This is a genomic window from Cutibacterium porci (assembly GCF_009696315.1).
GTDB lineage: Bacteria > Actinomycetota > Actinomycetes > Propionibacteriales > Propionibacteriaceae > Cutibacterium > Cutibacterium porci.
In genome coordinates, this window is the sequence record NZ_VUMG01000004.1 from 1 (window position 1) to 115,343 (window position 115,343).

The 115,343-nt window shown below is 58.9% G+C and carries 109 protein-coding genes and 1 tRNA gene (1 of these 110 running past the window's edge); 32 read left to right on the top strand and 78 right to left on the bottom strand.

Annotated elements, in window-relative coordinates:
* Positions 1–393: 393 nt before the first annotated feature.
* From tyrS to FYJ43_RS10125, 3 genes are all read right to left on the bottom strand, one after another.
* Positions 394–1,650 carry a tyrosine--tRNA ligase gene (gene tyrS, locus FYJ43_RS10115; RefSeq protein ID WP_326833561.1) on the bottom strand — a complete coding sequence of 419 codons (1,257 nt, stop codon included), beginning with the start codon at positions 1,648–1,650 and terminating at the stop codon, positions 394–396.
* Positions 1,651–1,725: 75 nt separating this feature from the next.
* Positions 1,726–2,274, bottom strand: a complete 549-nt coding sequence (locus FYJ43_RS10120; protein ID WP_154564558.1) for an arginine repressor — start codon at positions 2,272–2,274, stop codon at positions 1,726–1,728.
* Positions 2,275–2,375: 101 nt separating this feature from the next.
* Positions 2,376–2,996, bottom strand: a complete 621-nt coding sequence (locus FYJ43_RS10125; protein ID WP_229771737.1) for a TetR family transcriptional regulator — start codon at positions 2,994–2,996, stop codon at positions 2,376–2,378.
* Here FYJ43_RS10125 and bioB point away from each other — a divergent pair.
* On the top strand, positions 2,995–4,161 hold the full coding sequence (gene bioB, locus FYJ43_RS10130) for a biotin synthase BioB (protein WP_154564560.1): 1,167 nt from the start codon (positions 2,995–2,997) through the stop codon (positions 4,159–4,161). The genes FYJ43_RS10125 and bioB overlap by 2 nt on opposite strands.
* Before the next feature lie 113 nt (positions 4,162–4,274).
* On the opposite strand, the gene pheT is transcribed toward bioB, so the two are convergent.
* The 7 genes from pheT to FYJ43_RS10165 all read right to left on the bottom strand — a co-directional run bounded on the left by pheT (position 4,275) and on the right by FYJ43_RS10165 (position 11,016).
* The gene (gene pheT / locus FYJ43_RS10135; protein WP_154564562.1) at positions 4,275–6,794 is read right to left on the bottom strand and encodes a phenylalanine--tRNA ligase subunit beta; all 2,520 of its coding nucleotides are present in this window, start codon (positions 6,792–6,794) and stop codon (positions 4,275–4,277) included.
* A complete protein-coding gene (gene pheS / locus FYJ43_RS10140) occupies positions 6,791–7,900 on the bottom strand; it encodes a phenylalanine--tRNA ligase subunit alpha (protein WP_154564564.1) in 1,110 nt (369 codons plus the stop codon). Before pheS ends, pheT begins: the two co-directional genes overlap by 4 nt.
* Before the next feature lie 102 nt (positions 7,901–8,002).
* On the bottom strand, positions 8,003–8,824 hold the full coding sequence (locus tag FYJ43_RS10145) for a TrmH family RNA methyltransferase (RefSeq protein WP_326833562.1): 822 nt from the start codon (positions 8,822–8,824) through the stop codon (positions 8,003–8,005).
* A 1-nt stretch (position 8,825) separates the two neighbouring features.
* Positions 8,826–9,197, bottom strand: a complete 372-nt coding sequence (rplT, locus tag FYJ43_RS10150) for a 50S ribosomal protein L20 (protein ID WP_122788118.1) — start codon at positions 9,195–9,197, stop codon at positions 8,826–8,828.
* Between the two features lie 101 nt (positions 9,198–9,298).
* Positions 9,299–9,505 carry a 50S ribosomal protein L35 gene (rpmI, locus tag FYJ43_RS10155; RefSeq protein ID WP_195839976.1) on the bottom strand — a complete coding sequence of 69 codons (207 nt, stop codon included), beginning with the start codon at positions 9,503–9,505 and terminating at the stop codon, positions 9,299–9,301.
* A gap of 100 nt (positions 9,506–9,605) precedes the next feature.
* Positions 9,606–10,394, bottom strand: a complete 789-nt coding sequence (gene infC, locus FYJ43_RS10160; protein ID WP_154564570.1) for a translation initiation factor IF-3 — start codon at positions 10,392–10,394, stop codon at positions 9,606–9,608.
* A gap of 187 nt (positions 10,395–10,581) precedes the next feature.
* On the bottom strand, positions 10,582–11,016 hold the full coding sequence (locus FYJ43_RS10165; RefSeq protein ID WP_154564839.1) for an SseB family protein: 435 nt from the start codon (positions 11,014–11,016) through the stop codon (positions 10,582–10,584).
* 102 nt (positions 11,017–11,118) lie between these two features.
* On the opposite strand from FYJ43_RS10165, the gene FYJ43_RS10170 reads away from it, so the two are divergent.
* Positions 11,119–11,676 carry a hypothetical protein gene (locus tag FYJ43_RS10170; RefSeq protein ID WP_154564572.1) on the top strand — a complete coding sequence of 186 codons (558 nt, stop codon included), beginning with the start codon at positions 11,119–11,121 and terminating at the stop codon, positions 11,674–11,676.
* 44 nt (positions 11,677–11,720) lie between these two features.
* Here FYJ43_RS10170 and hisG read toward each other — a convergent pair whose 3' ends face one another.
* The 5 genes from hisG to FYJ43_RS10195 all read right to left on the bottom strand — a co-directional run bounded on the left by hisG (position 11,721) and on the right by FYJ43_RS10195 (position 15,063).
* Positions 11,721–12,575: an ATP phosphoribosyltransferase gene (gene hisG / locus FYJ43_RS10175; protein WP_154564574.1), complete on the bottom strand. Its 855-nt coding sequence runs from the start codon at positions 12,573–12,575 to the stop codon at positions 11,721–11,723.
* Positions 12,576–12,629: 54 nt separating this feature from the next.
* Positions 12,630–12,896, bottom strand: a complete 267-nt coding sequence (locus FYJ43_RS10180; protein WP_326833563.1) for a phosphoribosyl-ATP diphosphatase — start codon at positions 12,894–12,896, stop codon at positions 12,630–12,632.
* A 65-nt stretch (positions 12,897–12,961) separates the two neighbouring features.
* On the bottom strand, positions 12,962–13,624 hold the full coding sequence (gene pnuC / locus FYJ43_RS10185; RefSeq protein ID WP_326833564.1) for a nicotinamide riboside transporter PnuC: 663 nt from the start codon (positions 13,622–13,624) through the stop codon (positions 12,962–12,964).
* 60 nt (positions 13,625–13,684) lie between these two features.
* On the bottom strand, positions 13,685–14,485 hold the full coding sequence (locus FYJ43_RS10190) for an SCO1664 family protein (protein ID WP_326833607.1): 801 nt from the start codon (positions 14,483–14,485) through the stop codon (positions 13,685–13,687).
* Complete coding sequence (locus FYJ43_RS10195; RefSeq protein ID WP_154564576.1) at positions 14,482–15,063, bottom strand: DUF3090 domain-containing protein; 582 nt, start codon at positions 15,061–15,063, stop codon at positions 14,482–14,484. The genes FYJ43_RS10190 and FYJ43_RS10195 overlap by 4 nt, the downstream gene beginning before the upstream one ends.
* A gap of 157 nt (positions 15,064–15,220) precedes the next feature.
* On the opposite strand from FYJ43_RS10195, the gene FYJ43_RS10200 reads away from it, so the two are divergent.
* Positions 15,221–16,195 (top strand): aldo/keto reductase, encoded by a 975-nt coding sequence (locus FYJ43_RS10200; RefSeq protein WP_154564578.1) that lies wholly within the window; start codon positions 15,221–15,223, stop codon positions 16,193–16,195.
* A gap of 10 nt (positions 16,196–16,205) precedes the next feature.
* On the opposite strand, the gene FYJ43_RS10205 is transcribed toward FYJ43_RS10200, so the two are convergent.
* Both FYJ43_RS10205 and FYJ43_RS10210 read right to left on the bottom strand, forming a co-directional pair.
* Complete coding sequence (locus FYJ43_RS10205; protein ID WP_154564846.1) at positions 16,206–17,501, bottom strand: citrate synthase; 1,296 nt, start codon at positions 17,499–17,501, stop codon at positions 16,206–16,208.
* Positions 17,502–17,503: 2 nt separating this feature from the next.
* A complete protein-coding gene (locus tag FYJ43_RS10210; protein ID WP_154564580.1) occupies positions 17,504–18,865 on the bottom strand; it encodes a M20/M25/M40 family metallo-hydrolase in 1,362 nt (453 codons plus the stop codon).
* 139 nt (positions 18,866–19,004) lie between these two features.
* On the opposite strand from FYJ43_RS10210, the gene FYJ43_RS10215 reads away from it, so the two are divergent.
* The 8 genes from FYJ43_RS10215 to FYJ43_RS10250 all read left to right on the top strand — a co-directional run bounded on the left by FYJ43_RS10215 (position 19,005) and on the right by FYJ43_RS10250 (position 23,746).
* A tRNA-Leu gene (locus tag FYJ43_RS10215) sits at positions 19,005–19,090 on the top strand.
* A 368-nt stretch (positions 19,091–19,458) separates the two neighbouring features.
* Complete coding sequence (locus tag FYJ43_RS10220; RefSeq protein WP_407643737.1) at positions 19,459–20,043, top strand: cadmium resistance transporter; 585 nt, start codon at positions 19,459–19,461, stop codon at positions 20,041–20,043.
* A 210-nt stretch (positions 20,044–20,253) separates the two neighbouring features.
* Complete coding sequence (locus tag FYJ43_RS10225; RefSeq protein ID WP_326833565.1) at positions 20,254–20,544, top strand: hypothetical protein; 291 nt, start codon at positions 20,254–20,256, stop codon at positions 20,542–20,544.
* A 29-nt stretch (positions 20,545–20,573) separates the two neighbouring features.
* Positions 20,574–21,164 carry a hypothetical protein gene (locus tag FYJ43_RS10230; protein ID WP_154564850.1) on the top strand — a complete coding sequence of 197 codons (591 nt, stop codon included), beginning with the start codon at positions 20,574–20,576 and terminating at the stop codon, positions 21,162–21,164.
* Positions 21,149–21,460, top strand: coding sequence for a hypothetical protein (locus FYJ43_RS10235; RefSeq protein ID WP_229771738.1), 312 nt, complete (start codon positions 21,149–21,151; stop codon positions 21,458–21,460). The genes FYJ43_RS10230 and FYJ43_RS10235 overlap by 16 nt, the downstream gene beginning before the upstream one ends.
* A 188-nt stretch (positions 21,461–21,648) precedes the next feature.
* Positions 21,649–22,782 (top strand): alpha/beta fold hydrolase, encoded by a 1,134-nt coding sequence (locus FYJ43_RS10240; protein ID WP_154564584.1) that lies wholly within the window; start codon positions 21,649–21,651, stop codon positions 22,780–22,782.
* A gap of 189 nt (positions 22,783–22,971) precedes the next feature.
* Positions 22,972–23,187 carry a CsbD family protein gene (locus tag FYJ43_RS10245; protein ID WP_326833566.1) on the top strand — a complete coding sequence of 72 codons (216 nt, stop codon included), beginning with the start codon at positions 22,972–22,974 and terminating at the stop codon, positions 23,185–23,187.
* 43 nt (positions 23,188–23,230) lie between these two features.
* Positions 23,231–23,746 carry a methylated-DNA--[protein]-cysteine S-methyltransferase gene (locus FYJ43_RS10250; RefSeq protein ID WP_154564586.1) on the top strand — a complete coding sequence of 172 codons (516 nt, stop codon included), beginning with the start codon at positions 23,231–23,233 and terminating at the stop codon, positions 23,744–23,746.
* Here FYJ43_RS10250 and dprA read toward each other — a convergent pair.
* The 24 genes from dprA to FYJ43_RS10365 form a co-directional block, all read right to left on the bottom strand.
* Positions 23,717–24,856 (bottom strand): DNA-processing protein DprA, encoded by a 1,140-nt coding sequence (dprA, locus tag FYJ43_RS10255; RefSeq protein WP_154564588.1) that lies wholly within the window; start codon positions 24,854–24,856, stop codon positions 23,717–23,719. The genes FYJ43_RS10250 and dprA overlap by 30 nt on opposite strands.
* Complete coding sequence (locus FYJ43_RS10260; protein WP_456064356.1) at positions 24,853–26,376, bottom strand: YifB family Mg chelatase-like AAA ATPase; 1,524 nt, start codon at positions 26,374–26,376, stop codon at positions 24,853–24,855. The genes dprA and FYJ43_RS10260 overlap by 4 nt, the downstream gene beginning before the upstream one ends.
* The gene (locus FYJ43_RS10265) at positions 26,373–26,792 is read right to left on the bottom strand and encodes a YraN family protein (protein WP_154564590.1); all 420 of its coding nucleotides are present in this window, start codon (positions 26,790–26,792) and stop codon (positions 26,373–26,375) included. The genes FYJ43_RS10260 and FYJ43_RS10265 overlap by 4 nt, the downstream gene beginning before the upstream one ends.
* Positions 26,793–26,925: 133 nt before the next feature.
* Positions 26,926–27,237, bottom strand: a complete 312-nt coding sequence (locus FYJ43_RS10270) for a DUF2469 domain-containing protein (protein ID WP_002514239.1) — start codon at positions 27,235–27,237, stop codon at positions 26,926–26,928.
* A complete protein-coding gene (locus tag FYJ43_RS10275) occupies positions 27,234–27,872 on the bottom strand; it encodes a ribonuclease HII (protein ID WP_154564592.1) in 639 nt (212 codons plus the stop codon). The genes FYJ43_RS10270 and FYJ43_RS10275 overlap by 4 nt, the downstream gene beginning before the upstream one ends.
* Before the next feature lie 11 nt (positions 27,873–27,883).
* Positions 27,884–28,708, bottom strand: coding sequence for a signal peptidase I (gene lepB, locus FYJ43_RS10280; RefSeq protein WP_326833567.1), 825 nt, complete (start codon positions 28,706–28,708; stop codon positions 27,884–27,886).
* A 183-nt stretch (positions 28,709–28,891) separates the two neighbouring features.
* The gene (gene rplS / locus FYJ43_RS10285; protein WP_154564594.1) at positions 28,892–29,245 is read right to left on the bottom strand and encodes a 50S ribosomal protein L19; all 354 of its coding nucleotides are present in this window, start codon (positions 29,243–29,245) and stop codon (positions 28,892–28,894) included.
* A 238-nt stretch (positions 29,246–29,483) separates the two neighbouring features.
* Positions 29,484–30,257 (bottom strand): succinate dehydrogenase/fumarate reductase iron-sulfur subunit, encoded by a 774-nt coding sequence (locus tag FYJ43_RS10290; RefSeq protein WP_326833568.1) that lies wholly within the window; start codon positions 30,255–30,257, stop codon positions 29,484–29,486.
* The gene (locus tag FYJ43_RS10295; RefSeq protein ID WP_154564596.1) at positions 30,254–32,281 is read right to left on the bottom strand and encodes a fumarate reductase/succinate dehydrogenase flavoprotein subunit; all 2,028 of its coding nucleotides are present in this window, start codon (positions 32,279–32,281) and stop codon (positions 30,254–30,256) included. The genes FYJ43_RS10290 and FYJ43_RS10295 overlap by 4 nt, the downstream gene beginning before the upstream one ends.
* Entirely contained in the window at positions 32,281–32,961 is a 681-nt protein-coding gene (locus FYJ43_RS10300) for a succinate dehydrogenase cytochrome b subunit (protein ID WP_326833608.1), read from the bottom strand. Before FYJ43_RS10300 ends, FYJ43_RS10295 begins: the two co-directional genes overlap by 1 nt.
* Before the next feature lie 180 nt (positions 32,962–33,141).
* A complete protein-coding gene (gene trmD, locus FYJ43_RS10305) occupies positions 33,142–33,861 on the bottom strand; it encodes a tRNA (guanosine(37)-N1)-methyltransferase TrmD (RefSeq protein WP_154564598.1) in 720 nt (239 codons plus the stop codon).
* Between the two features lie 2 nt (positions 33,862–33,863).
* On the bottom strand, positions 33,864–34,403 hold the full coding sequence (gene rimM / locus FYJ43_RS10310) for a ribosome maturation factor RimM (RefSeq protein ID WP_326833569.1): 540 nt from the start codon (positions 34,401–34,403) through the stop codon (positions 33,864–33,866).
* 110 nt (positions 34,404–34,513) lie between these two features.
* A complete protein-coding gene (locus FYJ43_RS10315; protein ID WP_326833570.1) occupies positions 34,514–34,792 on the bottom strand; it encodes an RNA-binding protein in 279 nt (92 codons plus the stop codon).
* A gap of 2 nt (positions 34,793–34,794) precedes the next feature.
* Positions 34,795–35,226: a 30S ribosomal protein S16 gene (gene rpsP, locus FYJ43_RS10320; RefSeq protein ID WP_326833571.1), complete on the bottom strand. Its 432-nt coding sequence runs from the start codon at positions 35,224–35,226 to the stop codon at positions 34,795–34,797.
* Between the two features lie 170 nt (positions 35,227–35,396).
* Positions 35,397–36,581, bottom strand: a complete 1,185-nt coding sequence (locus FYJ43_RS10325) for an amidohydrolase family protein (protein ID WP_154564604.1) — start codon at positions 36,579–36,581, stop codon at positions 35,397–35,399.
* Between the two features lie 64 nt (positions 36,582–36,645).
* Positions 36,646–38,232, bottom strand: coding sequence for a signal recognition particle protein (gene ffh / locus FYJ43_RS10330; RefSeq protein WP_326833572.1), 1,587 nt, complete (start codon positions 38,230–38,232; stop codon positions 36,646–36,648).
* Positions 38,233–38,307: 75 nt separating this feature from the next.
* The gene (locus FYJ43_RS10335; protein WP_154564868.1) at positions 38,308–39,450 is read right to left on the bottom strand and encodes an alpha/beta hydrolase; all 1,143 of its coding nucleotides are present in this window, start codon (positions 39,448–39,450) and stop codon (positions 38,308–38,310) included.
* 49 nt (positions 39,451–39,499) lie between these two features.
* Positions 39,500–40,681: a signal recognition particle-docking protein FtsY gene (ftsY, locus tag FYJ43_RS10340; protein ID WP_326833573.1), complete on the bottom strand. Its 1,182-nt coding sequence runs from the start codon at positions 40,679–40,681 to the stop codon at positions 39,500–39,502.
* Positions 40,682–40,731: 50 nt separating this feature from the next.
* Complete coding sequence (locus FYJ43_RS12090) at positions 40,732–40,899, bottom strand: hypothetical protein (protein ID WP_195839977.1); 168 nt, start codon at positions 40,897–40,899, stop codon at positions 40,732–40,734.
* Positions 40,900–40,958: 59 nt separating this feature from the next.
* On the bottom strand, positions 40,959–41,579 hold the full coding sequence (locus FYJ43_RS10345) for a GtrA family protein (protein ID WP_154564606.1): 621 nt from the start codon (positions 41,577–41,579) through the stop codon (positions 40,959–40,961).
* Between the two features lie 167 nt (positions 41,580–41,746).
* Positions 41,747–42,589, bottom strand: coding sequence for a bifunctional DNA-formamidopyrimidine glycosylase/DNA-(apurinic or apyrimidinic site) lyase (mutM, locus tag FYJ43_RS10350; RefSeq protein ID WP_326833574.1), 843 nt, complete (start codon positions 42,587–42,589; stop codon positions 41,747–41,749).
* Complete coding sequence (gene rnc, locus FYJ43_RS10355) at positions 42,582–43,379, bottom strand: ribonuclease III (protein WP_326833575.1); 798 nt, start codon at positions 43,377–43,379, stop codon at positions 42,582–42,584. Before rnc ends, mutM begins: the two co-directional genes overlap by 8 nt.
* Positions 43,333–43,524, bottom strand: coding sequence for a 50S ribosomal protein L32 (rpmF, locus tag FYJ43_RS10360; RefSeq protein ID WP_326833576.1), 192 nt, complete (start codon positions 43,522–43,524; stop codon positions 43,333–43,335). The genes rnc and rpmF overlap by 47 nt, the downstream gene beginning before the upstream one ends.
* Before the next feature lie 64 nt (positions 43,525–43,588).
* Complete coding sequence (locus FYJ43_RS10365; protein ID WP_154564608.1) at positions 43,589–44,149, bottom strand: YceD family protein; 561 nt, start codon at positions 44,147–44,149, stop codon at positions 43,589–43,591.
* Between the two features lie 210 nt (positions 44,150–44,359).
* On the opposite strand from FYJ43_RS10365, the gene FYJ43_RS10370 reads away from it, so the two are divergent.
* The 3 genes from FYJ43_RS10370 to FYJ43_RS10380 all read left to right on the top strand — a co-directional run bounded on the left by FYJ43_RS10370 (position 44,360) and on the right by FYJ43_RS10380 (position 47,588).
* Complete coding sequence (locus tag FYJ43_RS10370; protein WP_154564610.1) at positions 44,360–45,670, top strand: ABC transporter substrate-binding protein; 1,311 nt, start codon at positions 44,360–44,362, stop codon at positions 45,668–45,670.
* A gap of 71 nt (positions 45,671–45,741) precedes the next feature.
* Entirely contained in the window at positions 45,742–46,695 is a 954-nt protein-coding gene (locus FYJ43_RS10375) for a carbohydrate ABC transporter permease (RefSeq protein ID WP_154564612.1), read from the top strand.
* Positions 46,692–47,588, top strand: coding sequence for a carbohydrate ABC transporter permease (locus FYJ43_RS10380; protein WP_154564613.1), 897 nt, complete (start codon positions 46,692–46,694; stop codon positions 47,586–47,588). Before FYJ43_RS10375 ends, FYJ43_RS10380 begins: the two co-directional genes overlap by 4 nt.
* Positions 47,589–47,608: 20 nt before the next feature.
* On the opposite strand, the gene FYJ43_RS10385 is transcribed toward FYJ43_RS10380, so the two are convergent.
* Positions 47,609–48,619 (bottom strand): LacI family DNA-binding transcriptional regulator, encoded by a 1,011-nt coding sequence (locus FYJ43_RS10385; protein ID WP_154564615.1) that lies wholly within the window; start codon positions 48,617–48,619, stop codon positions 47,609–47,611.
* A 311-nt stretch (positions 48,620–48,930) separates the two neighbouring features.
* Between FYJ43_RS10385 and FYJ43_RS10390 the strand changes: the two genes are divergently transcribed.
* The gene (locus tag FYJ43_RS10390) at positions 48,931–52,014 is read left to right on the top strand and encodes an alpha-mannosidase (RefSeq protein ID WP_154564617.1); all 3,084 of its coding nucleotides are present in this window, start codon (positions 48,931–48,933) and stop codon (positions 52,012–52,014) included.
* On the top strand, positions 52,011–53,183 hold the full coding sequence (locus tag FYJ43_RS10395; protein ID WP_154564619.1) for a glycoside hydrolase 5 family protein: 1,173 nt from the start codon (positions 52,011–52,013) through the stop codon (positions 53,181–53,183). The genes FYJ43_RS10390 and FYJ43_RS10395 overlap by 4 nt, the downstream gene beginning before the upstream one ends.
* A gap of 63 nt (positions 53,184–53,246) precedes the next feature.
* Here FYJ43_RS10395 and coaD read toward each other — a convergent pair whose 3' ends face one another.
* Positions 53,247–53,723, bottom strand: coding sequence for a pantetheine-phosphate adenylyltransferase (gene coaD / locus FYJ43_RS10400; protein WP_326833577.1), 477 nt, complete (start codon positions 53,721–53,723; stop codon positions 53,247–53,249).
* 2 nt (positions 53,724–53,725) lie between these two features.
* On the bottom strand, positions 53,726–54,313 hold the full coding sequence (locus tag FYJ43_RS10405) for an RsmD family RNA methyltransferase (RefSeq protein ID WP_326833578.1): 588 nt from the start codon (positions 54,311–54,313) through the stop codon (positions 53,726–53,728).
* Between the two features lie 161 nt (positions 54,314–54,474).
* Between FYJ43_RS10405 and FYJ43_RS10410 the strand changes: the two genes are divergently transcribed.
* Entirely contained in the window at positions 54,475–54,897 is a 423-nt protein-coding gene (locus FYJ43_RS10410; protein ID WP_154564621.1) for a pyridoxamine 5'-phosphate oxidase family protein, read from the top strand.
* 88 nt (positions 54,898–54,985) lie between these two features.
* Here FYJ43_RS10410 and FYJ43_RS10415 read toward each other — a convergent pair whose 3' ends face one another.
* The 15 genes from FYJ43_RS10415 to truB form a co-directional block, all read right to left on the bottom strand.
* Positions 54,986–57,214: an ATP-dependent DNA helicase RecG gene (locus tag FYJ43_RS10415; protein ID WP_326833579.1), complete on the bottom strand. Its 2,229-nt coding sequence runs from the start codon at positions 57,212–57,214 to the stop codon at positions 54,986–54,988.
* Between the two features lie 70 nt (positions 57,215–57,284).
* The gene (gene rpmB / locus FYJ43_RS10420) at positions 57,285–57,470 is read right to left on the bottom strand and encodes a 50S ribosomal protein L28 (protein ID WP_002514277.1); all 186 of its coding nucleotides are present in this window, start codon (positions 57,468–57,470) and stop codon (positions 57,285–57,287) included.
* 139 nt (positions 57,471–57,609) lie between these two features.
* Positions 57,610–59,301 carry a ribonuclease J gene (locus FYJ43_RS10425; protein WP_326833580.1) on the bottom strand — a complete coding sequence of 564 codons (1,692 nt, stop codon included), beginning with the start codon at positions 59,299–59,301 and terminating at the stop codon, positions 57,610–57,612.
* 10 nt (positions 59,302–59,311) lie between these two features.
* Positions 59,312–59,956: a lysophospholipid acyltransferase family protein gene (locus tag FYJ43_RS10430; RefSeq protein ID WP_154564625.1), complete on the bottom strand. Its 645-nt coding sequence runs from the start codon at positions 59,954–59,956 to the stop codon at positions 59,312–59,314.
* A complete protein-coding gene (locus tag FYJ43_RS10435; protein WP_154564627.1) occupies positions 59,953–61,107 on the bottom strand; it encodes a glycosyltransferase in 1,155 nt (384 codons plus the stop codon). The genes FYJ43_RS10430 and FYJ43_RS10435 overlap by 4 nt, the downstream gene beginning before the upstream one ends.
* 130 nt (positions 61,108–61,237) lie before the next feature.
* Positions 61,238–62,977 carry a pyruvate dehydrogenase gene (locus tag FYJ43_RS10440; protein ID WP_154564629.1) on the bottom strand — a complete coding sequence of 580 codons (1,740 nt, stop codon included), beginning with the start codon at positions 62,975–62,977 and terminating at the stop codon, positions 61,238–61,240.
* Positions 62,978–63,084: 107 nt separating this feature from the next.
* A complete protein-coding gene (locus FYJ43_RS10445) occupies positions 63,085–63,924 on the bottom strand; it encodes an LmeA family phospholipid-binding protein (protein ID WP_154564631.1) in 840 nt (279 codons plus the stop codon).
* Positions 63,917–64,657 (bottom strand): 4-hydroxy-tetrahydrodipicolinate reductase, encoded by a 741-nt coding sequence (gene dapB / locus FYJ43_RS10450; protein WP_154564633.1) that lies wholly within the window; start codon positions 64,655–64,657, stop codon positions 63,917–63,919. Before dapB ends, FYJ43_RS10445 begins: the two co-directional genes overlap by 8 nt.
* Positions 64,658–64,801: 144 nt before the next feature.
* Complete coding sequence (locus tag FYJ43_RS10455; RefSeq protein WP_326833581.1) at positions 64,802–67,009, bottom strand: polyribonucleotide nucleotidyltransferase; 2,208 nt, start codon at positions 67,007–67,009, stop codon at positions 64,802–64,804.
* A 311-nt stretch (positions 67,010–67,320) separates the two neighbouring features.
* Positions 67,321–67,584 carry a 30S ribosomal protein S15 gene (rpsO, locus tag FYJ43_RS10460; protein ID WP_154564637.1) on the bottom strand — a complete coding sequence of 88 codons (264 nt, stop codon included), beginning with the start codon at positions 67,582–67,584 and terminating at the stop codon, positions 67,321–67,323.
* A 189-nt stretch (positions 67,585–67,773) separates the two neighbouring features.
* Positions 67,774–68,715 carry a bifunctional riboflavin kinase/FAD synthetase gene (locus FYJ43_RS10465; RefSeq protein WP_326833609.1) on the bottom strand — a complete coding sequence of 314 codons (942 nt, stop codon included), beginning with the start codon at positions 68,713–68,715 and terminating at the stop codon, positions 67,774–67,776.
* A 144-nt stretch (positions 68,716–68,859) separates the two neighbouring features.
* Positions 68,860–69,867 (bottom strand): glycine betaine ABC transporter substrate-binding protein, encoded by a 1,008-nt coding sequence (locus FYJ43_RS10470; RefSeq protein ID WP_154564878.1) that lies wholly within the window; start codon positions 69,865–69,867, stop codon positions 68,860–68,862.
* A gap of 43 nt (positions 69,868–69,910) precedes the next feature.
* On the bottom strand, positions 69,911–70,777 hold the full coding sequence (locus FYJ43_RS10475) for an ABC transporter permease (protein ID WP_154564640.1): 867 nt from the start codon (positions 70,775–70,777) through the stop codon (positions 69,911–69,913).
* Positions 70,778–70,782: 5 nt separating this feature from the next.
* Positions 70,783–72,117 (bottom strand): quaternary amine ABC transporter ATP-binding protein, encoded by a 1,335-nt coding sequence (locus FYJ43_RS10480; RefSeq protein WP_326833582.1) that lies wholly within the window; start codon positions 72,115–72,117, stop codon positions 70,783–70,785.
* Between the two features lie 322 nt (positions 72,118–72,439).
* Positions 72,440–73,327 carry a tRNA pseudouridine(55) synthase TruB gene (truB, locus tag FYJ43_RS10485; protein WP_154564642.1) on the bottom strand — a complete coding sequence of 296 codons (888 nt, stop codon included), beginning with the start codon at positions 73,325–73,327 and terminating at the stop codon, positions 72,440–72,442.
* 1,008 nt (positions 73,328–74,335) lie between these two features.
* On the opposite strand from truB, the gene FYJ43_RS10490 reads away from it, so the two are divergent.
* From FYJ43_RS10490 to FYJ43_RS10520, 7 genes are all read left to right on the top strand, one after another.
* Complete coding sequence (locus FYJ43_RS10490) at positions 74,336–76,243, top strand: BglG family transcription antiterminator (protein ID WP_154564644.1); 1,908 nt, start codon at positions 74,336–74,338, stop codon at positions 76,241–76,243.
* A gap of 15 nt (positions 76,244–76,258) precedes the next feature.
* Positions 76,259–76,765, top strand: coding sequence for a transcriptional regulator GutM (locus tag FYJ43_RS10495; protein WP_154564646.1), 507 nt, complete (start codon positions 76,259–76,261; stop codon positions 76,763–76,765).
* Between the two features lie 84 nt (positions 76,766–76,849).
* A complete protein-coding gene (gene srlA / locus FYJ43_RS10500) occupies positions 76,850–77,428 on the top strand; it encodes a PTS glucitol/sorbitol transporter subunit IIC (protein ID WP_154564648.1) in 579 nt (192 codons plus the stop codon).
* 1 nt (position 77,429) lies between these two features.
* Entirely contained in the window at positions 77,430–78,473 is a 1,044-nt protein-coding gene (gene srlE, locus FYJ43_RS10505; protein ID WP_154564650.1) for a PTS glucitol/sorbitol transporter subunit IIB, read from the top strand.
* A gap of 27 nt (positions 78,474–78,500) precedes the next feature.
* Positions 78,501–78,869, top strand: a complete 369-nt coding sequence (locus tag FYJ43_RS10510) for a PTS glucitol/sorbitol transporter subunit IIA (protein ID WP_154564652.1) — start codon at positions 78,501–78,503, stop codon at positions 78,867–78,869.
* Positions 78,866–79,165, top strand: a complete 300-nt coding sequence (locus FYJ43_RS10515) for an HPr family phosphocarrier protein (RefSeq protein WP_154564654.1) — start codon at positions 78,866–78,868, stop codon at positions 79,163–79,165. The genes FYJ43_RS10510 and FYJ43_RS10515 overlap by 4 nt, the downstream gene beginning before the upstream one ends.
* 2 nt (positions 79,166–79,167) lie before the next feature.
* Positions 79,168–80,541 carry a sn-glycerol-1-phosphate dehydrogenase gene (locus tag FYJ43_RS10520; RefSeq protein ID WP_154564656.1) on the top strand — a complete coding sequence of 458 codons (1,374 nt, stop codon included), beginning with the start codon at positions 79,168–79,170 and terminating at the stop codon, positions 80,539–80,541.
* A 63-nt stretch (positions 80,542–80,604) separates the two neighbouring features.
* On the opposite strand, the gene rbfA is transcribed toward FYJ43_RS10520, so the two are convergent.
* The 8 genes from rbfA to rimP form a co-directional block, all read right to left on the bottom strand.
* Positions 80,605–81,036, bottom strand: a complete 432-nt coding sequence (rbfA, locus tag FYJ43_RS10525) for a 30S ribosome-binding factor RbfA (RefSeq protein WP_154564658.1) — start codon at positions 81,034–81,036, stop codon at positions 80,605–80,607.
* Positions 81,037–81,116: 80 nt separating this feature from the next.
* Complete coding sequence (locus tag FYJ43_RS10530) at positions 81,117–81,728, bottom strand: hypothetical protein (protein WP_154564660.1); 612 nt, start codon at positions 81,726–81,728, stop codon at positions 81,117–81,119.
* Positions 81,725–82,897: a conjugal transfer protein TraL gene (locus tag FYJ43_RS10535; RefSeq protein WP_154564662.1), complete on the bottom strand. Its 1,173-nt coding sequence runs from the start codon at positions 82,895–82,897 to the stop codon at positions 81,725–81,727. The genes FYJ43_RS10530 and FYJ43_RS10535 overlap by 4 nt, the downstream gene beginning before the upstream one ends.
* A complete protein-coding gene (locus FYJ43_RS10540; protein WP_326833583.1) occupies positions 82,894–83,697 on the bottom strand; it encodes an ABC transporter ATP-binding protein in 804 nt (267 codons plus the stop codon). Before FYJ43_RS10540 ends, FYJ43_RS10535 begins: the two co-directional genes overlap by 4 nt.
* A 677-nt stretch (positions 83,698–84,374) precedes the next feature.
* The gene (infB, locus tag FYJ43_RS10545) at positions 84,375–87,275 is read right to left on the bottom strand and encodes a translation initiation factor IF-2 (protein ID WP_326833584.1); all 2,901 of its coding nucleotides are present in this window, start codon (positions 87,273–87,275) and stop codon (positions 84,375–84,377) included.
* A gap of 221 nt (positions 87,276–87,496) precedes the next feature.
* Positions 87,497–87,745, bottom strand: coding sequence for a YlxR family protein (locus tag FYJ43_RS10550; protein WP_154564664.1), 249 nt, complete (start codon positions 87,743–87,745; stop codon positions 87,497–87,499).
* Between the two features lie 115 nt (positions 87,746–87,860).
* A complete protein-coding gene (nusA, locus tag FYJ43_RS10555) occupies positions 87,861–88,832 on the bottom strand; it encodes a transcription termination factor NusA (RefSeq protein WP_154564666.1) in 972 nt (323 codons plus the stop codon).
* 1 nt (position 88,833) lies between these two features.
* Entirely contained in the window at positions 88,834–89,370 is a 537-nt protein-coding gene (rimP, locus tag FYJ43_RS10560) for a ribosome maturation factor RimP (protein WP_154564668.1), read from the bottom strand.
* Positions 89,371–89,495: 125 nt separating this feature from the next.
* On the opposite strand from rimP, the gene FYJ43_RS10565 reads away from it, so the two are divergent.
* Positions 89,496–90,443 carry a DUF4439 domain-containing protein gene (locus FYJ43_RS10565; RefSeq protein WP_154564670.1) on the top strand — a complete coding sequence of 316 codons (948 nt, stop codon included), beginning with the start codon at positions 89,496–89,498 and terminating at the stop codon, positions 90,441–90,443.
* Positions 90,444–90,473: 30 nt separating this feature from the next.
* Here FYJ43_RS10565 and FYJ43_RS10570 read toward each other — a convergent pair whose 3' ends face one another.
* The 3 genes from FYJ43_RS10570 to FYJ43_RS10580 form a co-directional block, all read right to left on the bottom strand.
* Positions 90,474–91,241 carry a sulfite exporter TauE/SafE family protein gene (locus tag FYJ43_RS10570; RefSeq protein ID WP_326833585.1) on the bottom strand — a complete coding sequence of 256 codons (768 nt, stop codon included), beginning with the start codon at positions 91,239–91,241 and terminating at the stop codon, positions 90,474–90,476.
* Positions 91,242–91,321: 80 nt separating this feature from the next.
* Entirely contained in the window at positions 91,322–93,073 is a 1,752-nt protein-coding gene (locus FYJ43_RS10575; RefSeq protein ID WP_195839978.1) for a TIGR03767 family metallophosphoesterase, read from the bottom strand.
* A 162-nt stretch (positions 93,074–93,235) separates the two neighbouring features.
* A complete protein-coding gene (locus tag FYJ43_RS10580; RefSeq protein WP_154564884.1) occupies positions 93,236–94,981 on the bottom strand; it encodes a proline--tRNA ligase in 1,746 nt (581 codons plus the stop codon).
* Between the two features lie 175 nt (positions 94,982–95,156).
* Here FYJ43_RS10580 and FYJ43_RS10585 point away from each other — a divergent pair, with 175 nt between their 5' ends.
* Genes FYJ43_RS10585 through FYJ43_RS10605 form a run of 5 tightly spaced genes read left to right on the top strand, consistent with a single transcriptional unit; the run spans position 95,157 to position 102,011 of the window.
* The gene (locus FYJ43_RS10585; protein ID WP_154564676.1) at positions 95,157–97,814 is read left to right on the top strand and encodes a TIGR03773 family transporter-associated surface protein; all 2,658 of its coding nucleotides are present in this window, start codon (positions 95,157–95,159) and stop codon (positions 97,812–97,814) included.
* On the top strand, positions 97,811–99,334 hold the full coding sequence (locus tag FYJ43_RS10590) for an anchored repeat ABC transporter, substrate-binding protein (protein ID WP_326833586.1): 1,524 nt from the start codon (positions 97,811–97,813) through the stop codon (positions 99,332–99,334). The genes FYJ43_RS10585 and FYJ43_RS10590 overlap by 4 nt, the downstream gene beginning before the upstream one ends.
* 19 nt (positions 99,335–99,353) lie before the next feature.
* Positions 99,354–100,376 carry a choice-of-anchor M domain-containing protein gene (locus tag FYJ43_RS10595; RefSeq protein WP_154564678.1) on the top strand — a complete coding sequence of 341 codons (1,023 nt, stop codon included), beginning with the start codon at positions 99,354–99,356 and terminating at the stop codon, positions 100,374–100,376.
* Complete coding sequence (locus FYJ43_RS10600) at positions 100,373–101,140, top strand: anchored repeat-type ABC transporter ATP-binding subunit (RefSeq protein WP_154564680.1); 768 nt, start codon at positions 100,373–100,375, stop codon at positions 101,138–101,140. The genes FYJ43_RS10595 and FYJ43_RS10600 overlap by 4 nt, the downstream gene beginning before the upstream one ends.
* 13 nt (positions 101,141–101,153) lie before the next feature.
* Complete coding sequence (locus FYJ43_RS10605; RefSeq protein WP_154564682.1) at positions 101,154–102,011, top strand: anchored repeat-type ABC transporter permease subunit; 858 nt, start codon at positions 101,154–101,156, stop codon at positions 102,009–102,011.
* 370 nt (positions 102,012–102,381) lie between these two features.
* Here the strand turns inward: FYJ43_RS10605 and FYJ43_RS10610 are convergent, their stop codons facing one another.
* The 6 genes from FYJ43_RS10610 to dxr all read right to left on the bottom strand — a co-directional run bounded on the left by FYJ43_RS10610 (position 102,382) and on the right by dxr (position 110,548).
* Positions 102,382–103,221: a GNAT family N-acetyltransferase gene (locus FYJ43_RS10610; RefSeq protein WP_326833587.1), complete on the bottom strand. Its 840-nt coding sequence runs from the start codon at positions 103,219–103,221 to the stop codon at positions 102,382–102,384.
* Position 103,222: 1 nt separating this feature from the next.
* A complete protein-coding gene (ispG, locus tag FYJ43_RS10615; RefSeq protein ID WP_326833610.1) occupies positions 103,223–104,404 on the bottom strand; it encodes a flavodoxin-dependent (E)-4-hydroxy-3-methylbut-2-enyl-diphosphate synthase in 1,182 nt (393 codons plus the stop codon).
* A gap of 103 nt (positions 104,405–104,507) precedes the next feature.
* Positions 104,508–105,212: a TenA family protein gene (locus FYJ43_RS10620; RefSeq protein ID WP_154564686.1), complete on the bottom strand. Its 705-nt coding sequence runs from the start codon at positions 105,210–105,212 to the stop codon at positions 104,508–104,510.
* Positions 105,213–105,319: 107 nt separating this feature from the next.
* Entirely contained in the window at positions 105,320–107,917 is a 2,598-nt protein-coding gene (locus FYJ43_RS10625) for an ExeM/NucH family extracellular endonuclease (protein ID WP_154564688.1), read from the bottom strand.
* A gap of 142 nt (positions 107,918–108,059) precedes the next feature.
* Positions 108,060–109,328, bottom strand: coding sequence for a M50 family metallopeptidase (locus FYJ43_RS10630; protein WP_326833588.1), 1,269 nt, complete (start codon positions 109,326–109,328; stop codon positions 108,060–108,062).
* A complete protein-coding gene (gene dxr / locus FYJ43_RS10635) occupies positions 109,325–110,548 on the bottom strand; it encodes a 1-deoxy-D-xylulose-5-phosphate reductoisomerase (RefSeq protein WP_326833589.1) in 1,224 nt (407 codons plus the stop codon). Before dxr ends, FYJ43_RS10630 begins: the two co-directional genes overlap by 4 nt.
* Before the next feature lie 115 nt (positions 110,549–110,663).
* Between dxr and FYJ43_RS10640 the strand changes: the two genes are divergently transcribed.
* Positions 110,664–112,046 carry a serine hydrolase domain-containing protein gene (locus FYJ43_RS10640; protein ID WP_154564692.1) on the top strand — a complete coding sequence of 461 codons (1,383 nt, stop codon included), beginning with the start codon at positions 110,664–110,666 and terminating at the stop codon, positions 112,044–112,046.
* A complete protein-coding gene (locus tag FYJ43_RS10645; protein ID WP_154564694.1) occupies positions 112,043–113,134 on the top strand; it encodes an LOG family protein in 1,092 nt (363 codons plus the stop codon). Before FYJ43_RS10640 ends, FYJ43_RS10645 begins: the two co-directional genes overlap by 4 nt.
* Here FYJ43_RS10645 and gdhA read toward each other — a convergent pair.
* Both gdhA and rlmN read right to left on the bottom strand, forming a co-directional pair.
* Entirely contained in the window at positions 113,112–114,449 is a 1,338-nt protein-coding gene (gdhA, locus tag FYJ43_RS10650; protein WP_154564696.1) for an NADP-specific glutamate dehydrogenase, read from the bottom strand. The genes FYJ43_RS10645 and gdhA overlap by 23 nt on opposite strands.
* 82 nt (positions 114,450–114,531) lie before the next feature.
* Positions 114,532–115,343, bottom strand: partial view of a 23S rRNA (adenine(2503)-C(2))-methyltransferase RlmN gene (rlmN, locus tag FYJ43_RS10655; protein ID WP_326833590.1) — the 3' portion only. The gene runs 409 nt beyond the window's last position; 812 of the gene's 1,221 nt are visible here — the last part of the coding sequence; its start codon lies off the right edge, out of view; the stop codon is at positions 114,532–114,534.

Genomic DNA, 115,343 nt, shown 5'->3' on the forward strand with positions numbered 1-115,343 from the left:
CAGCCACAACCACACCACCACACAACGCAGCAGCCCAGCCAACACTACCAGATCAAACCAGATCAACACAATCCAGATTCTCACCAGCGGAAACCACCACAATCCCCAGAAACCACAAACAATCCCCGGAAACCACAATCATTCCCAGCCCCCAAAAAGGGAACCCGCAGAAGCTTAAACACTCATCACACAAACGTCAAATCATGCCCCCAGCAATCCCACACAAGGACCACCAGAACCCCCACAAGCGCGAAGCCGAAAAGAAACACTGCCACAAACACACCACCAACGCAAATCCAGCTCCTCGTCAACACCCCGTTAATGTCTCCGGAGACAAAAATCCGGGGGCCACTGGCTCTAGTAGACCCCCGGATAGATGACGTCAGCGACAGTTCATCGCGTGAGCGCACCCACCGTTTTCTTGCCGCGCCGAATCAGGGCAAGACGGCCACAGAGGAAGTCATCGTCAGTCAGGCGCTGATCAGGATCAGTAACCTTGACATTATTGAGATAGGCACCGCCTTCGGTGACGGCACGCCTGCCGGCGGACTTCGTGTCGACCACACCAGCAGCGACCATTGCCTCAACTACCGTCGGGTATTCGCCCCCCTCATGATGGGCAGCGCCGAGCTCGTCAGCCAAAGACAACACCGTCTGCTCGTCAAGATCGCCCAATTCACCGCGTCCGAAGATCGCCTGGGCTGCAGCTTCAGCTGCCTTGCGCTGGTCGACGCCATGTACCAGATCAGTCAGGTCGTCAGCTAGGCAGTGCTGAGCCGCTCTACGCCACGGCTCCTGCTCAGTCTTACGCGCGAGTTCTTCAATTTCTTCTCGCGAGCGAGGGCTGAAAATCTTGAGGTATTCAATGACTTTCGAATCTTCCGCATTGAGGAAGAACTGATGGAAGGCGTAGGCACTCGTCAGCTCAGGGTCTACCCACACTGTCCCAGATTCTGTCTTGCCATACTTAGTGCCGTCAGCCTTGGTGAGCAATGGAGTCACGAGGCCATGGACGACGTCACCAGTAGTCCTGCGGATAAACTCCGCACCAGCGGTGATATTGCCCCACTGATCCTGAGCACCCGTCTGCAATGTACAGCCGTAGCGTTTATGGAGCTCGTAGAAGTCCAGCGACTGCAGTAGGACGTAGCTGAACTCGGTGTAGGAGATGCCGCTTTCCAACCGGCGAGCCACAACATCGCGGGCCAACATTCGGTTGACCGAGAAGTGTTTTCCAACATCGCGCAAGAAATCAAGAGCTGTGTACTCAACGGTCCAATCGTAGTTATTGACGATACGTGCAGCATTCGGGCCGTCAGTGTCGACGTATTTGCTCACCTGTTCCTTGATGGATTCGACCCACTCGGCAACGACCTTCCGATCATTCATCTGACGCTCACCGGTCATTTTGGGATCGCCAATAAGACCGGTAGCCCCACCAACAAGGAGCAACGGCTTATGACCACGCTCCTGCAAGGCACGCACCAGCATGAGTTGAACAAGATGGCCAATATGAAGGCTCTTGGCAGTTGGATCGAAGCCCACATAGAAGGTAACGGGTCCTTGGGCGAAATGGGCCTTCAATGCCTCACGGTCGGTGGAGTCAGCGACGAGGCCCCTCCACTCCAGGTCGTCCAACAGATCCGACACGTCTATTTCCTCTCGCTAACGACCCTGTATAGGCCGACTGGCCGCCAGTTTAGCGATCCGAATGACCAGGTACGTTCAGGCCGACTCTCCATGCAGCTGACGCGAGAGAATTTCAGCCGGCACCCCTGTTGCGGCCATCTGCGAAAAAGCATCTGCCAGCTCTCCCGCGTCTACGCCGGTCGCACACATCAACGCGATGGTGTCGTCTCCAGCGATCGTCCCTAACACGATATCCAGACCGGCTTTATCAATAGCTGCTCCGAAATACTGGGCTGCACCCGGTGGCGTCTTAAGGACGACGAGATATTTGTTGTTGCGTACCCCGGTACACAACTCCTTCGTCATCCTCGCCAGCGTGATCCACGCCGGGGAACCCGTCGTTACATCAGAAGGATGCTCACCTTCTGGAATCGAATAGCAAGGGTTTCCCGCATAGTCGCGTCCACGCACGGCACCAATCTCAACAAGATCACGCGACAAGGTGCCTTGGGAGGCAACGAAGCCCTCGGAGGCAAGGATGTCCCCCAACTCAGCTTGAGAAGAGATTCGCCCTTCCTTGATGAGAGCGCGAATCCGGGCATGACGCGCCGCACGTGAGGCCGGCGCAGAGTGCCCCTCGCCCATAGAACCCCCTCGGTACGCCCCCTTCACCAGGAGCGACTATTAAACATTCCTCGTACCACATAAGTATGCACCACGAGCGGCCGAAACGTCCACTTTCTAGCTCAGAGCAAGGAGGGGAGACCGGCGACAAATATCGTCATAGCGAGGTCAAAGTCGTCATTTTGTCCAGCTGGATCAACCTCGCTCAGTACTCCAAGGTCATGCAGCTGTACCCGAGTCTGCTCCTCCATGGTGTGACCAACCACCAAATGCACCAAGGCCCGACAGACCGAGTCTGCCCGATCACTGCTCAACCCCTGACGGCGCAGAAAGTGACGCAAGTTGACCGTTGGGTCAACCTGACCGAGCCCTACCGATATCGTCGACGCAACGAGTTCAGCACCGTCTCGGTGAGCAAGCAGGGTCGATCGGAAACACCGTGCCCATTCATTCACCCCGTCAGCGAACTGAGCATCCTCACTCGGAACCATCGTCGGACCCGCGTCACCAGCAAGGATTTCGTCACTCACTGCGGCCAAAAGGCTCTGTTTATTGGCAACGTGCCAATAAAGCGCACCAGCCTTGACGCCAAGACGCTCGGCCACACGTCGCATCGACAGGTCACCGAGTCCATAGGCGTCAAGAATCTCTACTCCCGCCCGGACAATGTCCGGTTTCGTCAGGCTCACTGTGACTCCCCTAGCCGAGAACACCATTACCGGGGTGGCCCACGTTGGCGACATGGACTACATTGAACCCCGTTCAATCCTGAACAGTGTTCAGGACGTCTCCAGTCTCGGAAGGACCAGAGCATTGCTGAATCTAGCCGACATGACCGAGCGCGGCCTGAAAGGCGAGTCCATCACCCGTGAAGAGGCCCTCGAAATTCTTCGCAGCAGTGATGACGAACTCATGTCGATCATCGCCGCTGCCGGAAAGGTTCGTCGCCACTTCTTCAATAACCGGGTTCGCCTCAACTACCTTGTCAATCTGAAATCGGGGTTATGTCCCGAGGACTGCTCCTATTGCTCGCAGCGCCTGGGATCGCGCGCCGACATTATGAAATACTCCTGGGCTGACCCGCAGACAGTGCACGACGCCGTCGAAGCTGGCATTGCCGGTGGCGCACGACGCGTCTGCATGGTGGCATCCGGCCATGGCCCGTCCAAGCGAGACGTCGAGCGCGTCAATGACATGGTGCGTTCCCTCAAATCCGATCACCCTGGCGTCGAGGTGTGCGTCTGTCTGGGATTCGTTGACGATGAAAAGGCAGCCTCCATCAAAGAGGCTGGCGCCGACGCATACAATCACAATGCCAACACCGCCCGCTCCCACTACGGCGATATCTGCACCACCCATTCTTACGAGGACAGGATGAACACCGTCGAGGTCCTCAAGCGCAACGGTCTGTCACCCTGCTCCGGGGTGATTGCCGGAATGGGTGAAACCGACGAAGAATTCGTCGATGTCATCTTCGACCTGCGCAAGCACGGTGTCGACTCCGTGCCGGTGAATTTCTTGCTCCCCTTTGAGGGCACTCCGCTGGCTGGCGGAGCCCAGCACATTACCCCGCAGTGGTGCCTCAAGCGCCTCGCAATGGTGCGCTTCGTTCACCCCGATTCGGAGGTGCGCGCCGCTGCCGGACGTGAACAGCACATCCGCACTATGCAGCCGCTAGCCCTTGAGGTCGTGAACTCGATCTTCCTAGGCGATTACCTGACCAGCGAGGGGGCTGCTGGCGCCGCTGACCTGCAGATGATTGAGGACGGCGGATTCGTTCCCGAGGGGGCAGACGGCCAGCCCATGGTACACACTGACGTCGCCGCAAACCGCGCAGCAGACCTACCAATCAACGCCGTTCCGATCCGTCATCGGGGCATCGGAACCGAGGTCCCGGCGAACGCCTGAACTGTAGTCAAGCCCTGAGCTTCACCCACTAAGCCCTCATCAAGTGCTTTGCCCTCATCAAACACTGTGGGGTCGTCCTGGCGCCGACCCCACAGTGGGCATGTGTCTTGAGCTCACGACCTCAACTGAGCGCCGCAGCATTCTTCAGCTCGTGCCACCGCAGCATCACGGGCCTCAGCAGCCTCGGCATCGGTCAACGTGCGATCGGCTGCCCGAAGTCGCAGGTTGAATGCCAGTGACTTACGCTTGTCGCCCACCTGCTCACCCTCGTAGACGTCGAAAAGCTCAACCGATTCAAGCAACGGCCCGGCTCCCTCAATGAGAGCCTGGCGAACGTCCTCAGCCGCGACAGACTCGTCGACAACCACAGCAACGTCCTCCTTGGCAACAGGGAAGCTCGAGATCGCCGTGACCTCGCCGCCTTGGGGAGCTGCAGCAACCAGGGCATCGAGGTCGAGTTCTACCGCGCAGGTGCGCTGCGGCAAACCAGCCTTTGATACCACCGTGGGATGCAGCTCACCGGCATATCCGATGGTCGTCCCATCTACGATGAGAGCCGCACAACGACCCGGATGCCATGGTGCGTGATGGTCAGCCTTACGCACCAGCGTTACGCCAAGGGCTTCAGCGGCCTTTTCGGCGACCAGCACAGCGTGACGCCAATCAGCTTTCACCGACTGTCCATCCCAGCGATCCGGTAACCACTTGCCACAAATCACAGCAGCAAGCATGCGTGGCTGGGCTGGCAAAGCGGCGTCGATCTCGGCAAGCACATCATCGGAGGGCCGCTTTTCGACGCTCGGCCGTGGCGCCGGGCCCGTAGAAACGGCGCGGAAAACAGCCCCGCTCTCGAACACTGCGAGATCTTCCTGAGATCGCGACATATTCGTCGCCACGGCGTGAAATAGCCCAGGCAACAGGGTCGTGCGCAAGTAGGGATGGGTATCGTCAAGCGGGTTCGCCAGCTTCACAGTCGAGTGACGTACGTCATCAGCGCCGATACCGAGAACATCGAGATCCTTATCAGCCATGAACGGCAAGGTAATGAGCTCGACGAACCCCGCGTCGACGACCGAGCGCAGCACCCGACGCCGACCCTGCTGGGCCTTCGTCAAACCGCGAGCGCCCAGGCTCGGCGCCAAAGCAGGCTCAATACGGTCAAACCCAATTTTGCGACCGATCTCCTCGACGTAGTCGTAGGCATCTACGAGGTCGGGACGCCAGGTCGGGGCGACAAGGGTGAGGGAGTCCCCCAAAGCGGTTACCTTAACGCCTGAACGCGTCAAAATCTCGATGACCTCTTCGGGTGCCACCTTCGTGCCGAGAATCCGGCTAGGTAAGTCGGCGCTCATCGTCTGGTGTGGCATCTCGGGAACCTCGCCAACGACAGTGGGTTCACCCACAGTGGCACCGCCATATTCGACCAGCAATTCCGCTGCTCGGACCGCTGCGCTATGGGCACACACCGGATCGACACCCCGCTCAAACCGACGCGACGCTTCCGAACCGAGCTTGTGTCGCCGGTACGCGCGGGCCACTGTCATCGGATCGAAGTGAGCGCCCTCCAGGATGATTGACGTCGACTCGCCGGTCATCTCAGTGGCTGCACCGCCCATGACGCCGGCCAAACCAATGGCACCAGAGTCGTCGGCAATGACCAGGTCGTCGGGATCGAGAAGGCGATCGGTGTCGTCGAGGGTCACCAGATGCTCACCCTCGTGTGCCTTACGGACGACGATCGTGCCGCTGACCTTATTAGCGTCATACGCATGCAGCGGCTGACCAGACTCCAGCATGACGTAATTGGTGATATCAACAGCGAGGTTGATCGGTCGCATCCCGGCACGAGTAATGCGATCAGACATAAACCTTGGGGTGGGAGCATCAGGGTTCACGTTGCTCACCGGCAGAGCGATGAACTGGCTGCAGGCATCGGATTGGACGTCTACCGCAACAGGACCCTGCGTTGGCCCAATCGGCTCCTCGTCGTAAGGATCACGGAAGTGGACCGACATGGCGTGCGCCACCTCGCGGGCGATGCCTCGCATTGACAGACAGTAGCCAATGTCCGGGGTAACGTCGACGTCCAATACCTCCTCGGGAACCCCGAGGATCGGCAAGGCGTTTTCGCCAGGAATGAGCTGATGGCCCTCCACCGACGGTGGCAAAGTGATGATGCCGGTGTGGTCGAAACCGATACCTAACTCGTCGGAGGCGCATAGCATGCCATCGGACATATGGCCGTACGTTTTGCGGGCGCTGATCGCGAATCCCCCAGGCAGCACAGCGCCTGGCAAGGACACAACCACCCAAGCACCCTCGACGGCGTTGGGGGCACCGCAGATGATGCCGCGGCCCTCAACTCCCTCCTCGGCATTTTTGGGGTGTCCTTCGGCGTTGTAGCGAGGCCCAACGTCGACCCGGCACCAATTGATAATCTTCCCGTTCTTTTGCGGCTCGGGAACCGAAGACAGGATGTGCCCAATAATGATCGGCCCGGTCAGCTCTCCGCCAATGACGTCGACCTTCTCGACGGTGGCTGTGTGGCTAGTCAGCGCCTGGGCAACGTCGTTGGTAGTCGTACCATCCGGCAAATTGACCATGGCACGTAGCCATGACATAGGAACCTTCATCGTGCTCCCCCCTTCAATGAGCGGCTGAATCGGATGTCACCCTCGACGAAATCACGCAGATCGGGCGCATTGTTGCGGAACATCACCGTGCGATCGATACCCATACCAAAGGCGAATCCGGAATACACGTCGGTATCGATGCCGCAGGCGATCAGCACTCGTGGGTTGACAATCCCGCAGCCACCCCATTCAATCCAGCCCTCGGACCGACACGTGCGACACGGTCGGTCTGGGTTACCAACTGAGGCTCCGTGGCATACGAAACACTCCACATCGACCTCAGCGCTGGGCTCGGTGAAGGGGAAATAGTGCGGGCGAAAGCGCGTGCGCACGTCGCCGAACATGGCTTGAGCAAAGGCATCGACGGTTCCTTTGAGGTGGCCCATGGTGATGCCCTTGTCGACGCACAGCCCCTCAACTTGGTGGAACACCGGAAGATGAGTGGCATCGTACTCATCGGCTCGGAACACCTTACCCGGACTGATAACGCGCACCGGAGGCTGCTGCTTAAGCAGGGTGTGGATCTGCACTGGGCTGGTGGCTGTGCGCATGCACTTCCCGTCAGAGACTGGGTCAAGCCACAGCGTGTCTTGCAGAGCTCGAGCAGGGTGATCATCGCCAAGGTTGAGAGCGTCGAAGTTAAACCATTCGGATTCAGCCTCGGGACCCTCAGCTACTTCCCAGCCCATGGCGGTAAACACGTCGCAGACGTCATCAATGAGAGCCGTGATCGGGTGCGGAGCACCTTGCGGAGTCGCGACGACGGGCAAAGTGACGTCAGTGGTTTCGGCTGCGAGACGGGCTTCAAGCTCCGCCTCAGCAAGCTCCTCTTGACGAGCCTTGAGCGCCTGATTGACTCTGCCTCGAGCTTGCCCAATGCGCTTACCAGCATCCTTCCGGGCAGCGGGAGGTAAAGCACCGATCTCGCGGTTAGCCAGAGCCAGCGGCGACCTGTCGCCGGTATGAGCGATACGCACCTGTTTGAGCTCGGCAGTAGTTGAAACCCCGGCAGTAGCCTCCAAGGCCTCGGCCACCCGAGCCTCGACCTGATCGGCGTCCAGGGCACTTACCTGGACCGGGTCATAATTCGTATTGGGGCCACTCATGGGCCTTCCCCCTGATGGGTCTGGAAACACCCGTGTTTCGGGCGCGTGTGTGATTGATGTCGATAAGTCTAGTGGCGTCGACGCCGTATGGACGGTCGCCGCTTAGGCTCGTTGCTCACTCGCCGTGGCGTAGAGCACGACCGCAGCCGCAGTCGAAAGGTTGAGAGACTCGGCGGCCCCCCACATTGGGACTCCCACAACTTGATCGGCGAGAGCGCGATCAGCTTCGGGAAGACCCCATGCTTCGTTACCCATCAACCATGCAATGGGCCGTTTGAGACATCCCGACCGAGCGACGGCGTCAAGGCTATGGCCTCCTCCGTCGGCCGCCAATACCGACATGTGGTGCTGGTGGGCCCAGCTCACCGCGTCAGCCAGTTCCACACCGACGACAACGGGTAGGTGAAAGATTGACCCCACCGATGAGCGAACCGTCTTGGGGTTATGCGGATCGACCGATCCCCGCGTCAAGATGACACAGTCAGCGCCAAAAGCGTCAGCGCAGCGGATGACAGTCCCGGCATTTCCAGGATCGCGCACTTGAGCGCAGATGACAGCGAGACGAACATTCCCCTCGGGCAGTTCACGGCTGGTAATCTGGCGGCACACCGCGAAGATTCCCTGACTAGTAACAGTGTCGGAGAGCGCATTGACATCTTCGTCGGTAAGTACCGCAACTCGGATGCCACGACGTTCAGCTGCCTTAACGTACTCAGCGTCGCGGACTGGGTCCGACGTCGCCAACAGATTGACCTTGCCTGGCCACGCCAACGCCTCTCGAACCGCCTGGGCGCCCTCGACCAAGAACAGCCCAGACTCGTCGCGTCCGCGCCGCGATGAGAGACGACGGGCCGAACGCAACGATCCTTTCGAGATGCGATCCCACCCCGCATGGTCGTCGTTCGGTCCGTCGGCCATGACCACCTCAGGCAGCAGCGTTCTGCGGCTGGTTGGCCTTAGCGACCTCGACGAGGCTGTTAAAAGCGTCAATGTCGGAAACCGCAAGCTCAGCGAGCATCTTGCGGTCGACCTCGACGCCAGCATTCTTTAGACCGTTAATGAAACGGTTGTAGGTCATGCCCTGGGCGCGGGAAGCAGCGTTGATGCGCTGGATCCACAGCGAACGGAAGTCGCCCTTCTTCGCACGACGATCGCGGAATGAGTACGTGGCCGAATGGAGGGTCTGCTCCTTGGCCTTGCGGTACAGGCGCGAGCGCTGTCCGCGGTAACCGGAGGCCTGCTCAAGGACCTCGCGACGCTTCTTCTTGGCATTCACAGAACGCTTCACGCGTGCCATAGTGATTCTCCTTGGATCTGCCGGGTCAGTCCCGGATGTGGGTTCGGGGCGGATGCCGCCCAATGGACCTGGGACGTCGTCAGTCGCGACGTCGGCTCTCGTCAGCGGCCAGGATGACCAGCGAGCAGCTTCTTGACCTTGGCAGCCTCGCCCTTAGCCAGGACGGTCTCACCAGTCAGACGGCGAGTAACGCGCGAGGACTTGTGCTCGTTGAGGTGGCGCTTGCCCGCCTTGCGAGCGGTGATCTTGCCCGACCCGGTCACCTTGAAACGCTTTTTCGTCCCGGAGTGGCTCTTCATCTTGGGCATGGATAGCTCCATTCGTTCATGTATGTCGTCCCGCGAACCGGAGGGAAGGTCCCGGGCTGGCTCACCGATGACAACCGGATCGCCTGGTTCTGAGCATCGCTCAGAGGTCGATGTCAGGATCCATATTGTCGGCCGGACCCTTCTTCTTCTTTTTCTTTGCAGTGCCGGCAGCAGCCCGCTGGGCAGCCTCGTAGGCCTTATCAGCCTCGGCCGCTTCGGCGCGCTCAGCGGCGCGGCGGTCGCGTTCAGCCTTCTGATCTGCCTTGGCCTGGTTCTTCTTGCGAGTCGGGGCCAGAATCATGAGCATGTTTCGACCCTCCTGCTTAGGAGGAGATTCGACGGTCGCGTACTCGGTCAAATCATCAGCGAGACGGCGCAGCAAGTTGACGCCAAGCTCCGGTCGGGACTGCTCGCGACCACGGAACATAATCGTGATCTTGACCTTGTCGCCAGCCTTGAGGAACCGCAGAACATGGCCCTTCTTAGTCTCGTAATCGTGATCGTCAATCTTTGGACGAAGCTTCATCTCCTTGATGATGGAGTTCGCCTGGTTGCGTCGCGATTCCCGAGCCTTCTGGGCCGCCTCGTACTTGAACTTGCCGTAGTCCATGAGCTTGACGACAGGGGGGCGGGCTTGCGGAGCCACCTCGACGAGGTCAAGGTCCTGCTCACGGGCAAGCTGCAAAGCCTGCTCAACCCTGACGATGCCTACCTGCTCGCCATTAGGGCCGACCAGGCGCACCTCGGGAACGCGAATCCGCTCGTTGATGCGGGGTTCAGTACTGATGGGGTCCTCCCGGATGTCTGTTCTGTTAAATATGGCGCATCTGCGCCGCCACGATCCGGATACGAAAAAAGGCCTTCGCGCACGAAGACCTGAAGGATGCATCACACATCCCGACGAACCAATAAAGCCCATCATGACCCGACGAACAAGATCCGCCTAGGTGGGAGGTCAGGCCCCCGCTTGCTTAGCACCAGTTTTGCACTGATCGCTTCGCACATTATACGGCAGCAGATAACGTCACCACAAATCGAGGGCGATGGCCGCGATACGGCGGCAGTTAAGGGACAGGTTAGGAGGAGCCTGCGCTGCGCATCCATCCCCAACCATCATCCAGCTTCACCAAGCGGGCACCTTTCTCGATCGGTGTGAGGACGTCAGCACCAATGACGAAGGGTGCCGGGCCAGCGACGTCAATGAGGAGCGCGTCGGCACCTACCTCAGTGACGGTTGCGGCAAGGTCTGAGAGGGAACCAGGAACTGGACGAGCCCGCGAGTCCCACGCCATAAGCGAATCAATTCCAGTGAATGCCAATAATGCGGTGCTTCCGTGCTCATTGGTGAGCTTGACCGCACCCATATCGCCGTCTTCATCTGCGAGCACCGGCATAAAGAGGCGCGCGCCCGCACACAGGGTAGATACCGCTTCAAGATACGAGGTGCGGTAGGCGTCGTCGGTAAGGCACGCGGCCAGAGCGCCACGCACCTGGGGATCGGCGTCTCCCATGTCACCGCCGGTTGGAGAAAGTGGAGCAGGCACCTGCGCAACACTAGCCGAAACCTATGACTGCAGGATCCACGTGTGCCATGAATATGGAACAGTAGTGATATGAGCGAAACGACCGTCGTTGCCGTCGTCACCATTGTGCTAGTCGTCTTGCCGCTGTTGTGGGCCCTATCGGGATGGTTGTCCCGCCGATCCTCACGCGCCATGCTGCGCGGATTGGGTCTAGCCGTCCTACCTATCGGCCTAGTCCTGACCGGCCTGATGCGCCTTCTCGTCCGGGCGATCCACCTCGTCGTTGACTGGTTCACCGGGACAGCTATGACGAGGACTATCTGGATTGGCGTTATCGTCATAGTCATTGGTCTTGTCACGTGGTTTGTGGCTGGATTTATGACGCCGGTCGATCGTGAGACTGGACGCCAGCGCCGTCAAGACCATGCCACCCGCAAGAAGGCGCGCGACGCCTCGCAAGCTATCCCCGCGTCAACCTCCACGAACGCTCCAGGTCCACATACCACCCGGGATGCCTCTGAAACTACCCCGGCAAGCGCGCCGGTGCGCACATCGAGGCCCGTCCCCGAGAAGCCTTCAGCCCCGGCATCCGACAACGATGAAGACGCCGAACTAGAAGAAATCCTGCGCAAGCGCGGGATTGAGTGATTCCCCGCCCTCTGCCTGGACTGCAGCTACGAGTTGACGTCCGGTCACAGTCGACATGCTGACAGCTCTGTCGACAGGATCGCACGAGCGCCGGCGTCCCATAGTTGGTCCATAAGGCCTTGTACTACGGTGCGCGGCACCATGGCTCGCACCGCATACCAGCCGTCCTTGGACAATGGCGACACAGTGGGAGCCTCGAGTCCTGGTGTTAGAGCGGTGGCGGCTGCGAGTGCTTCAGCGGGAACGTCATAATCGACCATGACGTAGCTGCGAGCGACCTGCACGCCGTCAATGCGTCGCATAAAGTGATCGAACGTTGTACCGCCAGCGAAGCCCCGACGCTCTATCAGCACGGCCTCGGACTCCAAGATGACGTCACCGAAAATCTCAAGGCCGGCCCTGCGCAGAGTTGTCCCAGTTTCGACGACGTCAGCAATGGCGTCAGCAACGCCGAGTCGGATTGACGACTCAACTGCGCCATCCAGGTGGATGAGGTGAGCGTCGATCCCTTGATCTTCCAAGAAAGCGCTCAACAGGCCAGGGTAAGAGGTAGCAATTCGCTTTCCCGCTAGCCCTTTGATGGTGTTTGTCGAGCCTTTAGGAGCGGCGAAACGGAACCGAGAATGACCAAAACCCAGACCCTTGATCTCGATGGCATCGGCCTTGGAATCAAGCAAAAGGTCCCGGCCGGTGATGCCAATGTCGAGAGTCCCCTCCCCCACGTACACCGCAATATCGCGTGGTCTCAGATAAAAGAACTCCACCCCATTAGCCTCGTCAACCAGAGTGAGATCTTTACGGTCTATACGTTGACGGTAGCCAGCCTCAGTAAGTAGGGAGGATGCCGCCTCGGACAGAGCGCCTTTATTCGGCACAGCAATGCGCAGCAGATCGGGCATGAAGTCTCCTCAGAAAATAGCAATGACGATAACTAGTCACGGACGACTGGGAATTCACAAATGCTTGTATACGTCGTCGAGGGTCAGACCCTGCTTAATCATCATGACCTGCAAGTGATACAGCTCCTGGCTGATCTCTTCAGCCAACCGTTCATTGCCCTCGTATTCAGCCGCCATCCACACCTCGGAGGCCTCTTCCACGATTTTCTTGCCGATAGCATGTATGCCACGGTCAAGCTCGTCAACGGTTCCTGAACCTGAGGGACGGGTCTGCGCCTTGGCAGACAGCTCGGCAAAGAGGTCCTCGAATGTCTTGCTCACAGGTGCCAGGCTACCGACTGGCCGAGCACTGCCACTGACGCGCCCACGAAACGAACTCACCCACCTCAGGAGTCATCGGCGGTGGCCTGCGCACGCCACCAGGTCGCGAACCCGTAGATGCAGAACGCCCCATAAAAGACATACAAGAGGGCACTCGGGTAGTACTGGGCGGTAGCTAGCAGCGGGACACCGACAATATCGACTGCAATCCACACGAACCAGAACTCATTCCAGCCGCGCGCCATACCCCAGGTCGCAAGGATCGATCCAGTAAGAATCCACGCATCTGACAATGGCCCCCAGGACCCCAAAGCTTTGAGCGCGAAATAGAAGACAATCAGCATGATGATGGCAGCCGTCAGCCCCGCAATGCGCTCGCGACGAGTGGCCCACCGAGGGTGTACGGCCACTTGGGATGCGCCGTTATTGCGTCGAGTCGCCGCCCAAACTACCCATCCATAAGCGCTTGTCGCAAGGAAAAAGACCTGTCGTCCTGCCTGCCCCCATAAATTGAGATCCTGTGGAGTGTGGAACACACCGCCGAGAAAAACAGTAAAAAGGATGACGTTACCGATGATGCCGACTGGCCAAGCCCATATTCGACGCCGGGCACCGCCCAGGGCAGAGGCAAGCCCAAAGATATTTCCGATAACCTCACGCCACAGGATTGGCTTTCCCAGCCCCACATCAAGCTGAGCGTTGAGTAGGGACGTGAGAATATCGGACACAGCACACACCTTTCCGACCGTCCATAACGGACCGCCATATTCTCGTAGATCGACAAGTCATCACATTGGAGGCCATGGCAAGGCAGGCCGTAACCCACTCGGGCCAGGAAAAGCGCCGAACTCCAACAAATCTTGAGCCCGGTGCCTCATCGCGTCAATCTCGTCATGGGTAATGAGACCCTCGAAATCCGCGTCACCAACGTTAAGGACCTCGTTGAGCATCATTTCCTCAACAGGTTCCAACGGCTGTCCAGCCCATCCCCACAGCACCGTTCGAAGTTTGGGATCTGTGTGAAAGGTCAGACCATTATCAACCGCCCACACCTGAGCGACGCCACCGAGATCAGGATTCGGGCCGACTAACACGTGCCTACCCTTACGGTCAGCGTTATTCGCGACGGCATCGAAGAGAGCCAGGGCACGCAGCGCTGGATGAGGAGAATGAGCGATTCCAATCTCCCGATCATCCTCGTCGACCCCCAGTAAAAAACCGTGCCAATGCGGTGGAAGACGCTCGGTCACATCAGCACGCACCGGAGGGTTCTCAATGTCATCGTCGATCCAGCGCTGCATCGACCCAGACCCCTGTGGTCCATCGCTCACCAAAATCGTCAATGGCACCAGACCGATACCCATCACCCGTGACAACAAACATGCCGCAACATCCCGCTTGGCGCGAGTGCCCGTCGGGAAATCGCGCAGATGACGTTCATGCGCATCCGGCCTGTACACCCACAGCCGAAAGTCGGCATCGCGCACCACCAAGGCCCCACTACCGGAATCAGGCAAAACCTCCTCGACGCGCCATGGAGCTCTCGGCCTGGGAATACATGGCAGATTCCACGGATTTGTTGCGTTCACCACACCAGTGGCCTGCGGTAGCCATTCGAGCGTGGGCACAAGTGGCCCTCGGCCGACAATATCTGCTGAGAACAGTAGGGGCAGTATTGACGCCCTGATGCCACAACAACTCGGCACCTCGCCACAAACTGGCGCGCCTGGGACGTCGTCATGACGACTTCGAGAGAATCTGGAGCCGCTTCCGGCAGGGTCGTCAGCAGCATCGCTGGATCGCTCATCATGAGTTCATCATCACTGACGGCGTACATCTCCATCTCAATGCGCTTGGACTCATCATCAAAGGCCATCGCCATTGTTCCGACAGTGAATTCTTCCTCTATCGGTGCATCCAAAGGGTCGAGATCGTCTGGTTTTTCGACCGACGGTGGGACGAATACGTCCGCGACATGGGCAGCCAAACCGTCGAGGATCCGATCCATTTGGAGAGCAATGTGGCTGATCTGGACCTTTTCACAACGGACCGTCACAAGCTGGGATCCCTCGCGGACTTGCAAATGGAACACACGTGATCCCGGCTGGCCCACGGTTCCGACCACCACACGATCGGGACGTTCGAGTCGAAAAGTTCGACGAGTCATAGTCCCACCCTAGCCACACACGCGAGATCCGCAGACAGACGACTGACAGAAATCTCCGTCCAGGCGCCGTCCGGCGTTTGCCCCCGTCCGCTAAAGGATTCGTCGTGCCTCAAGGCCGGCTTGAGGGTGCTCCGTTAGGGTGATCCAGACGAGGAGGATGCACATGCGCATGAGAACCGTCGGGGCTAGTGGCCTCAAGGTGTCTGCTATTGGGCTGGGATCCCTGACATGGGGCGGGCAGACTGACTCTCGCGAGGCTCGCTCCATGGTTCGGCATTTCGTTGACGCCGGCGGCAATCTCGTCGATACTGCGCCAGCATATGGCGGCGGCTTCGCCGAGCAACTCATCGGAAAGCTCATCCATACCGACATTCGTCGAGACGACCTTGTCATTGCCACGAAGGCGGGATTCGTCGTCGAGGGCAACAAAAGGGTCGTAGACACCTCACGCAGTGCGCTGCTGCGCGACCTGGAGGGATCTTTGCGTCGTCTCCACACCGATCACGTCGACCTCTGGCAGGTTCATGCCTGGGGAGACGCCCCTATTGAGGAAACCTGCGCAGCACTTGACTACGCCGTACAAGCGGGGATGGCCCGCTACGTTGGCGTCTCCAACTTCGTCGGGTGGCAATCTGCCACGGCAGCGACATGGCAGCGGGCAGATGGAGCTCGTATCCCCCTGGTGAGTAATCAGGTGGAGTATTCCTTACTGGCCCGTCGTGCCGAAATCGAGGTCGCTCCTTCAGCTCAGCACCACGGAATGGGGCTATTGGCGTGGTCGGCGCTAGGGCGCGGCGTCTTGGGAGGCCGGTATCGCCACGGCACCCCCAAAGATTCCCGAGGCGGATCTGATCGGCTTTCGTGGTTCGTGGATCCCTATCTGACGCGCAAATCCAGCGCTGTTGTCGAGGCTATTGTGAAGGCGGCTGACGGCCTGGGAGCGACGGTCCCACAAATCGCGTTGGCATGGGTGCGTGATGCTCCTGTCGTGTCCTCGGCCCTTGTCGGACCGAGGACAACCTCACAGCTCGAAGAATTACTCGGGACCGACGATGTTGTTCTTCCCACGGAGATCACGTCGGCCCTCGACGACATTACTGGCGGTCCTAACCTCGCTCGGGACACGGCTTAGGTCAACGAAATCAGCGTTCCTCACGCGGTATCCACGGGGTCGATGCTGGACCCTCGTAAAGCTCACGGGGACGGGAAATCCTCGTCGTCGGGTCCTCAAAGACCTCTTTCCAGTGAGCGATCCAGCCGGCCATCCGCCCAATAGCGAACATAACAGTGAACATGTTGAGCGGGATACCAAGCGCACGCAGAACAATCCCAGAATAGAAATCCACGTTCGGGTACAGCCTGCGCTCAACGAAGTAATCGTCAGAGAGAACGGCCTCCTCCAGCTCCATGGCGATGTCGAGCAATGGATCCGGTTTGTGCATGGTGTCGAGCAGCGGACCGACGACACTACGGAAAATCCTCGCTCGGGGATCCCAATTACGGTACACGCGATGTCCGAAGCCAGAGATCTTCTCACCAGAGTCTTTAGCCTTTGCCAGATACTGGCGTGGAGTGAGGCCAGAGTCGCGAATACGTTGTAGGGCGCGCACGGCGTTCACGTTGGCTCCACCATGGCGGTCTCCCCACAGGGCGCACACCCCGGCGGAACATGACGTGAACAGGTTGGCCCCCGAGGACCCGACCATCCGCACCGTCGAGGTCGAACAGTTCTGGCCATGATCAGCGTGCAGGACGAAGAACAAGTTGAGGGCACGCGCCGCCACTGGGTCCGGCTCATAGTCTCGGTACGGCAAGGAAAACATCATATGCATGAAGTTTTCGACATATTTGAGGTCGTAGCGCGGATAGATTGCTGGTTCCCCAATTGACGCTTTGTACGACGCAGCCGCAATCGTCCGCACCTTAGACATGAGCTTGGCCGCTGCGTCAGTAAATGACTCCTCGTCGGTAATTCGCGGGCGGTCGTAGGTGCTCATCGCGTTAATCATGGAAGACATGATCGCCATCGGATGCCCATTTGGCGGAAAAGCGTTGAAGTGAAGGTTCATCGACCGATGCAAAGCCGAGTACTCGGTCAATCGAGTCCGAAAGTCGTCGCGCTCAGCCTCGGTGGGCAGGTGCCCGAATATCAGCAGCCACGCGGTCTCTACAAAAGAGACGCGCTCGCGTGCCAAGGTTTCGATAGGTAGTCCACGATAGGTGAGGACCCCCTTCTCGCCGTCGATCCACGAGACCGCTGACCGGCATGCGGCTGTATTGGCGAAGGCCGGATCGAAGGTCGTGACCCCGCCCGTGAGCTGGCGGAGGCTGGAAATGTCGATAACTCGGTCGCCGGTGGTTCCCGTGATGACCGGCAGACTGTATTCCTGACCATCCAGGATCAAGGTTGCCATTGCCTTCGGATTCTGAACGCTCATCATCAAGCCTCCTGCAGTATGTGATCGACGATTTTGGTACCGACAACGAGGGATCCGATGGGGACTCGCTCGTCGACTCCGTGAAAAAGACTGATGAAGTCGAAATCGACTGGCAGCCTCAGCGGTGTGCACCCGTAACAGTTGATTCGGCGACCGTTAGGAAGGACAGCGAATCCTTTAGCGTCGGTCCCAGCCGAGTTGAGGTAGGGCAGCACGACGGCCCCCGGATCCTCAGCATCAATGGCTCGTCGAATCGCATCAACGGCTGGGCCTGTGAACGGCGCGGACGCAGCCGGTTTAAAGGAGATCGTCTCGAAGTCTATTTCTGGCCCGGCTAAGGACTTGATCGTCGACATCATGTCCTCCTCGGCTCCGGGAATGAATCGGGCATCGATCTCCGCGCTGGCACGCGTTGGGACAACATTGACTTTGTAGCCGGCCGAGAGGACCGTCGGGGTGACACTGTGCGCACAGCAGGCAGCCACCATTCGTGACAGGGGTCCAATGGGCGACAGGCTGGATTCGAGATTGTCGCGGTCAATTGTCAGGCCCCATATCGACGCTATCTGGTCAAGGAATTCCTCCTGAACCGGGTGATGCAAGTCCGGCCAGTGATGGGCGTCGATGCGGGACAGCGCATCAAGCAGATGGGTGACAGCGTTGTCCGGGTTACGCATGGATCCATGTCCTGCGCTGCCGGTGGCACTCATCCGAAACCACCACAGCCCTTTCTCGGCGGATTGGACGACGTAGACACGTTGTCCGTGCGGCGTCGTCAGAGAAAACCCGCCGACCTCGCTAATAGCCTCGGTGACGCCGTCAAAAGCCTCCGGGTGGTGAGCGCCGAGCCACGTGGAGCCGAGGGTCCCTGAGCCCTCCTCGTCTGCAAACATGATGAAGCGAATAGGCCGAGACGGCGCTTCACCTCGACGATGGCGAGCCCGGATAGCCGACAGGACCATCGCCAGGAACCCCTTCATGTCGATGGCTCCCCTGCCCCACACGCAGTTGTCCTGGACCTCACCGGACAGTGGATGGAGGGTCCAGTCAGCCGCCTCGAATGGGACGGTGTCACTGTGGCCGTGTAGCAACAGGGCAGGACGAGTCATGTCGGTGCCCCCCGGGGCCCATTCAGCGACCAGGGTGGCACGGCCTTCGGATTCATAGATGGTCACGTCGACGCCGATGTCGTCGAGGAGCCTGGTCACATACTGGCACATCTCAAGCTCGCCCCGAGCGCCCTGCGAGCCGAAGTTCTGCGAGTCGATCTGGATCATGCGGGAGCAGATGTCGACGACTTCGGCCTGCGGACAGTCTGGGCCGTCAACCAGGTCGTCGAGGGTCATGCTGAAGAGATCTGACATGTCGCGATTGTGTCACTCGCGCGGGTTTCTGACGTGAGCCGGGGCACTCGATGGACGCTAATTTGCATTGTGAGTCGATAGTCGACTAAAGTCCCATGATCGTCCGGTACCGCGCAGCAGCGTGGCATCGGAGGCACGAGTCCGGGTGGCGGAATTGGTAGACGCGCTAGCTTGAGGTGCTAGTGGCCGATTAAGGCTGTGGAGGTTCAAGTCCTCTCTCGGACACTCTGAGACAAGGTCTCTGGCACGGTATAACTCGTGGCCAGAGACCTTTCGTCATGTCCGGGCAAATTCGCGGATGGGGGCAGTAAGCCGCACGTAACCGCGAACATTCGGTGCAGATTCGTTGCAGGGCCTCAACGAGCCGCACCGGTTCGGAGGCACCGTGACTACACGGTCGGCACGATCCGCCAGGTGCGGTCAGATTCACACATATCCAGCAGCTCTTGTACTGTTCAGTAAATGCTGACCGCTGCGAACTGCCTCGATGCCATGCATCGCATCGGATGGTCCAAATTCGTGGACGTCATGGTCGACGAAAGGCAGCCCTGCGACCAGTGTCAAACCGGGAACTGCTACGGAGGCGCACGCTGATGTGGGCTGTCATCGCCAAGGCGGTTGGCTTATTCGCCGTCACCAACATCGACGACATCATCGTGCTATCGCTGTTCTTTGCTCGCGGTGCGAAGCGCCCCGGGACCACTCGCAACATCACGCTCGGGCAGTACCTTGGCTTCGGTGCCATCCTCGCAACAGCACTCCTCACCGCCTGGGGCGCTGGCGCTCTCTTGCCACAAAGCACCATCCCGTACTTCGGTCTCATCCCGCTCCTTCTAGGCATTAAAGCGGCATGGGAAGCATTCAGCGGTGACGACGACGACCTTGACGCCGGCAAGAAGGTCTCCGTCTTCACCGTTGCCGGCGTCACGTTCGCTAACGGTGGAGACAACATCGGAGTCTATGTACCGGTCTTCCTCACCGTTGAACCGCTGGACATCGCTCTGTTCTGCGCCGTCTTCCTGATTCTTGTAGGTGTGCTGGTGTGGCTTTCTAAGCTCGTCGCCACACGTCCTGGTATCAACGAGTGGCTAGAGCGCTCAGAGCACATCCTCTTCCCACTTGTGCTCATCATCCTTGGCATCGTCATTCTCGTAAAGGGTCATGCCTTCGGTCTGTGAGGTACAGCCGACGCCAGCAAGAGTGGCGATATCGCGCGCAAGACATGCCGCCTCTGCAAAGTGAGCCGGTCGCGGCGATAATTGTGCAATCATGTCGGATTTCTTGTCTTTGCCAGCGTCGCCAGGGAGTTGCCGCTCCTACGTCGGGGTCGTTTGTTTGCGGGGGTTCCTGACTCGGATTTGCGCCAATTCCGGGCATCGATGTACCACGTGGAAGCCCGCATCGTCGATACAGCATTGCACGTCACAGACCGAGCCCTCCAAGCCGGGGACATCAACCTAGCCCGCTGGGCACTCACCCAAGGACTACTCGTATCCCCCGACCACGAAGACCTCATAACCGGATGCCTACGCACCGAATACCAAGCCGGAAACATGGACAAAGTCAACGACCTCATCAACCACCTCTCCGCAACAGCGCGGCGGCTAGGCGTAGACCTCAACGACGACACTACCCGGATCATCGACTCCCTCACCCATATCACCAGGAACGCATCATGACCGCTTTATCCCATGCAAGGAGAATTGTCATGCACCATCGTGGCGCATCCCTAACCGCAACCGTTATCACCCTGGCAGCCCTGACAGGCTGCCAGTCAAGCGGGGCAGCCACAGCCCCCACACCGACACCCCACGCCTCCACTACGATGACGGCGAGTCCTACCCCCACACCAACACCCCCAACAGGTGCGATCAGCGCCACCGACGCCGAAACCGTGTACCGCACCTTGGCCGCCAACGTCTTCGCATTAGAAAAGAACGGTGGCCTGGTTCCTGGGGAACCCGCACCCGCGACACTGTCGAACTACGCCACCGGCCAAGCACTCAAAAACTACATGACCTTTAACCACAAGATCTCAGGCTTGGGCATCAAAGCAACAGCAGGGACCCCAAAGATCACCGCCGTACGCGAAAAAACGGGAGACACGACATATCCCGAAGCCGCTATCGCCCTGGAATCGTGCGAAGACTACACGTCCATCCGCACAATCCAGCGTGACGGCAAGACTGATCACGGCCGACTCATTCACGTTGATAGCTGGTATGCCCGCCACAAGGCAGGCACCATCAAAATGATCGCACAGAACGGAGTGGAGGTTCCCTCATGCGACGTCAAGTAATCACGACCACCGTGCTGGGACTAGCCCTGGCCACCAGTGCACTTCCCGCCCTCGCCAGTGATGGCGGCTGGAACGGCAGTGTGAATACGGATGGTCCTGGCTATGATGTGCGCGCTGACGTGGATTACCACCACACCACCGGTGGCAGCGGTAGTCGGGCCGGAGGCCATCATGGAGGTGGGGGCCATAGTGATGGCGGGGGCGAAGCCATCGACGGGCGTTCCCGCGCCGACGCCGAAGCCGAACTCGCCGAAGCAGACCGAAACCAAGACCTCGTCATAGCGCTACATCAGTAACACCCGTGGGTCTCGGCGTTATGGACTACGGGCGTCGCGGCTGATCGTTTTCTCACACCACGATCCGCCCCATGCACGATTAACCACACCTGCGGATCGACGCTCCCTGACGGACCTCTCGGCTCATATCGTGCGTAACGATCGTCTTCGAAGATGAGGCGGCGAAATCGACGCGAAGGAGCATCTCGATGTCATTTTCACGCAAGCTCAGTGCACTGGCTATTGCCGGCACCATGGCGGTAACCGGTGTAAGTATGGCAACTCCGACCCTCGCCAATGCCGACACCGGTGCCCAGCTAGCCGCAGCGGAACCCGCTATCAACCAGGTTCACAAGGAAACCGGCTACTTCAAGACCACCGACAAGTTAGGAACCAAGCTGTTCTACCGCAAGGACATCGTCCCCAATGCCAGAGGAGCCGTCGTCCTGGTCCACGGGCTCATGGAAAACTCTTCTAACTACGAATACCTGACCAAGAGCCTTACTGATGCTGGTTACAGCGTGTATCGCTTTGACAATCGCGGTCACGGCCGAAGCGCTGCCCCGTACGTCAACAATTCCATTCCACGTGGCCAGTTCGATGACTGGTGGAACATCGAATCCGATATTCATCAAGTAGTCGGCACCGCTCATCAGGAAAACGCTGGCAAGAAAGTGTTCCTGTTGGGACACTCCATGGGCGGCATCGCCGTCCAGTCTTATGGAATCATGTACCCAGGCACTGTCGACGGCATCGTCTCCTCCGGTGGCGGCACCTTCGCCAACGTCGATGGCCCGGATACCCAGGGACCGACGACGATCACTCCTGACAACCTTAACTTCTTCGCCAAACACGCACTGCCACAGATCAGCCAGATCCTCCCAATGGATCAAATAACAAGCTTCGACGCCCGTCTTGTCAAAATGGCCGTCAAAGATCCAAAATCCATCCGGATGCCATCAGGACCGTTATCGTCCAGGGTCATCCTGGTTGGCCGCCCACCATACGGCCTATGCTCGGATCCCGAAGTCCGCATCGACCACTGGTACCGCGATCCTCTGTACAACCACTATGTCAGGCTGGGCCTGGCTGAACAGATGGTCGTCGGCGAGACCTATAACGTCATGAATGCCCACGATTTCACGGCTCCGACGTTGATTATGCATGGCGAAAATGATGGCCTTGTGCCTAGCTATTTTGACGTCAACTGGTACAACGCCATCACCTCGAAGGACAAGAAGATCATCCAGTGGCATGGCCTCATGCACGAGATTTTCAACGAGCCCACCAAGGACCAGGTCATCAAGACCGCCGTCGACTGGATCAACTCCCACAACAATTGAGGTAGCCTATTCAAAAGTGGCGTTCCGCAGTTGGCCGCGGAACGCTACCCCTGTTCCCTCACCCGTCTGTCTGACGTATTGAGCCCCGACAACTCATCGGACATAAATGGCTGGGAAACCTGGCAGAACCAGTAAAATATGCCCATGCCCCACTCTGATGACCATGGGGACTGACGAAAGGAGCCATTCGTGAGCCTGAGCGACAAGATCAACAACAAGAGTGACGAGGCCGTCGGCACCGCCAAGGAGAAAATCGGTGACCTCACCGATAACAACGACCTCAAGAGCGAGGGCGTTGGCCAGAAGGCCAGCGGCAAAGTAGGTCAGAAGATCGAAGACGTCAAGGACAAGGTGACTGACCTTAAGCACGATGCGCAAGCTGCCATTGACAAGCTGAAGGACTGATGAAAGTCGGGCCGGACACCAAACGTCCGGCCCACTTCATGTTATGACAGCATCGATACAGCGCCGCTTCGCCACCACCATTGGCGAGCTGGAAATAACTGCCACCATCAATGGAGTCAGCCGGCTCGTCTTCGTCACAACAGATCCGTCGCCATCACCTGCCGTGCCGAATGTTCCGCACGGCAACGATGTCGTGTCACGCGCCATTGCACAAATCATCGAGTATGCGGCAGGGTCACGGACCTCATTCGACGTACCGCTGGATCTCTCTGCAGCGACTGATTTTCAGCGCACCGTCCTGGCAGGCTTGCAGACGATTCCGTATGGACAGACTGTCAGCTACCACCACTTGGCACGCCTCATTGGACAGCCGACAGCGTCTCGCGCCGTAGGCCATGCTTGTGCGTCGAACCCACTACCTATCCTCATTCCATGTCACCGGGTGCTACGAAGCGATGGCCAACTCGGGGGATACCTCGGTGGCACCCACCTCAAGCGTTTCCTGCTCGATCTAGAGGCACGCCATACGTCAGGTCCGGTCTCCTCCCAGCGTGACTGACCAGGTGCCGTCGAGACAACACGCCGCCATGCCGAGTTGCTCGAGGACAGTTAAGGCAGCCGAGCACTGCGTGATGGATACGCCGGCAGACGCTGCCAACTCATCTAGGCCATACGACCCGCGAGCAGGAAGAGCCTCGTGAACAGCGAGTTCGGTCGCGTTCAGGACGTCTGTGGGCAGGCTGCGACCGGCTGGCCTTTCTGGTTCTGGGGCAAGTTCCCCAACGATTCCTCGGACGTCATCAGCATCACGCACCAGGATCGCCTCACCATCACGGATCAGCTTGTTAGTTCCCGTCGATCGGCTCGACGTCACCGGTCCGGGGACTGCCATGACAGCGGTTCCTAACGCATTGGCCCACGACGCAGTATTGATCGCTCCTGACCGCCATCCAGCCTCCACGACGACGGTGCCCGTTGAGAGCGCCGCAATAAGCCGGTTTCGAGCCAAGAACCCGGGCCGTGTCGGGTGACGGCCCGGCGGTAACTCTGAAACGAGCAGACCCGTCGCCGCTATTTGTTCCAGCACTGCGACGTTGCCGCGCGGATAAAGGATGTCGAGCCCGCACGCGAGGACACCAACCGTTGTTCCATATGCCGACATCGCCCCGCGGTGAGCTGCCACATCAACACCGTAGGCACCTCCAGAAATAACAGTCTGAGCGCCGGTTCCGTCGGTGTGTCCCTGCACCAAGTGGTAGGCCATCTCTGTAGCGACGTCTTGTCCATAGCTGCTGGCAGACCGGCATCCGACAATAGCCACCGACTGGCGTGAGACGTCAGCAAGGTAAGCAGGCCCGACAACCCATAGCCCCAAGGGCACGCCACCCATGCCAGACTTTTCTACCCTCGCGAGGGTATCGAGGCTCGTCGGCCATTCTTCATCCCCAGGAATGAGAAATCTCATGGCAGCTTGTTCCGAACGCTCCACAAGCCGATCAACATCAAGCCCTCTAGCTCGCGCGTGCCATCTCTCGCCGGAATCAGCAAGAATACGTCGCCACAGGTCTTCAGGAGTCGTCTCACACAGTCGTCGCGCCATAGTGGCACTCCCAGGCTCGACGGCAGCCGTCAGAGCAGCGCGGGCCAGTCGTTCATCAGTCCACGTCATCGCAACCTCCCCCGTCGCATCCCCAAGGCCTCCGCTACACACGCCTTATCCACGTTGTCCTTGCCCTCGAGGTCGGCTACCGTCCATGCGATGCGTAGCACTTTGTCGACGCCCCGAGCGGTGAGACGTCCGGTTCTCAGGGCATCGTCGATCATTCGGGTAGCGTCATTGCCTGGCAGCATTTGCCGTAAAACCTTTCCCGGCACCTCGGCGTTGCATCGCCACGGAGCGTCCTGCCATCGGGCGGCTGCACGCTCTCGAGCACGCGCAACCCGATCATGCACTGCTGCGCTAGATTCCCCGGCTGGCAGCGTCGATTTATCGAGCAGATAAGCGGATGTCAATGGCCGCATCCGCACTGTGACATCGACCCGGTCGAGGATCGGGCCCGAAAGCCGACCTGCATATCGCCGAACCTGTTGTGGAGTACATGTGCACCGTCCTGATGGGTCATCGGCTAGCCCGCACGGGCAGGGATTGAGGGCCATCACTAGTTGGAACCGAGCCGGGAATGTCGTGTGGGCTTGTGAACGCCCGATGACAATCTCCCCAGTCTCCAACGGTCCGCGCAGCGAGTCCAACACCTTTGGCGCGAACTCTGGAGCCTCATCAAGGAACAACACTCCCCGATGAGCCAGCGATATTGCGCCTGGCTGAGCAATGCGTGCTCCCCCACCAACCATGGCAGCCATTGACACCGAGTGATGGGGTTGGGCTAGTGGAGGTCTCGCTATGAGACGCCCGGTCCCCCGTCCAGCTAAGGAATGGAGCGCGGTGACCTCGAGGGCGTCGCGATGATCGAGTCCGGGAAGGATGCTGGGAAGCCGTCGTGCCAACATGGATTTTCCACAACCGGGGGCGCCGCGCAAAAGTATGTGATGGCGACCGGCAGCCGCCACTTCGAGGGCTCGGCGCGCCTCGCCTTGGCCGATAACCTCTGCCAAGTCTCCAACGTCTGAGTCCGCGTCAACCGACTCCACAACGGTATCGGCAGGAAGCGATACCGGACGGCCGTGCAGCACGTCAATGACGTCGCTGAGATGCCCCACTGGCCAAATCGTCAGCCCCTCCACGAGACCAGCCTCACTACGCTGGCTCATCGGAACGATTGCTCGCTCAAATCCGGCCCGACGCGCCGCTAGTAACGCTGGCAGCACACCACGCACGGGACGTACCCGACCATCCAACCCGAGTTCCCCGATCATGACCGTCGACCCCAAAAGAGTCAGTGGAATCTTGTTGTCAGCAGCCAGCGTTGCAGCCGCGATAGCCAGATCGAAATGCGTACCAGCCTTAGGCAAACCAGCTGGCGTGAGATTGATCGTCAACACATTGCTAGGCCACGACAGCCCCGCCGCGCACACAGCCGCCCGGCAGCGATCCCGGGCCTCATGAAGCGCCGCGTCTGGCAGGCCGACGAGCACGGTACGCGGAAGCCCAGACGAGATTGCGGCTTCCACCTCAACCATCGAGCCTTGCATCCCAACCAGTGCCACCGACCATGCACTTGCCCCGGTCACCGGATACCTCGCACATGAGTGACGGCTGGCTCAATTCCTGGATGCACCACGATGCCGATAGCGTCAATCCGGACTGAGTGAACTCCCTCGTCGTGTTCGACGAGCCACGTGAGTGCAAGCTCGTGGAGCTTTCGGACCTTAGCCGTTGTGATGGATTCCAGCGGGTCCCCGAAACCTGTGCCTGACCGCGCCTTGACCTCGATAAAGACGACGGTTTGATCGTCACGCGCGATGAGGTCAATTTCACCCGCATCGCACGCCCAATTGCGCGCAATGATCGTCCAGCCAAGGGATTGCACATACTGTGCAGCAAGATCCTCACCCCACGCACCAAACGCAGGTCTGCCACCACGGCGCCCCCGCAATGCCGCTCCGCGCGGGGTCGTCAGCTCTGCCGCCAATGGTTTTGGTGTCATTGTTCACCACCTCCGACGGAAGTTATCGTCGCGAAGCACGTGAATATTCAGTTATCCACAGATCAATGTTGAGGAACTATGCACACCCCGGAGTTGTCCACAAGGTCCTGATTCGTCAGAAGATGACCTGACGTTACTTAGACGGCACCTCATCGAAATCAGGATGCACAATCTCCTCAATGGACACATCGCGGAATGTGAGGATCTTGGCACTCTTGACGAACCGTGACGGCCGGTACATATCCCACACCCAGGCGTCCGCCATAGACACCTCGTAGTAGACGTCTCCCCCTTCAGTGCGGACCTTGAGATCGACGACGTTGCATAGGTAAAACCGCCGTTCGGTCTCCACAGCATATTTGAAGATCCCGACGACGTCTTTGTATTCGCGGTAGAGCTCAAGCTCCATCCGGTTCTCGTACTGTTCCAGATCCTCGGCACTCATGATGCATGAAGCCTAGCCGCTCGCTGCACATTGGCGTAGCTCATCCGGTGCTGAGGAGACGGGCCTAACTCCTCTAAACGTCGTTGATGCAACGCTGTTGCATACCCCTTGTGAACCGCAAAATCGTAACCGGGGATGTCCTCGTCCATGGCGATCATGATGCGGTCTCTGGCAACTTTGGCCACGATGGAGGCGGCGGCGACACAGGCACACACCGCATCGCCCTTCCACATCCCCAGATCGGGCACCGTCAACCCATCGACCGGAAAACCGTCAGACAACACATATCCCGGCTCAACTGCGAGCCTCGCAACAGCGCGTCTCAAACCGCTAATGTCCGCTTCCTGCATTCCCAGTCGATCGCACTCGTCGGCTTCAACCCGTACCCACGACACTGCGAGAGCCTTAGCCATGATGGCATCGAAGAGGCGCTGCCTCTTGGCCGCAGACAGCGTCTTGGAATCTGCAAGGCCCTCAATCCTGCTCGACCTGCGATCATCAAGGATGACAGCTGCTGCCACCATTGGCCCGGCACACGCGCCCCGGCCAGCCTCGTCGCAGCCGGCTACTGGTCCCAACCCGGCCCTCGTCAGAGCCCGTTCGTGGCCCATTGACCCGGGTCCGACACGTACCATTTCTGGCCGCCTCACTTGGGCGTACAGGTGTCACCGACGCATATGCGTGCCTTGTCTGGAGCTGACGCCGACTTATCCGGGATGCCTTGGAAGGTGTCAGGGGTCCCTAGACTTTGAATGCGATTGAGAGGCAGAACAATGGCCTTTGCCGGCCCGACGACATTATCGAGAGGCACGAATCCAGAGGCACCCGTGTACTCATCAGGGTCAAAGTCTTCAATGTGGTAGCGCGAATCCCCTGACGCGTTGCGATGGTCGCCCAGCACGAACATCCGGTCTCGGGGAACGGTGACTCGGAATTCCATCGCCGAGGGTTCGACCGTCCGGCCATTTTCCGAGTACAGATATGACCGTTCATCGAGGGCCTTACCGTTGACCGTCACCTGCCCTTTGGCGTTGCAGCAGGCAACGGTGTCACCAGGCATGCCAATCACTCTCTTGATGAGGTAATTCGAGCTCGTGTTAGGCAACAACCCGACGAACTCGAGCACCCGACCGGGCACCGAGCGGCGATCCTGAGCAGCGGGAAGCCACTTTTCGGTGTCCTTAAAAACGACGACGTCACCACGGTGGAAGTCCGCAGCCTTCACGGCGAACACTCGGTCGCCTACCTGCAAGGTGTTTTCCATGGACCTCGAGGGGATGACGAACATTTGACCAACGAAGGCCCGCAGCACCGCAGAGATGATGAGAGCACCGACGACGATCACGACAATTTCAATGGCCCCTGACCTCAAGCGATGCCACCCAGACGCTTGTTCTCGGCTCGGCTTCGCACCGTCAGGTTGTTCGCCGTCGCTGTTTGCAGCCCGCTGCGCCTGGTAGTCATCCGCCACGGCAAGACCTCTCCCTCATCCCCTGGGAATTTCCCGTCGGGTGCCATCTTGCAGTGTAACCAACCCGTGAAGCATGACCCATATGGCACGCTCAGTGACGGTCGCTATGAGACGTACACCAGCACACGTATGCAAAAAACGGGGCTTCGCCGTAGCGAAAACCCCGTTCGTGCGACGCGGACGTCAGCGAGCTGCGCCCTTCTCCTTGATCTTGGCAGCCTTGCCGCGCAGGCCACGCAGGTAGTACAGCTTGGCGCGACGGACGGCGCCGCGGCGATCAACCTCGATCTTGTCAATGATCGGTGAATGCAGCGGGAAGGTACGCTCGACACCAGTTCCGAAGCTCAGCTTGCGAACGGTGAAGGACTCCTGGACGCCACCACCGGTACGCGAGATGACGGTGCCAGCAAAAACCTGGACACGGGTGCGGCTACCCTCAACAACCTTGACATGGACTTTCACCGAGTCGCCAGGACGAAACTCGGGAATGTCGTCGCGCATCGAGGCCTTGTCGATCTCTTCGATGATGTTGCTCATGGTGTTTCCTCGCCGGTGCCACAGGTCACCTGGTGTTCGTATTCAGAAGATGCCGTTACCCGAGATGCGGACTGTCCCCCTGTGGCAGGAGCCGGACACGGACAACATCGCGTTATTTTTCCATATCCGCAGCCACGACGCCAAATCCATCCCGGGTCCGATAATGCTGCACAACATGACCGGGCTCCGACACCACATGGTGTCGGAGCCCGAGTGGTCGACCACGTAAGGTCAGAACTCAGTCATCCTTGCCGTCATGCTTGAACAGCGAGGCGATGAGGTCACGGTTGAGCTGGCTGATGGACTCCAGCGGAATGCCCTTCGGGCACACCGAGGCGCACTCACCAATATTGGTGCAGCCGCCGAATCCCTCAGCGTCGTTCTGGGCGACCATGGCCTTGACACGGCGCATCCGCTCTGGCTGGCCCTGCGGAAGCATAGCCAGGTGAGTGATCTTCGCCGAGGTGAACAGCATCGAAGAGCCGTTCGGGCAGGCCGCCACGCAAGCACCACATCCAATGCAGGTCGCAGCATCAAAAGAACGGTCAGAACGCTTCTTGTTGACCTGGACGGCGTGAGCGTCCGGGGCAGCACCGGTGTTCACCGAGACGTAGCCGCCAGCCTGGATGACACGGTCAAGGGCCGAGCGATCCACGATGAGATCACGCAGGATCGGGAACGCCCCTGATTTCCACGGCTCGATCGTGATCGTCGAGCCATCGGCGAACGAGCGCATGTGCAGCTGGCAGGTCGTGGTACGCACCGGCTGGGCGACCCCCATGCCTCCGTGTGGCACGCCGTTGATGACGACACCACATTGCCCACAGATACCCTCGCGGCAGTCTGAGTCGAAAGCGACGGGCTCTTCGCCTTGAGCGGTGAGGTTCTCGTTAAGCATGTCCAGCATTTCAAGGAAGGACATGTCGCCAGAGACACCATCAAGGGTGTACTCGACGAGGCGGCCCTGATCCTTGGAGTTACGCTGGCGCCAGATTCGCAGGTTGATCTTCACTTGTAGCTCCTCTGCTTGACCTGGATGGACTTGTATACCAGCGGCTCTTTGTGCAAAGTCGGCTTGTGGCCTTCGCCGGTCCACTCCCAGGCAGCGACGTACTGGTATTCATCGTCGTGACGCAGCGCCTCTCCCTCGTCGGTCTGAGACTCAGCGCGGAAGTGACCACCGCAGGATTCGCGACGGTGCAGGGCGTCGATGCACATGAGTTCACCGAGCTCCAAGAAGTCAGCGAGACGGCCAGCGCGCTCGAGGGTCTGGTTGAGCTCCTCGTTGACTCCGGTGACCTTCACGTTGGTCCAGAACTCATTGCGCAGGTTGCGGATGAGACCAATGGCCTTGATGAGACCGGCCTCGTTGCGCTCCATGCCGCAGTACTCCCACATGATGTGGCCGAGTTCTTTGTGGATCGAGTCGACGGTGCGGGTTCCGTTAATCGTCAGCAGCTTGTTAATGCGACTCTCGACGGCCTGACGGGCTTCGACGGCAGCCGGGTGCTTCTCGTCCACCTTGCCAAACTTCGGAGAGTCAGCAAGGTAGTCGGTGATGGTGTTGGGCAGCACCCAGTAGCCATCAGCCAGGCCCTGCATCAGCGCCGAAGCACCGAGTCGGTTAGCACCGTGATCAGAGAAGTTGGCCTCGCCACAGACGAACAGGCCCGGGATGGTCGACTGTAGATCGTAGTCGACCCACAAACCACCCATGGTGTAGTGCACCGCAGGATAGATACGCATCGGAACCTCGTAGGGGTTCTCGTCGGTAATCCGCTGATACATGTCGAACAGGTTGCCGTACTTCTTTTCGACAGCGTCTTTACCCATACGCTCGATGGCTTCGGAGAAGTCGAGGTACACGCCACGGGCGCGCATGTGCTCGGTGCCGTCAGAATCGACCTCGCGCACCTTCGGGCCGACGCCGCGACCTTCGTCACAGCGGTACTTGGCCTGACGAGACGCAATGTCGCGTGGGACCAGGTTACCGAATGACGGGTAGATGCGCTCCAGGTAGTAGTCGCGATCTTCTTCGGGGATGTCGCGAGGATCCTTGTCGCAATCTTCCGCGCGCTTCGGCACCCAGATGCGACCGTCGTTACGCAGCGACTCCGACATCAGAGTGAGCTTCGACTGGTTCTCACCATGCACCGGGATGCAGGTTGGGTGAATCTGGGTGTAACACGGGTTGCCGAAGTAGGCACCCTTACGGTGGGCACGCCACGATGCGGTGACGTTGCAGCCCATAGCGTTCGTCGACAGGAAGAAGACGTTGCCGTAACCACCGGTCGCCAGAACGACGGCGTCACCGAACCACTCTTCGATCTTGCCGGTAACCATGTCGCGAGTCACGATGCCGCGAGCACGGCCATCGGCGACGATGAGCTCGACCATTTCGTGACGGGTATGCATGTGCACGGTGCCGGCATGGACCTGACGCTCGAGGGCCTGGTAGGCACCGATGAGCAGCTGCTGGCCGGTTTGGCCGCGGGCGTAGAAGGTGCGTTGCACCTGGACGCCACCGAACGAGCGGTTGTCAAGCAGACCGCCGTACTCACGTGCAAAAGGAACACCCTGGGCTACGCACTGGTCGATGATGTTGGCACTGACCGCAGCCAGACGGTACACGTTCGTCTCGCGAGAGCGGTAGTCGCCTCCCTTGACGGTGTCGTAGAACAGGCGGTAGATCGAGTCACCGTCGTTCTTGTAGTTCTTCGCGGCGTTAATTCCACCCTGTGCAGCAATCGAGTGAGCGCGACGCGGAGAGTCCTGGTAGCAGAAGTTCTCGACGCGGTAACCGGCCTCGCCAAGAGTTGCGGCGGCGGCGCCTCCAGCCAGACCAGTACCGACAATGATGACGGTCATCTTGCGACGGTTAGCCGGATTAACGAGACGAGACGTGAACTGACGATCAGGCCAAATCTTCTCGATCGGAAGGTCGTGGTTGGCCTTCGTGTCGTGGATCTCGTCGCCGGTCGTCCAGTACTGATCGGCGAGAGCGGCATTGTTATTGGATGCAGCAGTTGCAGTCATCAGGAGATCACCCCGAACAGGATCAGGAAGGGAGGAGTCATGAAGCCCACGAGGATCACGATGGCGACGATCCACGAGCACACGCGCAGCACGGCACGAGCGGTACCAGAGACGTTGACACCGAGGGTCGCGAAAGCACTCCAGAAACCGTGGGAAACGTGCATGCACACCGCGATAATGGCGATGAGGTAGATGAGCACGAACCACCAGTGGCTGAAAGCTGTTAGCACCATTCCTGCACGCCCAGCCGCGTCGGTGGGCGGGTTGTTGAGCAGGTCTGGGCTGATGGTGAACTGCAGCAAATGGAGGACGAGGAACAGGAAGATGATCCAGCCGCCCCAATACATCGTGCGAGCAGCATAGGTGTTCTCCGGTGAAAGGTTCTTCTTAACCGAGTAACGGCCAGCACCACCGGTACCAATGTTGCGCTGCTTATTGACGCGGATTGCCGACCAGATGTGCAGCACAATCGCCAGCAGCATGAAGATCCGGAAGATCCACAGGAAAGAGTCACCCGGAAGAATCGGGTTAAGAATCGTGCGGAGGAAGCCGGCGTAACGGTTGAAGTCCTCGTTGCTAGCGAGCAACTTCAAGTTGCCGAACATGTGCATGAGCAGGAAGAGAATCAAGATCAGTCCGGTGACGGCCATGAGGGCCTTCGCCGCGACAGTTGATCGCACCGCTCTCTGATGAGTAGTTAGTGTTGTAGTCGCCACGGAGCAAAGACTAGCTAATTCCCGGCCCTTATGCGCCACTGCCCCCTGTGTTTTCGAAAACTTCCGGCAACCCGCAGTTTACTAGGGCTTTTATTCTTGATTATCGCAACGATAATGGTTCGAATTTGGTTACTCCGCAACGATTCAATGACGTGCACTGACGTCGGAATCCGTCAGATCGGGGCGCCGTTCACGAGTCAGGCGTATTGACTCATCACGACGCCACTTTGCGATTCGACCATGGTGGCCGCTCATGAGGACCTCCGGGACGTCAAGACCACGCCAGGAAACTGGTCGGGTAAATAGCGGGTACTCCAGCAAACCATCTTGACCAGCCGAGAATGACTCCTCTGCCAGGGACTGCGGGTTACCCATGAACCCGGGCACCAGCCGGACCACGGCCTCGGTGATTGCCAGAGCAGCTACCTCTCCGCCATTGAGCACGTAGTCTCCAAGACTCACCTCGTGAACAGTCCACATTGACCGCGCATAGTCGATTACGCGATGGTCGATCCCCTCGTATCGTCCACAGCAGAACACGATCCGTTCGACCGACGAGAGATCGTGGGCAACAGACTGAGTAAAAGGCTCACCTGAGGGAGAAGGGAAAACCACATGAACAGACGGGTCTGGCTCAGTGCCAATAATCTCGTCGAAAGCTTCGCCCCACGGATCCGGTTTCATGACCATGCCAGCGCCACCACCACAAGGGGTGTCATCGACAGTACGGTGGCGATCATGGGTCCAGTCGCGCAGATCGTGGGCGTAGACGTCCACTAACCCGTTAACGGCTGCTTTGCCCAGCAAGGAAATGCCGAGGACATCGAAGTATCCCGGGAAAATCGACAAGTAATCAAGCCTCATCGTCACCTCGCTTCCTCGGCGTTCGGATCGAGCAAGCCAGGAATGCTGCTGACAACGATCTTCCCAGATGCCACATCGACGGTCGGAACGAGCTGGCGAACGAACGGCACCATGTATTCATCCCCGTCCACGTCAATAACGAGCACATCTTGAGCTGGCATGTGAAGGACGTCCTTCACGCCCCCACGGTCGATACCGGATTCGTCGACCACCGTCAGCCCGCGCAACCGGCGATCCCAAAACTCGTCAGGGTCATCGGGGTCATCGTCGGCCTCAACATCGACGACGAGAACAGACCCCCGCAGATCCTCCGCCCCGTTTCGATCGCTGACCTCGTCAAAAGCGACAATAAGGCTGCCTTTGGCCCAGCGGGACCGCACCACCGTCAGCTCGCGTTCCGTCCCCTCCACGCGTACCGTGGCACCTATCCCGAACCTCTCGTCTGGTTCATCAGTGCGTACCTCAACGACGACGTCGCCTCGCAGGCCATGCGCACGACCCACCCGCCCAACAACGACCTCCAGCGTTGCCGACTGTTCCACTGTGACTCCTGAATCTCATGGGAAAAAACACAATAGCGCCAGACGGCGCACGTGGGCCGTGGCCCCGCCGCAACGGGACCACGGCCCACAAGTGTCACAAGACTGGCAAGTCAGTGACGACGACCGCGGTGTTCGGAACGCCGTCCCGAGCCACGACGATCGACATCAACGAAGTCGATCCTGATCTGCTCGCCACCGGCCAAGGCGTTAATGACCGTGCGCAGCGACGAGGCCGTCCGGCCTTGGCGACCGATGACCTTGCCGATGTCGGAAGGATTGACACGCACCTCAAGCATCCGTCCACGTCGCAGTTCCTTCTCCCGGACGCGGACGTCGTCAGGATTGGCGACAATGCCGGAGACGAGGTGCTCCAGGGCGTCCGTAAGCACGATCAGGCCTCAGCCTTCTCGTCGGTGTTCTCCTCGCTCGCCCCATCAGCGGCAGGCTCCTCGGCCTTCTTCGTGATGGCCTCGCGCGGGGCCTCGTCGGCCTCGGCCAGGGCAGCATTAAACAAGTCATCCTTGTTAGGACGCTCGGCCTGCGGGGTCACACCGGAGGGCGAGGTGTCCCCGGTGAACTTCTGCCAATCGCCGGTGCGCTTGAGCAAAGCAACAACAGCTTCAGTCGGCTGGGCTCCAACGCCAAGCCAATACTGCACGCGCTCGGAATCAATCTCGATGACCGACGGATCGGCCTTGGGATGGTACTGACCAATTTCCTCAATGGCACGACCGTCGCGCTTGGTGCGCGAGTCCATGATGACGACACGGTAGTGCGGGGTACGGATCTTGCCGAGACGCTTCAGACGAATTTTGGTAGCCACGTGTGTGGTAACTCCTGTAGTGAGATGCCCGGGACGAGACCCGGGAAGTTGCGGGTGAGCACGGACACGACGTGGGGACATCGCCCCCGATACTCGGGTGGAACTATCCGTCGATATGAGAGGGCATCGAACGGACAGAAGCTCTCGACATTATGCCACAGATAGTCAGATCACGCGAGTGGAGCCGAACTTGACCTGATAACTACACGCCCCCTCAGCACGATGTGCCTGGGAGATTCCAGCACATTCACGTTGATCCGCGGGTCGCTGTCAAGAATGAGGAGGTCTGCGGAGTCACCGAGACCCAACTGCTCGCCACCCAGCCATGCCCGGGCCCGCCAGGATGCTGCCCCCAATGCCATCTCCGCTCCCCCGATGGCCGCCAAGAGCCGAACCTCGGACGCAATAAGGCCGTGCTTGATGGTGCCACCGGCGTCGGTGCCGGCATAAATCGGTACCCCAGCGTCATAGGCCTTGGCAATCGTGTCACGACGGTGAGCATGGAGGTGACGCATATGCGCGGCATACCTCGGAAACTTGCTATCAGCCTGAGCGGCGATGGACGGGAAGGTTTCAATGTTGATGAGGGTCGGGACGAGTCCGACGCCACGCTCGGCCATCGTGGCGATCGTTTCGTCCGTGAGCCCTGTGCCGTGTTCGATACAGTCGATACCGGCCTCGACGAGTTGGGCGGGGGCTTCCTCAGAAAAACAGTGCGCCGTGACGCGAGCACCGAGCTCATGGGCACGATCAATGGCGGCTTTCGCACTATCTATCGGCCACAGCGGGGCAAGATCACCCTCGTCACGATCAATCCAGTCCCCAACAAGTTTCACCCACCCATCGCCAGATCGAGCCTGGCGATCAACCTCGGCTACCAGATCTTCTGGATCTACCTCGACCGCGTAATTTCGGATGTAACGCTTAGGACGGGCGATATGGCGTCCGGCACGAATGACCCGGGGAAGGTCGTCACGATCGTCTATCCAATGGGTATCGCTCGGGGATCCAGCGTCGCGTATCAGTAGGGTGCCGGTCGCCGTCTCAGTGCGGGCTTGTTCCTCAGCGACGTCCTCATCGACGGCACCATGAGCGTCAAGGCCAATGTGGTTGTGCGCGTCAACCAGACCAGGAATAATCCAACACCCGTCAGCGAGCGTCCGAGCCTGGGGAAGTGGTCCTTCCACGAGGACGCCATCATGAACCCACAGTTCCCGTTCTTCCCCGTCGGGCAGTACAACCCCCCGGATGCGTAGGTCCTCGGCAGGAGCGGTGTGGGCCTGTGATGCCAGGTGAGTATGGGTCCACCCATCGTGGGTGTGGGTGTGGAACAGCGGCTGGGTGTCCTCGATCATGGCCCCATCGTGTCACGAGGTCGTGCCAGCCGCCGCGCCAACCCGCGATCGCCCCTGCGCTGATTCAGCGTGGCCCCTTGTTCTTCTGGTTGAGCATCTGCTGCATCGACGGCGGCATTGTGAACTCGCTCATCGCCTTGCGCAGATCCTCCTGACTGGGTTGCTGCTGGTTCTGCAATCCGAACGCCTCACCGCTGTTGTGCTGCTGTTTCTTTGCAGCCTGACGTGCCTGAGCAGCCCGCTTCGCGGGGTTACCAGATCCCTTGCGGTTCTTCTGCTTCTTCTTCGACTGCTTGGAGCCGCGTTTAGCCATCGAACCCATCATTCGGCCAGCACCGGGGCCCATCATCTGTCCCATCTGGCTCATCATCTTCCGAGCATCAACAAATCTATTGACGAGATTGTTGACGTCTCGAACCTCCACGCCTGATCCCCGAGCGATACGGGCGCGACGGGACCCATTGAGGATCGACACATCAGCGCGCTCTGCCGGGGTCATCGCGCAAATAATCGCCTCAATACGGTCGATCTCCCGTTCGTCGATGTTCTCGATTTGGTCTTTCATCTGGCCGACGCCAGGCAGCATTCCCATGATTTTCGACATCGGGCCCATGCGCCGCATTTGACGCATGAGACCGAGGAAGTCGTCGAGCCCAAACTCGCCTTTACCGGCCATGAGTTTGGCTGCAGCAGCCTGAGATTGCTCCTGATCGAAGGCTTTTTCTGCCTGCTCGATGAGGGTAAGCATGTCGCCCATATCGAGGATGCGCGAAGCCATCCGGTCGGGGTGGAAAACGTCGAAGTCCTTGAGGCCCTCACCCGATGAGGCAAACATGATCGGCTTGCCAACCACACGAGCAATGGAGAGGGCTGCACCGCCACGGGCGTCGCCATCAAGTTTGGTGAGGACGACGCCGTCAAATCCGACTCCTTCCTGAAAGGCCACCGCAGTATTGACCGCGTCTTGGCCGATCATGGCGTCAACGACGAAGAGCGTTTCATCTGGGTTGGTTGCAGCCTTGATGTCGGCCGCCTGAGCCATCATGTCGGCGTCAACACCCAGTCGGCCAGCGGTGTCAATAATGACGACATCGTAAAGCTTGCGCTCTGCCTCGGTGAGAGCATCGCGGGCAACCTGGATAGGATCCCCCACGCCGTTGCCAGGCTCAGGGGCAAAGACGTGTACCCCTGCGCGTTCCCCAACCACCTGCAACTGGGTGACGGCATTGGGACGCTGAAGATCACAGGCGGCCAAGAGCGGAGAGTGCCCCTCCTCCTTGAACCACCGAGCTAATTTCCCAGCCAGAGTCGTCTTGCCAGCACCTTGGAGTCCGGCCAGCATGACGACTGTTGGAGGGGTCTTCGCAAATCGAACTGTGCGAGTTTGCCCGCCGAGGATCTCGACGAGTTCCTCGTTCACAATCTTGACGATCTGCTGCGTCGGATTGAGCGCCTTAGAAAGTTCCTCGCCGTGGCAACGCTCCTTGACAGCCGCCACGAATTCCTTGACGACCGACAGGTTGACGTCGGCCTCAAGGAGGGCGATGCGAATCTGGCGAGTCGTGGCATCAATGTCGGCATCGGTGAGACGCCCCTTACCACGCAATCCCTTGAAGGTTGATGCGAGGCGGTCTTGGAGAGTGTCGAACACGGTTGTCCTTCAGCGCGCTAGTTCCTTACCGGGACAGACTACCGTCCCAGCCTCGATGATGACGCTGGGTGGCGATCACAGACCAAACTGGCCAAGCCATTCCAACGACTGCTCGGTGTATGGCATGTACACGCTATTGCGGTGTCCACCACCCGAGATGAGGATAAAAGCGAACTGCTTCATGCCCTTGGCGACATGGTGAAACTGTCCACCGTCCGGGCCAACTTGCCCATTGGCAACCACCGGCTGACGACCAGGACCCCAGCTCTGCAAATCGCTGCTATTAAGCACAGACAGAAAACGCACAGTGCGGTCAACTCTGCGCTCCTGGACCCTCTGCACGACCGAGTTATCAGCCATGACAGACCGAGCCATGCCGGCGATCTGCGGGCTCTCGAACATGGGATGGTAATAGCCCCCCAAGGAGAAGCCGGCATTGAACGTTCTGTGGTATTTGGTCGAAAGATTGGCGGCGCAGTAACCGCCAGTGCTCCACCCCCCGATGAACCGCGACCCGCGCTCGTGGCCAACCCGGTAATGCGATTCGATCTGCGGGATGACGGTCTTCATGATCCACGTCTCATGCTTATAGGGGCCAACGTTGACGCACTCACTATCGATGCCGTCGCGAATCCTGCCGGGTAAGAACACGATGACGAAGGGATTGACTTTCTTGTTCTTAATGAGCGCGGTTGTTGGATCAATGAGGTCAATCGAGGTGTTGTCACGCTCGCCGGTGTCATTGACCCCACCGATGTAGAACAACACCGGGAATCGGGTGCGGTCTTGCGACTTTTCAAAGTACTGGGGTGGAAGCCAGACCGGGACGCGCGCATACTGAGCATCCGCACCTGGCATCGTCATACCAACCATCTGTCCGTTGGGATGGGGGTTGGACTTACTGATCGGAATGTCCTTGACCTTCGTGCGTCGAATTGGCACCAGATCATGCACCGGAGCATCAGGCTCAGCCTCTCCCAGTAGGTCACCCCACGATGTGAAAAATCCATACTCGCGGTTGGCATAGAGAAAAACGCCGGTAAGTAATAACGCCTGCGCAACCACCATCACCACAAGGTATCCAAGCCCACGCAGAATTTTGCGCCACCAACTGCCCGTACCCACAATGGCCCGCCATACGGCGAATACCAATGGCACAGCGAAGGCCGCAATAAGTACTGCCGCACACAGTTTCGGGCTGAGAATACTCACCATCATGGCCCCATCGGTCGGGGCAAACCACGCGAGGTCCGTCACCTAATAATCCTCAGCGCTCAACGGAATCGTCGCCCATGAGACCGGTGACGAAGTCATCGGCATCAAAGGGGGCCAGATCGTCGGCGCCTTCACCCAAACCAATGAGCTTGACAGGCACGCCAAGCTCGCGCTGAACCTGGACGACGATGCCACCCTTCGCAGAACCGTCCAGCTTCGACAACACGATACCGGTGACGTCGACGACCTCTGAGAAGATCCGAGCCTGAGTAAGGCCGTTCTGCCCAGTGGTGGCATCAAGAACTAGCAACACTTCACTGACCGGCGCCAGTTTCTCGATGACACGCTTGACCTTGCCCAGCTCGTCCATCAGGCCAGCCTTGGTATGAAGCCGACCTGCGGTGTCAACGAGTACGACGTCAACACCCTCGTCAATACCCGCCTGAACGGCTTCATAAGCAACCGAGGCAGGATCAGCACCCTCATCCTTGCGGATGGTACGCACACCGACGCGTTCTCCCCACGTCTCTAACTGCTCGCCAGCTGCGGCACGGAAGGTGTCTGCCGCGCCGAGGAGGACCGTCTTTCCCTCGGCGACGAACACGCGCGCCAGCTTGCCGCAGGTCGTCGTCTTACCCGTACCGTTGACTCCCACCATCAGGACGACTGCAGGCTTACCGTCCGTATGCTCAAGGTTGAGCGACCGATCCATATCGGGCCCGACAAGGCTGACGAGCTCGCGGTGGAGGACGTCACGGGCACGAGCCGGGTCAGATACCCCATCTATAGCCAATTCAGAGCGCAACTTCTCAACGAGTTCCGTCGTCGGGCCGACGCCCAAATCGGAGGTGATGAGGGTGGTCTCGAAGTCATCCCAGGTATCATCATCGAGCTTGTCGGCGCTGAGCAGCTCCGCCAAACCACGAGCAAGTGCGTTGTTGCTATTGGCCAGACGACGACGCAGTCTGGCCATCCGAGACTCAGGCGCTTCAGGGGTCTCGACAGACGGTTCGACAACCTGAGGCTCTTGTGGTTCGGGACTTTCAGCAGAAGCTTCGTCACCCTTTACGTCAGAGGCTGTGTCTTCCGTCGCTGCGTGGGCCGGGGGCACCTCCGCCGGCTTAGACCCCTCACGCAACGCTTTACGCCGCGATATTCCAGCGGTGACGGCAGCAACCACCGTCACCAAGACGAGTATGCCGAGGATAATCCAGATCAGGGTTATGGCGTTCACGTCCGCCGATACTAGTCGGTCAATTCACGAGACCACGACGACGAATCACCTCAGTGCCGTCGGATGCCGCTGAGATCTTCACCCACCCGCGTGGCAGTGTGACGCCAAAAGCTGGCATCGGGGTCTTCACCGGGATGGCGTAGACCGAGCATCACCATGGCGCAGACGCCCAGGGCGACCGCAAGAATGAGGATCATCGCGATGATGAAGACGACCATCCGAGAACGACCTTTCCGTCAACGTACTCACGTGCAGAGTATCCGAGATGCTACGTCCGCTAGCGCGACCCGGCGACATCGTCGTCAGGTCTTTCAGGGGCAACCGCAGTGGCAACCATCGGAAGACCACTGGAGCGCTTCACTGCGCGGAATGTCCACAGTTTATTGACGATGAAGTTGATAGGCATCGTCACGATGATGGCGAAGATCTGGGACCAATACTCGCGGGATTGAAGCCCCCTCTCCTCATGGAACCATGGCTCGGGTAGATAAATCGGGGAGGTTGGGTTCGTAAAAAGAATCTTGACAAACATGCCAATAATGGCAGCTACCGACCCCACCGCAAAGAAAGGGAAAAATTCGCGCCACCACCCTCGACGGTGTTCCCGTTTGAATGTCCAGGAACGATTGAGTTGGAAATTCGTGACGTTGGCTACCACGAATCCAACGATCCACACCAAGCTCGTAAAGCGAAAATTCCACCGCGTTCCCGCAAGGTTAAATAGGACGTCCTGAGCGTGTTGCGTACCGCCATTCGCCTTATTCATGATAATAGCGACGGCAACATTAACAAGAGACCCGGTTCCACCGACGACCCCGAACTTGATGAATTCAATCAAGTGACGCTTCTTGAAGCGCCTCTTCGCAGGTGCAGTCGGCTCAGTGATCACTCGCGACATACTAGGCCCCATGCCAACAGATATAAAACTTTCAAGGTATATACGGCGCGCTGGGACGAGCCGTCATCCAACGCGGTATGGCCCCAGTCCGGGAAAGCTAACTATCCCAAGTGCGATACCAGCAGCCACGCGATATCAGCAGCCAGATCAGCCGCATTGACCACGACTCACCGTAGCCGCTGACACCTCGGGCACCGCGTCGAGCTCCGGTTGGTGAACTGCTCGCGCACCATCAGTTCGCCGCACCTCTTACACGGCTTGCCCTCACGCCCGTAAGCGTCAAGGTTTCTGTCAAAATACCCCGACTCCCCGTTGACGTTGACGTACAGGGAGTCAAATGAGGTACCGCCTTGGCAGATGGCCTCAGCCATCACCTGCCTGGCTGTCTGTAACAATTCCACCGCTTCGGACTGGCTCAGCCGAAAACACGGCGTATCGGGATGACGTCGCGCCCGCCACAGAGTCTCATCGGCGTAAATATTGCCAATCCCGGAAACAAGGGTCTGATCGAGCAGGCTCCTCTTGAGGGTGGACCTTCGGCTTCGCAGCCGCTGCGCAACCTCGTCAACGTTAAAACATTCCTCGAACGGATCAGGTGCAATGTGAGCCACGGGGGCAGGAATATCGTCAATGAGTGAGACTAGGGCTAAACCGCCAAAAGTACGCTGGTCAAGAAAGCGCAAGTCTTGACCATTATCGAGAGCTATGACAATACGAGTATGGCGGTGCCGTGGAATATGACGATCAACGATACGAAACTGTCCACTCATGCCAAGATGGGCCACCATTGCGGTGCCGTTATCAAGGACAATCCACAGGTACTTACCCCGTCGATTCACAGCGGTGAACCGACGGCTAGTCAGCGTCATCTCGAACGCTGCCGCATCCTCTAGCCCACCGCTGGGGCGCAATCCACGAGGATCGACGACGTCAACACTTTCCACGAGAGCCGGGATGACGCGACTGTTGAGTCCAGCTCGAATGGTCTCAACTTCGGGGAGCTCAGGCACGTGTGAGAAAGTCTGGCATCAACGCATCAACGGCCCGGCGGGCCGCACCTTGTTCCGCCTCTTTCTTGTTGTGACCGGTATAGGCGGCATGCAACTTGCCATCCACATTCGCTCTGGCACTGTAGCGCCGATTGTGATCTGGGCCAGTTCCGACGATGTCGTACCGAGGAGTGTCGAAGCCATGCTCAGCACAGTACTCCTGCAAGACAGTTTTCCAGTCTGTTCCCGCCCCAGAGCGATCCGCCTCATCAACAAGGGGATCGAAAAGGTGGTGGACCAAACGGAGTGCATCTGGAAGTCCAGCCGATAATTCGACAGCACCCAACAGCGCCTCAGTGGTATCAGCCAGGATCGACGTTTTGTCGTGGCCGCCAGTATGTTCTTCTCCCTTGCCCAACTTGATATGAGGACCAATACCGAGTCGACGGGCAAGTTGTCCTAATGAGACGGTGCTGACAACAGCCGATCTCAATTTGGCTAGCTGGCCTTCAGGCTTATCGGGGAATGCGCGGTACAAATAGTCGGTGACGCCGACCTCAAGAATGGCGTCACCTAAAAACTCCAGCCGCTCGTTTGTGGGAATCCCACCGTTTTCGAAGGCGTATGAGCGGTGCGTCAGCGCAAGATCGAGGAGTTGTGGATCACACTGGATTCCCAGCTCCTCGAGAAGGGCGAGGAAAGCCCAGGTGCCAGCATCTGGGCGATCGGCACTCTGGCCTGTACTTGCGCGCACAGTGCCGATCTCAGACCTCAACGACCTGACGACGGTCGCCACGGGGACCGTACCCACCGCACGACGGGCAGGCGGTGTGGGGCAAATGCTTTTCACCGCACGCCGGGTTGGCGCACGTAACAAGCTTGGTGGCAACCGTCTTCCACTGCGAACGACGGTGCCGGGTGTTGCTGCGGGACATCTTCCGCTTCGGAACGGCCACGATCTTCTCCTTGGTGTGCTTCAGGGGGTCGGCACCCGCGCTCGGCGGCTGCCATGAGGAACGTTCAGGACCGATCCAGATCTTCCCCACCAGCGATACCCCTGAGGGCCGCCCAGCGCGGGTCGATCCTATCCGGATGGTCATGCTCCGGGTCGTCGTTGAGGTTAGCGCCACAGTCAGGGCATAGCCCCGCGCAGTCATCGCGACACAGTGGACTGAACGGAAGGTTCAATACGACTGCGGCACGCACGACGGGATCAAGGTCGATAGTCTCCTCGGCACTGACCCGACTGGCATCCTCATCGGCCTCCTTGTCGGGGTAGAAGTACAGCTCCTGAACGTCAAGGAGAAGGTCTTCCTTGATGGCGTCCAGACAGCGAGAGCACTCCCCCTTCAGGGCGGCCTCGACGGTCCCGGTCACGAGGATCCCCTCTCCAACCGACTCCAGACGGAGATCAAGGTCAAGCGGAGAACCCTCGGGAACGCCGATCATGTCGACACCGAGATCCGCTGGAGCGGGTACCGTCCGTTGAACCCGGATCATCTGACCCACTTGACGACGCAACGAATGGGTCTCGAGAACGAGATCCGCGTGTGCGTCGGAGTGGCGATGGGTGGTGTTCATCGCAAAGATCCCTTCGACCAGTGGAACACGACGAGGTCATGACCGGCTGCCAAGTCTACCTAGAGATCGTCGAGTGACCAAACCAACTGACTCCTTGACTGCCGGCGTTCCTCCGAGCAATACTGTACTAAAGCGTATTAGTTCAGCAGGAGATGGCGCCAATGGTGGCCCGGAACCTGCACGGGACCCACCTAAGGAAGAAGCAAGATCATGGGAAACGTCACCATCGGTCGACGTCAGCTACTTGGCGGCACAGCCGCACTCGCGACAGTGCTCGCTGCGAGCGCATGTGGCATGAGTGGCTCGGACGACAAGCCGTCGGGCCAGGCATCTGTTGACCCATCCGCCAAGCTCGAGGGCACGATCCAGTTCCAAACGTGGTCCCTCAAGAATGAGAAGTTCACACCCTACTTCAAGAAGCTTGTCGCATCATTCGAGAAAGAGCATCCCGGGACCACCATCAAGTGGGTTGACCAGCCAGGCGAAGGCTACGAGGAGAAAGTCCAACAGCAAGCCACCGCCGGACAGCTTCCTGACGTCGTCAACATTCCGCCGAATTTCGCGTGGCAGCTCCGCAAAGCTCACAAGGTTATGGACCTCAAGAAAGCTGACAGCGCTGCCATCGCCACCTACACCAAAGGCGGCATTGACGCCTACACCTTCGACGGTGACGACGGCGTCTACGGCTATCCGTGGTACTTAGGGACTGACCTCAACTGGTGGAATACCGAGGCCTTCGAGAAGTATGGCCTCGATCCCAAGAAGCTGCCGAACACGCTCGATGAGCTCTACGACCAAGCGATCACGATGGCCGAGAAGTCCCATGGAACGATGCCTCTCATTTCCACCGCGCCGGCCCTCGGCGATCTTGCTGCTCAGGGCGTCGAGGTTTATAAAGACGGCAAATTCACTTTCAACACTGACAAAGCCGTCGGGATCATCCAGAAGTACGTCGAGCTTTACGCCAAGAAGGCTATGCCCCCGGAAGTGTTGCAGAACAATTACCTCGGCAACTCGAAACTGTTCATCCAAGGAAAGGTTGCATGGACCACTGGCTCGGCGTCCTTCCCTGTCGACCTTAAGAAAGATGCTCCGAAGCTCCTTCCCCATGTCGCTATGACGAAGCGTATAGGCGTCCCGCCACTATTCGTGCAAGGTATTTGCGTCTCCGCAGAATCGAAGAACCCCAATTTGGCTCTTGCATTTGCCCAATATGTCACCAATAACGCCAACCAGGTCGATTTCGTCAAACTGGCGCAGGGCTTCCTGCCTGGAACCCAAGAAGCCAATGAGAACCCAGCTTCCTTCACCTCCGTCATCTCCGACCCGCAGATGAAGGAAGCCGCAGAGGCCCTTGCCGACGAGATGAAAACGGCCAAGATCGGTGAACCTATGGCCTATACCGACGCTATGAAGACCTATGTTGGCCAACAGATTTCATCGGCAATGCGAGGCGACGTCTCTGCTAAGGACGCACTCGATAAGGCCGTCAAGTACTGCAACGATCACGTTGCTAAGTGATCCACCTGCTGGCTCCGCAGTACTGCGGAGCCAGCAGAACCGTTGTCGACACCGCCTAAGGATTGCGCTCCATGAACTCCCACCGCTGGTACACACCGTGGTTGTTGGTGGCTCCGGCAGTCGTGTGGACCATCGTGTTCGCCCTCTACCCCTTCATCAACACAATCATCCTGTCCTTCACAAACACTCGACCCCTCGTCGGCGGGGAGTTCATCGGTTTCACGAATTACGTCGAACTATGGCACGACGACATGTTCTGGAGTGCCATGGTGACGACATTCATCTACGTCATCATCTGCATCCCACTATTGACTATCCTGCCGTTGCTGCTGGCTTTACTGGTTGAAAAGAAGATTCCAGGTATCTCATTCTTCCGCACGGTGGCATATTTCCCCGTCATCGCATCGGTTGTCGTCGTCGCCCTCATCTGGAGCTGGATGTTTGACTCTCGTGGTCTCATTAATCAATCCTTGCAATGGATGGGCATAACGAGTAGCCCCATTCCCTTTCTCGTCGATCGCTGGAAGTTGCTCGGTTGTGCGATTCTGCTGACAGTCTGGAAAGGCCTCGGCTACTACATGATTGTCTATCTCGCGGCGCTCGGAAATGTTGACCACGACCTACACGAGGCCGCTGCCCTAGACGGTGCGGGCACTTTCCAGCGATTCCGCAATGTCACCATACCCGGCATCCGGCCCGCAATGATCCTCATCATTGCCCTTATCGCGGTATCCGGCATGAGGATCTTTTCCGAATTGTACGTCCTCACCAACGGCACAGGTGGCCCCGGCGGCGAGGATTCCAGCTTGGTTATGGTCATTAAACAGGTTGGAACCGGTTTGTCTGGGCAACTCGGATATGCCTCTGCCCTGTCAGTCGTGTTGTTCTTCCTTACCCTCATTCCATTGACTGTCATTGGTTGGGCTAACAACAAAGATCTCCGATCGGGGCGTCGAACCAAGCGAGGAGGACGTGCCCGCAGGGCCGTCGCTTTCCAGAACGCTACGAAGGAGACGATGGCATGAGTGCTGAGAACGCAACCAGCCCCCACAAGCAGAAGCCATGGCGTAGCCGACGCGCTTTTGACCCAACTCGCCCCACACTCGCCGGACTCATTGGACGTTACCTTCTCTTGGTCGTCGTCGTCATCATTTCAATCGGGCCCTTCCTATGGCAGCTCTCGACCTCTCTTAAAGGGGTCACTGAAAACATCTATTCTTTTCCACCCCACCTCGTTCCCCAGGAATTCAGTATTGACGCATATCGACGTGTTGCCCACGTGGTGCCGATCTTCCGGTACGCCTGGCATTCAGTCATCGTTGCAGCAGTCTGCGTCGTTGGTAACGTTGTGCTGGCTTCCTTGGCTGGCTACGCACTGACCTGCATGAAGTTCCGCGGCAAGAAGGTCGTCATGGGCATCCTATTGTCAGTCCTCCTATTGCCGGGCGAGGTGACGTTAACGAGCCAGTATCTCGTTATTAAAGGAATGGGTCTTGCGAACACGCTCGCAGGCGTAGCCATTCCAGGTGTCGTTGGCGCTATCAATGTCTTGCTCATGGCGACCGCCTGTCGAGCCGTCCCGGCGTCAGTATTGGATGCGGCAACCGTTGATGGCGCGAACACATGGTCGAAGATTCGTCATATTGTGTGGCCCAATATCAAGGGAATGGCATCGGTAGTCGCGGTGTTCTCTTTTATCGGGGCCTGGGACGATTTCCTGTGGCCACTCGTTGTCCTCAACGATCCAGACAAATACACACTGACGGTCGGTATGCAATATCTCAGCTCGACGATGTCTACCGATCCGCGCGAGGTCGCAGCAGGCACAATCATCGCCCTCATCCCTATCATCATCGTCTTCGCGTCCATGCAGAAGGTGTTCTTCCGCGGTGTCGAAGGCGGTGGAGTCAAGGGCTGACGTCAGCTGTTGCCGGTCTCTTACCGCGCCTGGCCAGTAGATCCTCGAACGACGAGCTCGGGTGGTTGCTCAGTGATGTCGTCAACCTCGTCACCGTCGATAATGTCCATCAGCATCGTGACGGCGTCGCGTCCCAGAACTGACGGATCTCGTCGCAAAGCGGTAATTCCCGGCGACATCACCCGGCAGGCCGGGGAATCCTCGAAGGACACCACCGAAACGTCAGTAGGGACGTGTAGGCCATGCTCGGCAACAGCAGCCAAACCGCCAAGCGTCAGTACCTCGTTGTCATAGACAATCGCGGTAGGACGATCCTCGGTCTCTAGCAGCGCACTGGTCTCACGCAACCCGGACTGCTCGGAGTATTCCGTTGCGGCAGCCTCGATGACGACTGCTCCTAGTCTGTCGGCCTGCCGAGCGAATGCCTGTCGCCGAACCATACTGTGCTCGAGAGTGGGGTCACCACCGATATGAGCAATGCGACGATGACCTCGGTCAACCAAGTGAGTCACGATGCTTCCTGCAGCAGCCGCATCATCAATATGGACACCAGGCAGTGGTGTGTCATTCATAGCCCCAACAACCGTGCATGGCATGGTGATCTCGGCCATAAGCGGCCACCGCGGGTCATGATGTGCCGGATCGACGAGGACCACTCCGTCAACTCGACGCTGCGCCCACCATTGACGATGGACCTCGCACTCCTCCTCGCGGGATGCGACCAACTGCAACACCAGAGCAACGCGCGCCGGAGTGAGAACCTCCTCCATACCCGCGATGAGATGAAGGAAGAACCCTTCACCAGCGAAGCTGCGATCATCGCGCGCAATGACGAGCCCCACCGCTCCCGCCCGATTGGCAGATAACGCCCTCGCGGCCACATTGGGACGCCAACCCAAATCCTTGGCAACCGTCTTAATGCGCGCTCTCGTAGCTTCAGAGACGCCCGGCTTGTCGTTGAGAGCAAATGACACTGCCCCCGGTGACACCCCGGCAACCCTGGCAATGTCCTTGATCGTCGTCCTATCCATGAGGCCACGGTCCTTCCCGAAGCATGAATGCTGTATCGGACGGGGCCTAGACGTGCCGTCGCCTGAGGCTCCTCGACCCGCGCGGCATCATTGTAGGGCTATCTGCAGTAATGGGTAAAACGCTTCAGCTAGCGATCACACATGGACCTCGCCGCGATCCTCCTCAACGCGCAAGCACCGAGTCACCGCGGAATTCACCGTTGAAGACCGCTTGACCAGCTGCTAGGCAACGAGGTTGACTAAACCGTATTAGTCACTAGACTTCACTCCGAAGCTATCCGTTGTCAATGCTGCAACCGTCAGGGACTCTCATGCATGATCACGCCCCCATTCTTGATGGCAGGGTGCACCGCCATCTCGCTGAGAAGATTCGCCCCGCCGAAACCACCACGATCTGTCCCCTCAACGTTGAGTGGTCTCCCGTTACCGACAGCGTCAGGGGATCAAACAGTCGGCCTGGCGTCCTCGGTCAGGGTGAACCTATCTCGATTAATGACGGCGTAGCCCTGACCTATGAGCCCTTCCACGTCGGTGACGCGTGGGGGCCACCATGGGGAACGACGTGGTTTCATGTCACCGCGACCGTACCGCCTGAGCATCGAGACGACCACCTTGAGATGATCGTTGATCTCGGTGGGGTGTGGGATTCCCCCGGATTCCAATCCGAGGGAATGGTGGTGCGTCCCGACGGTTCCGTCATCAAGGCCCTCAACCCGCGCAATACCTGGATTCCCGTCGAGACTGACGACGAGGGCCATATCGACATCTACATCGAAGCTGCCTCGAACCCCATCTTGCTAGCCCAACCACCCTTCCAGCCCACCGAAGACGGGGACAAGCTCACCGCCTCCACTGAGGCGTATTACACCCTCAAACAAGCTGACCTCGTCGTCGTCCATGACGAGGTGCGCGAACTCATTGCCGATGTCGTCGCCTTGTCGGGATTGGCAGCCCAGTTACCCGAGGACTCTGAGCGTCGTTGGGAGATCCGTCGCGCTTTGGATCGCGCTATGGACCGTCTCGACCTATCTCATGTAGCCTCCACCGCATCGCAGGCTCGCAGCGGGTTAGCTCCTGCCTTGGCTCGACGCGCACACGAGTCGGCTCAGACGATGACCGCCATCGGCCATGCTCACATCGACTCCGCGTGGCTGTGGCCCCTGCGCGAGACGCGACGCAAGGTTGCCCGAACTATCTCCAACCAGCTCAACCTCATCGACGATGATCCCACCCACATCTTCGCTTTCCCGGCCGCCCAGCATTCGGCGTGGCTCGAAGCCGATCATCCTGACCTCTTCGCGAGATTACAGAAAGCTGTCAAGGAAGGCCGCATCATCCCAGTGGGCGGTATGTGGGTGGAATCTGACGCCAATCTCCCCGGCGGCGAGTCAATGTGTCGTCAGCTGTTGTACGGGCAGCGTTATTTCATGACGAAGTTTGGCCACCATTGCCCCGAAGTGTGGCTACCTGACTCTTTTGGCTATTCTGGCGCACTCCCCCAGTTAGCAAAATTGGCAGGTGCCCGCTGGTTTTTGACCCAAAAGATTTCCTGGAATCAAGTTGATAAATTTCCCCATCATTCGTTCTGGTGGGAAGGAATCGACGGAACCCGCATCTTTACTCATTTCCCGCCCGCAGATACGTACGGTTCCGACTTGTCGGCTCACGACCTTGAGCATGCCCGCGCCAACTTCCAAGACAAGGGTCGCGCTAATTCTTCCTTGGTGCCCTTTGGCTACGGTGATGGCGGTGGCGGTCCCACTCGCGAAATGCTCGCTCAAGCGCGCAGAATTGCTGATCTTGACGGATCCCCAAAGCTTGCTATCGAGCCCCCAGCTACCTTCTTCGCTCGAGCCGAATCCGAGCATGAAGACCCTGGTACGTGGGTCGGAGAGCTCTACCTCGAACTGCACCGCGGCACTTTCACCAGCCAGTATGAGGTCAAAAAGGGAAATCGCCGTAACGAGCACCTGCTTCGGGAGGCCGAGTTGTGGTGCGCCACCGCTGCCGTACGAGGACTCATGGATTATCCCGGTGAGCGCCTCGCGGACATATGGCGGACGATATGCCTGTACCAATTCCACGACATTTTGCCCGGATCAGCCATCGCGTGGGTGTACCGCGAAGTCGTCGCAGATCACCGCTGCATCTCCGACGAACTAACTGAACTCATTCATGATGCCCAGGAGTTACTGGCCGGAAGCGGGGATGAGGAGGTCGTCTTTGACTGCGCTCCAATGACCCGCCCGTGGGCTTCTACAGTCACTATGGGCGCTGGCAAGGCTCCATCTATCTCAGACAAGGTCTATGCCGAAAAAATCGACACCGGGTTCATCGTCGGTAATGGCCTACTACGCATGACTGTCGACGCGCACGGGCTCATCACGCACCTCGTCGATGCCGCTAGTGGTCGCGACGCTATACCGGCGGGTCAGCGTGGCAACCTACTCCAGATGCACCCGGATTTCCCGAATATGTGGGACGCCTGGGACATCGATCCTTTTTACGCCAACACCGTTACCGACCTCGATGACGGCCAGGCCACCATGACGCGCACTGGCGAGTCGGTCACCATCAGCGTGACGAGAGTTTTTGGTCACTCCAGCGCGACCCAATCGTTGACTATTAATCCAGGAGATCCGCGCGTCAAGGTACGCACTCACGTCGACTGGCACGAGCGTGACAGCCTCCTGAAGCTCGCATGGCCGGTCGACGTCCACACAGATCACGCCGACTACGAGATCGAGATGGGTCACATCACGCGTCCCACTCACACCAACACGTCGTGGGATGCTTTCCGCTTTGAGGTCCATGCGCACCGGTGGGTGTACCTGTCCGAGCCCGGTTTTGGCGTTGCTATCGCCAACTCCGGCACGTACGGATGGAATGTGTCGCGTCATCCCAAAGACAACGGCGGTACCTGGTCGGTTGCTCACGCATCTCTCCTCAAGGGGGCACGTTTCCCTGATCCACGCGCTGACGAGGGCGAACACGACTTCTTTCACACGTTGCATGTCGGCGCTGATCTCACCGACGCTATCCGCGACGGATACGCTGCCAATCTGTGCGTGCGGCGTCGTCACGGTTCCCCGGTCGAACCGTTGCTAACCGTCGAGGGAGTTGTCGTCGAGGCCATCAAGCTTGCTGAGGACGGTTCTGGTGATGTCATCGTCCGGCTCTATGAACCCTATGGCCACCATATTCACACCACGATGATCTTGGGATTTGACGCCACGTCTGCTGTCGAGGTCGATCTACTCGAAGACCCTCTCGACGGCAACCCCCGCGCCCAGGTAGCCCCCTCTGCTATCACCAACGGCCTTGCTCATGGCACCATCGGCCTGTCATTACGCCCGTTCCAGGTCGCAACCCTCAGGTTGGGACGTATCCGATGAAGGTTGGCGTCAATTACGCTCCCTCCCAAGGGTGGTTCCATAGCTGGCTTGATCTTGACCTCGATGCAATCCGCCGTGACTTTGAAGTCATTGCCCAGCTTGGCCTCGACCATGTGCGTCTGTTCCCACTGTGGCCGTTGTTGCAACCCAATCGCGGGCTCGTCCGCCCACGAGCTCTCGATGATGTCACCTCGGTTGTACGAGCTGCCGGAGAGTTCGACCTTGATGTCACCGTGGACGCCCTCAACGGGCATCTATCGAGCTACGACTTCTTACCAGCGTGGGTAATCACGTGGCACGAGTCGAATCTCTTTACCGATCCGCTCGTGAAATCTGGACAACGTGACCTTATCGGTCAGCTCGCACAGCGATTACGCGAAGAACCGAATGTCACAGGAATAACCGTTGGAAATGAATTCCCGCAGTACGCTGCGTTGGCACCAGGACATGTACACCCGACGCGCAGCGCATGCACCATCGACGAGGCCCAGACCTGGTTGCAGACGATGCAGGATGCTATGACCGAACAATGGCCTGAAGGGCGGTTCTGGTTCGGGTTCGACGATGACCTATGGTTCGTTGATGATCATCCATTTATCCCACGCCACGCCGTGATCCAGGGGTCTGCTACAACCGTCCACTCCTGGGTGTTTTCCCAAGTAGGACCCCGGTTCGGGAATGGACATTCTGCCCTCACGTGGTTCCCACGCTACTTACTGGAGTTGGCTCGAGCGTGGAGCCCGGACCCGCAGCGTCCACTGTGGCTACAGGAGGTTGGGGCTCCTCGAACCCATGTTTGCGATGCTGAGGCGGCCGAGTTTATGACAACAACCATGGCATCACTAGCTTCGACACCGGGCCTGGAGGCTGTGACCTGGTGGTGCTCTCACGACGTTTCCCGTGACCTGCTCGATTTTCCGGAGCTGGAGTACTCGTTAGGTCTGTTCACGACTGACGGCACACCTAAGCCGGAGGCACATGCCTTGGCGCAGGTGATACCCGACCTGCACGCCGCTCAGCCTCAACACCAATCTGACGAGTTGACATTCAGTGCAAGCTGGGAGACGGGCGAAGGCCGCTCAGTATGCTCCCCGATGGGCGATCTCTTTGCTCAATGGGTCGATCAGGCTGAGCACACCGGAACAGCCCCAAGACTCCAGCGAGTCTGAGATTGATCTTGCGAAAGGGCGTCAAAGCAGAATACGGGTGCAACGATCGACGCAACGGCCTCCTCAACTCCGGAGGAACCTCTCGCGGAGAGCAGCATCAACCATTGCCGGCACAAATTCGGACACATTGCCGCCATTACAGGCAGCAGATCGAATCATGGACGAGCTAATAGTGCCGAATTCGCGGCCGGCAGGCAACAAGATGGTTTCAATGCCACTCATGGCCTTATTGAGGTGGGCCATCTGGAGTTCATAGTCAAAGTCTCCACCAAACCGCAGCCCGCGAATAATGGCATCAGCGCCCATGTCAGTGCAAAAATCGACCAACAGGCCGTCAACGAGAGCCACCTCGACTCCCGGGATATCGGAAACGGCATCCTTGACGAAAGTCACTCGCTCATCCATAGAGAAGATGCCGTTCTTTGCCGAGTTCACGGCGACTCCGACGACAACCTCGTCGACGAGCTCAGCGGCTCGGGTCACGATGTCAACATGGCCGAGTGTGATGGGGTCGAACGATCCTGAGAACACTGCTTTCACTACTACTCCATGGGCTCACGGGTATGTTGGGCGTAATAGACAACCGTCTCACCGTAGCGGGAATTCCACGACTCGTATCCGTCTGGAAAGCGGGGCGCGCGACTACGCCGCGACCTCTCGACCACGAGCAGGCCGTTGTGTGCGAGAGCCCTCTCACTGGCCATCGCGATAAGGCCATCCATGTCGTCGTCGGCAAGGTCATAGGGGGGATCAAACCAAACGATGTCAAATATGTGTTGAGTGGCCGCGAGAAATGACATCACGGTCTGAGATGACACCTGGATTCTTAACCGGGTTGTCCGCGAATTGTCTTTCATGACGTTGCATGCATAGCGGTCGCGATCGACGGCAACGACCGTCCCGGCACCCCGACTGGCAGCCTCTAAGGCTACCGCACCTGATCCAGCAAACAGGTCGCAGAATGCTTGACCGGCCAGGTGGTCCTCAGGGGCTTCATTCGTGGTCCCATTCCATGCCGCCAGGGCGGAAAACACCGCCTCGCGTACCCGGTCGGTCGTCGGACGTGTCAGTCTCCCTGACGGGGTGGCCAGACGCTGTCCACCGGCACGCCCCGCGATAATCCTGCTCACAACACCAGGCTAGCGGTCCTAGCCAATCTTCCTCGCGCTCGTGAGTTTCTGACGAGCGTGGCCGCAGGAAATATGGCCATCTGGCGTCCTTGCATCGGCAACCTCAGCAATTTTGTGCCAGTCGGTTCCCGAAGTGCGCCGCGTTCAGGAAGAATAGGCCCATGATCAATGACGAGAACCCGATCACCGAGGTCCCGGAGGATAGCTGCTGGGGTTACCTGGACACCGCCGAGGTTGGTCGCCTGGCCACCAGTGTTAATGACCAGCCAGAGGTATTCCCCGTCAACTACGTCGTTGACGGACAGAGCATTGTTTTCCGCACTGCAGCCGGTAGCAAGTTAGAGGACATTGTCACGAATAATCGAGTCGCTTTCGAAGCGGATGGCTGGAGCGAGGAAACCGGCTGGTCAGTCGTTCTCCGTGGCAAAGCCGAAGTTATTACCGACGACGCCGAGCTTGCGTTGTGTGCCAAGATGCCGCTACTGCCCTGGGTGCCAACTGTTAAGCGCAACTACGTCCGCGTAACGTGCGAGCAGATCACCGGGCGCACTTTCGCCTTCGGACCCGAACCGAAAAATAACTGACACGAGAGGCCCGGATCGCTGACGCGGTTCGGGCCTTCGCCATATCTGCCGGCCGGTATATGTGCCCAACCAGGCGTCACACGTCAACTCAACCTTGTTCCATGAGGTCGCCTTCAGCGAGCATTTCCGTAGCGGTCACGATGTCAAGGAGCCTCGGATCGTCGGGGGTTTCACTCACCCACCGTTCCGCCAGGTCTTTCGATGCCGTAACAATCTCGGCGTGGTCCAGTACCCTCAACAGCCGCAATGGAGACGAGTACCCGGATTGGGAAGATCCCAGCACGTTGCCTTCGTGACGTTGAGCAAGGTCGAGTTCGGCCAGCTCAAATCCATTGCGGGATGACGCCACGGCGTCCAGGCGCTCGCGTGCCGCCGATCCGGGGGGTGCGGTCGTGACAAGAAGGCAGAGCCCTGGAAGGTTGCCCCGACCAATCCGACCACGCAGCTGGTGCAGCTGAGAGACGCCGAATCGATCAGCGTCCATGATGACCATCATGGTGGCATTGGGGACGTCTACACCGACCTCGATCACTGTTGTAGAGATGAGGACTTGAGACTCACCCCTGATGAACCTGTCCATGACAAGGTCTTTTTCAGACGGATCCAGCCGGGAGTGCAATGCCTCAACCCTCAATCCGGCCAGAGATCCGGTCGCTAGCTGGGGAGCAAGCTCTTCGACGGCAGCTGTGGGAGGGCGGCCTCCTTCGACGTCATCAGCGTCATCGGAACTGATGCGGGGGCACACCACAAACACCTGATGTCCGGCATCACATTCCTCGCGGATTCGCTGCCAAGCCCGGGTGAGCCAGGGCCCATGGACAGGCAGATCGACGACCGTGGTCTGGATGTCCGCGCGCCCGGTCGGTAACTCTCTCAGGCTAGAAACCTCAAGATCACCGAAGACCGTCATCGCAACCGTGCGTGGAATCGGGGTCGCAGTAAGGACGAGCTCGTGAGGACGAGCGCCGTCGCCGGTGGCAAGAACGCTGCGTTGCTCAACGCCGAAGCGGTGCTGCTCATCAACGACGACTAACCCAATGTCGTTGTAGATCACTCTGCCCGACAACAGCGCATGAGTGCCGACGATGATTCCAGCGGCTCCCGAAGCAATATCGGCTAGCGCTGCCCGGGTGCCGGCAGCATTCATCGACCCTGTCAGCAGTGTCACGCCGGTAGAGATCTCTGGGGCGTCCAATCCTCCACCGTTCGCCAATTCGCCCAGCATCGAGGTGATAGTTCGGTAATGCTGCTGGGCAAGGACCTCGGTTGGTGCCAGCAGGACAGCCTGATGCCCGGCGTCGACAACTTGCAACATCGCTCGCAACGCGACGAAAGTTTTCCCAGAACCAACTTCTCCTTGCAGCAGCCGGTGCATGGGACGATCTGACGAAAGGTCAGCGTCGATTGTCTTACTGACCTCTTGCTGGCCAGATGTCGGGATAAAGGGCAAGCGATCCTCAAAGGCGGCCAGCAAGCCGTCCTCGCGACGTGAGCACACCGGGGCGTCATGACGGTCTACGCTGCGGCGCCGCACTGCCATCGTCACCTGGGTAGCAATCGCCTCCTCCCAGACAAGCCGCTCGGCACCGCGACCCGCCTCCTCCACCGAGTGCGGGTGATGGATGGCGTGGTAAGCCTCCCATAAACTCGGTAGATCAGCTTCATGACGTAACCATTCCGGCAGAGTGTCCTCAAGTTCGGGGGTGGAATCGAGCAACATCGACTCGACAGACGCGATTTCCCAGGTACGCAACTTCGATGTCTGGGGGTAAAGACCGAGCAAGCCGTGACGCTGCACTTGGGCAGCCATGACCTTGCCCTCTTCTCGACCCGCGACGACCTTGCCGTTACGGTCGATCATGACGAAATCGGGATGGACGAGCTGTGGGTTTCCGCGAAACTCGCCCACCTTGCCGACAAAGATGCCGTGAGTGTGGGCAGAAAAAATGCGTTGCCAATAGGCCACTACATGAGGCTTGCCAAAAAAAGTCACCGGAAGACGGGCCGTCCCGTCAGAAAGCATGACTTCCAGACGCTGGCGTGGGCGTCTCTCCCGGCCAGTAACAGTCTTATTGGTGTAAACATCGACACCGACGACGTCAGCTACCAAAGCGACTTCCGTGTCAACGACGAGGTGGGACAGATCTGTCGTTTCCGTACCAGTAAGGTAGCGACGCGGAAGGTGGCCTAGGGCCTCACCCACCGTGTCAATATGCAGTACAGAGAAGGCCTTGGCCGTCTTGGCTCCGACAGCCTCTGCTAACGGACGATGAAGCTCCTGCTGAGTGCGGGTATGCCACCGAGTTACTGCATTCACGTCGCCACCGTATCGACCAGTAACGACAAAGAACCCGCCTCTCGGCGGGTTCTCGCGTCGAACGCAGTGCTCAGCGGCTGACTCGACCAGCCTTGAGACACGACGTGCACACATTCATGCGCTTATGCGTGCCGTTCTCGACGACACGGACGCGCTGAATATTCGGGCTCCACCGGCGATTGGTCTTCTTCTTCGACCAGGGGACGTTGTGTCCGAAACCGGGGCGCTTGGCGCAGATGTCACACACAGCAGCCACTGGGAGATCTCCTGTTCAGGGCCGGGCGCAAGACGCACCCGACGCAATCGTTGGGTTCGGGGGTTCCTTCGGGAACTGGACAAGCCTATACGTTCAACCCACCAGAACCCAAATCGTCAGCACACCGACTCGACAGCCCTCAGATCTTGACGACGACAGGCACGATCATAGGTCGACGCTTCAGCGACCGCGCCACCCACCGGCCAATGGTTCGACGGACCACTTGTTGCAATCGGTGGGTGTCGTCCATACCTGATTCCATGGCTTTTTCGAGTTCAGCGACGATTTGATCGGTAATGCCCTCGAAGACCGAGTCGTCTTCTGCGAAACCACGGGCTTGAATCGCCGGGCGAGACACCACAGAAGCCGAGCGGGTATCGACCGCAGTAACAACCGATAAGAATCCCTCCTCACCAAGGATGCGGCGATCAGTGAGGGTATCCTCGGTGAGCTCTCCCACCCCTGATCCGTCAACGAGGATGTAGGAGGCATCGACCTTGCCGACAACTTGCGGCACTCCGTCGACAAGATCGATGACTCCGCCATCTTCGACAAGCACGACATTCTTCTCATCGACACCGGTGGCTTTGGCCAAACTAGCGTTGGCAACGAGGTGACGCACCTCGCCATGAATTGGCATAACAGCACGGGGGCGCACGATGTTGTATACGTACAGCAGCTCTCCAGCTGCAGCGTGACCCGAAACGTGGACCAACGCATTGCCCTTATGCACCACGGTGGCGCCAAGTTTCGTCAACCCGTTGATCACCCGGTAAACGGCATTCTCATTGCCGGGGATGAGAGAGGACGCCAGCAAGACAGTGTCTCCCTCACCGACCTCAATATCCCGGTGCTCCCGGTTAGCGATCCTCGCTAGCGCCGATAACGGCTCCCCCTGAGACCCAGTCGAGATAATGACGACCTCGTTATCCCGATAGTGGTCCAAATCTCGCAACTCGATGACGGTATTGTCCGGAACGTCGAGGTAACCCAGATCCTGGGCAACAGCCATATTGCGAACCATTGAACGGCCTACGTAGCAGACCTTGCGGTTGTGGCGAACCGCCATATTGAGTACTTGCTGGACACGATGCACATGGGAGGCAAAGCAGGCGACAATAAGTTTTTTATTCGCCTTTTCGAACACCCTCTCAATAGCCGGTTCGATCTCCGTCTCAGACTTCACAAACCCCGGCACCTCGGCATTCGTCGAGTCGACCATAAGGAGATCGACCCCTTCCTCACCGAGCCGTGCAAAAGCGCGCAGGTCAGTGATTCGCCCATCTAGCGGCAACTGGTCCATTTTGAAGTCGCCGGTATTGATGAGAGTTCCGGCATCGGTACGCACACACACTGCCAACGCATCAGGAATGGAGTGGTTGACGGCAACAAACTCCAAGTCAAACTGCTCGCCAACCTCGGCGACATCACCTTCGTGAACAACATTGAGCTGGTAACTCTTGATGCGATGCTCGCGCAATTTGGCTTCGACAAGGGCCAGGGTCAGCCTAGATCCGTAAATTGTAATATCGGGGCGACGCTTGAGCAAGTATGGCACCGCGCCAATGTGATCCTCGTGGCCATGAGTAAGCACCAGAGCCCTCACCCTGGACAATTTTTCATCGTCGAGGTAATCCAGGCCAGGCAGCAACAGGTCGACACCGGGATGGTCATCCTCTGGAAAAAGCACCCCGCAGTCAATAAGGAGGATCTCCCCATTGATCTCGTAGCACGACATGTTGCGCCCGACATCCCCCAATCCTCCGAGCGGGATGATGCGCAATACGTCCGGTTGAAGGTCTGGGGGTGTCGTCAGTCCAGTCTTAGCCACGGCGAATAGCCTACCGAGAGCCTGCGACAGATTCGCTCATTCGAGCGGCGTCGTCAAGGGCCCTAGAGACAAATCGTTCAGCTCGCTGTCGCAACTCTTCCCGGGCCTGACGAGAGGGCAGTGCCGGGTCGGGATACATAGGCGAACCCACTCTCGCCTCCAGCTGAGGGCGACGCCATCTCACACCCACCATGCGCCCCGACCGCACCAGAGCGACCGGAACAATGGGAGCTCCTGTACGCACCGCCAAGGCAAAAGCCCCGGGACGAAAGGTGCTAACTGACGTCTCATAATGACTAATGTCACCCTCCGGATAGATGACGACGCAGTCTCCGTCAGCCAGCGCCTCAGCATTGCTCGAGAAAAACCCACGCACATCGCTAGGATCAACCTCAATAGTGCCGAAAGCCCGCAAAATAAGCCCTGCTACCGGAATGTCGAAGTTTGACGGCTGAGAATTGAACCTCAAGCCCACTGGCCAGAACACTCGCACCAAGGCCAAACAATCGAAATCATGGACATGGTTGCTGACGATGATCGTCCCTGGGGCGAGATGGTGACGTCCCCTCCTGCGAAAGGCGAAGGTAAACCCAGTAAGAGCAACCGCCGCCGGGCCAATAATCGCCACGTAAGCGGCACGCCGAATCTTCCTCATCCAACCGGCTCCACAACCGCGGCGTCAAACATCGCAGCCAACATCCGCGCAGAACGATCCAGGGCGTACTCCTGACGACAATGAGCTTGAGCTTTCCCGGCAGCTTCGCGCTCCAGCGGGTGCTCCAACCACCAATCGATTTCAGCAGCCATGGCCTGCGGATCACGTGGCGGACACACACCGTGCTCAGCCACCCGACAAAATTGGCTCGTTGCCGACAGAGGACTATCGACGATGAGGCACGGTAACCCGACGGAGGCTGCTTCCAAAGCTGCTAAAGACTCGATCTCCACGTCGGCGGGATGGACGTAAAGATCAGCTGCTCGCAGTTCAGCGATGAGATCCTCAGACCGGTCATGATAGACAAAAACTGCATGAACACCTGCGCGGTGAGCCCGTCGTTGTAGTGACTCATAGTCTGGTCCACGACCAGCAACCACAAGGCGAATCCGGTCGCGATGACGGGCACGAGCCACCGCGTCAATCAGAACGTCAATGCGCTTCTCAGGAGAGAGCCTGCCCACCGTCATAATCGTCGCCGGACCGTCGCTATCTAGAGTCCAGGTCTGGCGTAGCGGGCCTGGCCGAAACTGTGGTGGCACACCGTTTGAAATAACGTGAAGGTGCTGACGGTAACCGTGAATGCGCAATTGTTGGGCGATGAATTCGCTGGGAGCATGAATGTGGGCCACATCGTGATAAAAAGCTCGCCATAGAATTCGATAGACATCGTCCGATAATCGTCGAGCACGAGCCAAATGCAGGTTGTATGTAATATTCTCAGGTTGAATGTGAAAACCTGCGGTCACTGGTACGCCAGCATGGCCAGCCACGTGCTTTGCGCAGACACCCATCGGTGAAGGCATGATGACATGCACGACATCTGCATGAGCCACCGCTGACCCAATTACCGCCCTTACCGGCTGCGCGAGATCAACATTCTGGACGTCAGCCAGAGAAGAAATAACCGGCACATACAAGTTCGGCACCTCAATCACCGGGATACCGTCAGTATGAGGTTTTGCTGTCCCCACAGCGCTGAGAAGCCGAACCTCGTGCCCCTGGGCACGCAACGCATGAGAAAAACGAAGAGTCGACGTAGTCGTGCCGTTTCCTGGTCGGAGAGTGTCAACTACAAGAAGAATTCTCATGCGGCAGCACCGTTACCTATCGACTCAGACATTGTCTGTATTGACGCCATCCCAGCTTTGGCCCCCGTTTCTGATTCGACAGGCGGTGGGGCCCATCCTTATCGGACGGACCCCACAATATAATGATTTATCAGAAGCGCGGGATATTGCGCATATTTGACGTGGCCATTGACACTGCTTCGCCAGCACCACGGTTAAGCACAATCTTGCTCATAGCGGTGGCGAACCCGATCATCTGCTCACCCTTAATCTCAGGTGGAAGGGACAGGGCGTTGGGGTCGGTGATGACCTCGACCAACGCTGGACCGTCAAAGTCCAGCGCATCGCGAAGAGCACGGTGAATGTTGCGTGGATCATCGACCCGCTCGGCATGGTATCCAATCGCCTTGGCCACACCCGCATAGTTGACGTCGTGAACGTCGGTGCCGAAGTCGGGCAACCCGTTGACGAGCATCTCCAGCTTGACCATGCCGAGGGTGGAGTTATTGAAGACGACCACCTTGATCGGCAGATTAAGCATACGAGCGGTCACCAGTTCGCCGAGGAGCATGGAGAGACCGCCGTCTCCCGAGACCGAAATAACTTGACGTCCTGGGTGTGAGGCCTGCGCGCCAATGGCATGCGGCAAGGCGTTAGCCATCGATCCATGCAGGAAAGATCCGATAAGGCGACGAGTACCGAGGGGATCGATGTAACGAGCTGTCCACACATTGCACATACCGGTATCGGCAGTGAAGATGGCATCGCGATCGGCCACCTCGTTGAGAACGTGAGCGACGTATTCGGGGTGGATCGGCTTCATGTGCTCGACATTGCGGGTGTACGAGCCGACCGGGGCCTTCATAATCTTGGCATGACGCTTGACAGTGGCCTTGAGGAACTTGTCATCGTGCTGCTTTAGCAACGGAGTGACAGCGTTGCAAAGAGCCTTGGCGTCAGCGTGAATCGGGAAGGACACGTCAGTACGACGTCCCAGCTTCTCCGGACGGTTCTCGACCTGGACGGTAAGGGTGTCGGGAAGGAACTGGTTATAGGGGAAATCGGTCCCTAACAGGATAAGGACATCTGCATCATTCATGCCCTCAGCAGCGGCACCATAACCCAGCAAGCCGGTCATACCGACATCGAAGGGATTGTCGTACTGAATAAAGTCCTTGCCTCGCAGGGAATGGCCAATAGGAGCCTTGAGCTTGTCGGCGAGGGCGAGGACCTCATCGTGTGCGCCTTCAACACCGGCGCCGGCGAAAATGGCAACCTTCCTCGCGTCGTTGAGCAACGTGACAAGCTGGCGGACGTCCTCTGGATTCGGCTCAATAGACGGCCGACGGCTCGGAACAAAGACCGGCGAGGGAGCAACAGCCTTTTTATCCGAAATATCACCCGGAAGGGTAATGACAGAGACGGTACTGCCAGAAACAGCATGGCGGATGGCAGAATTGACGACACGTGGCGCCTGTTCCGCTGTAGAAACTAATTCACAGTAGTCGGAACACTCCACGAAGAGACGGTCAGGATGGGTCTCCTGGAAATAGCTCATGCCAATCTGGACGCTAGGAATATGGGATGCGATTGCCAATACCGGCACCTGAGAACGGTAAGCATCGAACAGCCCGTTAATGAGGTGAAGGTTGCCCGGTCCGCACGAACCCGCACATACCGCGAGCTCGCCCGTCAAGGTCGCCTCCGCAGCGGCTGCGAACGCCGCAGCCTCTTCGTGGCGAACATGCACCCAGTCGATGCCGCCCTTGGCGGAGCCCCCAGTTTTACGAACCGCATCAACGATTGGGTTAAGGGAGTCACCGACGATGCCGTAGATCCGTCTCACCCCCGCATCAAGGAGTTGTTGGACGAGCTGTTCGGCAACATTCATGAAAGGGACCTCCGCGGAACTGAAGACATGTGTAGAGCGGCCGACCGGCCGCGCACTAGCATACGACGCTTCATCTTAGGCTCACCTCGCTCTTCGCGCGAAGCAGATCACTGTCCCGTGAGGTCAGACAGCTTTACCTCGGTACCGACCAACGAGAATTCGAGGCCCTGTGGCGTCGCTTTCAGGGAGTCGTACTGCAGATTTCCCAAATCGGGAAGAGTAAATCGTTGGGTGATTCCTTCCAGGATGGGTTTGAGCAACATATCGGGAATAGGAATGCCATCAAGGCTGGCCGACGGATTACTCAGTGTCACCCGCCGCGAGGTGGCCTCCACCCCAGGCACAGCGGTGATGCTGACGTCCACCCGAGCCCCCAATACTGACATCTCCCGCACGATTGTCACCCGACCAGTATCGCCGGTGTCGTCGTTATAGCTGATCTTTCCACCCGCCAACCTCGACAGCTCCGGCCAGTCAATACGGCCAGTGGCCGACATCGTTTCAGCTACTGTCTGAGAACTCTGGCGGGCGTGGCGGATACCACTGGCATGGGCTTTAACGTCGCGAAAAGTCACCGTGGTGTCATCTCGAGCCACCGTCGCCTTCGGGACGGTCACGTCAATCCCCTGCAACTCGTCGGTGACCAACACTGCAAGGAAGGGACGGTTGTGAATCGTCACCCCAACCGTCGAAGCGTCAGCCCCGACGGATGTCGCAATAACGTCCGCTACATTTCTTTCAGCTCTCGCCTGAAATGTCTGATCGACAATAACTGCCACGACCGCAAGCAACGCGATAACAACGAGGGCTATCAGCCACGCGACAACGCCATGGGAGCGGCGGCCCCCCTCGACCGTCACCACGGTGCCAGAACCAGCCCGCGTTCTCGGCGGAAGCACCTGCGTCGGCTCACTTGGTGTCGCTGAGAACGTAGGATGCTCATTCAAGTCCCAGCAGCCCTTCAATACCGATAGTCAGACCTGGACGATCAAGGACTCCGCGAACCCCCGTCAACACACCGGACATGAAGGACACCCGATCCATAGAATCATGACGGATGGTGAGCGTTTCGCCTTCAGACCCGAACAGCACCTCCTGGTGAGCCACGAGACCGCGCAGCCGCACACCATGAACATGAACCCCATCAACGACAGCCCCACGAGCCCCGTCGAGCTGGCTCTTCGTCGCGTCAGGAACCTCCCCCAGTCCCGCTTCTTCGCGTACAGCAGCAATTTTTGTCGCGGTGGCGCGCGCAGTTCCCGACGGCGCATCGACCTTATTGGGATGGTGTAATTCAACGATCTCCACCGACTCGTAGAACCGTGCAGCCTGCTCAGCGAAATGCATCATGAGGACAGCGCCGATAGAAAAATTCGGGGCGACTAGACAGCCTGTACTCCGATGATCGGCGAGCTGGTCGCGCAACGTCTGGTACCGCTGATCGTCAAAACCGGTTGTACCAACAACCGTATTGATGTCATGAGAGATCGCCCATGACAGGTTGTCCATGACCGCATCGGGGGTCGTGAAGTCAACGATGACGTCGGCTTCTAACGCGGCAGAGCGGTCATCTCCACTATCAATAGCCGCGACAAGTTCAGTGTCCTCGGCCTCCTCGACAGCCTGACAGACCGCAGCCCCCATGCGTCCCTTAGCTCCGAACACGGCAACCTTAATCATCTGGACCTTCCTTCCTTTTCCTGGCACCTGCCCCAGACTACCTAGCAGGGCTGACGCTGCTGGGCTAGATTCACTCGGCATACGACGAACGGGCTGCCCCGGCACAATGCCAAGGCAGCCCGTAACAGTCTCCCGGATGACGACTCACTCGTCGGTGTCGTCGTCCTCCTCATCGGAAGCCAGCACCAAAGAAAGCTTGCCGCGATCATCGACCTCAGCGATCTCCACTTGGATCTTCTGACCAACCGACAACACATCCTCAACGGCCTCGACACGCTTACCGTCGTTGAGGTCCCGCATCTTGGAGATATGCAGCAGACCGTCCTTGCCGGGCAGCAAGGAGACGAAAGCACCAAAGCTCGTTGTCTTGACGACCGTGCCGAGGTAACGCTCGCCTACCTCAGGCATCTGAGGGTTAGCAATCGCGTTAATCATCGAACGGGCCGACTCAGCAGAATCACCATTATCGGCACCGATGAAGATAGTGCCGTCGTCTTCAATCGAGATATTGGCACCGGTGTCATCCTGGATCTGGTTAATCATCTTGCCCTTCGGGCCGATGACCTCACCGATCTTGTCCACCGGGATGTGGACGGTAATGATGCGCGGGGCGGTTGGGGCCATCTCGTCGGGAGAGTCAATGGCATCGTTCATGACCTCAAGGATCGCAGTACGGGCCTCTTTAGCCTGCTTGAGAGCACCGGCAAGCACATCAGCAGGAATACCGTCGAGCTTGGTGTCCAACTGCAATGCGGTCACGAACTCACTCGTCCCGGCGACCTTGAAGTCCATGTCGCCAAGAGCATCCTCGGCGCCAAGGATGTCGGTGAGGGCCAAATACTTTGTCGTGCCATCCTCGTCCGTCTCACTCATGAGACCCATCGCGATGCCAGCGACCGGGGCGCGCAGCGGCACACCGGCATTGAATAGCGCCAAGGTAGAGGCGCAGACCGACCCCATAGAGGTCGAACCGTTAGAACCGATGGCCTCAGAGACCTCGCGGATGGCGTAGGGAAACTCCTCACGGCTGGGCAGCACCGGAATGAGGGCCCGCTCAGCAAGGTTGCCGTGGCCTATCTCGCGGCGCTTCGGGGAGCCAACACGGCCAGTCTCGCCGGTGGAGTATGGCGGCATGTTGTAGTTGTGCATGTACCGCCGTGAGGTTTCCGGAGAGAGGGTGTCGAGCTTCTGCTCCATGTCAAGCATGTTAAGGGTCGACACCCCTAGGATCTGGGTCTCGCCGCGCTGGAACAACGCTGAGCCGTGGACCCGCGGGATGATGCCAACCTCAGCCGACAGCGAGCGAATATCGCGAGGCCCACGACCGTCAATTCGCACACCCTCGTCAAGAACGCGCTTGCGAACGATCTTCTTCATAACGGCCTTGAAGGCGCCGGAGATTTCAGCCTCGCGTTCCGGGAAAGCGTCAGCGAGCTCGGTCTTAATACGAGTCTTAAGCTCGGACTCGGCCTCCTGGCGCTCCAGCTTTGCTGCGATCTGTTCGATGCGGGAGAGTTCGTCGGCGGCCTTCTCCTCAACGGCAGCGTAGACGTCATCCTCGTAGTCCTTGAAGACCGGGAAGTCGTACGTCTCCTTGGGAAGCTTGGCAGCCAACGCAACCTGAGCGTCACACAGCACCTTGATGAACGGCTTGGCAGCCTCCAGACCAGTAGCGACGACCTCTTCTGTCGGGGCGGTACGCCCGCCGCGCACCAGGCCCCAGGTGGCGGGGGTCGACTCTGCTTCAACCATCATGATGGCGACGTCACCGTCGGCGAGAACGCGGCCAGCGACGACCATGTCGAACGTCGACTCCTTGCGCTGGTCGACAGAGGGGAAGCACACCCACTGGTCTTCGATGAGAGCCATCCGCACACCACCGATCGGGCCAGAGAACGGCAGACCAGCCAGCTGGGTGGACATCGAGGCCGCATTGATGGCGACGACGTCATAATAGACAGCCGGGTTGAGAGCCATCACAGTGACGACAACCTGAACCTCGTTGCGCAGCCCCTTGACAAAGGAGGGGCGCAGCGGACGGTCAATAAGGCGGCACGCAAGGATGGCACCCTCGGACGGGCGTCCCTCACGACGGAAAAACGAGCCAGGGATACGACCGGCTGCATACATACGCTCCTCGACGTCAACCGTCAACGGGAAGAAGTCAATGGAGTCACGGGGAGTCTTAGCTGCCGTGGTAGCCGACAACAGCATGGTGTCACCGTCAAGGTAGACGGCGGCGGATCCATCCGCCTGCTGGGCCAGCAAGCCCGCTTCGAAGCGGACGACGTGCTTGCCAAATTTGCCGTTGTCGATGATGGCCTCGGTGAATTCGAGTCCGGGTCCCTCCACAGGGATGTCCTTTCGCAGGGCCGACCGCCGCCCGCGAGCGCTCCAGAAGGCACCCCTTAATAAACCACACCGGTCTTCGATCGAAGCCGCCGGGATCGCTCCCGGTGGCCACTACCGAGGACCCATGTGCCATGGGGAGGCAGTCGACAGTTACAGTGATTCTTATTGTGCCTTTGAGTCTACGGCATCAACGACCAATACCACGAATTGCTGGTGACAGATGGAGTCGAGGTTGTGGGTAAAACCCGACCAGCAGGCATAGCAAAACGGAGCGCCCACAAGGACGCCCCGTTGCAGATGGTCTGTGACGCTCAGCGGCGCAGGCCCAAGCGAGCAATCAGCTCACGGTAATGCTCAATATCATTCTTCGCGATGTAGTTGAGCAGACGGCGACGCTGACCAACCATGAGCATCAAGCCACGGCGGGAATGATGATCGCCCTTGTGAGCCTTGAGGTGTTCCGTAAGTTCGGCGATACGCTTCGTAAGGATAGCGACCTGAACGTCCGGGGAACCTGTATCGCCAGGATGGGTCGCGTACTCGTCAATGATCTTCTTCTTCTCGGCAGCATCCATCTCAGTAGATCCCTTTCTGTCCGTTGCGCGGCGTCCCCAACGCTCTGATTGCAGGAGACTCTTCCAAGGCCGCGGCCGATCTGACGGCAACTGGGCAAGGCTATCAGCCCTCCCCTATTCGGCGCGAATTCTTATGCCAGACAAATTCTTATGCCAGACAAGGGTCGATCGACGAAAGTGACGTCCACATCAGGGCAAAACTCGCTTGGCTGCCTCGACATCGTCATTCATCTGAGATATGAGTGGCTCGACCCCGTCAAACTTGATTTGGTCGCGTAGCCGCTCAGCGAAGGCCACCGTGACGTCGGTGCCATACAGCTCCAGGTCGTCTCGACCGATGGCGTAGGTTTCGACACGACGCTCGACCCCGTCGAATGTCGGATTGGTACCAACCGATATTGCCGATGGAAGTCGACGGCCAGCGTCCGGGCCGGTGCTGGGCTCCAGCCACCCGGCGTACACCCCATCAGAAGGGACGGCCCGATCCTGGGGTACAACGAGGTTAGCCGTTGGGAATCCGAGTTCGCGTCCGCGCTGGTCGCCCATCACGACAACCCCAGCAACCTCGAAGGGTCGGCCTAGAAGTTGTGTCGCCTCGGTGACATTGCCTGCGGCTACCACGTCGCGCACCCGAGTCGACGAGACAGTCACCCCCGAAATAGCCACGAGATCCATCGCATGCACCTGAAAGCGACCGCGTCCCATCTCGGCCAGAGTATCCGGGGTGCCCACTGCTTGACGTCCGAAGCGGAAGTTTTGACCCACCAGCACATGCTTGGGCTGCAAAGGCCCTAGCACCCGCTCAACAAACGCCGCAGGAGTCCAACTAGCGACCTCGGTGGTGAAATTGACTACGCGCACTTCGCTGGCACCGGCAGCTTTAAGCAACTCGATCCGCCGCTCCAGCGAACACAGCAAAGCCGGGGCATGGCCGGGAGCCAGGACGGTCAGTGGGTGTGGCCAGAATGTGACAGCAACGACACAGCCGTCTGGATCCACCCTCTTGGCCTCCTGGACAAGAGCCTGGTGGCCTCTATGTACACCATCGAAGTTTCCGATAACGACAGTCAACGATTCCTCGGGAACAGACACGTTGGGCAGTCTATGGTGCGAAGCGCGTTGAACCCGAATTGTCGCACGTACTGCTCACCCAGCATGTAGGCGGGTCGACAACGCGGTACCGAATCCCAGGGTCGTCATCATGGCGTCGCCGGGTCATCAGATCCCCACGCAGAACGGGCTGCCTCTTGCGGACGGCCCGCGACAATGGCTACCTCACTTCTGGCCAAGTTTGCCGGTCGTGAGCTTGTCAACCCAAGCTTCGTTGCGCGCTGTCCACTCCGTAACAGCCTTCTCCTGGTTCTTGCCACCGTACTTATCTGCCGAGAACATGGTGTCTTCAAGATCAGAAAGTGTCTTGTCATCAAAAGCCATATTGCGCATCAACTGAGCAGCCTTCGGAAAGTCCCGCTCAAATCCCGGACGGCCGAAGCTGTAAATCACCTCAGCATTACCCATAGCCTTCTTGGGATCTTTAAGATCCCGGACCGGAAACGCGCCGTACGCCCAGTGCGGACGCCACAATGTCACCGCAATATCACGGTTGGCGTCAGTGGCCTTTTTCAGTTGCGACAACATTGCAGGCGTCGACGATATCTTGAAGTTGAGGTTGCTCAAATCGTATTTCGGTATCGCCGACTGCTGGGTCACCTTAGTTAGGCCAGCACCGGCCTCAATACCATAAAGAGTATTTCCATACTCATCACCCATCGTTTTCAGATCGCCGATAGTTTTCGCTTTAGAGTTCTTACTGACAGCGATGGTGAGCTTCGCATTGTCATACCAACAGCCAAGGTTCTCCATTGTATCCCCATAGCGCTTGACATAGTCAGCGTGGGTAATTGGCAGCCAGGTATCGGTGAGAAGGTCAATATCCCCAGCTACGAGCCCGGCGTAGCCGGGTCCAGCATCGAAGCCTTTGATCGTCACCTTATAGCCGTCACGCTCCAAGACGTTTTTCATGATTCCGGCAGTCGCGAAGGATTCGTCCCAGCCGTTAAAAGCACCGATAGTGAGATCCTTCTTACCATCGGCCTTCATAGAAGTCGTGTCCCTCGACCCCTTACCCGGCGTACAATTAGCCCACTTTGTGTTGACATTGTCAGACCCACTGCTGGAGTTATCGGGCTCCCCATTACCGCTGTTAGTGGCCCCACATCCGGATAGAGCCAGGGCTCCGATCGCTAGGGTGGATGCTGCGGCAATGACTTTGCGTCGAACCATACTTACGTTCATCGGTACGTCCTCATATTTGTGTGCTAGTTACTCAATTAGCCCGCTGGGCCCGCGCGAGCGGAGTGCGATTCGCTAGTCCGCTGGTAATGCGATCCAGATATACCGCTACGACGACCACCGCCAGACCGGCCTCCATGCCTAGGCCGATGTCAACCTGGGATAACGCTGCCACGACGTCACCACCGAGGCCTCCAGCACCGACCATGCCCGAGAGCACAACCATCGACAAGGCCAGCATGATGACTTGGTTGACCCCAGCCATCACCGTCGGCATGGCTAACGGCATCTGGATGCGCCACAAGATATGACGGGGACTAGCACCAAATGCAGCGCCAGCCTCAACAGTCTCGGTATCGACTCCGCGGATGCCCAGTTCAGTGAACCGCACTCCCGGCGGAAGGGCGAAAATGATAGTGGCAATGGCACCGGGAACCTGCCCAATACCGAAGAGCACGATGACCGGGACGAGGTATGCCAGTGAAGGCATCGTCTGCATGAAATCAAGGATCGGTTTGATAATGGCCGAAAATCGCTTCGACTTGGCTGCCCAAATACCCAATGGGATCGCCAGAATCAAAGCCAGAATAACGGCAACCACTACCAGAGCGAGGGTTTGCATGGTGTTGTTCCATTGATCCATTGCCCTCACCAGATAAAAGCCAATGAGCGCAAACACCCCGACCCGCCAGTTGGCGCAGGCCCAACCAATAGCGGCGAAGACCACCATCATGACCAGATACAACGGTTTGGATAACACAAGGCTGAGCCCGTGATACATACCGCCAATCACAACGTTAGTGAACGTAATGAGCCAGTCAAAGGCGTTCTGGAACCAGTCAAAGAAGGTCTCGATCCAGCTACCAAGCGGAATTCGAGGATTGGCAAAATTGAAGCCCATCGTGATCAGGCCTCCTTCTGTGAAGTCGATGTTGGCGCAGCTGTTGTCGTCGTCTGGTCAGCCGGGGGAAGTCCGACAGGATCTCCGTCATCCTTAATGACCGGTAACTTCCCAGTCTCTTCCAGGGAAACAACAGATCCGTCAGGATCTTGAGACCTCGACATGGAGTCAAGCAGAGTGACACGGGAGATGATTCCAAGAAGGTGGAAGCCTTCATCGACGACAGCGAGAGGAACGCGCGCATCCTTTGATGGTGCGAAAAGCTCAGATATCGGAGTGTCACGCTGAACGGTCAAAATGCCGCCGGCTTCCACCGCACCAGCGATACTGCGATCCCCCCGGCGGGCAGCCTCGATGACTTCCTGGTCGCCGAGCATGCCCAATAGGCGCCGATATTCATCGACAACAAAGACTCCAGACCAATCATGCTCATCCATGATCCGACGGACTCGCCGTGGATCTGCCGACCGAGACACAACGGCCTCAGTAGGACGCATGACGGCCGATGCCGTGAGCACTCGGCTGCGGTCAACATCCTGAATGAAGTCCGCGACATAATCGTCAGCCGGCTGTGTAAGAATCTCGTCAGAAGTACCAATCTGGGCGATACGGCCATTGCGCATCACGGCGATGTGGTCACCCAGGTACATGGCCTCATTGAGATCATGGGTAATGAAGATGATTGTCTTATTGAGGGTGCCCTGTAGCTCGAGGAGCTGATCTTGCATTTCGCGACGAATTAATGGGTCAAGCGCTGAAAATGCCTCGTCCATGAGCAGGATGTCTGTTTCGGCTGCGAGTGCACGAGCCAGACCAACTCGCTGTTGCATACCACCAGAAAGCTGATGAGGATACTTGTCTCCCCACCCTTTCAAGCCAACAGTATGCAGCCACTCATTAGCCTTCTCAAGGCGTTCCTTCTGATTGAGCTTGCCCTGCAACTTCAGCCCATATGCAGCATTTTCACGCACGGTCAGGTGAGGAAGGAGCGCGAAGTGTTGGAACACCATCGAGACATGGTCTCGACGCAACTCCCGCAACTGCGCGTCATTCATATCGGAAACGACTTTGCCGGCAACCTCGACGGTACCCTCGGATGGGGACCACAGCCCATTAATCATCCTGATGAGGGTGGATTTTCCAGACCCGGACAGACCCATGACAACGAAGGTCTCTCCTCGAGCGACCTCAAAACTCACGTCGATGACGGCTGCCGTGCCGAGAGAGGCGAGATCTTCTCGAGCCTCCCCTGCTTTGAGTCTTTCGATCACTTGTCGCTCGTGTTTACCGAAAACTTTATACAAATGGGATGCTCGAACTAAATCCACGTCGTGCGGCACCTTTCATATGGACAATTGAGTAAATGACTCGGGCGGCACAAAGACACCACGGCCTCACGTCACAGTGACATCGGACACCGAAACAATGGGCCGACATCAACAAAAGATAACTATTCAATGGTATCACTCTATATTAGCTCTCGCAAATTAAGCTACTTATAATTCTGATATTTTAATGCCCATGAAGCACTAGCATTAATACAAGAAATACATACTTATGAAGGAGCAGTATCGACCGTCGCGGCAGATGCCACCACAGTCGAAAACATGCAGCCTCAGCGCATCATGGCGCGCTCTGCCCCCAGTGCTCCGAGCAGCATCGTCACACCAAAACGCGTATTGCTCGGCTCTGACCGTCTTTGTCGTCATCTGGACGATAAAGCGCCAACAATTCACCAGATTCCGCAATCATTGCAGTCACGTCGGCTGGCACAATGAGATTGAGACGTCGACCCACTCGAATCGCCGCCTCTTGGTCTGCTGTCACGTGAAGAACCGGAAAACTAAGCGCAGCGGCCTCAGCCATCGTCATGGGGACCGGAGGGACAGCTCCATCAGCGAAAACATCTGCACAGGCAGCTGCGAGATCAAAAGGGCCAACGCGAGTACGACGCAGAGCCGTCAGATGGCCTCCAACCCCCAGATCCGCCCCGACATCACGGGCCAGCGCGCGCACGTATGTTCCCGATGAGCACGTGACTTCAACGTCGACGTCAACAACCTGACCCTGACGTCGAACAGCAATAGCCTCGAACCGGGAAACGGTGACAGTGCGCGGCTGCAGGACTACGTCCTCACCAGCACGCACTTTGGCATAGGCCCGCTGGCCATTGACCTTAATAGCGCTAACTGCGGCCGGAACCTGCTGGATCGTCCCAGTCTGACGCGACATTGCAGCGCGAATGGCAGCGTCGTCGATTGCGGAAGCGTCAGTGGTCACTGTGACGTCCCCCTCGACGTCGTCAGTGACAGTACTCACGCCCAACCTCATAGTGGCGGTGTAGTCCTTGTCATGGAGCGCCAGATGGCCCAACAGTCGGGTTGCGCGGTTAATTCCAAGGACGAGCACGCCGCTTGCCATCGGATCGAGAGTTCCGGCGTGGCCAACCTTGCGAGTACCCATGAGGCGTCGCACCCGCCCAACGACCTGGTGGGAGGTCGGTCCAGAAGGTTTATCAACGACGAGGATGCCAGACCGGAATGTATTCATCAGAGCCAGTATTGCGACCCAGGGCGGCCTTAACAAGCTTGACCTACCGCGCGATAACCATATACAGAACCATTTTCGAGGCCTCAACAGCCGTGCCTGCATGCGGGAAGACGCGTTACGAAATACACCATGCAACCATGGATTCCGAATCACGATGTGGGCCTTGGCAGTAATTCTAAGCCGATCCTCGACGATGGCGGGCATAGCAGCAGCGTGCTCCGAAAATTCTTTGCCGACAGTAAAAGGCGAACAGGATAACGCTCGCTTTGGCTCGCATAGCCATCTTGGAAACAGTCGACCTCTCAGAGTGAAGGGTCTTGATGACGGTGTTCTTGATGAACCCGCGGGAGTTCATTTCACGCTCACGCATCGTAACAAGATCCTTTACCTTTATGATCAGCGCCGTCGTCGAACCAGCAAAGCACGAGCAAGCTATCAGCCACAGTGAGGAACGGTGCTCATCCGGTCATCTCACTGACATCGATAATGCATTTCGATTCGACCCACCAGCTTCATATAAGACGCCGATCAGAGAAGGATTACTCCAGCACCAACATCGATATATCTTGCACCACACAATAAACCGGTTGAGCTGGACTAGTCAGTCGCGTTCGGCCATCTGAAGGAGCTCACTAGAACAAGGCAGATGACGGGCTGAATACTCAATAGAAAAACAGTCCGATCCGGGCCTCGTAATACACATAATCTTGGGATTGATAACTATTGATAATCGCAAGCCTTCTACGGTGAGCTGACTTGACCCAGCCAACTCTAGAAAGGTCAAACCCGACGGGCATGCTGTCAAGTCGCGTCAGAAGAGTAAAGGCCAGAAGCAGCCCCGTTGATCGTCCTCTGCCTGACAAGGCCGTGACCGCGTGGGAGCGACTCATCACACCACTGCCTTTCCGAAACTCAGAAAAAAGCCATAGCAATACCGCAAGACCGAGGTGTAGATGCGGTGTTAACTTCGTGCCAATAACGAGGTCACACACAAGGAGGTGATTAGTCATGGACCGAGAAATGTGGATCCTCAGGCAACTGGAGACATCGCTGACAGTCTCCGCCGAAGCGCTGGCGGAACGCCTGCAAGTCAACCCACGCACCGTCACCAACGCCATAAACGCGCTCAACAGGATGCTGGCACCTGCAGCGTCCGCACGCCTTCTCGACGGCCGTTACCGTCTTTACATTCTCGACCCTCACGCATACAGCCAAGCCCGTAGTCGTCTGGTCCGCGCCACAAATTCCTTCAACGACCAACGTCATCGCCGCGCACGGGAGTTCGGAGTCTTGCTATCTGCCAAGCACCCGGTGACCTCAGACGATCTGGCCGACATTGTCTGCACCTCCCGGGCAACTGTCCTGGCCGATGTCACCCAATTGCGTGAGGCCCTGAAACCCCTCGGAGTACGTATTGAGGGGCGTTCCAACTGGGGTTTCAGCCTCGCCGCCGAGGAACTCGACCTGCGTCTCGCCGAGCTAACTCTCTACCCCGCTGAACTCGTCGACGAGTACCCTATCGACGACGATATCGTCGCCATCGTTGCCCGGATCACCGAACAAGCTCACTTGTCCAGGCCATCACGCCATTATGTGCGCCGCTGGCTCACCGTTCTACTCGATCGAACTCTCACCGGCCACCTAATAGACGAAATGCCCGAGGAGTATCAACGTCTTCGTAACACACCCGCTCACCGGATCGCCTCCGAGCTTCTCGCCGAAGCTGAAGTTCTTGTTTCAACCAGCTTCCCAATCGAGGAGGAGCTCTTCCTCGCCATGTCGGTCGCCGGAATGCGCACCCCCGACAGTGCACAGGGTCGTCAACTCTTCCCTGCCGACGAGGAGGCCCCCGGCCTCGTCGACGCCATCTTTGAACGCATCGCCGAGGTCATGCAAATCCATCTCGACGCGGACGAGCTTGCAGACGAGTTCACCCACCATCTCACTTTCATGCTCAACCGGATGCGTTTTCACGTCACAATTGACGAGGAGTCAGTGCGCAACATTCGCTATCAGTACCCAGTAGCCCACCGGATGGCTGAGATCAGCCGCGACGTCATCGAGGAGCGTACCGGCATGCGAATCAGTGACTCCGAGACTGGGCTATTGGCCGGCTACCACCAGGTATTCCTCGACTCCCACCGTGCCTACCCCCATCTCAGGTTGGCAATCGTCACAGCGACCGGGCGGGTCTCAGCTCACCTCATGCGGATTCAGCTTGGCAAAGTGCTCCCCCACGACACCAAATACCTCATGCTAACCAGCGACGAAGCAGACGAATCAACGCTAGCCAAAACAGATCTCGTCGTCGCCACTCCCGATGTCGACATTGCAGCCCTTGCCGTCGGTGACGTTCCAGTCATTCAGCTCAGCCAGGTCTTCGATCCCGCCGAATTTATCAGTCGAATGTCGCGACTAAACCTGCGTGGTCACATCGACCTTCAACTTACCGGAGCCAACTCGTCATTACTCATGTCGATGCTCTCCCCCGATCGTTTCATGGCTTTGCCGACGGGAACCGATTACTGGTCAGCTACCGAGGCCCTCGTGGCCCACTTAGTCAACCAAGGTCTGGCCGACGAATCCTTCTTAGCCACGCTGCGAGCTCGCGAGAACGAAGCAACTATGTTACTAGGTGGCCTCGTCGGATTCCCCCACGCTACGATCCCAGGCGTCGAACGCATCGTGCTGGCAATGGCGACCATTCCGCACCGCCCAGAACAGCCCGGCGCCCGCGTCGTCTTCCTTATGGGTGTTCCCGAAAAAGCCGACTACGACGACACCATTCTCGTCACCGTCTACGACGAGATCATTCGCCTGACCAACGCCCCAGACCTGCTCAACCGGCTAAGCCAGCTCACCAGCTACGAGGATGTCTTCTGGCTCATGGCCTCCCGTCCCTGCGATCCCGCCTGACCCAAAGGAGAGACGATGTTCTGGCCTGTTCTTGCCACCGTCGCAATCATCTATGTGTGCAACGCCACTCTGGCCATACGCCAGATGAGGAATTTCTCCACGACGTACATCTTGCTGCGCAAACACGGGAAAGTCGCCATCGGCAAACAGAAGAACGCACTGAGCCGGGGAGCCATCGTGATGTTCCTACTCGACGATAGCGACCGTGTCGTCGCGGGCCGTCGTATGAATGGCATCACTGTTCTGGCCCGGTTTAGGGACTTCCCGGCTTTTGACGGGTTACCCGTCAAGGAGATTGACCCTGAAGCTGTGCGAACCGATCGAGGGACGCAACGCGCCATCGCCAACGCCCGCGACAACTTCCTGACAGTCCAAGCTGGCGACGTCCCGGTCGAGCCTCCGACACCACTAATGAAAGTCGTCAATCGAGTTGACGCCAAGGTCGGACACAGCCGTAAACGACCCGCAGCTACCACCCAACACATCGTTATCTGCAGGCGGCGACCCACCGCCGCCGACTGAACGACTTCGCCATACACACTTCTTTCCCCGTGCGTCCGCGCCCGGGGCCCGTCCCAAACGCCACCACACACGAAGGAGTTGACCATGCACTACCTGGTTGAGGCTGCCGAATGGTTCGTCGGCCTGTTCCAAGAAGGTGCGAAAACATTCGTGAGCTGGATGGGAAGCATCGTCCCCTTAGTACTCATGCTTCTCATCGCCATGAACTCAATCATTCGCCTCATCGGTGAGGATCGGATCAATAGCCTCGCCCAGAAAGCCGGAAATAATCCCGTCAGCCGTTATCTTCTGCTCCCCTTTATCGGCTCATTCATGTTGTGCAACCCGATGGTGCATTCCCTGGGACGATTCCTTCCGGAGCGCTACAAGCCGAGTTACTTCGCTTCGGCTGCCCAGTTCTGCCACACTAGCAACGGGATCTTCCCGCACATCAATCCCGCCGAACTATTCATCTGGCTTGGTATCGCCCAAGGCATCACGAAGGCTGGACTACCGACCGGGCCGCTGGCAATTCGCTACCTGCTCGTTGGCCTCATCCTAAACTTCGTCGGTGGCTGTGTAACCGACCTGACCACAAGGTACGTGAGCAGGCAGCAGAAGGTCATACTCCCCGACACCATGGACGGGAAGGTCGTCCGCGTCGACACCCTTGCGGAGGCATGAAATGAACGAGTACCACTCCGTCACAGTTTCCCATGGTTCCGGCGGCTACGGCGGCCCCCTCACCATCACCCCGACTGAGGATAAACACAAGCTCGTCTACATCGTTGGCGGAGGCGTCAGGCCCCCGGTCGTCGATCGCATCGCCGAGCTGTCTGGTGCCGAACCGGTCAACGGATTTAACACCTCCGTACCCGATGAGGAGACTATGGCCGTCATCATCGACTGCGGTGGGACCCTAAGGTGCGGCATCTACCCCCGCAAGGGAATCCCGACTATCAACGTCATGCCAACTGGCAAGAGCGGTCCCTTGGCCCAATACATCAACGAGTCGATCTACGTCTCCGCTGTTGATACTGACCAGGTCCGGTTGGCCGAAGAACTTGCATCCTCCGACACTGTCGCCTCGACCGTCGCAACCGCCGCTCCACGGTCGAAGGCTGGAACGGCAGGCACCATTCAGGGAGAATGGAGCACTGACAAGAAGATTTCCGAGGCCGTCGCCGAGAAGAAAAACAAAACTGTTATGGACAAGATCGGTCTGGGCGCCGGCAAAGTCATCTCGGTGTTTTACCAAGCCGCTCGAGACGCAGTTCAGGCCATGCTGACTACCGTCATCCCCTTCATGGGGTTCGTAGCCATGCTTATCGGAATCATCAACGCCTCCGGATTCGGTACCTGGTTCACCAAACTCCTCGTCCCACTAGCCGGCAACGGCATCGGGCTCATTGTCCTCGGTCTCATCTGCTCGCTGCCATTCCTGTCGCCCCTGCTCGGGCCAGGAGCCGTCATCGGTCAGATCATCGGAACCCTCATCGGTGTGGAAATCGGTAAACACAACATCCACCCGAGTCTGGCTCTTCCAGCGCTGTTCGCCATTAATACCCAGAACGCCTGCGACTTCATCCCGGTCGGCCTAGGACTAGCTGAAGCTGCCCCTGAGACGGTTGAGGTTGGCGTCCCCAGCGTCCTGTACTCGCGATTCCTTAACGGTGTCCCGCGAGTCGCCATCGCCTGGCTGTGCAGCATCGGTCTGTACACATCCTGACAACCAAACCTGACCCGGAGACCACCAATGTCTGTCATTTATCGCAACCAGATTTGCGCAGTTGGCTCGCAGGCCGAGTCCTTCCTCGATGAGAAAATGCTTGTCACATTCGGGGGCGCGGCCCCCGATGAGCTCCGCGATTTCTGTTACGCCCTACCCGAAGCAACCTCGAGCGGCCCAATCGGCGTCGGTGACGTCCTCGCTATTGGCAAGCACCGCTTCCCCATAACAGCAATTGGCGCCCTCGCGCAGCGCAACCTCGACTCCTTAGGACATGTCACTCTCGTCTTCGACGGCTCGAACGAGCCCCGGCTCGAGGGGGCCCTCCACGTACGGTGCGACGGCGAACTACCTAGACCACAGCTCGGAAGCATAATCCTCATCGAGTCAGCATGATCGGCACCAAGGTGACAGTAGGCCATCCTGCAGGGATCCATGCCCGGGTGGCTGCACACGCTGTACTACTGGCCTCCGGCCACTCGGCCAGCGTCTTCCTGCGATCCTTGCGCGGGACGGCCAGCCTAGCCCGGCTTGCAGACCTACTCAGACTGGATGTCCGCGAAGGCGACGTCGTCGAGGTCCTTGCCGATGGCCCTGATGAGGTCGAGACGCTGCATGACATCGCGACATTCCTCACGTCCACCACGGACGGTCCTGTACCACATACTGCATCAGACGAGGGGAACGATTGACCATGAGTGACAAGATAATCGCCGCAGCCGTCGCGGATGCCGGGGACACCGACGTCGTCGAAACAGGACGGGGAGTCCTCAACCGTGCCGGAAGCGTCCTTGCCGAGCACATGTGCCGCGCCAGGAACCACAACCTGCCCGCCCTTGTCATCGCCGACGAACGCACCTGGGCAGTGGCAGGCAAAGCTGTCGACGCGGGCCTACACTCGGCCGGAGTAGCGACTTGCGACCCGCTGGTTTTCCCTGCCGAGCCTTGCCTGTACGCCTCCTTGGACAACGCCCACATCATCGTCGACCGACTGCGCGCCCTGGACGCCGAGACTGGTTCAACAATCGTTCCGGTCGCGGTCGGGTCGGGAACCATCAACGACTTGACAAAGTTGGCCGCCAAGGACTTAGGACGGCGTTACGCCGTCGTCGGAACTGCAGCCTCGATGGACGGTTACACGGGAGCCGGGGCACCCATCAGCGACAATGGGGTCAAAGTGACAGTGCATTGCGTAGCACCGCAAGTTGTCATATTCGATTTGGACATCGCTGCTGCCGCACCGCAAACCATGACAGCATCCGGATATGGCGACTTAGCAGCCAAGATTCCCGGTGGTGCAGACTGGATCATCGCTGACGCCGCCGGGGTGGAGCCACTCGACCAGCATGTGTGGACCCTCGTCCAAAGCGGCGTCCGGGACGCCCTATCATGTCCCGACGACCTGCGTCGCGGCGATCCGGAAGCATTCTCCGGGCTCGTGGAAGGTCTCATCCTGTCAGGCCTGGCAATGCAGGTTTATAACGGCACTCGTCCAGCATCCGGGGCCGAACACTACTTCAGCCACATCTGGGAGCTGGCCCACGTAGGCGCCGACCGCAACCCACCACTGTCCCACGGGCACAAGGTCGCCATCGGGACCCTCGCCATGCTCGCCTTCTACGAGAAGTTCCTCGACCGAGACCTCTCCAGGCTCGACATCGACGCGGCAGTCGCAGCATGGCCCGACTGGCGGACGGTGGAGTCCGACATCCGCTCAACCTTTGAGGGTGCGCTGGCCGACCACGCCGTCAAGGAGACAAAGGTCAAATACGTTGACGCCGACGGGCTGCGAGCCCGTCTCAACCGGGTCGTTGACCGATGGCACGAGACCCGAGCAGTCCTTGATAAACAGCTAGTGAGGGCCCGCGTGTTCGCCGACCAGCTCCGTCGGGCCGGGGCCCCGTCCCGTCCCGAGGACATTGGACTGACCGCCGCCGACGTGCGGGCAACCTTCCCCAAGGCTATGTACTACCGCTCCCGCTACACCGTCCTGGACCTGGCACGTGAAGCGGGGTGGTACGAGGAACTCGTCGAGGAGGTGTTCGCCCCGGACGGACTGTGGACCTAATTGCTCCGGCACAACGCTGACCTCGGACTCATGTCCGGGGCCACGCCATGTCGTCAGGAGTTATCACTCCTCCTCGTCGCTATGACGGTAGGGATCAGCCTCACCGGCAGGCATGGCCCCTTCAGAGCGGCGCGCTATCTCGGCATCAGAGGCAGCAGCCCGGGCCAACGCGTCCTCAATGGACTTGGCAGTCTCAGGAGTGGCATCACGCACGAAGGTCAGGGTCGGGGCATAGCGCAGACCGAGCCGCTTGCCGACGGTGGAGCGCAGTAGTCCCTTGGCCGATTTCAACGCAGCTGCGGTCGAGGCAATCTGCTGGTCAGTGCCCATGGCCGTCCAGAACAGAGTGGCTTCACGCGAGTCGCCGGTCAGACGCACGTCGGTAATCGTCACGAACCCTAACCGGGGATCTTTGACGCGGCGCTCGAGGGTTTCGGCAACGACAACCCTGATCTGGTCGGCCAGTTTGGCGACCCGGGGATTGGGTGGCTTCATGATCTCTCCTCGCCATTCGTGTCCTGAACCGGGTCCCTATCTTTCCACACCAGACACACCAACGCACACGACAGCGAGTCTCAACGCGATGGCCCAGGCGTGTGCCATTGCAGCACTACTCCGACGACGACCAATACAGCTGCCATAGCGAGACTCAACACGTCAAAGGGGCTCTGGTTCAGCAGCGCCCACCAGTAGGGAGTCGCCGCGGAATCCTTGGTACCCAGGATCCAGCACGACAGGACGAAGATGGTTCCCGGCAGCCACGCCCAGGCCACCGACAGTACGACGCTGGCGACCATCGCCAGTCCCACCAGCAGGACATGGTTGCGCGCAAACCACAGCACCCACCACTGAGAAATGGGTTGGTCACCGTTGAATAGGACGGCCCATGCCACTGGCCACACCAGAACGATGACGGCCCACACCACCCTCATGGTGCGAATGGGACGGTCGGGGAAGGCCTGCTCCCGTTGTGGGTCCGGGGAGGAGAACAATACGGAGGCGAGGATGCCACTCAGGCTCGAAGGCCCCAGCCCCACATCAACCGACCTGCTGCCGGCAAACGGGACGGTGACGAGGTCGCCGCCAAGGTGATGGGCACAGACCATTCCCACCGTCAGATAGGCCACTACGGCCACCAGACCGCGACTGCGCAGGAACCATCCGAAGCAGGAGAGCCGACCCGTCATGGACAAGCCCTCACTTGTGCCACCATGGATCGCAGCGAGTCCGGGGCGAGGGGTTGACCGTCCATGACCGACACCAGTGCGTCGTCAAGGATTTCGACCGTCCCGTCACACTGTGAGGACGTGGAATCCTCGACTCCCAACAGGTTGTCACCCAGCAGGGGTGCGTTGAGATCCCCGGCCCATTCTCTCGCTGTGGAGGAGGTCGACACGTGCGTTCGCACCGGCAGGTAACCGGCCTTCCCTGGCCCTCCCTCGGGGGCGTAGACAATGCGTCTCTGGACCCCGCTGGCCATCAACAGGTCATCGACGCGGCCCATCGCCGTCGCGTACTCCTCCAGCCGCCAGGACAGGTCACCGGAGACGCATGCCATGGATCCGCGCTTGCCGACCTCACGACACCGCCAATCATCCGTGGATTCCCACACCTCCTCCAACCGAATCGTCGCTGCGGCGTCAACGATGACCACTGCCACCAGAATCGTCGCCGTGAGCCACCGCCACCAAGGCCCACCACCGGGTGTCGTGATCACGGCCACGAGCACCAAGGAGACGACGATGACGGCACAATCGAGTCCAGCCCACAACGCGATGGCGTGCCAGGTGAGATGCGAAGGGGCACCGTCGATGGCCGCAGGACCAGACCATCCGATGAGCAGGTCATAGGCCTCAGGAACGGCCCCCGCCACCAAGTAGACCGCGATGGCAGCGACAGCGGCGAGCAGATAGGAACCAGCCGCCACTCCAAGGACGGCCCCCAGGGCCAGGAATGCCGTGGCGGCCATGGCGGTGAGGACCGAACCCATCACGAGTCGCGGATCAGCGTCACCGGAAGCCACCAATGCGAGGATTGCGGTCGTTACCCCCACAGCCAGGAGCAGAACGGCTCCGACACCCATCAACCAGGTGGTGACGATGGCGGCGGTGGCGCTGCGCGGCCAGGCTCGGGATGTACGCGTGACCCCGGCGCGGCGAAGACGGGCGCCGTACGCCACCCCGACTCCGCAGCACACTGGAGACAGGATGACCGTGTCCACCGAGACACTCCCCGTCGTCAAGGCGAAGGACTTCCACACGCGGGGATACATGTGCATCAGGCCAACACTCGTGGCGACCCACAACACGGCAAGCCCCAGCCCAGACCAGACGGCCTGCCGAAGACAGGCTTTCATCGGTCCCCCTCAAGGAGCTCGGATTCTGCGCGACCTTGCATCAGGTGCAGGTAGCCTTGCTCAGCCACTGACACGTGGTCCTGTGAATCAGATTCTCCTGCTGCAGCCATCAATTCGGGCAGCGTGCCGCTCCAGGTAATGTGTCCCCCATCGACCAGATGCACCTGGTCTGCGGACAAGGCGACGTCATCCATGAGATGGGTGGACAGCACGACGACCCGTGAGGCCGCCTGCTCGACGACGTGGCGGCGAAACGAGATCCGCTCCCCCGGATCCAGGCCCACGGTCGGCTCATCAAGAATGAGCACCTCGGGGTCGTGAACCAGTGCCGCCGCGAGGAAGACCCGACGCTTTTGACCGCCCGACAGAGTACCGATGGGCTGGTGGGCGAATTGACCGACGTTCAGATCGGACATGACGCCTTGGCACCTGTGCCTGACCTGCGTGGACGGTACTCGATACATGCGCGCACAGAAGGCGAGAAAGTCTTCGACCGGCCACGACGGTGACCAGGTGCATTCCTGCGGAACGTACCCGATGTGGGCCCGGTACCCAGAGCCCTCCCATCGTCTCCTCACGGGTTGCCCGTCACGACGTAGCGTCCCGGCCCTCGGTCGTTTGATTCCGGTGAGCACAGCAAGCATCGTCGTCTTGCCCGCACCATTGGGGCCGACAAGGGCACTCACCCCCACCGGAAAGGTGGCCGATACCGGCCCCAGTTGCCAACCCGACCGGTATCGAACGACCACCTCGTCAAGTTCAATCGTGTCAGAACTCACCAATTCAATCCCTCGCTGCACTTATCATGTCGAGCCACTAGGCCGATACAAATCTTAGAAGAACGTTGCCAACCGCCTCTTTGATTACGACCAATTTGATTACGACCAACGCGGATCTTGGCGTCAGCATCCCATCTGTACGCCTTTCCACCAACCAAACGCCCAGTGCTGCCTGATGCCCCGGTTCTTAAGACTTTCGGTATACAGTTTCCACCCGGCGTGGGCTGACAGGTATAATAAAGAACGGAAGCGTCGATCTTGCCGTAACCGCCCCTGTCAGTTTTCTTGTGACCCGCGACAGTGAAAATGTAATTAGCCTGAGGAATGCCAGACACCATCTGATGACATGTAGGCTTTCTTATGTCCTTGGGTTTTTCCTTATGCTTTCGCCGATCCTCCTGTGACAGAAAGACTCCTCCACGATGTCACAGGAGTAGCTCAGATAGTATCAGCAAGTCCCGGCGCAGCAGAACACAAGCCAAAGACAGACTCGGCAAATGCTAGCGTAACTACAATGCCTTCTTATATATTCGTCAGCCATCTTTCCAGTACATCGCGCAACGGGGCAACACCGCCCTATTGCTACCGAATTGTGAATGACAATATCCTTCGGGTCGCAATGGGTCAAATCGGCGGCAAAACACGAACGGGGCGACCACGCTTCCACGTGGACGCCCCGTTCAGGACAGTGACCAAGCTCAGTCGCGAGGCTTCTCCACCATCTCGTAGCACTGGACCTCGTCGCCGACACGGATGTCGGAGTAGTTGGTCAGGGTCAGACCACACTCGTAACCCTCACGCACCTCGGTGACGGCATCCTTCTCGCGCTGCAGCGTGTTGATCTCGGTCTCCTGGATCACCACGCCGTCGCGGACGAGACGGGCCTTGGCATGGCGACGGATGGTGCCGTCGGTAATCATGCAGCCCGCGATCGTTCCAACCTTCGAGGAGCGGAAGATCTGGCGAATCTCTGCGGTGCCCATGGCCTTCTCCTCGTAGATCGGCTTGAGCATGCCTCGCAGCGCGGACTCGATCTCGTCGATGGCGTCGTAGATGACCGAGTAGTAGCGGATATCGACATTCTCCTCGTCGGCCATGCGCTGGGCATGGGCGGTCGGGCGAACGTTGAAGCCCACGATGACGGCGTTGGACGCGGCAGCCAGCGAGACGTTGGTCTCGGTAATGGCACCGACGCCGCGGTCAATAACGCGCAGGTCGACTTCGTCGCCCACGTCGATCTTGGCCAGAGCATCTTCGAGTGCCTCAACCGAACCGGCACCGTCACCCTTAAGGATGAGCAGCAGTTCCTCAGTCTCACCCTTCTCCAACTGCTCAAACAACTGGTCGAGTGTCTTGCGACGCGACGACTTGGCTTGTTGGGCGGCACGCATGCGGGCCTCACGCTTTTCAGCGATCTGGCGAGCCTTGCGATCGTCGTCAACAACCAGGAAGTTGTCGCCAGCGCCGGGTACCGAGGTCAGTCCGAGAACCTGCACTGGGGTAGCCGGAGCAGCCTCATCAACGTTCTCACCCTGATCATTAATCATGGCACGCACGCGTCCATAAGAGGACCCGGCGACAATGGAGTCGCCGATGTGCAGGGTGCCACGTTGGATCAGGGCGGTAGCCACTGGGCCACGCCCCTTGTCGAGGTGAGCCTCAATGGCAACACCTTGAGCCGCCATCTCGGGATTGGCACGAAGATCAAGGGCCGCGTCAGCAGTTAGCACGATCGCTTCGAGAAGATCGTCAAGACCTTCACGAGTGCGAGCAGAGACATTGACGAACATCGTGTCGCCGCCGTACTCCTCCGGCACCAAGCCATACTCGGTGAGCTGCCCACGAACCTTATCCGGGTCAGATTCCGGCTTATCAATCTTGTTGACGGCCACCACGATCGGCACATCAGCGGCTTTCGCGTGGTTCAAGGCCTCAACGGTCTGAGGCATCACGCCGTCATCAGCAGCCACAACCAGCACCGCGATATCGGTGGACTGGGCACCACGGGCACGCATAGCCGTGAACGCCTCATGACCAGGAGTATCGATGAAGGTGATAGCGCGTTCAACGTCATCAACCTCAGTCTGAACCTGGTAGGCACCGATGGCCTGGGTAATGCCACCGGCTTCGCCTTCCACCACGTGAGTATGGCGCAGGGCGTCCAACAACTTCGTCTTGCCATGGTCAACGTGACCCATAACGGTGACAACCGGAGGACGCGCAACGAGGTCAGACTCGTCGCCCTCATCCTCACCGAACTCCAGATCGAACGACTCGAGCAGCTCGCGATCCTCATCCTCTGGGGACACAACCTGAATCTGGTAGTTGAGTTCACCGCCAAGGATTTCTAAGGTGTCGTCCGACACCGACTGGGTCGCCGTGACCATCTCGCCCAAATTGAACAACACCTGCACCAACTGTGCCGGCTCGGCATTAATCTTTTCAGCCAAATCAGTCAACGACGCGCCACGACGCAGTCGAACGGTTTCGCCATTGCCCTTGCGAACGCGCACACCGCCCACCAGCGGCGCCTGCATCTCATCAAACTCTTGCCTGCGCTGCTTACGAGACTTGCGACCTCGACGGCCACCACCACCGCGCCCGAAGGCACCCTGGGTGCCGCGACCGCCGCGTCCGCCACGGCCACCGCCGATGGGACCGCGAGGCCCACCGCCGAAACCGCCTCCGAATCCGCCGCCACCACGGGATCCACCGCGACCACGTCCACCGCCACGTCCACCGCGACCAGTAGTCGCCTGGCCAATCTGTGAGGACTGGTGCTTCGGCATCATGGCCGGGTTCGGGCGCGGCATACCGGACCCACCGCGAGATCCCTGGCTGCCGCCAGGACGCGGCATACGCTCGCCCTGACCAGAACGTGGGGCTCCAGCAGAACGCTGTCCGCCCTCAGAGCGATGACGACCTTGCCCCATTCCCTGACTGGAAGCGAATGGATTGTTCCCCGGACGTGGAGCGCCGGTACGGCGCCCGCCGCCTGGGCGCGGACCGGGACGAGCACCCGACGGCAGCCCACCAGATCCACCCGGTCGCGGACCGGGACGAGCACCCGGCTTCGGAGCCTTTGATGATGCACCTGGCTTCGGCCTGGGAGTCGGCGCATGGGGCTTGGGAGCATTCTGACCCGGCTTAGGAGTCGGCTTGGGCTCCGGCTTCGATGCGGGGGGCTCCTGCTGCGCGGAGCCACTTGAAGACTTCATAAGGCCCGGACGCGGCGTCGCGCTCGTTCGCGCCGCTGAGCTGCGGCCAGGCTTCGGGCCGCCACTGGAACCGGGACGTGGACCAGGCACCGGTTTCGGCGTGGGCCCCGGTTTCGGGCCGGGAGTCGGCTTAGCCGATGTGGTCTCCTTGGAACTCTTTGTAGAAGACGGCTGCGGTTTACGAGCCGCAGGCTTGGCGGGTTTGGCGTCACCAGCCGGTTCAGCGGAACCGATCTGATCACGCAGTCGTCGCACAACTGGTGCCTCAATAGTTGAGGATGCTGAACGGACGAATTCGCCCATATCGTTGAGCTTCCCCAAAAGCTGCTTGCTTGACAGTCCGAGCTCTTTTGCGAGCTCATAGACGCGGACCTTGGCCACTACTCTCCTTCGGGCCCGGCCGCGGTGGACCTGGGCCTAGTTGTTGTGAATCCTCATTGGTGCGAACTCATCGAGTGTTCATGAGCATCTGCCCACTTCCTATTCAGTCTCCTTGGACCGGACAGACCGGCCCGCCAGAGAGACACGATTCGGTGAGGCCGCCGGACCTCCCGGCGGACATGCGGAACTAAGTTTACAGAAAATGACGTTTCGAGCCCAATTCACCGCCCTGGCAACTGCTCTTGGCAATCTGCACCCACCACCGCACGGGCACGGAAAGATCTTGCAAATCCATTGGCTACCGCGCGCTTCCAGCACTCATCGACCCGATGAACATAGGCACCTCTGCCCTGAGCGTGCCCCGTTAAATCCGCCACCACAACTCCATCAATAAGCACATATCGCCTCATATTCGCTGAGTCATCGACGCGTCGGCACCCGACACACGTGCGCTGAGGTCCTGCTGTCATTCCTCCACCCTTAAGTCAGATTGACGCAGCCCGCCCGACGCCTCTACGCAGGTACACGTATGCGCAATAAATCCGTTGCAGGAACGTCGGGTCAACATGGCTATCGCAGGCCCGCTCAGCCTTGATTGTCTGGACGAATATCGATCCGCCATCCCGTGAGGCGAGCAGCTAGCCGAGCATTCTGTCCTTCGCGGCCAATAGCTAGCGACAGTTGGTAATCCGGCACAATCGCCCGAGCCGTCTTCGCCTTCGGATCAATAACCGTCACTGACGACACCTTGGACGGGGACAAAGCTGCGCCTACGAATTGGGCCGGGTCCTCCGCCCAATCAATGATGTCGATTTTCTCCTCGCCCAACTCGTGCATCACAGCACGCACCCGCTGACCCATCGGGCCGATGCAAGCCCCCTTAGCGGACACATCAGGGTTATGGGAAACGACGGCGATCTTCGAGCGATGACCGGCTTCACGAGCTAGGGCCTTAATCTCGACGACCCCCTGCTCGATCTCAGGCACCTCCATTGCAAAAAGCTTGCGCACCAGGTTCGGGTGAGTGCGCGAAACGATGACCTGTGGGCCACGAGCCTCTTTACGAACGGCCACGACATACACGCGCAGACGCCGCCCGTGGGAGTAATTCTCGCCGGGGACCTGCTCAGCCGGCGGCATGATGCCCTCCAACGATCCCAGATCGATGCGCACGGTGCGAGTATCGCGGTACGACTGCTGGACAACACCAGTGATGACGTCACCCTCAACAGCGGCGAAGTGGCCATATTTCTGCTCATCCTCTGCTTCACGCAGCCGCTGAAAGATGACCTGGCGGGCAGTCGATGCGGCGACACGTCCGAAGTCCTCGGGGGTGCCGTCATACCAGCCGATGACCTCGCCTTCCTCATTCTTTTCCGGAAGCATAACCGCGACATTGCCTGTCTTGCGGTCCAGCTGGACCTTGGCCCCTTTAACCGGCGCCTCCGTCTTGTCGTATGCGTTAAGGAGGGCATCCTCAAGAGTCGTCACAAGATAGTCGAGCGGAATGTCCTTGTCCCGCTCGATCATGCGCAACGTTGACAGGTCGATGTCCATCTCAGTTCTCCTCTTTTGACGTCTGCACGTCGCGACGGTTGAGCTCCACCTGAACGACGGCCTTCGCCACGTCCACTAGCTGGACCTCACGGGTGGTGTACACAGGCTTGTGCGGTTTGGAGTTCTCTGCCTCGACTTCAAGGGTCACGGATTCCTCTCCGACCTCAGTAATCCGACCGTCGAAAGTCTCCCCAGATTTCTTCCCTTCGATCGGGTTGAGGGTCAACCGCACCAGGTGCCCGATGTTGCGTCGATAGTGACGCGGCTGAGTCAACGGGGTAGAGACACCGCGCGACGACACCTCAAGGGTGTACGACGACTCCCCCATTGCGCCAGAATCATCGAGACAACGCGAGATCTCGGCAGTGGCCTCAGAGATCTCGTCAAGGCTAGGTCCATGTCCGTCAGGGCCGTCTCCATCAACCGTCACACGCACGAGACGACGGCGCCCCGCAGGCACGACGTCGACACGATCGAGTTCGAGCCCAACTTGGGACACGACCGGTTCCAGCAGGCTCGTCAGCCTCTCTGCATTCATCTGTGTCTCATCCTGTTGTCGTTATAAATTGTTCTCACTGAGTCTAGCCACTCATTCCTGCAACAGTCAGCGGCCTCACTGACGGTCATGGGCATGCGATGGCTCAGTGCCGATAAGCTGAGCCCATGATCGCCCGCAGAACCATTCTTGCCAGCGGAGCCACCTTCGTCGCTATCGGATTGACCGGTTGCACCCATGATTCCCCTGAGAAGAAGTCGCCTGCGAGGACTACACGTCCACCAGCCACAACTCCCACAGCGCAGCGACGCGACGCAGTGTCCACGGAAGCTCTCCTCGCAGACCTCGCCACCAAAGCCTCTCGAGGCGCCACGGGCACTCAACGGACGATGCTCACCAAGGTTGCCGAAGCACACCGATGCCACGTTGAGGTGCTCGGCCAATCCAACCCGTTCTCCGGCTCCACACCGTCGAGTGCGGTATCCGCCACCCCGCGCCGCGCCGAACAGGGGGCACCATTATCCTTACTTCAGCGCCACGAACAAGCCGCAGCTACCAAGTATTTGTCGAGTTGTCAGACAGCCCAGGATTCATCTGAAGCCCTCTTGTGGGCCAGTCTGTCGGTGTTCAGTTCAGCCGTTCATCCCTCTAGTCCAATTCCCCAACTGACTCAAAAAATCGTCCCGGTAGCCGTTGGAAAAGAACCTGTCGCTAATGCTCAGCAGGCATTACTAACCCACCTTAATGCTCTTATCGCGGGCTTGGAATGGGGTATTGCACGCCTTGGAGACGGCGACCCGTTGCGTGCCTGGGGCTCGAATCGACGAGACAAAGTTCTTGTCGAGCGCACAGAAGTGCGTCAAAGCATCCGAAATGCCTCAGCAACTCCAACTCCCGACCTGCCCGGCTACCCCATGTCGCCCGCCCCTGTGAACGCTGCAGCGACCCGGTTATTGTGGTCTGGATTGGAAGCGAACGTCCTGTCAGGATGGGGACGCGTCACCGCTGCTAGCGAGTCAGCCGAACGTCGCCATGGGGTTGCCGCAATGGTGGGCCAAACCCAAGTTTTGGCCCATTTGGGTACTGGCGTGACGGCGTGGCCAGGATGGGTTTAAATCTCTGCGGCTGGGTTTGCTGCGTAAAACTCAGATTCCCCAGATGAGTTGAACGAGCATTCGCACCGCTAAAACACTAGTCACAATGAGGAACATCGTCCGAACAAAGCCGTTACCGTATTTCATAGCCGTCCGTGCGCCAGTCAATCCCCCGACGACATTCGCGATAACTAGCGGCCAAGCGACATGCCACCAGACATGACCATGAATCGCCAGCGTGACAATAGTGACGAGGTTTGTCACCGTATTGCAAATTTTCGCCATTCCGGAAGCTTTTAGGAACGAATACCCGCCAACGACAACGTAGGTAAGTACCCAGAAGGTACCCACCCCTGGGCCGATAGCTCCGTCATAACATCCCAAAAACAGCCCGACGATTGGAACCAGGACGGGATGTTTACCGCCTTCGCCATTGTGTGCTGCCCCTAAGGAAGGCCGTCGCCACGTGTAAATACCGATGACGACCAGCACGACCAGGAGGATAGGCGTGTAGATAGCCCGCGACATGTAGGTGACGATTCGCGCGCCAAGCACGGCACCCAGACCAGCCAGGCCAGCCGCCCACAGAAACATTCGCCAATCAGGGCGCTGACGACGCAGATACCCCACTCCTGCTGTGAGGTTTCCGACGACTTGAGCGGTCTTGTTTGTGCCGACAACGGTTGCCACTGGCGTTTCAGTCGGCAGACCGACCAACAAGGATGGCAACATAACGAGCCCACCGCCGCCCACCACGGCATTGACCCAGCCGGCTACAAACGCTGCAAGGACAAGGCCTGTGAAGACCCAAAACGTCACGTATCGACCTTCCATGTGACATAGTGGGTCCCGCCTCACAAGGAGGCGGGACCCACGGGTGGTCTCGGTTTAACTATAACTCAGGCCCATGGATGTGCCAGCAGCAACTCCGTGTTGTGATCGATCGACGTACCGATCCTACCCGCGTTTGTATGTATGTCATTCGCGCCGAATTCTCGGTACAGGCTGGCCAAACCATCGGGATCGGTGGTGTCGTAATCAGCCTGATAAGGAGCATTGGACTCGATGAGTGTCGTGAAAATGCTCACCGTACCGTCGTGATTATCGGCAAGTTCGATGATGCGGGCCATCTGCGGGAAGTCTACATGGGACGCCGTGTTGATCTCCCACCAGCTACGACGAGCATCGAGCGCATGATGGTGTGCGGTGATGTTATTCGCGTGCACGTGTCCGTTAACCCAGGCGATCACGTTGGGGTAGTGCGATAGCAGGGACACGAGCTCTGGGCCGAGGTGACGAATACCGGTACCGTCACCGGGGAGAATAGGGTTGTTCATTGTCTTTGAGTCGTGATGGCTGAAAAGGATGAACATGGTGTCGCTGGCGTCGTGGCGATGCCGCACTCCCAAATCGTCGTAGTACACACTACTACCGGCGCGCAGCACGGACTTCAACCACTTCCACTGACGGTCGTCGATGGAACCATCGGTGTAGCCGGCCCGGTTGGTGGAGTCCAGGCTGATGCCGGTCACGCCTTCTGCGATCGGGAAGGTGTAATAACCGCGTACCGCGTTGAGGTCATTTTCGCTGAAACCGTGACCATGCGGACCCGCACCATCGACACCCTCACCCAAGTGAGCCTTGATGAACTCGAAAGGAGTGAAGGGCACGCGCCGCTCATCTGCGGTGACCTGACGAGTCAGCGAGACAGCATTGTTGGATAGCGCGACCGGTCCGCCGCCTTGGGCAGCCTGGACGTACGCCTTGGCGTCCCTGTCACTGGCGAAACCGGTGATCTTGCGATCGCTGGTGTACATGGCCTCCAACAGCCCCCAGTCAGAAGGCAGGGTGCCTTGAACCGAATCGTCATGGTTTCCGAACACCGCGTACCAGGGAATCTTCACGCCCGACGAGGTCACCGGAGCCATGACGCGACGGAAGTAGCCGTCGACCTGGGGAAAGCCGGCACGTTTGTACATGTCACTATGGTGCGCTTCAGGATTGTAGAACAACGGATCCCCGAAGGTTTGCACGCTTTCCCAACGATCGCGAGCCCCGGTATTGGGGGTAATCGTGCCGCCCGCCAGCAGCGTGAGATACCAGTCGAGTTCGACGTGCTCGTGATTATCGGTGTTGTCACCAGTACTGACGAGGGCATCGAAGGCTCGGCCAGTGGCCGGACCACCCTGGAGCGAATTGACCCGACGCACCAACGAGGCCGTAGCAAGCGGACCCAACGCCTCCTGTGGACGGAAGGCCGGACCAGCCAGCGGGTGCAGGAACTCGACCCTCATCGGCGACTGCACATCGGTGACGTGCAGGTCAGTCACCTGCACGAATGACGCCACGCCTCGGCGACGGTCGTCACGGCCGCTCTTGCCCTTGGCAAGGTCCTCACGAACAACGAGTGGGTAACCGCGCTGCGCCTTGATCCTGCGATACCCGCTGCCCGGATCCCGCAGACCCACCTGTTCCAGCGTGGTGCCGGCGGTGGAATAGAGACGCTTCGAGGCATGGGCTAATGCCGGGGCAGTTCCTGTCACCGCCGCAGCGGCGACCAGGGTGATACCGCCGAGAAACGTCCGTCGTCTCAGCGCGTTCTTGGTCGTGTCGTCGTCGTTTCTGGTCAACTCGTCTTCGTTCTGTGGCATCCATTCACCTTTCGCAAGGTCGACGGGCCGTTCGGCCTGACGTACGAATACCATTGTCAGACGCCAATTGGGTCACTTCCGCGCCACATTTCGAGAACAGTTTGCGACCATATAGCAACGTGTAGATGTCGGTTGACTAAACGGTCGCAGCGACGTCAACTCTCAGCCGCGGACCTCCTTGAGGACGGCGGTCACAGCCTCGGCAACGCCAACCTGACGGCTGTCACCCGAGGCACGATCGCGAATCTCGACGACGCCGTCTTTAAGGCCCCGACCGACGACCACCGACGTCGGCATGCCGAGAATTTCACTATCAGCAAATTTCACTCCGGGGGATGCTTTGCGGTCATCGAGGAGAACCTCCAACCCGGCCTCGGCGAGCTCGCTGGCAATGCGTGTGGCCTCGTCAAGCACCTCCGTCCCTTTGCCAGTGGCCAGCACCTGGACGTCGAAGGGAGCAACCTCGCGCGGCCAGGCGAGCCCCTTTTCGTCACAAGTGCCCTCGGCGATAGCCGCCACAGCGCGAGACACCCCCAGGCCGTAAGACCCCATCGTCACCGTCACGAGCTTGCCGTTATGATCGAGCACTTTGAGCCCAAGGGCATCAGCATATTTCTTACCGAGCTGGAAGATGTGGCCTATTTCGATGCCGCGGGATAGGTGGAGTTCGCCACTACCGTCCGGCGCTGGATCGCCTTCGCGGATCTCGGCGACGTCAATAACGCCATCGGGAGTGAAGTCACGACCAGCGACAAGGTTAAAGACGTGCCGGTCTTTTTGATCGGCTCCAGTAATCCACGATGTACCAGTCACGACACGGGGGTCCACAAGATAACGCACCTTCGACGCGTTATTTTCTCCGAGAGCTCCCGGGCCGATGTAACCCTTCACCAACTGCGGATTAGCGGCGAAATCTTCTTCGGTGAAGGGTTCAACCACAGCCGGCTCCAGGGCTGCTTCCAGTCGCTTTTCGTCGACCTCGCGATCGCCAGGAAGCCCAATGGCCAGTGGTTCACGGGTGCCGTCGGGATGGGCAACCATGAAGACAACATTTTTCAAGGTATCGGCCCCAGTCCATGGCCGGTCCTCTCGCGGACGCACCTCGTTAGCCATCCGGACGAGTGACTCGATCGTCGGGACATCTGGGGTGTCAACAACCTCAGCGTCTGGCAACCCGTCGATTGGCAGTGGGTCCGGCGCCGCAACCCGGACAGCCTCCACGTTGGCGGCGTACCCGCCAGCGGATCTAACGAAAGTGTCCTCACCATTGGCCGCAACGGCCAGGAATTCTTCGGATCGGGATCCACCCATCGGGCCAGACATCGCTTTGACGATGGCGTAGTCGAATCCGAGCCGGTTGAAGATACGAATATAGGCATCGCGTTGAGCTTGGTAGGCGTCGTCCAGACCGTCCTGATCAACGTCAAAGGAGTACGCATCCATCATGACGAACTCACGGCCACGCAAAATGCCTGCACGCGGGCGAGCCTCGTCACGGTACTTGTTTTGAATCTGGTAGAGGCACAGCGGCAAGTCCTTGTAGGAGGAGTACAAGTCCTTGACCATCAGGGTGAACATCTCTTCATGGGTTGGCCCCAGCAGCATGTCCACACCTTTGCGGTCTTTGAGTCGGAAGAGGTTGTCGCCGTACTCAACCCACCGCCCGGTCTCTTTATAGGGATCGGACGCAAGTAACGCGGGGAAGCTCACCTCCTGAGCTGAGACACCGGCCATCTCTTCGCGACAAATAGCCTCGATCCTGCGCAACACCCGAAGCCCGAGCGGGAGCCACGAATAAACACCGGGAGCGACTCGACGGATGTATCCGGCTCGGATAAGCCAGCGGTGGCTAGGGACTTCGGCATCAGCCGGGTCCTCCCGCAGAGTTCGGACGAACAGCTGTGACATGCGCGTCAACACGACGTGTACCTTCCCGACCGCGCTCAGCCCTCCGCCGCCCTTCGGCGTGACCGGCCACGGTCATGTCGCATCCTAGCGGCAGATGCCATCACAGTGGCATTACCCCCAACTAGAAGTGATAACCATTCTCATTATATAGTCAGCCTGACATCCCAGGAAGACAATGGAGGACACCGTGAAACGGTTAGCATCGCTCCTTGCTGCCCTGCTGACGTTCCTGATGATCAATCCCTCATCGGCGAACGCCGCAGCACCAGGCAATGAGCCCCGGCACGACGGCCATGTCGGCGCCACCGGCACCGAGCCCGGCGGGCCAACAATCCACACACCAAAGGTCAACCATGACCCCACGAACGGCAACGCTATCGGCACCCCCGACTCACCAAATGCTGACACCAGCGTCGTACTCGACCACGGTCACGCCGATGTCTTTCGAGTCGGGTCAGCCCCCAACGGCGGTATCAATCTCACACTGAAAGAAGACGTCACCGGTGACGGGGTGCTCCACAACCCTGACAGTGTTCTGCTCAAAGTTAACGATGCTGCCCTCACCAGCATCCCAGCCGGCCTTCCCGGCGCCCCTCAGGGATACCTTTTGCCTCTGACGCAAAACGAGGATGTGCTATGGCCCGGTTGGGAAACGTTCGACGTGAGGCGCAACGGCTTTGACTCGGTCACAATTTCGGTGAGTAACGTTTCCGGGCCCGGCAAGGTACATCTGTTCTCCCAGGGCTCCTTTGGCGACGTCAAGCCCCTGCTCGACAGCAACGCTACCGAGCTGCCCGGCACTATCACCGTCGCCAAGCCCTCCCATGTGCATGCCAACTGGGTATTCAGCAAGTCGGGCGTTTACACCATGACCGTCCGGGCGCGGGCACAAAAATCTGGCAAGAACTTCCAGACCGAGCCGCATACCTACACCTGGGTGGTCGGTAACTCGACTCCCATACCCGAGCCGTGGGGAAACCCGGCTCCGACGCAAACGCCAGCCCCGAGTGTCACCTCAGCTCCGCCAACCTCCCTCGCGTCTCCGACGGCACGACCTGTGACCCCATCTCAGACATCGAAACCGAGCCCGTCGCCGACCCATGCCCGCACGCAGAACCGGCGTCACCAACCAGACCGCCAACCGGTTGCGAAGCCCCGGACTACCACGACTGCCTGTACCAAGAAGTTGATCCTTGACCACGGTCACTCTGACGTCTTCCGCGTCGGGTCAACGGCCAACCACGGTCTGAACCTCAGCCTCAAGGAGGATGTCACCGGCGAAGGTGTGCTCCATGCCCCCGAAGACGTGCTATTGGCCGTCAAGGATTCTGCTTTGACGACCATCCCGAGGGGATACCCCGGTGCCCCCAAGGGTTATCTACTTCCCATAACGCAGAACCAGAGCCTGCTGTGGCCGGGGTGGGAGACCTTCGACGTCAAACGCAATGGGTTTGGCGAGGTCAAGGTGAGAATCCATGCCGTCAAGGGTCCCGGCAAGGTGCATATGTTCTCGCAGAATTCCTTCGGCGCCATCCAGCCTCTGCTCGACGGTGGTTCGACCACCATGCCGGGGACTATTACGGTCAAGGAGCCATCCCACGTGCATACCAACTGGGTATTCACTCGGCCTGGTCGATACGAGATGACCGTTGACGCCATAGCTGTTCGCCATGGCACGACTGTCAGCACTGGAACCCACACCTACACCTGGCTCGTCGGCGCCAAAGCCATCGCTGCTGCCAGCGCCTGCTCAACCGCCGGCATCCCCGCACACGGCACCGCCCGCACCATGCCTTCTGGTAGCGCCAAACCCCTCGAAACGAGCGCCGACATGGGTGTCACCACGGCGTTTGACGGCCTCGGCGCGGCCACATCGCGCAGTGGCAGTACCGTCTCGGGCGGGCCGACGGGATCAGCTCGCACCATGGGCTCCACTGCCAAGAAGGGCATCTGCCGCCCGGTGAAGGTCAAGAGCAAGGCCACCACGAAGACCATTGCTCAGCCCGCGGGACAGTCGGCATCCGTCGCCACCGAAGGCCACTTCGACTGGGGTGTGCAATTGCAGTCCGGCAAGCTCATCTCCGCCCTCAAGGATGACCGCTCTGCTCCGGCGACATGGGTCGATCCATCGAGCATCGTGATGGCTGTTGGCGACAAAGCTAAAACCACCGCCCCTGCCGGCATGGAGTTCATAGCTCAACGGGGCACCACCGTGTGGCTCATCGGAGCCACCCAGGTCCCCGGCGTGCCGTGGCTTGGCGTCAATACGATGCACGAATCCGTCGTCAACGGCACGACCGGCCCGGTTCACATGCATCTTGACAAGGTCAGCGGTCCCGGCAAGATGGCCGTGTTTATGTCTGGCACCTTCGGTGGCGGCGTAGGCCAGCGAGTTTTCGACAATGTCGGCGGACCCACCAGCTACACCGTCGCCGCCAACACCCATGCCCATCCAAACTGGGTATTCACCGCACCCGGCCACTACGCCGTGACCGTCACACAATCGGCCACAACCAAGGATGGCAAAAAGGTCGGCGCCACTGGCACCCTCCATTTCGGTGTAGGCATCGCTGCCGGGTCAGTTGCAGCTTCTCTAGGCAAGGCTTCGGCCTCGGACGTGGCCGATCAGGATGCTGATCCGGGCTATACCATCGTGGGACGCACTCCCGATGGCAAACCGTGTGATCTCAACAGCCTGCCCCGTTCCGGCGCGTACGGCGAGTCCAAAGACGCAGGCACCGCTTCCCAGACCAGCCAGGGTCTGGCGACGGGGGTCTTCGCGGTCGCCGGCCTAGCCGCCGCTCTCCTCGTGGCAAGGAAACGACGCGGGTGAAGAACCGACTCGTGTGCGTCGTGGCCGCACTATGCCTTCTAGCAGGGTGCGGCCACGCTCCCACCTCGCATGACACGCTGTCGGTGGTCACGACCACGCCGATCCTCGCGGACTTGACGCGCCACGTCGCCGGTGACCGTGCCACCGTCACCTCTCTAGTGCCCTCGGGAGCGGATCCCCATACGTATGAACCATCCTTACGTGATGTTCGGACGGTTGTGTACTCGAAAGTTGCGCTGTCGAACTACCTCATGCTCGAGCCTCATTCGGTCATCAAAACTATTGATGCGTCGCTACCTGCGGGATCCGTCAATGTGTCCCTCGCTGAGGAAGCCCAGAAGTACGGCGCAGAGGTCATCCCTCTGGTTGAAAATGCCAATCTGGACACCGTATGGCTGGGATTGCGCGTCATGGGGAAAGGGACCGCTCAGGGAGCCGACCGCTCATCGTCAGTCCACCTTCAGCTCACGTCAGTTGACGGGCCGGGATACCTCACCGCCTACATCACCGGCACCTTCGGCCGTCCGCACATTTACTATTCGACGGCTGACGGCATCGATGAGCGTGACGATGTCGAGCTTCCTACTGACGCCCACACCCATATGTCGTGGGCATTCAGCGCACCAGGCGTGTATAAGGCAACGTTCACAGCCACCCTATCGACCGCCAGGGGGAACACCTCGATTGGCACCCAAACCCTGACGATCGCCGTCGGGGCGGACCCGCGCACGATTCCCGAGCTCGCTGATCGAACCGTCATCGACAAGGGACACGCAGACGTGGCTGCCGACATCGACGACAACACCATGACCCTACTGTCCGACCCGACGGGTGGAGGCGTACGCACCCAGAAACGCCTGAACCTGGACACGTCAGTCATCTGGGTGCCCCCAAAGGCTCTCACCGAGATTCCGCCGTCACCGACCTTCCGTTTTTTGGGGCGTCCCGGATCGTCAATTCATCAGCTACCCCAAGCGGTTCTCGGCGTCCACGTCCACGGTGAGATAGACCCTCACCTATGGATGAGCATCAAGAACACCAAGGCCTACGTACAGGTCATTCGGGACACACTCATCAAGGCTGATCCGCTAGGAGCTCAGACCTATCGCGAGAACACCAGCACCTACCTCGCCCAACTCGACGAGACGTCGCGCTACGTCGATCGCACGATCGCAACTATCCCTCGCGGACGCCGTCAGCTCATCACAAGCCATGACGCCTACGGCTACCTTGCGCAGGCTCACGGCATACAGATCGCTGGATTCATCTCCTCCAACCCTGGCGTGGAACCGTCCATGGCTCAACGACGCAAGCTCGATCAGACCATTGCCGACCTCAAAGTACCAGCAGTGTTTCTGGAGCCCACCGTGCTGCGCGATTCCTCCGTGCTGGCCGCGATCGCTGCAGAACACAGCGTCAAGGTGTGCCCCATCTATGGCGACACCTTCGATAACCGCGTCACCACCTACATCGACCTCATGAAATTCGACGCCGATTCCTTAGCCGCATGCCTGGGATGAGGCCCACTGCGGAGGCACCATGATTTATCGCCCACTAACAGTTTTGTCTGCTATTTTCCTCACGCTCAGCACTGGTATCGCCATCTCAAGGCCAGCGCAGGCATCCCCCACTCCTCCACCTGATGCTGCTCTCAAGCAGTCGGTGTCGGATAACGAGAAGGTGACGAAGGGGCCAGCCGAGATCAAGCGCGGTCATGTTGACGTCGGCCCCCGCATCGTCGACGGCAGCTTCTTCCTTATGGCTCGTGACGACACCGCGAACCCACCGGTGTGGCGCAGCACTGACGATGCTGTATTGCGTGTCGCGGACGCATCACGTATCGATGTGCCTACCGATGACACCTACTCTTTCCTGACCGAGATGCGCGGGAAAAAGGCCTATGTCATTCCCCAAACCCAAGACCAAAACGTCGTCTGGTTGGGCTGGAATACCCAAGCCCCTGAGGTAGTCAAGCATTTTCCGCGCGGAGCCGATCTCGTCTTCACAAGGCATGACGGCCCAGGACAGGTTCATATGTTCATCGAGAATGGTTTTGACTCCCCAATGCCGCTATACGACTCCACGAAATCTGGCGAGCAGTTGGTCCATATGGAGCCCAATACCCACGTCCATGCCAACTGGGTATTCTCTGATCCGGGAGCGCAGACCATTTCCGTTAATGTTCGCGGTACCGATAACACCGGGACGAAGCATTCTTATTCGACCATGTTGAGGTTCATCGTCGGCGACAAAGGTTCCGCTGACGAGGCTCGCACGATGGGAGCAGCACCGTCAGCCACTCGATCCACCACGACTTCCCGTGCCATGTCCTCGACCGTCGCCACGGCGTCCTCCTTGGCTCCAGCCATCACAACCTCCAATGATTCGAGCGAGGGCGCCCAATGGAAGGTTGGGGGAATCGCCGGGGTCGTCATTATTGGCGCCATCGTCACCGCTGTGGTGGGACATTCCAGGTCGAAGAAAATGCGCGATGACGTGTGGAACGAGAAAGACACCGACACGAGCACAGCCACGAACGATTCCGGAAACGAGCCCAGATGAACGACCTTGGATCCATTAATCTCACCGACGTCGCCGTCAATCTCGGCGGACTCCGCGTACTCTGCGACGTTAACTTGTCGGCCCACGAGGGTGACCTTCTTGCTCTGCTCGGCCCCAATGGTGCTGGCAAGACAACTATGTTGCGCACCATGCTCGGCTTGGTAAAGCCGGTCACGGGCACGGTGGACGTCGCTGGCACATCTCCTAGAAAAGCATGGCGCCATATCGGTTATGTTCCGCAGCGCCATGAATTTGCGTGGGACTTCCCCATCAGCGTCGCCGGTGTCGTCATGACTGGACGAACCCGCCACATCGGGTGGTTGCGTCACCCCGGCAAGGCTGACCACATTGCGGTGCGTGATGCTCTACGAACGGTCGGAATGTCTGAGTTAGCCAACCGTACCGTCGGGGAATTATCGGGAGGTCAACGTCAGCGCGTGCTCATTGCCCGAGCCCTAGCTACGCGTCCGTCGGTGCTGCTTCTGGACGAACCGTTTACAGGGGTCGATATGCCCACCCAGGAGATGCTCACCGAATTGTTGTGTCGGTTGTCCGCTCATGGCACCACGCTTGTCATGACGACCCATGACTTGGGCCAGGCCATGGTCACCGCTGACCGAGTATGCCTGGTTAACCGCACTGTCATCGCAGACTCCACTCCCGAAAAGCTGCGCGATCCGGCGGTGTGGATGAAAGCTTTCGGGGTTTCTGCAAATTCACCGCTGCTCGCCATGGTCGGAGCTGGCGAATCCGTCCACGCTTGAGAAGGAATCATCAATGCTGACCCCATGGGACTTCTTTACTGATCTCACCAATCCCCTGCTGGTCTTCCTGCCGAAGGCTTTACTCGTCGCCGTGGTGTGCTCAATGGTTGCCGGCGTCATTGGATCCCATGTCGTGCTTCGCGGCATGGCGTTCATCGGTGATGCGGTGGCCCACGCTGTCTTTCCCGGCCTGGCGGTGGCTTTCCTTATGCAAGGATCGCTGCTACTGGGAGGTGCCGTGGCAGGTCTCGTCACCGCCGTCCTGGTAGCAATTGTTTCCCAGAACCGACGCCTCAAGGAGGACTCCGTCATCGGCATTCTCTTTGCTGGTGCTTTCGCGCTGGGAATCGTCATCATTTCCAGAGCGCCTGGGTATTCAGGTTCCCTACAGCAATTCCTTTTCGGATCCATTACCGGCATTACCGACGACGACATTGTCGTCGTGTGCGTCGCCGGAGCCCTCGTCCTTGTGCTGGAACAGGCCGTCCACAAAGAGCTCGTCACCGTCGCTCTAGACCGAGAAACTGCGCGGGCCTCCCACCTTCCAGTCTTCGCCCTTGACCTGCTGCTCTCTGTGCTGGTGACGATGACCGTCGTCATCTCGGTACAGGTCATCGGCAACGTCCTTGTGCTAGCCCTGCTGGTGACGCCGGCTGCCACAGCCCGCCTGCTCACCGACCGGTTGGGTCGAATGATGATCCTGGCTCCGGTTATCGGCGGCCTCAGCGCCCTGGTGGGCCTGTACCTGTCGTGGTCGATCGACCTTCCGGCCGGCGGGACGATCGTCCTCGTCGCGACGGCAGTGTTCCTTCTGTGCTGGCTCCTTGCGCCGCGCGGGCTGCTCGGGTGGATGCGTCGCAGCGCCGCATGAGGAGCCTGCACTGCCTCTCCGTCCCACACCACTCACCGGCCTCCGATCAGTGGGCAACACGGAGTTTCCCACGAACCAGAGACAAAGGCCTCCGAAAACACATCAATACAAGCAATTCACGATGTGTAAAAATGACTCGCATCAGACTCGTGTTTCGATACATCGCTGTGTCTCATCGCACCACCAGCGTGAGCATCGCAGGCCACCATCGCCAGAGCAGGCATCGCCACAACGTATCTTCGATCGATCATCGGCAGGAGCGTTCGTGGGCTTATCAACCCACCCCTGACACGACATCCCGGATCCTTCTCGGACCCACAGGCAGATCGCGACCGCTACAGCCCCTGCGCCGACGCGGGATGGCGGACCCCTAGTAGAGCACTGTCGCCATTTCTCCCACCTGGCGGAAACCGACGGTGTCATACATTGCCAGGGCCCGGGTGTTGAAGTCATTGACGTAGAGCGACACCGACTCATAGCGCCGCCGGCATAGGTGTGCCACCGCAGTCATGGCGGCATCCGCCAGGCCCTTGCCCCGCCACGCCGGATCCAGCCAGACCCCCTGAATCTGACAGTACGATCGCCAGCTAACGCCAACGTCTGACTTCCATCGCACCGTTCCGTCGTCATCGACGATGGCAAAACAGTGGCCCTGCTGGAGGAGAGCACGCATGTGTCGCATGTACCCACCGGAGCTTTCGATCGGGCTGACGCCGACCTCCTCGGTGTACATCGCTACCGCAGCCTGGAAATAGGCCTGAAAATGCCCCATCGTCGCAACCGCCACGCGGGGATCCGGACCAACACGGGAGGGTTCCTGCAACTCCAACAGCGGCTGACTGGCACGAACCTCCCGAGGACTCCCCCACGCCCTCGGGTACCGCTGGGATAGGAGGTGATGCAACGCCAAAACTGGTTCCGCTCGTCCCATCATTGATGACGATGTACGCCAAGGACCGATCTTGGAGGCTAAAGCCTCAATTGCTGAGTCATCGGCTGCGACGGGCACGACGTTGGCACCGAGGTGAAGCACCCCCTGCAATTCACGGGACCGAATCACACCGACGACGGGGCATCCAAGCCTGCCACGATTGAGACCATGAGCCTGGATCCTCGACAGCAAGAACATGTTGCCCACTGGGTCCTGCTGGAGGTATTCGGTGACCTGAGCCACGTCAGTGTCGTCAAGGACTCTGACCCTGGTAAACACGTCAGGAAACCGCTACTTCCGGTTCCCCGGTCTCATTGATGCTTTCAGCCATTCGATTCGCTTCGTCGACAAGAGTGGCGACGATTTCGTTTTCCGGGACGGTGCGAACCACTTCGCCGTGCTTGAAGATCTTGCCTTTACCATTGCCGGCAGCCACACCTAGGTCCGCCTCGCGGCCCTCTCCCAGACCGTTGACGACGCATCCCATGACGGCCACGCGCAGCGGGGCGTCAATTCCCTCGAGGGCGTCGGTGACGTCGTTTGCCAACGATAGGACGTCGACCTGGCAACGTCCGCACGACGGGCAGGAAACGATCTCTAGGCCGCGCGGGCGCAGGTTGAGCGACTCCAGGATCTTGATGCCCACCTTGACTTCCTCGACCGGATCAGCCGACAAAGAGACACGGATCGTGTCGCCAATACCCTCGGCCAGGAGGTGCCCGAAGGCCACCGCCGACTTGATGGTGCCTTGGAAGGCCGGGCCAGCCTCCGTAACGCCCAAATGAAGGGGATAATCGCATGCGGCGGCAAGCTGCTCGTATGCACGGATCATGACGACTGGGTCATGGTGTTTCACCGAGATTTTGAAGTCCCGGAATCCGTACTGTTCAAAGAGACTGGCCTCCCACAACGCCGACTCCACCATGGCCTCGGCAGTCGGAGCGCCGTATTTGTCGAGCAGACGCTTATCGAGAGATCCAGCGTTCACACCGATTCGGATGCTCGTGCCATGCTCCGTGGCAGCCTGGCAGATCGATTCAATCTGGTCGTCGAATTTGCGGATATTTCCGGGGTTCACGCGCACCGCACCGCAACCAGCCTCGATCGCCTGGAAAACATATTTTGGCTGGAAGTGAATATCAGCGATCACCGGGATCTGAGACTGCTTAGCGATAATTGGTAGCGCCTCAGCGTCTTTATCGGTTGGGCACGCGACGCGAACGATGTCGCAGCCAGCAGCTGTCAGTGCGGCGATTTGCTGCAAAGTGGCACCGACGTCGTGGGTCTTGGTAGTCGTCATGGACTGCACCGAGATGGGTGCGTCACCACCGACGAGCACATCTCCCACCTTGATCTGGCGCGTCTTTCGACGCGGCGCCAGAGTCGGGACGGGAGGGGTCGGCATGCCCAGGTTCACGGTCATTGACGTGTCACTCCTGAAATCGCGGGTTGTCGTCTCTATTGTGTCACCACCATTGCCGCTGCGGTGACGCTGACAGCGAGCACCCGGAGCACTCGTCAGTTCGGTGACGTCCTGGACAGCAGAACCGATGCTCTTGACATCTTTAGCCCTGTAATGGCACATCGTCAAAGAAGGCCAATTCCAAGTCCACTGCCCTATTCCAGAATCGAGTAAGTTGTTCAATACCTGCCTGGCTCGAAGCGCGTTCGAGTTCATCGACCAAGAACTGCACCCAGGTATGAAACTCGTTGCCACGGTGCAGATCTACCCATCCCAAGAATTTATTGGGAAGATGAGCCCCTGATTCTGGGGCATCCGTGCGGGATCCCCAGTCAAGATAGAGCCCCTCAGCCACGACCAGCAGCGTCAACACCGTGGAGTAGTCGTGGGTACTCGCCGCCTCACGCATCAGGGTCTCAAAGGAACGTGTGGGTGTCGACAGCTGGGGATGGGCACGGTCAGCCGCGCAGACTCCAAGCTCGTCGAAAGTAGCCTCAAACCAGCCCGATTCCTCGCTGCAGACCATGCCCAACTGGCGTCCAAAAATAATTTTTGCGTCCACGGTGTCGGCACACACGAGGGCCTCGCCTAATAATTCGAGAAAGGGAACAAAGAATTGGTTGTCCTGAATGATGTAGTGGGCTAGTTGTGCATCACTGAGTTCGCCAGTGAAGAGATTGTTGACAAACCGATGGTTGATTGCTTTGGCCCAGGTCTGGCATCGTCCAGCCGATAGCGCGGCAACACGTCCGCTGGCAGCCACAGCTATGCCTGCAGTAGCGAGAGGGGATGCGGTGGAATCATTCATATCGTCATCGTTGCACTGGCGAGGTGCATTCGCGTCACTGCAGACACTCCGCTAAGCGATCTCGTGACCACCGAAGCCCGGTGGTCACGATGCTGCGAGATCGCTCGTCAGACCCCGGTATGAGGAAGGCCTGTCGGAATTTCACGGTCATTCTCAGAGGTCGCGGCAACCATACCCGCCGCGCCTGGCTGAGACGCGGGGGCCGACGGAAGGTCAGAGACCGTTGACATCGGCGTGAACGCCGAAACCGACGGACGGACCGAAGCCGTCGGCGTGGAGGCCGGGGCCTGCATTGAGAAGCCGACCAAGGCTGGCGAATGGTCTGACGCGCCAAATCGACTGGTGGTGTAGAAATCGGTCACGTTGTAGTTGCGCCGTGAGTACTGCATAGCCACCGACTCAGCCCCGTTGATATCCCAGATACCGGCGCCAGTAACCAGATCGTAGGCCTTGCCATTAGCGAAGATGTGATCCAAGGAGCCAACACGACCGGAGAACTGGTAGCTTGCAGCGTCTGGATCGTATTCCTCGACGACCTCACTAAATCCAGCGTCTTTTATGGCGCGGATCGGATCCTCCATGGCGTAGGCATTGAAATCACCGAGCATGAAGACTGGGTCGTCAGCAAAGGTCTTATTGACCCAACCTGTTAGTGCCCTGGCCTGGGCGAGGCGGCTCGGGTTCGACTTGCCCTGACCGGTACCGTCATCGTCACCGGAGCCTTTGGACTTAAAGTGGTTGACCACCGCCACAAAGGTGCGCTTCGACCCGGCCGGTTGAACGCGCTGCGCCAACGGTTGACGAGCATTCGAAAAGGCCGGGTCAGCCAAGATCTGCGACGCACCGATCGGGCTTACTTTGCCAACCTTGTAGATGAATGCCGAACGAATAACATCTTCATTCGGAGGCACGACGATCGGGCTAGGAACGTAAGCCCACACAGTGGAACCTGCGGCCTTATTGAGGGCGCCAACGAGATTGGCTAGCGACGCGTCGCGCGGTTGGCCGCGATGCCAGGTGATCTGAGCAGAGTTCTCGACCTCTTCAAGGGAGACAACGTCTGCCCCCAGACCGTTAATTGCCGTCACAATCTTCGCCTGTTGATCAGCGAAAGCCTTCGGGGTATATGCGCCGCGAACCAGACACGAGTTAGCTGAAATAGGCGTGCCTTCACGGTCGACATACGGTTTGCAGTTCGGCTCGTCCTGGCCCAGATCGGTGAAATAGCTCAGCACGTTGAAGCTGCCAAGTTTGACATTGCCACCGACAGCCGGCGGGTTCGCTGGACGGTTATTACCGGCCTTGATCGGAGAAAACTTCGAGTCAGAGCCAACAACGTGTCCAATAGGCTGGAAGTTCCATCCGAACCGCTGGTCCATGATGACCGGCGAGGTGAACTCAACGTGAGTGCCAATGCGCATCGGGGTGTCCTGCGACAAATACGGCAACGGGGACTTCTTGGCGTCGGCATCCGTCATGAAGTTCCAGGAAGCGCCGTCGTCGAGGTTGATGTACTTGGCGATATTGGCAGCCTCTACACTTTCGGCATCCTTACCGGGCAGAGCAACCTCGGTGCCTTGGTACAGCGGCTGGTCGCCGCTAGCTAGACCAATCTGACCATATTGATTAAGTCCATAATTATTGGTGATGGTGTAGCCGCTCGTAGGCCTGACGAGCATGCCCTCATAGGCCTCCCGCTCGGCGTCAGTGGCTGGCAAAGTAGCGAGATTCGTGGGCTTCACGGCCACGCAGCCAGACTTACGATCCACCCTCGTGTTACCACCGATTTCGGTAAGGTCATGGTATTCCGTGACGGTGCCCTTGACGGCTACGCAGTCACCGACTTTGACGTTGGACGCCGCCCAGGGTGAGTAGACAAACACCCCGTCGGACGCGTCGGTGGCCTTCTTCGGAATACCTCCGCTACCAGGAGTCTGAATATAGATGCCGTTATATCCGCCCGTAGCGTACGTAGCGGTAACGACGCCCAGAGTCGAGACAGTTTTGTTAACCATTGGACTAGTCGGTCCAACACCCTGAATCTGGGAGATCGGGATCTGTGCCGGGTTCGCAGGAGAGCTCGGGGTCGGCGTCGCAGTGGCGCTCGGCACCGAACCAGACCCAGAGTTCATCGGGGTGGGATCACCGACAGTGAAATCACTGGAGTTATCGTCAGTATCTGTTCCGTCTCGACGCGAGATTGAGGATGTGCTTGACGGAGCCGGAGCAGCGTGAGTCTCGACGGCTGCCGCCGCGCCATACCCGACGAGATCGAGGGTCGCACCCGAGGCGTTATTCAATCGCACCGAGCCTTGAGTCGCGCTCATAGACGCCGTGCAGAGTGCATCTGGAGTTGGTAAAGATGTGTTACCGCCATTGCCTTTGGCCTCTTGAATAAGGAAATACCCGCCAGCCTTGACACTGCCCTGGAGGGTGCACGTATTCGCAACCTTTCCCTGAGCAGTGAGGTATTCCAATGCCCAACCTTGCACGGAAATATCCGAGGAAGTGGGATTCAATAATTCGACGAAATCGTGGGTCCAGGTGGCGCCGGCGTTACCGCCGCCTCCGTAAACCTCATTAATGACAACATGGTCGGCAGCCGCCGCATCGGCATGCACAGGCTCAACCATGCCAAGGATCATGGCCGTACTACATGACGCAGCAGCCAGGCTCGCCAGAACGCGTCTAGACGTTGTAGTCATAGCAATCCCATCTCGAGGAGCATTCGCGCGTCACCTTGCCACGCTCAACATAGCCATAGGAATGCTTGTCACCGACAATTCACCAACCATTCCTATGCTGTGAGCAATAATTTACAGCTCATTCATCGGTGCCGAGCCAGGATTAGAAGATCTTCACCGGCGATACCACATCTGCGACGACGAGGATGAGCCCCATAACGAGCATGAGTGCTCCGATTATCCACGCTACTGGCAGCATCATCGCAGTGTCTGCTGGGCCAGGATCAGGTTTTCCAGCAAGCTTAAACAGGCCTCGCTTACATGCCTCATAAATAGCTCCGGCGATATGCCCGCCGTCCATAGGTGGCAGCGGGACAACATTGAACCAAAACAAGAAAAGGTTGAGTCCACCTAAGAGGCTTGCTCCGGTAGCGATCTTGTCACCCAAGGTCAGCTGGGTGTTACCAGCAACATCCCCGGCTACACGGGATGCTCCAACGATGCTCATCGGGCTATTAGCGTCGCGGGCCTTGCCAGTCGCCATGTCAGTGGCAACATTCCACGTCAAAACGGGGAGCCTGGCCAACGCGCTCAACGACTGCTTTGACATCGTCCACATCTGAGAGACGGTATCGCCAGGTCCAGAATGAACGACGACCGTCGTCGGGCTGACGCCCAAATAACCTGCCTCGATAGTGCGACCCGGATTATTGAGGTCAGGCACCTCGGTGACAAGGGTGTGGGTCGGGGTAAGAATGACAGAATCACCGTGGCGTTCCACCCCCAGACGCACCTCGCCGTCGCCATTGCCACGGATGAACTCCTGGAGTTGGAGCCAAGAATCCACCGGCTGGCCATTAAACGAGACGATGCGGTCGCCCGCTCGAATGCCAGCCTCGGCAGCCGGTGCTCGAGAACATGGGCCACTAGCTTGTCCGGACTGGACACATGGAGTCACTGCTGCGACCGTAGTCGTCTGGACGGGGCGTCCGTGGATACCGAATACCGCCCAAAACAGCAGAAAAGCCAGCATCAGGTTGGTCAGGATTCCGCCGCTCATGATGATGAGCCGCTGCCACACCGGCTTATCGCTAAACAACCGCCCCTGTTCGGCGGCAGTGATGTCCTCAGCCTCGGCAGCGCGCGCCTCATCGGCAAGTTTAGTCAGCCTAGTGGTGCGACTGTGGTGCACGGTGGCGGGGTACATCCCAATAAGGCGCACGTAACCGCCCAGCGGGATCCACTTGAACCCGTACTCCGTCTCCCCACGCGTCGTCGACCATATTTTCGGGCCGAATCCGGCGAAGAACTCGGTGACTTTAACTCCACAGATCTTCGCCGGGATAAAGTGACCACACTCGTGAAGTAGCACCGACACAATGATGAGGCCGAAGAAAACGATCCCAGCCAGCACCTCGACGACAACTGTCACTGGCGAGTCCTCTGAGCGCACAATTCGGCGGCACGACGACGGCCCCAGGCATCGGCGGCCAATACGGCGTCAAGGGTAAGCGATTCGTTACTGACATGTCGGGCGCCAGGGTCGTCGTTCTTGTCACCGCTAAGGTGCTCGTCGATGACTGCGGCAATGGTGTCAGTGATGTCGAGGAAGCCGATGCGTCCATCACAGAAGGCGTCGACGCACGACTCGTTGGCAGCATTGAACACAGCCGGTGCGGTACCGGCAGCGTGACCGGCGCGTCGAGCCAATTCCACGGCTCCGAAGGTTTCGTTGTCGAGGGGTTCAAAGGTCCATTGGGTGGCAGTCGACCAGTCGCAGCCGACAGCCGCGTCAGGGATGCGATCGGGCCAGGATAGCCCCAGTGCGATCGGCAATTTCATGTCAGGTGGCGATGCTTGCGCAATCGTGGCACCATCCCAGAACTCCACCATTGAGTGGACGATGGATTGGGGATGGACGACGACCGTGATGTCGTCGAGATCAACATCGTATAGCAGGGCCGCCTCCAGCAGCTCCAGCCCCTTATTAACAAGCGTTGATGAGTTAATGGTGATGACTCGGCCCATATTCCAGGTGGGGTGCTTCATAGCATCGGCAGCGCTGACGTCAGCCAAGGAAGCACGGTCGCGACCCCGGAAGGGACCTCCCGACGCCGTCAGTATAAGGCGACGCACCTCGCTTCTCCCACCTCCTCGTAAACACTGGGCGAAGGCCGAATGCTCGGAGTCCACGGCAACGATCTGTCCCGGCGCAGCTGCCTCAGTCACGAGTCTGCCACCAATAACCAATGACTCTTTATTCGCTAACGCCAAGGTGGTTCCTGCGGCCAGGGTGGCGAGAGTTGGGCGTAAACCAGCCGCGCCAGTAATGGCATTGCAGACGACATCGGCGGGCATAGCGGCAAGTTTTGTCGAGGCATCCGGGCCGGTAAGAATCACAGGATTGGGCGCGGCAAGGTCCCGCGATGCAGCCTGCACGGTCAAAGCTCGCTGGAGTTCCTCAGTAGTATCCTCACGAGCGATAGCCACGACAGGGATGGAGAAGTCGAGAACCTGCTGGGCTAACACGCCAACGTCTGAACCACCTGCCGATATGCCAACGACCTCAAACTGGTCACGACGCGACGAAATGACCTCCAAGGTTTGCGTTCCGATCGATCCGGTGGAGCCGAGGATGATGACCTTCTTCACCCTGCCAGTGTGTCACGCCGTTCTCAGAAGGACCGATTTGGCGTCGAATAGGTTCGTCGTGCGACCTCCTCACCGAGTTCGAAAGCCCTAGAGTCGACGGCCCTAGAGTAGGAGCATGACCGACAGCGTTCTCGATCTCACCGCAGACTCCCTCGAGCAAGCACACCCACACCGGCTCATCGTCTGCCAGCATGGTCAGGTTGTCGGGCGGCGTCGTTGGGCTCCTTGGAACGCCACCGTCCCAAGTTTGGTGTATTCCTGCTCCAAGACCTTTACCTCGGCCGCCGTCGGCATTGCGGTGGACCGTGGCGCGTTCGGCTATGACGACACCTTGGCAGAACTTTGGCCTGAGGTATGCACTGATCGCACCGGCCCAATTGCGAAAACCATCACCGTCCGCAACGCCCTGTCCATGGCAAGTGGCCACTCCCCGACCCAACTCACCGAGCCCCCATTAGGGATGATGCGAATACCTGATATGGATACCGCACGCATGTGGCTTGCCACGGAGCCTGTCGGTCGTCCCGGAGTCGACTTTGCGTACAACAATCTGGGCACCTGGATGCTGTCGCGGATTGTCCGCAAGCACACTGGAGTCGACGTCGACACCATCGTCACCCGGGAGGTGCTGGAGCCGCTGGGATGCGGGCCACACAGTTGGTCTCGCGACGCCGATGGCATCCCGTTGGGATATAGCGGCATGTATATCGATGCCGAAGACCTGGCCCGTTTTGGTCAGCTGCTGCTTGACGACGGAATCCATGAGGGCACTCGTTTGCTACCCGGGGAATGGATAACCCAGCACCGAACCTGCCACGTCCACACCGATGGCGCAACCGGGCCGCAGTGGGGGCTGGGCTACGGGTGGCAGACCTGGATGTCGAGCCACGGATACCGTCTCGACGGCGCCTTCGGCCAATTTGTTCTCATCGTGCCAGAGGTCGACGCCGTCATTGTCATGACCAATGACGTTGACGAAGCAGGTGGCGACAAGGAGGCCGTTCTCAAGGCGATCTGGAGCCACCTCTTACCGGCTCTGGCCGCGGAACTGCACCCCGAACCCGAGGAAGTGGTGCACACTGTCCCGACTGCGGCAGGACAGTTCGACCCGACACGCCCGGTGCAGGGCATCGTTGAGAACGGCTCACACATCATCGTCGCACCGCGCAGCGACAAGCAGGGCTGGAACTTGTCATGGTATTGGCCGGCTAGCCCCGATCCTGACGACCCCGCCGCCCATCAGGACCTCACCCTCAACGTCACTATTGGTCACAGCGAGTGGCAGATTTCCCACTGCCCTGTCGGCAACGGCTACCTCGATATCGCAGCCAGTGGGGGATGGCACGACGACACCTTCGTCGCCCGGCTATGCGTCATCTGCACCCCGCACGCTCTCACGCTACGGATGACCCCACACGAGACGACAGTCCAGTGGGACGCCCAGCCGCTCGATCCCCGCGGATTGATGGGGCTCGTTCGCCCGGAGCCGCGACGATGAGCACTACCCACGTTGAAATCGAGACGATCGACCAACTGCACGCAGCCGCTCCCGATCTCACCGGTCAGGTAGTCCAGGGAGTCGACCTCAGCGGATGTCGGGATCTCATTCGTCATTGCGATGTCTCTACAACGATCTTCCTGGGCTGCTCGATCCCTGTTCCACTCGCAACCTGGTTACGAGCCAGGGGTGCCCTTATCTTCCCAGCTATCCCCGGCGTCCCATTTGACCCTTATCATCCAGGTGCTTACACGGCGAAAGAGCTGTACAACAGTATCGGCAAGGGTTACGACGCCACTTTAGACGCTGCCATCGACAGATGGCGTCGTGGCTTGGCTACTCCCCCTGGACTGCGCGACACCCTCGCAACGGCTCTGCATGACGACGCCATGACTGACGCCCTCGACGATCTCTTGGCGAACACCGATCCAACAATGAGGGTGGGAGTCATGGGCGGCCACTCTGTCGCCCGCGGCTCCGAAGATTATCGACTAGCAGCCAATCTCGGTAGCGCCCTGGCTGCTACCGGCTATCTCGTCGTGACCGGGCGCGGTCCGGGAGCGATGGAGGCAACCAACCTGGGTGCCGCTTGTCCACCCGATGCGCTCGACGAGTCCCTTTCCCGGTTGCGCGCGGTCGTCGGGATCGCCGACGTCACGGCGTGGGTGCAGGCCGGCCTCGACGTCATGTCCTCGTGGCCGAACGGCCCGGCTCACCGCACCATCGGCATCCCGACGTGGTTCTACGGTCACGAACCGCCAAATGTTTTTGCCACCAGCATCATCAAGTATTTCTCAAATGCGCTGCGCGAAGACATCCTCCTCAACCGTTGTCAAGGCGGAATCATTTACCTTCCTGGTCAAGCCGGAACCGTCCAAGAACTCTTCCAGGCCCTCACCGGCAATTATTACGCCACGAATGAGGACGAGGTGACCCCGCTCATCATGGTGGGCAAGCACTATTGGAGCCACACCGTACCAGCGTGGCCACTGCTGCACAGCATGTCGCGGGATCGACCTCACCACATCCGCCTCGTCGATACCGTCGAGGAAGCCGTGGCGGCGCTCAGACGACACCCATCGCGATGACCGCGTCAGCCACCTTGGTAAACCCGGCGATGTTAGCGCCCATGACATAATCACCTGGGTGTCCATACGCGTCGGCGGTCTCGATGCAGCGGTCGTGAATGTCGGCCATAATCTGCTGCAATTTCGTCTGCGTCGCGTCGAAGTCCCAAGAATCCCGTGCAGCGTTCTGTTGCATTTCGAGGGCAGACGTTGCCACGCCACCCGCATTGGATGCTTTACCTGGAGCGAAAATTACTCCCGCGTTCTGGAAGGAATGCACCGCCTCAGGCGTACAGGGCATGTTGGCACCTTCCGCCACCGCCACCACGCCATTGCGGATGAGAGCAGCGGCAGCCTCCCCGTTGAGCTCGTTCTGGGTAGCGCACGGCAAAGCAATGTCGACCGGAACATCCCAAATTGATCCATCGGAATGGAAGGTAGCTGAGTCGCGTCTGGCGGCGTACTCGCAGATGCGAGCGCGTTCGACTTCCTTAATCTGTTTTAGCAAGGCGACGTCAATACCTTTATCGTCAATGACGTAGCCGCTGGAATCTGAACATGCGATGACGGTCGCCCCGAGGTCCTGGGCCTTCTCAATCGCGTAAATGGCAACGTTTCCCGACCCGGAGACGGTAACTCGCAGGCCGTCCAAAGACTTACCGCTCGTGGCCAGCATCCGCTGGACGAAGAAAACCGTGCCATACCCGGTGGCTTCAGTACGCACCAACGATCCACCCCACGTAAGACCCTTTCCGGTAAGTACACCGGACTCGTGGCGATTGGTAATGCGCTTGTACTGTCCAAAGAGGAATCCAATCTCGCGCCCGCCGACGCCAATATCACCGGCTGGCACGTCGGTGTGTTCACCAAGGTGACGGTAGAGCTCGGTCATGAAGGATTGGCAGAACCGCATAACCTCACCCTCGGTTGCGTTATGAGGATCGAAATCCGATCCACCCTTCGCGCCACCAATCGGCATACCGGTCAACGCATTCTTGAAAATCTGCTCAAACCCCAGGAACTTAATCGTTCCTAGATACACCGAGGGGTGGAATCGCAAACCACCTTTATATGGGCCCAATACCGACGAGTATTCCACTCGGAAGCCACGGTTGATACGCACCTTGTCTTCGTCATCCACCCATGGCACTCGGAAAATAATTTGACGTTCCGGTTCGCAGATGCGCGACAAGACGGCCGCTTCGACGTACTGCGGGTTCTTCTTGAGTACCGGACCGAGAGATTCAAAAATCTCCCGCACCGCCTGGTGGAACTCGGCCTCCCCCGGGTTGCGACGCAACACGGCCTCATAGGCTTTTTCGAGCTGGCTATCCATATGGTGACCCCCTAAATTATTCGTCTGACTGATTGTGACACTTAAGCCACATCGGGAGTGCCACTGGGGCCGCCGTTAGCCTTTACTGACCGAGCCCCGCAGACCGTCCTACAGCCGCCAACTGACCACAAGCACCGTCGATCTCAGAGCCTCGGGTATCCCGCACTGTCACAGGAATCTTCCAACGCTCTAGCGTTTCAACGAAGGCGTCTTGGTCTTCGGAACGCGAAGCCGTCCAGCGAGAACCGGGCGTCGGGTTGAGAGGAATGAGGTTGACGTGGGCCCATGTCCAATCCCCCCGGCGACGGATCTGACGGGCCAGCACTGCGGCACGGTCGGCCTGATCATTGATGTCCTTCATAAGGGCATACTCAATAGAGACGCGCCGCTTTGTCTTTTCGGCGTAATGCCAGGCGGCGTCAAGCAACTCATCGACTTTCCAGCGCCGGTTAACTGGGATGAGCTCGTCACGAAGCTCGTCGTCAGGAGCATGAAGGGAAATGGCGAGAGTCACCGGAATCCCCTCCTCGGTGAGAGCCTTGATGCGCGGCACCAAGCCAACCGTCGAGACAGTCAGGGCGCGAGCGCTCATCCCGACCCCTGCCGGGCCATCAGCAGTCAAGGTACGGATGGCAGTAAGCACCGAACGGTAATTGGCCATAGGCTCACCCATGCCCATAAAAACAACGTTGTGGACGCGCCCCGACGCTCCAGGAACTTCTCCCGCCGCAATAAGGCGATTAGCCGCCAACACTTGGCTCACAATTTCGGCGGTAGACATATTGCGTTGAATACCACCCTGGCCAGTGGCACAAAATGGGCAGGCCATTCCACAACCAGCCTGCGACGACAAGCACAAAGTAGTGCGAGCGGCGGAATGGCGAGTAGCCGGGT

Bases quoted from the DNA above. Each gene is read 5' to 3' on its own strand.
- FYJ43_RS10170 (WP_154564572.1), top strand. From the start codon at position 11,119: ATGAGCGAAACGACCGTCGTTGCCGTCGTCACCATTGTGCTAGTCGTC.
- infC (WP_154564570.1), bottom strand. From the start codon at position 10,394: ATGCATCCTTCAGGTCTTCGTGCGCGAAGGCCTTTTTTCGTATCCGGA.
- FYJ43_RS10600 (WP_154564680.1), top strand. From the start codon at position 100,373: ATGAACGACCTTGGATCCATTAATCTCACCGACGTCGCCGTCAATCTC.
- truB (WP_154564642.1), bottom strand. From the start codon at position 73,327: ATGAATACATTCCGGTCTGGCATCCTCGTCGTTGATAAACCTTCTGGA.
- FYJ43_RS10325 (WP_154564604.1), bottom strand. From the start codon at position 36,581: ATGATCGAGGACACCCAGCCGCTGTTCCACACCCACACCCACGATGGG.
- FYJ43_RS10620 (WP_154564686.1), bottom strand. From the start codon at position 105,212: ATGAATGATTCCACCGCATCCCCTCTCGCTACTGCAGGCATAGCTGTG.
- dapB (WP_154564633.1), bottom strand. From the start codon at position 64,657: ATGATTAAGGTTGCCGTGTTCGGAGCTAAGGGACGCATGGGGGCTGCG.
- FYJ43_RS10205 (WP_154564846.1), bottom strand. From the start codon at position 17,501: ATGAGCGTTCAGAATCCGAAGGCAATGGCAACCTTGATCCTGGATGGT.
- FYJ43_RS10640 (WP_154564692.1), top strand. From the start codon at position 110,664: ATGACCGACAGCGTTCTCGATCTCACCGCAGACTCCCTCGAGCAAGCA.
- FYJ43_RS10550 (WP_154564664.1), bottom strand. From the start codon at position 87,745: ATGACAGCAGGACCTCAGCGCACGTGTGTCGGGTGCCGACGCGTCGAT.
- FYJ43_RS10645 (WP_154564694.1), top strand. From the start codon at position 112,043: ATGAGCACTACCCACGTTGAAATCGAGACGATCGACCAACTGCACGCA.
- FYJ43_RS10535 (WP_154564662.1), bottom strand. From the start codon at position 82,897: ATGAAAGCCTGTCTTCGGCAGGCCGTCTGGTCTGGGCTGGGGCTTGCC.
- FYJ43_RS10530 (WP_154564660.1), bottom strand. From the start codon at position 81,728: ATGACGGGTCGGCTCTCCTGCTTCGGATGGTTCCTGCGCAGTCGCGGT.
- FYJ43_RS12090 (WP_195839977.1), bottom strand. From the start codon at position 40,899: ATGGTCGTCTTCATCATCGCGATGATCCTCATTCTTGCGGTCGCCCTG.
- hisG (WP_154564574.1), bottom strand. From the start codon at position 12,575: ATGCCCGATCTGCTGCGCATTGCTGTGCCGAATAAAGGCGCTCTGTCC.
- FYJ43_RS10210 (WP_154564580.1), bottom strand. From the start codon at position 18,865: ATGTCAGATCTCTTCAGCATGACCCTCGACGACCTGGTTGACGGCCCA.
- FYJ43_RS10165 (WP_154564839.1), bottom strand. From the start codon at position 11,016: ATGGGAGACGCCGATCCCCAGGTGCGTGGCGCTCTGGCCGCGTGCCTT.
- rbfA (WP_154564658.1), bottom strand. From the start codon at position 81,036: ATGAAGCCACCCAATCCCCGGGTCGCCAAACTGGCCGACCAGATCAGG.
- FYJ43_RS10200 (WP_154564578.1), top strand. From the start codon at position 15,221: ATGCACATGCGCATGAGAACCGTCGGGGCTAGTGGCCTCAAGGTGTCT.
- bioB (WP_154564560.1), top strand. From the start codon at position 2,995: ATGGACTACATTGAACCCCGTTCAATCCTGAACAGTGTTCAGGACGTC.
- FYJ43_RS10365 (WP_154564608.1), bottom strand. From the start codon at position 44,149: ATGAACACCACCCATCGCCACTCCGACGCACACGCGGATCTCGTTCTC.
- FYJ43_RS10520 (WP_154564656.1), top strand. From the start codon at position 79,168: ATGAGTGACAAGATAATCGCCGCAGCCGTCGCGGATGCCGGGGACACC.
- FYJ43_RS10430 (WP_154564625.1), bottom strand. From the start codon at position 59,956: ATGAGGAAGATTCGGCGTGCCGCTTACGTGGCGATTATTGGCCCGGCG.
- FYJ43_RS10370 (WP_154564610.1), top strand. From the start codon at position 44,360: ATGGGAAACGTCACCATCGGTCGACGTCAGCTACTTGGCGGCACAGCC.
- FYJ43_RS10470 (WP_154564878.1), bottom strand. From the start codon at position 69,867: ATGGTTCGACGCAAAGTCATTGCCGCAGCATCCACCCTAGCGATCGGA.
- pheT (WP_154564562.1), bottom strand. From the start codon at position 6,794: ATGAAGGTTCCTATGTCATGGCTACGTGCCATGGTCAATTTGCCGGAT.
- nusA (WP_154564666.1), bottom strand. From the start codon at position 88,832: ATGGACATCGACCTGTCAACGTTGCGCATGATCGAGCGGGACAAGGAC.
- FYJ43_RS10435 (WP_154564627.1), bottom strand. From the start codon at position 61,107: ATGAGAATTCTTCTTGTAGTTGACACTCTCCGACCAGGAAACGGCACG.
- FYJ43_RS10585 (WP_154564676.1), top strand. From the start codon at position 95,157: ATGGAGGACACCGTGAAACGGTTAGCATCGCTCCTTGCTGCCCTGCTG.
- FYJ43_RS10395 (WP_154564619.1), top strand. From the start codon at position 52,011: ATGAAGGTTGGCGTCAATTACGCTCCCTCCCAAGGGTGGTTCCATAGC.
- FYJ43_RS10265 (WP_154564590.1), bottom strand. From the start codon at position 26,792: ATGACACCAAAACCATTGGCGGCAGAGCTGACGACCCCGCGCGGAGCG.
- dprA (WP_154564588.1), bottom strand. From the start codon at position 24,856: ATGACGTGGACTGATGAACGACTGGCCCGCGCTGCTCTGACGGCTGCC.
- FYJ43_RS10195 (WP_154564576.1), bottom strand. From the start codon at position 15,063: ATGACTCGTCGAACTTTTCGACTCGAACGTCCCGATCGTGTGGTGGTC.
- FYJ43_RS10240 (WP_154564584.1), top strand. From the start codon at position 21,649: ATGTCATTTTCACGCAAGCTCAGTGCACTGGCTATTGCCGGCACCATG.
- FYJ43_RS10270 (WP_002514239.1), bottom strand. From the start codon at position 27,237: ATGAGTGCCGAGGATCTGGAACAGTACGAGAACCGGATGGAGCTTGAG.
- FYJ43_RS10235 (WP_229771738.1), top strand. From the start codon at position 21,149: ATGCGACGTCAAGTAATCACGACCACCGTGCTGGGACTAGCCCTGGCC.
- FYJ43_RS10595 (WP_154564678.1), top strand. From the start codon at position 99,354: ATGATTTATCGCCCACTAACAGTTTTGTCTGCTATTTTCCTCACGCTC.
- FYJ43_RS10565 (WP_154564670.1), top strand. From the start codon at position 89,496: ATGATCGCCCGCAGAACCATTCTTGCCAGCGGAGCCACCTTCGTCGCT.
- rpsO (WP_154564637.1), bottom strand. From the start codon at position 67,584: ATGGATGCTGCCGAGAAGAAGAAGATCATTGACGAGTACGCGACCCAT.
- FYJ43_RS10375 (WP_154564612.1), top strand. From the start codon at position 45,742: ATGAACTCCCACCGCTGGTACACACCGTGGTTGTTGGTGGCTCCGGCA.
- srlE (WP_154564650.1), top strand. From the start codon at position 77,430: ATGAACGAGTACCACTCCGTCACAGTTTCCCATGGTTCCGGCGGCTAC.
- FYJ43_RS10440 (WP_154564629.1), bottom strand. From the start codon at position 62,977: ATGAATGTTGCCGAACAGCTCGTCCAACAACTCCTTGATGCGGGGGTG.
- FYJ43_RS10575 (WP_195839978.1), bottom strand. From the start codon at position 93,073: ATGCCACAGAACGAAGACGAGTTGACCAGAAACGACGACGACACGACC.
- FYJ43_RS10475 (WP_154564640.1), bottom strand. From the start codon at position 70,777: ATGGGCTTCAATTTTGCCAATCCTCGAATTCCGCTTGGTAGCTGGATC.
- FYJ43_RS10220 (WP_407643737.1), top strand. From the start codon at position 19,459: ATGTGGGCTGTCATCGCCAAGGCGGTTGGCTTATTCGCCGTCACCAAC.
- rplT (WP_122788118.1), bottom strand. From the start codon at position 9,197: ATGGCACGCGTGAAGCGTTCTGTGAATGCCAAGAAGAAGCGTCGCGAG.
- trmD (WP_154564598.1), bottom strand. From the start codon at position 33,861: ATGAGGCTTGATTACTTGTCGATTTTCCCGGGATACTTCGATGTCCTC.
- FYJ43_RS10385 (WP_154564615.1), bottom strand. From the start codon at position 48,619: ATGGATAGGACGACGATCAAGGACATTGCCAGGGTTGCCGGGGTGTCA.
- FYJ43_RS10625 (WP_154564688.1), bottom strand. From the start codon at position 107,917: ATGACTACAACGTCTAGACGCGTTCTGGCGAGCCTGGCTGCTGCGTCA.
- FYJ43_RS10390 (WP_154564617.1), top strand. From the start codon at position 48,931: ATGCATGATCACGCCCCCATTCTTGATGGCAGGGTGCACCGCCATCTC.
- FYJ43_RS10510 (WP_154564652.1), top strand. From the start codon at position 78,501: ATGTCTGTCATTTATCGCAACCAGATTTGCGCAGTTGGCTCGCAGGCC.
- FYJ43_RS10345 (WP_154564606.1), bottom strand. From the start codon at position 41,579: ATGTCGCGAGTGATCACTGAGCCGACTGCACCTGCGAAGAGGCGCTTC.
- FYJ43_RS10275 (WP_154564592.1), bottom strand. From the start codon at position 27,872: ATGGTACGTGTCGGACCCGGGTCAATGGGCCACGAACGGGCTCTGACG.
- FYJ43_RS10410 (WP_154564621.1), top strand. From the start codon at position 54,475: ATGATCAATGACGAGAACCCGATCACCGAGGTCCCGGAGGATAGCTGC.
- FYJ43_RS10580 (WP_154564884.1), bottom strand. From the start codon at position 94,981: ATGTCACAGCTGTTCGTCCGAACTCTGCGGGAGGACCCGGCTGATGCC.
- pheS (WP_154564564.1), bottom strand. From the start codon at position 7,900: ATGAGTGGCCCCAATACGAATTATGACCCGGTCCAGGTAAGTGCCCTG.
- srlA (WP_154564648.1), top strand. From the start codon at position 76,850: ATGCACTACCTGGTTGAGGCTGCCGAATGGTTCGTCGGCCTGTTCCAA.
- rimP (WP_154564668.1), bottom strand. From the start codon at position 89,370: ATGAATGCAGAGAGGCTGACGAGCCTGCTGGAACCGGTCGTGTCCCAA.
- FYJ43_RS10495 (WP_154564646.1), top strand. From the start codon at position 76,259: ATGTTCTGGCCTGTTCTTGCCACCGTCGCAATCATCTATGTGTGCAAC.
- FYJ43_RS10230 (WP_154564850.1), top strand. From the start codon at position 20,574: ATGCACCATCGTGGCGCATCCCTAACCGCAACCGTTATCACCCTGGCA.
- gdhA (WP_154564696.1), bottom strand. From the start codon at position 114,449: ATGGATAGCCAGCTCGAAAAAGCCTATGAGGCCGTGTTGCGTCGCAAC.
- FYJ43_RS10490 (WP_154564644.1), top strand. From the start codon at position 74,336: ATGGACCGAGAAATGTGGATCCTCAGGCAACTGGAGACATCGCTGACA.
- FYJ43_RS10125 (WP_229771737.1), bottom strand. From the start codon at position 2,996: ATGTCGCCAACGTGGGCCACCCCGGTAATGGTGTTCTCGGCTAGGGGA.
- rplS (WP_154564594.1), bottom strand. From the start codon at position 29,245: ATGAGCAACATCATCGAAGAGATCGACAAGGCCTCGATGCGCGACGAC.
- FYJ43_RS10605 (WP_154564682.1), top strand. From the start codon at position 101,154: ATGCTGACCCCATGGGACTTCTTTACTGATCTCACCAATCCCCTGCTG.
- FYJ43_RS10380 (WP_154564613.1), top strand. From the start codon at position 46,692: ATGAGTGCTGAGAACGCAACCAGCCCCCACAAGCAGAAGCCATGGCGT.
- FYJ43_RS10250 (WP_154564586.1), top strand. From the start codon at position 23,231: ATGACAGCATCGATACAGCGCCGCTTCGCCACCACCATTGGCGAGCTG.
- FYJ43_RS10515 (WP_154564654.1), top strand. From the start codon at position 78,866: ATGATCGGCACCAAGGTGACAGTAGGCCATCCTGCAGGGATCCATGCC.
- FYJ43_RS10335 (WP_154564868.1), bottom strand. From the start codon at position 39,450: ATGATGGTGAGTATTCTCAGCCCGAAACTGTGTGCGGCAGTACTTATT.
- FYJ43_RS10120 (WP_154564558.1), bottom strand. From the start codon at position 2,274: ATGGGCGAGGGGCACTCTGCGCCGGCCTCACGTGCGGCGCGTCATGCC.
- FYJ43_RS10295 (WP_154564596.1), bottom strand. From the start codon at position 32,281: ATGACTGCAACTGCTGCATCCAATAACAATGCCGCTCTCGCCGATCAG.
- rpmI (WP_195839976.1), bottom strand. From the start codon at position 9,505: ATGCCCAAGATGAAGAGCCACTCCGGGACGAAAAAGCGTTTCAAGGTG.